Raw genomic sequence first — 115,343 nt, forward strand, 5'->3', positions numbered from 1 at the left:
TGCAGCGCTCGCCGCGATGGCTCCAGAACACGCCTTCGTCCGCGACGTCGAACGGTTCGGCCCGCTGCTGAGTCGCGACGGTCAGCACCTCGCCGGGCGCGACGAACAGGAAGCGAGCCTCCGGATCGACGAAGCGCCGGATCAGCCAAGGACAGGCGATACGATCGACCTTGGGCCGCGCGCGTGTAACCCACCAGGTTCGGCCATCCTCATGCCGTGGCGGCAGATGGCCGAGCGAAACGGTCGGTAGGGCGCTTGCGGTCCATGCGGCGAACCCGCCTTCCAGCACTTCGGCTGCCACCCCTTCGCTGCGCAGCATCGCCGCTGCGGAAGCTGCCGCACCACCACCATCTGCGTCGATGATGACGGCGGCCGATCCGGCACCATAACCCCATTGGATCGGATCGGAGTGGTCAGGGAACAGCGATCCCGGAATAGCTTTTTCCGGAGTATCGCGCAGGTCGATGATATGGGGGGCGCCGACCGATGCGACGAGGCGGGCGAGCTTATCCGGTGTGATGGTGTTTGGAGCAGGCATGATGCGTCCCTTGCGTGGTCGTGCTGGACGCGATGCTCTAGCTGACGCCTCGTGGGGAGATCGCAATCCCCATGCACTCAATCAGCCATGCGAATGAGATGTTGTCAACCGACGATGGAGCCTCCGACAAACCCGGGGCGGTACACTGCCTCTTTTTATCAATGGCCGGGTCCGGTCGGCACCTGGCTACAAGGTGGCATGGTCACGCCGCTTTCTCGCCAATTGACACGCAGCCACGGCCCGTCTTTCGCGCGTTCTTCGACCCACCGCCGGATGGCACGCTGCGCGTCTGGGGGCGGACATTCCCTCAGGTCCGAACAGCATCGCCAAAAGCCGTCGTAATGGCAGCCCGTCGCCCGCGTTTAGCTATGGAAGCGGCGACCTCGGGGGAAGTCGTTTCGGAGCAGTCTTTGGTGTGGCTGCTCCCTACCAGCGATCGGACGGGATCATGCAATCCATGCTGGCCATCGATCAGCAGGTCCAGCGCTTGGTCCATCAGCGGAGGATTGGATCGGCAGTCCGCAAATCCGCCTTCCTGTTCCCAGGGAATAAGCAGGGCGCCGGGGGGGATCGGCGGTCGAGCGTCATCCTGCACGGGCGGGGAGACGTCATTCGGGGCGAGACAGGCTTGCCCGGCGATGAGGTGAAGGCTCGCGACCTTTTTGTTCAGGCAGACGTGCGCAACCCTGATCGCATCGGCCATATTCCGGGCGTCGAGGTTAGCCAAGGCCCATGGCCGGACATTATCCAGCATTGCGGACATATCGCGCTGATGCTCCCCGTCGTGCGTCTCGCATGGGGCCACATAATGAGCGATGCCTCTTTTCCGGCACTGTTCCGACCACGCCTGGGCCAGCACGTTATCCCGACTCCAGATCAGGAGAACCGGAACCGAGTGCGCTTCGCTCAATGGCGGTGTTTTGATCGGATAGGGGATAGCGGGATAGACAAGCCGATCCGGACGCCGCCACCACCCCGGGGCATGAGCGACCGGATGGCGTTCGGCGGCCGTCGGCAGCCCCTTCCATAAGGACGCCAGGGCGGTCGGACGGGGCACACCATCGGATATGTCGAATACCCCCGCTTCATAGGTACCGGGACGGGTCAGCAGGGTATCCCATCCCTGCGAGCCCAGCAGCGACCACGCTGTGACCGCCCTGATGTCGACGCCTTGCTGGCGAAGCGTCACGCATCCGTCCCACGCCTCCGCTGCCCAGCGCAGCTGCTCCTCGCGGGTGCAGCCATTATGCACTTCCGTTACCGCGATGGGCGTGCCGTAACGGTCCCAGGCTTCGCGAAGGGCTCCGGCCAGTCCGGGGGGCGGGGGATCAAGCACGCGTATCGCCTCGACATCGGCATAGGCGCGGCGCGCATTGCCGCCATGGGTGTGCGGCGGATAGCGTTGCAACCGATGGTCGAGAAAACGGTCGCTGGTCAGATAATGGTTCACGCCGACGATGTCGGGCGGGCTGGGATCATCGGCGATGCGCCGCAGCCGGTCCGAAAACCCGAAGCTCGCCATCCGCGCCCATAGCGGGTGATGGGGCGTGACACGCCCGAACAACAGGTCCCATCCGGCCCAGCGGCGTAAGTTATCGAACGCCGCCTGTTCGCCCAGGACGAGGGTCGCATAGGTCCGCCCCAAGTCATCGGTCTGGATCAGCCTCGCTGCCGGATTGATCCGACGGATGGCCCGCATCGCGGCCCTGGTGCCGTCGATCTGATTGAGCAGCGCCAGCCAGAAGGCGCCTTCGTCCCGTGCATGGGGATACCAATGGCCATAGAGCGCGGAGAACCGCGCCGTGGTCAGCGGTTCGTTGACCGGGGTCCAGTCGCCGATCCAGGAATAACGCTCGGCGACCTGTCGCGCATAGTCGCCCAGCCTAGCGGCGAACCCATCGTCGAGCAGATGGGTATGGGACGGGCCGCTGCCATGATGGACCAGGCCTGCAATGGGCCGAATACCCAGCTTGCGCAGTCGTCCCAGCCGTTCGTCGCTCCATGACCAATCGGGTGTCGGTCCGTCCGCCATCACGCGTTCCCACAAGACGGGGTAGCGGATCGCGCGCAGACCCAGTCCGGCGAATAGGTCGAGATCGGTCATACGGTCCTGATGGCCGCTCAGGCGGACCTGATCGCGATAGCCTGTGGCAGTGCGATTGACGGTGCATTCCACGCCACCCCAAAGTTCCAGGCTGTCCATCCCAGTCTCCCTTCGGCCCAACGGATCGGCGTTGGCGGCGTTCCGGGAAACTGACTGATTTGCATTTATATACAGTAGGTTATCCGGAACATGGCGGAGCGGCGGGATGTTTCTGTTTTGTAACAGAGACCTAGAAGGAGCTTCCGTGACCGCCCAGCTGTCGAGCGCCGCCCATGGCTCCAATAGCCTTTACCACCGTCGTCCGCGATCGACGCTGATCTGCTTTAGTCATCTTCGCTGGGCTTTCGTGTTTCAACGGCCACAGCATCTGATGACCCGCTTTGCCGCGACGCAGGATGTGTTGTTCTGGGAGGAGCCCGAATATCGGCCTGGCCCATCCGAACTACACCGGCGGACATGCCCGGAAAGCGGCGTGGTGGTGCTGACCCCGCAGCTGGACGAGGCCTTGCGAGGTCGGGAGGACGAGGTGCTGGCGGCCTTGCTCGACACCGAGCTGGAGGGTGTGACCGGCCCGGTTGTTCGCTGGTATTACACACCGATGATGCTGCCCTTTTCGGACCATGTTCCGGCGGCGTGTATCGTCTATGACTGCATGGACGAGCTGTCCGCCTTCAAGGGCGCGCCGCCACAGCTGCTGGAGCGGGAACAGCAGCTGATCGCGCGGGCCGATCTGGTCTTCACCGGCGGGACCAGCCTGTACGAGGCGAAGCGTAGCCGCCATTCCAACGTCCACGCCTTTCCCTCGAGCATCGATGTCGCGCATTTCGGCCGGGCGCGCTCGGGGGGCGAGGAACCGGCCGACCAGGCCTCGCTGCCGCATCCCCGGCTTGGTTTCGCCGGGGTCGTCGACGAGCGGATGGACCTGACACTGCTGGCGGCGCTGGCCGACGCCCATCCCCAATGGTCGCTGGTCATCATCGGCCCCGTCGTGAAGATCGACGAAGCCGATCTGCCACGCCGCGCCAATATCCATTATCTCGGCGGGCGGCCTTATTCGGCGCTGCCGGATTATATGGCGGGGTGGGACGTCGCCCTGATGCCCTTCGCGATCAACGAGGCGACGCGCTTCATCAGCCCGACCAAGACGCCGGAATATCTGGCGGCGGGGTGCCCGGTCGTCTCGACGCCGATCACCGATGTCGTTCGCCATTATGGTGCTCTGGCGGGCGTGGCCATCGCCGATACGCCCGCCGCCTTCGTGGCCGCGTGCGAAGCGGCGATGACCTTGCGGGCCGCTGGAAATGAGTGGCGCGACGCGGCGGATGCGCAGCTTTCACGCGGATCTTGGAGCAGCACGGCGCTGGAGATGACCGCGCTGATCGAGGCGGAGATCGCGGGCCGCAACCGGCACGAACCCGTCGTGTCGCCCGTCACCTGGCCGCCGCTGCAGGACCGCTATGACGTGATGGTCGTCGGCGCGGGGTTCGCCGGGGCGGTAATGGCGGAGCGGCTGGCGTCCGATGCAGGCAAACGCGTGCTGGTGGTCGACCGGCGGTCACATATCGCGGGCAATGCCTATGACCATTACGATGCCGCGGGCATCCTGGTCCATCGCTATGGTCCGCACATTTTTCACACCAATTCGGACGACGTGTTCGACTATCTGTCGCGCTTCACCGATTGGCGACCCTATGAGCATCGCGTGCTGGCCGATATCGACGGCACGCTGGTGCCGATGCCGATCAATCGCACGACGCTGAACACGCTATATGGTCTGGACCTTTCGAGCGATGCGGAGGTCGAGGCGTTTCTGGCGTCCCGCGCCGAGCCCATTGATCCGATCCGCACATCGGCGGATGTGGTGATATCGAAGGTCGGGCGCGAACTCTACGAGACCTTCTTTCAGGGCTATACCCGCAAGCAATGGGGCATGGACCCGTCGGAGCTCGACAAGTCAGTCACCGCGCGGGTGCCGACCCGGACCTGTACCGACGATCGCTATTTCGGCGACCGTCATCAGACGATGCCCGCGCAAGGCTTCACCCGCATGTTCGAGGCGATGCTCAGCCATCCCAATATCGACCTGCTGCTGGGGGTCGACTATGCCGATGTTCGTGATGCCTATCCCCACGACCATCTGGTCTTCACCGGGCCGATCGACGAATATTTCGGCTATCGTTACGGCCGCTTGCCTTATCGCTCGCTTCGGTTCGAACATCGGACGCTGAACGAGGAACGGCATCAGCCCGTTGCCGTCGTCAACTATCCCGACGAGGCCGTCCCCTATACGCGGATTACCGAATACAAGCATCTGACCGGCCAGATCGCGCCGCAGACCAGCGTGACCTATGAATATCCCAGCGCGACGGGCGATCCCTATTACCCGATCCCGCGCGACGAGAACCAGGCATTGTACAAACGCTATGAGGCGCTGGCCCTGGCCGAGCAGCATGTCAGTTTCGTCGGGCGGCTGGCGACCTATCGTTACTACAACATGGACCAAGTCGTCGGGCAGGCGCTGGCAACCTATCGCCGGTTGAAGCCGATGCTTCGGGGAGCGGAGATAACGGGTTTGGCCGCCCTGGCGGGAGGACGCAGCGCCGCATGACCCACAGGGAAGGGGGCGGGGCGGCCAGGCCGGTCCTCCTGCTGGCGGCCCAGATCAACTTCGCCGTCGATTATGTCGCGAGCGTGCTGAAGGAACGACATATTCCGGTGATCGGCCCCTTGGACGAGCTGTCGCAGGGGCTCCGGGTTCTGTTGACGGAGGATCTCCGGGGCGCGGTCATCATGGGAGCCTTTCGAGCGGAGGATCGCGAGCGGCTGGCCGGAATTCTGGCGCGCCATGCACTGCCCTATCTGACGGTCAGGAGCGACGTGCAGGCCGAACAGGACGAAGATGGCGCCGCGCTGTTCCCACCATTTGGCGCCTTTCAGGTGGCGGACTGGATCGCGGCGCTGGCGTGATCGGCACGACAAGGCCGATGGATGTTGCGAATATCCTGACGGGTTTGACGGACGACGGAGCGTGAACGGTCCGGCTAGAGCAGGGCAACGGCTTTCACGATATTGCCGAGGGGAACTGGCTTTTGCAGTCGGACGACCTCAGCAAGGTCAGCCGGGACCGCATCTCGATCGTATCCCGTCAGGAAGATGAACGGTACGCCGCGTTCCTTGAGCGTATGTGCGATCTCAAAGCGTGGTCCGCCGCCGCCGAGGTTGAGGTCCAGAACGGCATGGGTCGGCGTTGCCGTCTTCAGCAGATCGAGCGTCGCTTCTTCGTTCGGGCAGGGACCAAGCACCGTCGCGCCAGCGCCGCGCAGCGCAGCAGCGGTGTCTCCCGCGATGTAATAGTCGTCCTCGACGACGAGCACATTGCAGCCCGTCAGATTCGGCGCTCCGGTCATATCCAGCGTTCCTCCAAATACAGCCGTTGGTGTCGGAGCGTCCGTCTCCAGGATGCTTTCACCTTCTTTCAGCGGAAATTCCAGGCGGCAGCATGCACCGCCCGGCTCGATGCCGAGTCGGCCCGTCCCGCCGAGTTCGTAAGGTATTCTGCCTTCGATCAGGTCGCTGCCGAACCCGCGCCTGGTCACTGGCCCGCGAGCGGGAGCACCAGCCTCGGCCCAGTCGATCGCCAGCCACGTGCGGCCGCGCTACTCAAACGGCGCCCATTCCACCCGCAAGCGGCCTTCTGGCACGGAAAGCGCACCATATTTGAAAGCATTAGTCGACAGCTCGTGGAGCGCGAGCGTCAGCACCTCGACCGCCTTGGGCGACAGCTGCACATCCGGTCCGACCAGTTCATACTGGCCGCCGCCGCTCGCCTGGGCGCTGACTTCGCTTTCGACGATATCCCGCAAAGAGCCGCCGGTGTTTACCTGCCGGGTGAGCAGCGCCTGCACGCGGGCGAGTGCGAGAAGTCGTCCTTCGAGCAGGTTTCCATATTCGTTCACGTCCGCCGCGCCGTCGGCTGACCGTCGCGTCATGGAGCGGATCATCGCCATGATGTTCCGCACCCTGTGCTGAAGCTCGAGCAGAAGCACGCCCTGATGATCCACGGCGAGTTTGGCCTCGGTAACGTCCTCGGCAATCCCGCCGATCCGCTGGAACTGGCCCGTGGCGTCCTCCAGTGGGAAATCGGTGTTCCTGATCCATCGAAAGGCGCCGTCGGAGGACCGCTTGATGCGGAATTCGTGGACGACCGTCTGCCCCGTGCGCGCCGCCTCCAAACAGGCAACAGCTTCGTCGCGATCATCGGGGACCACCATGACTGCCCAGCGCTTCACATCCCCCAGCAGTGCATCGGGTTGGACGCCATAGATCGCGGCGATGGCAGGGCTGGCGAATTCCATGTCCAGGCTGTTCGCTTCTCGAATCCAGAGACCGGCTGCAGACGCGTCGGCGAATTGTCGGAACCGCTCCTCGCTGTTGCGAAGAGCGCCTTCACCGCGCACGCGCTCAGCGGCCTCCCATGCGCGTTCGGCGGCTTCCTCAACCAAGGCGATCTCGGCGGACGTCCAGCGGCGTGGAACCTTGCTCGTGACGCCCAGCGCAAAGATCGGAGCACCGTCACGGCGCAAGGGCCGCGACAGAAGCGCGGCCACACCCATCGATTTCAGCGCATTCTTATCCGCTTCAGATAGGGTCGGGTCGTTGGCGGTGTCGTCGTAAACTAGAGTTTTCTCGAAAGTCTGGCGGCCTGCTTCGGGAAAGTCGGTAAAGCGAAGCGTGGCCGGTAGCGGCGCCATGTCGGGCGCGCGGACCTCACAGAGGACATTGGTCAAGTCGGCCGTCGGGTTGTGCCTCGTCGCATAGCACCTGTCGACGAGCAGTTCCTCGGCAAGCAGTTGAACAGCGCGCTTGATGAGTGCCTGTTCGTCCGACTCCGACCGTATCGCGTCGGTGAAACGCAGCAAGAAGGCCTGGCGCTGTTCGCTCTGCCGCAGGACTATCTCGACACGCTTGCGGTCCGTGATGTCACTATAGAGCACCGCAAAGCGATCGCCGCCGCGCGGGAATACGTTTATGCGCAGCCATCGATCGACATGCTCGAAATAATGTTCCTCGAGTACCGACTGGCCGCTGTCGACCACCTGAGCGTAAGTTTCCACATACCAGGGATCACGCCCGGGAAACGCCTCTGTGGCACGCCGGCCACGAAGCGTCTCCGGAGCCATGCCGGTGTGGTGCACGATCGAGGGGTTCAGATCGATGTAGCGAAAATCCACTGGATGGCCCGCATCGTCCCGTACAAGTTCGCAAACGGCAAACCCTTCGTCCATTTCCTCGAACAGTGTCCGAAACTTCTGCTCGCTTTCGCGCAGTGCCGATCGCTCGACCGCGGCTTCGTCGAGGGCGGAGGTGATTTGGAACGCGGCCGCGGCGAACCGCGCGAGGCTCTGCAAGATGCGCGCATCTTCTGCATCGAACCGTCCGTCTGGGGTATGCTTGATGGCCCAGAGGGTGCCGACTGCCTTGCCCTCTGCGTGCCAGGGCGTGAGAAGATTCTCATAGATACGTGGCTCGACACCCCGGAGGGTCGGAAAGAACCGCTCGGCCTTGTCGAACAGCAGTACGCAGTTGCGTTCCATCACCGTTCCGCAGGGGCTCGCCTCGGCGGGCATCGTCCCATGAAGATTCGGCGCAAACGCGCCCGCGGCGGCGCACCAGCGGAGGACTCCGCCTGCTCCATCAGGCTCTAATATGCTGATGCCCGCCGAGTCGGCATGGCACAGTTCCATGACGAGTTCGGCACACTTCTGCAGCACCCCGCGTGGGTGAGCCGCCATCTCCTGGGCCAAGAGCCCCAGCGCTCCGTTCTCGCGTTCGTAGTCTGGCGGCCGGGAGGGCCGGTTCGCCAGTTCGGCCGTGATCAGGACGTCATCGACCTTTGGGACGGGGCCGGGATTGGCAGTGCTCGTCATTCTAGTCTCATAGAGCACCATCGAACCTTGGCTGCTCCAAAGATCAAGAACCTAAGTGAGGAAAAGGGCATTTCTCTACAATCGCTTAAACTATGCTAGGCCGGCCGGGGGGGCTCTTGTCGGCCTGCCTGTCCGTGCCGCCGCAAGCCGCCAGGCTCTGATGTCTCCCATCTAATCGAACCGACCCCAATAGTTCGCAGCACCGGTCGCGACCCTCGCCATCGTCACAGCGCCACGGCCGCTGCTGGTGCAGCGTGGAGCCGTTCGATGTCGGCACGTGGAGGCGCACCGAATAGTCGCCTATACTCTCGGCTGAATTGTGATGGGCTCTCATAGCCGACGGCAAAGCCTGCCGTGCTCGCCGTGGCACCCTCCGTCAGCATCAGGCGTCTGGCCTCCTGCAATCGCAGCTGCTTCTGATATTCCAGCGGCGTCATGCGGGTGATCGCCTTGAAGTGTGCGTGGAGCGAGGAGGCGCTCATCCCGGCCTCGGCTGCGACGTCGGCGATGCGGATTGGTGCATCGAAACGCCGGCGGATGGCGGCGATCGCGCGGCTCACCTGATTGAGATGGCTGCCAGCGGTTGCGACGTGACGAAGCATCGGGCCGTGCGGTCCGGTGAGCAGGCGATAGAGGATCTCGCGCTCGATCAGCGGTGCCAGCGCGCGGATCGTGTCGGGTCGGTCGAGCAGTCCGATCAGCCGGCATGCCGCGTCGATCAGGTCGGGATCGCCGGGGTAGACGCCGAGCACCGACAGATCCGTACGGGCCACCCCGCCGCCCTCGCTCGCCATGAGATCGGCCAGCATCGCGGCATCGAGATCGATCTTGCAGCAGAGATAGGGTCGCTCGGGACTCGCATCGAGCACATGACCGACCAGCGGCAAATCGACCGAGACCAAAAGGTAATGAGCCGCATCATAGACCACGCTGTGCTCGCCGATCGACACCCGTTTCGACCCCTGGGCTATTATGCAAAGGGACGCCTCGTAGACGGCAGGCGTGGGGGTGCTCGGTGCGTCGGCCCGGATCAGCGACACACGCGGCATCGCCGTGCTGCAAATGCCTGTACCCACGACGTGTCGATCGATGAGGGTGGAGAGTTCGGCGATCCGGTTCATGCCGACGATCCTTCCCCACTCGTGCGTCGTGGGCAAGCGCCCGGCTTGAATTCTGGAGGATCGTGCAAGCCATTCGGGCGATCGCTCTACCGCCCGACATGGCCGATGGCCCATCTGCGTTCCGTCACCACAACGGAAAGGCTGCATCATGGCAGGAAATATTGACAAGGTCGTCCTCATCACCGGCGCGTCGAGCGGGATCGGTGAGGCAACGGCGCGCGAACTGGCTGCGACCGGCGCCCGGCTGTTCATCGGCGCGCGTCGCGGAGAGCGCCTGAAGGCACTGGCGGAGGAACTGGGCGAGACCGTCGCCTGGCGCGAACTCGACGTTACCGACGGCGCCGATTTCGACGCGTTCGTCGAGGCTGCTGAAGCACGCTTTGGTCGCGTCGACGTGCTGGTCAACAATGCGGGCGTGATGCCGCTCTCGCCGCTCGCTGCGCTCAAGCGCGACGAGTGGAAGCGGATGGTCGACGTCAACATCCACGGCGTCCTCAACGGCATCGCCGCCGTGTTGCCCAGGTTCGTAGCGCAAAAGAGCGGCCATATCGTCAACGTCGCCTCGGTCGCCGCGCACATGGTGATGCCGACCGCCGCGGTTTATTGCGCCACCAAACATGCCGTACGCGCGATTACCGAGGGGCTGCGGCAGGAGCATGACGAGGTTCGCTCGACGTTGATCTCGCCGGGCGTGGTCGCCACCGAACTTGGCCATGACATCACCGATCCTGAGATTGCGGCGGCACTGACTGGATGGCGGAAGAAGTCGCTGACGCCGGACGCGATCGCGCGAGCCGTTCGTTATGCCATTGAGCAGCCGGAGGGTGTCGACATCAATGAGGTAATCGTACGCCCGACCGCAGCGGACATGTAAGTGCTTGGGCGTGCCGGTGCCGTAACTGGCACGCCCAACCGACGGGTTCGTCCCCATGGACCAAGTATCGGACGGCTAGGAGCGGATCGGCAACGACCGGGGTCGGGTCTATGAGACCTCCCTTCGTTCGTCGAAGAGAGTGCGTTGCGTAATTCTGTGGGGGCAGGCCGATGCCGATCACCCATTCTGGTACAAGACGGGCATATCGGCGTGTGTTCCAGGTTGCTGAGGCGATTGTCGTTTTGTCGAAACACCAAAGTTGCGTATGGATGTAGTAGCCATCTGACGGTTGGTGCCAAAAACTGCACTTCGCATCGCCGAGAGGGCCCGATTGCGATCGCCCGCCAAATGGACGTTCGTTTTTTGCGTTATAGGGACAGGTGACAACCGTATGGCTCTATCACCCGATTATTACGCCGTTCTCGGGGTGCCCTCGACGGCCAGTCGCGACGCGATTCACTCCGCGTGGAAGGCACTGCTTCGTCAGTATCACCCCGATGCCAATCATGGAGTGGACGTTTCTTCTCGCGCCAAGGAAATCAACGAGGCGTATGCCGTTTTAGGCAAGAAGGAAGCGCGGGCAGCCTATGATCGTTTGCAGTCCAGGCCGTCCGTCCATCAGGCCGCCGCGGATCGCCCGCTTCACCCAAGGAAAGCGGGCAGGCGGCCTATGCGACCTAACCCGTCAATGCAGCCCAGCGGTAGCTTCTCGCAGCCGCTAAATACCAACGACTGGCTGATCGGCCTGCTACTGCTGATCCTTACCGCCGCACCATTGGGTACAATCCTGGTTCTATGTTACGAGGAGTCCGGATCAACCTCTACCGTCCGACATGGCGTGACCGTTCACCGCGTTCCTTAGCTTGCCGCCAAAGCCGTCTACAAGTTGTCGGGCACTGAGCGCGAACGTCGACAGCCTGGCTCCTGAAAAGTGGCCGAAGTCGAGCAGCGGAAAAAGGATCACGAATGTTTGATCCTGAGTCCTCGCGGCATTGAACAATGTCATTCAACCGAGACGGCTGCCTCGGCCCCGTTCCACTTGCCTGCGAGGCCCGGCACCTCCTCGAGTTGGCGCACCTTGCTAAAGCTGCCACGCTCATCCCGATATCTCACGATCTCGAAACCATGCCCCTTCAACTGGGGCACCGCATCCAGTTCCGCTGCGGTCGCGCTGTTCAGGTCGATCATGAACGTCTCCTATAGATCGATATGAACGAACGGTGCTGGATGGTGTGCCATCGATTGCCAGATGGGCGTTTGTTTGTCGGATCGGGGGGCCGCGGCTATGCCGACGTGATGTTATCCCTATCCGGGTATTACAATCTCGGGCCGCGTATCCCTTCGGAATGCCGCCCTGCCGGACAATCGGTGCAACCGACGGTGGCTATGCCAGATTCAGCATCCAAAGGTGTACGCCGCCAGTCACAAATAGGCGCTCTTGACGCACGTCGAACGCGCAATTGCTGCATGTTTCAGGGGTCGGTACGGTAGCGAGATGCGTGCCTGCCGCGTCGAACAGCTCGACCCCCTTTGCCGAACTGCTCCATAGCCAGCCGCGTCGGTCGACGGTGAAGCCATCGGGTATTCCTTCGGCCACCGTCGCGAACTGGCGTCGGTTCGACAGCGTGACCCCGTCCCAGTCGAATGCATAGATGGCGACGTCGCCTTCGCCATGCTCGGGCGTCTGCGAGGCGTAAAATGTCCGCTGATCGGGCGAGAAGGCGAGGCCGTTGGGCTGCGCCATGTCGGCCATCCGCTGCACCGTGCCGTCATTGCCGATCCGACAGATCGCGGTGCGCCCGCTTTCCGAACGGCCGGGCACGCCTTGTTTGGGATTTTCCAGTCCGAAGGTCGGGTCGCTGAACCAGATCGCCCCATCCGGGGCGACGATCAGGTCGTTGGGCGCGTTGAGGCGGCTGCCCTCCGCTGCCCATGCGATAGGGGTTGCAACGCCTTTACCGTCGGACCGGCTGATGGCGCGACGGCCATGTTCGCAGTGCACCAGCGCACCATCCGGCAGTACGGCATTGCCGTTGATGAACGGCGTCGCGTCGAGCAACACGTCGACTGCACCGTTCTCGCGCCAGCCCAACACACGGCGGCCGACAATGTCGCTCCATACCAGAGTCCGTTCGCGCGGCCACCAGGTCGGCCCCTCGCTCCAGCTCGCCCGATCGTACAGCGTGACGAGCCGGGCGTCACTGAGCACCGCATTCGCATCGTCATGGTGGATCGCAGGGGGTGCCACCTCGGCCGCCTCGGGCGGTCCGGGCTGACGCAACCGGGCAGGGATCAGCAGCGGGGCGAGCGGCGTCGCCTGTGCGTCCGTCATGCCCCGAACGGATCGCGTGTCTGCGCGGCGGGTGACGTAGCGAACTGGATCATGATCTGGAAACAGGGCTCGTCGCCGATCTGGCCCGATCGATGCCCCTTGCCATCGGTCGTGTCCTGGTCCTGGCCGAAATGGATGTCGCCCGGCCCCATTTCCACGCGATTTCCGTCCATCGTCTCGATGAACCAGCGACCGCGCAACGGAATCACCCATTGCGGCTTGGGACTTTCATGCCAGTCCCCGACCCAGCCCACCGGCAAAATCGCGAAGTTGATCGCGCTCACTTCGCCGGGGAACGGCCGCATCCATTGCGGGTCAGCTCCGCCGCCCACGCTTTTCTGACCAAAGCCGGTCATGTGCGACAGGTCGATCCGGCTGCCGCCATCCGCCCCGGTCCACATATGGAGGAAGGGTAGCACCGGCGACTGCTCGGCATCGGTGCCGTCATTGTCGAGCGTCACCCCGGTCGGCAGATCGGTCATCCTCGTTTCCTCCACCCTGACGACCCGGCAGGATCGCACAGCGATGACCCAACGGCGTAGGGGCGCGGAGGTTTCGTGCGATCCGGAACGTCGCGGGCTTCGGAACCGGCGGCACGATCTCACGATTTAGCGCGCTCGCCCAGGCAGGATTCGTCGTCGCCGCTGCCGAATATCACGTCATGCCCGATGTCTTTCCGGCGCCGCTCGAGGATGGCACCCTCCGCAGCCTTTCCAACGGTCCTTCGGCCCGTCGGAACCTTGGGCTGCTCCGCCCACCGCGCGGCGGGAATACAGGTCGATCATGACCGCCAGAGACGGCTTGCCGCCATGGCTGCCGGGTCGGCGCTTATAGCCGATCTGCGCCTTGATGCCCGCCGATCTGGTCAATCTGGCAACCCGGTTCGGGCAGCAGGTTTCGCCGTGATCCAAGAGGTCGTCGTGCAGCTTGCGGTATGCGGCGATGCCGACCAACTGCGCGGCTCGCTGCACGATGCAGGTGCCGTTCCAATCATCCCGGGCCGTCGCAACCGTAAGCGCATCATCCGCTATGATAAAGATCGATACCGCGGTCGGCACCTCATCCAGAACGCCTTCTGCCGCTTCAAGGAATTCCGTTGCGTCGCCACTCGCTATGACAAGCTCGCCGCCAACTTTCTCTCGGGCGTAGCCTCGCCACCGCGTTGGCTTTCCGCCTCTGATTGGGTCTCGGTCCTGAAAAGATGGTGGATACATCATCTTCCGAATAAATTAGAGGTATATGAATATTTTTACCTGCGAACCAATTAGCGGCGCAGAATCAAGGAAAGTTCATTTGTCGAAGATATAAATATCGAGCGCAATCGCCTATTTGAATGCTGTGGCAAGCGGGAAGGTCCTGTGAACCTTCCCGCTCCCTTAAATGTTGTAGTTACGACTGCAGCGACGCCACATCGAGGTCCACATTCAACTCCCGCGACCAGAGGCGCAGTGCGCGGCACTGGCTGACGAAGGTCTTGGCGTCCTTGGCCTTGGCAAGGCCGACAAAGCCTTCGTCCCGTTCCTTCACCCCGGCGGCGTCGAACAGGGCATTGGCGGCGTCGTTGTGACCGATGAATTTGCAATGGGCGAAGGCATCGGCGACGAAGTCCTTGGCTGTCGCATCCTTCGCGAGCATGGCCACGCCCGTCTCGGATGGCAGGACCGCCACCGCGTCGTAGAGCACCGAGGGGCCGCCATCGATCTTCTGCTTGGCGGCGACTTTCGTGCCGTCGTCGAGCGTCACGCCGCCGATCTTGGAGGCGACGACTTCCCAAAGCGCCCCCTCCGCCTCAAGCGCTTTCGTCAGGGCAGCGAACAGATCGGCGCTGCTGCCGTCCGTCAGCAGAATGCCCATCTTGCGCCCCTTGAAGTCCTTGGGGCCGTTGGACAGGATGCTCAGCTTGGCCGAGGGCGGCAGGTCGAGCGTCGGTTTTGCGGCCTTTGCCGGTTCGGGCAGATCAAGACCCAATCCATCCGCGACCGTTGCAGCCAGTCCTTCGTCGATCAGGCGCAGATGCGAGAGGGCGCGCGCGCGGATATCGACCCGCTCGACCTTCGACAGTTCGAACACCAGTGCGTCGCCGATATGCTTCTGCTCGATGGGCTGCTGGCTGACGAAGAACTGCCGCGCTTGGCTGTAATGGTCGGCAAAGGTCTCGGCGCGGATACGCTGCTTGGTGCCCTGTACCTCGGCGGGGAAGCTACGATAGCCGATGGTCGGGTTCTCACGCGGCCCGCCATCGGGGCCCCAGCTATTGGGTTCGTAATTGGCCCGCCCCTTGGGGTTGCGCATCGCCATATGACCGTCCTGCTGGAAGTTCATCACCGGGCAGCGCGGCGCGTTTACCGGGATATGGGTGAAGTTCGGCCCGCCCAGCCGCTTCAGCTGCGTATCCAGATAGGAGAAGTTGCGCCCGTGGAGCAGCGGATCGTCGGAGAAGTCGATGCCCGGCACGACATTCTGGGTGCAGAAGGCGACTTGCTCGGTGTTGGCGAAGAAATTGTCGACATTGCGGTTCAGGGTCAGCGTGCCGATGATGCGGACAGGCACCTCTTCCTCAGGGATCAGCTTGGTCGAATCGAGATGGTCGAAGGGCAGGCGGTCGGCCGTTTCCTGATCGAACAACTGAACACCCAGATCCCATTGCGGAAAGTCGCCGCCTTCGATGGCGGTCCACAGGTCGCGGCGGTGGAAATCGGGATCGGCGCCGTTGATCTTGACCGCCTCGTTCCACAGCACCGATTGCAGGCCCTGGCGTGGTTTCCAGTGGAATTTGACGAAGGTCGACTTGCCCTCGGCATTGACCAGCCGGAAGCTGTGGACGCCGAAGCCCTCCATGGTGCGGAAGGAACGCGGAATGGTCCGGTCGGACATCTGCCACATGACCATATGCCATGCTTCGGGGCTTAAGGACGCGAAGTCCCAGTAATTGTCATGCGCCGACTGGGCCTGGGGAAAAGCACGGTCGGGCTCCTGCTTCACGGCATGGACCAGATCGGGGAATTTGATCGGGTCCTGGATGAAAAAGACGGGGATGTTGTTGCCGACAATGTCCCAATTGCCTTGTTTGGTATAGAATTTGACCGCGAAGCCGCGCACGTCGCGCGCGAGGTCCATCGACCCCTTGTTGCCCGCGACCGTCGAGAAGCGGACGAAGACCTCGGTCTGCTGGCCGACCGTGCTCAGCACATCGGCTTGGGTGAAATCGGCCAGACTGTCGGTCAGTTCGAACACGCCGTGCGCGCCATAGCCGCGTGCATGGACGACGCGCTCGGGGATGCGCTCATGGTCGAAGTGGAAGATCTTCTCGCGCAGGATGAAGTCTTCGAGCAGTGTCGGTCCGCGCTCGCCGGCACGCAGGCTGTTCTGATTGTCCGAGACGGGAACGCCCTGTTGGGTGGTCAGCGTCCGAGCCGTGTCCTCGGTGCTCTGGTGCGTCTCCCCCCCATGGCCCTGTGGCTCGGCATAATGCGTGGGCGTATCCGATCCGGCAGGGAGGGCAGGGGGCGTGGTGGACGTCTCGCCCTTTGTCGCGCCTGCGCGGGACTTCGTCTTGTTCGCCATGATGCTGCCTTTGCGTCGTTGAGGAATGCCTGCCTTCCCAACGCGCGGATCGAACAATCGCCCTCTCACTAAATGATTGATATTAATTAAGGCTTATTGGAGGCACCTGTCGTACACATGCGTCATTGATCTGGATGGGTCGCCGCAGTCTGCCGGGCATGGGAGAATGATTCTGAACGAAGACATCCCCGTGGTCATCTGTGTTCCGGCGCGCAACGAGGCGGTCCTGCTGCCCCAATTGCTGTCGGCGATCGCCGGACAGTCGGTCGGCGGGAATGGCGTGCACCTCTGCCTGTATCTTGACGATTGCCGGGACGGCAGCCGGGACATGCTGGATCGTATGCAGCCGGTCTTGCCGTTCGGGGCGACCATTAAGCTGGGGCCTCGGGATACGGAGCCCAATGCAGGCATGGCCCGCCACGCGGCGCTGGCGATGGGCCTCGAACGGCTGGCTGGCGCAGAGGGGCTGTTGTTCACGACCGATGCCGACAGCATGCCGCATCGCGATTGGATCGCGGCGGGGTGCCGGGCCCTCCAGGAGGCGGACGTGGTGGCGGGGCGTATCCTTCGCTTCGACGCGACGCGCGATCCCCGGCAATGTCGCATCGAGCGATATTATGACCGGCTCCACCAATATCGACGCCTGGTCGACCCGGTGCCATGGGAAGCGCGGGATAGCCATCATTTCGGTGGGGGCGCCAATATAGCGGTCCGTGCTTCCGCCTATCGCGCGATCGGCGGGTTTCGGCCCCTGCCATCCGGCGAAGATGCCCGGTTTCTTGATGATGCGGCGAGGGCCGGTTTTCGCGTCCGCCGCGACGGGGCCATGGCGGTCGACACGTCTTCCCGCCGCGATGGACGGGTCGCCGGGGGCCTTGCGGACGTGTTGCGAGCGCTGGACCACGGCGAAGTGCCATCCATGGCCGACCCACGCGGATCGGCATGGCAATGGCACGCGCAGGCGGCGGCGCGACGGAGTTTCGCGACGATCAACCAGATGGATGTCCGCGTGGCACTGGGGCAGATTCTGGGCCTGACGGCGGATCATGTTCTGGGCGTGGCGCGCGACTGTCCCAATGGCGAGGCATTCGCGATGCGTATCGTTCCCGCGCCCGCGGTCCATGACGCCATGGTGTCGCTGACCGCGGCCGAAGACATTCTGGGCGAACTGGAAAGCCGGTGGTGCGAGGTCGCGGCATGACGATGATGGCCGATCAACTGAAAGCCGCGGCCGCTGGCCTGGGCTGGGCCGATGATCCGCCCGGCGATCCGCAAACGGCGGACGAACTGATCGCGCTGCTGGCGAGGCTATACGAAATCGGCCGCCGCGACCTTCCGCTTGCCCGCTTGGTCGAGGGGCATGTCGATGCTGTGCAGATCGTCCGGCGCTACGGCACGGCCGCGCAGGTCGACATGCTGCGCCGTGCCTTGGCAGATGGTGCGACGCTGGGCGTGTGGAATGCCGGGCTGCCGGGCGAGGCACTGCGGCTGGACGACGGGCGGCTGAGCGGCGGCAAGAGCTATGCCTCGGGGGCGGGTGTGCTGAGCCATGCGCTGGTCACGGCGGACACGTCCGCGGGCGTGCAACTGCTCCTCCTCGACCTTTCGCGCGTACCGCCGGCGATCGACACTGATTGGTGGCGGGTGATCGGCATGCAGCGATCCGAGACCCATCAGGTGCGCTGGGATCATGCGCCGATCACCGACGCGGATCGGATCGGCCAGCCTGACAGCTATGCGCGCGAGCCCTTATTCAGCGGCGGCGCGCTGCGTTTCGTGACGGTTCATGCGGGCGGGGTGGCGGGCATCTGCGACCTTAGCCGCGATCATCTGGTGAAGACGGGGCGCTCCGACGACCCCTTCCAGGTCGCCCGGATGGCCGAGCTGTTCGCACTGGCCGATGGTGCCGCCGCCACCATGCGGCGGACGGCGCGGATGTGGTTCGAGGATGTGGACCGGGGGGATGAGCCGCGGCTGGCGCGCGTGGCGGCGGCCCGACTGGCGGTGGCCGAGGCGGCCGAGCGGGCGATGGTCGTCGCGCGCGAGGCAGTGGGGCTGGCTGGCCAGTTCCATAGCCATCCTCTGTCGGCCATGCTCAGCGATCTGGCGGTCTATCTCCGCCAGCCCGCCCCCGACGCCCAAAGGCTCCGCATCGGTCGCGCGGTTCGACAGGGACTGTTGGTGCCCGCCTTGTGAAGCTGGATCTCAAAGCCGTTCGCCGCGCGGTGGTCGTCGCGCCCCACCCCGATGACGAGATCATCGGGGCAGCTGGCTTGGTACAGGCCTTGCGGCGGCAGGGCAGCATGGTTCGGATCATCGTGGTCAGCAATGGCGCCGCCTCGCATCCCGACAGTGCCGCATGGCCTCCCGACCGGCTGATTGCCGCGCGGAGCCGGGAAAGCCTGTCGGCGCTCCGCCGTCTAGGGGTGGCGCCTGATCACGTGACCTTCCTCGGGCTGCCCGATGGCGGCCTTTCCGCGCGCGCAGGGCTGTGTCGCCAGCGGCTGAGCCGAGCGATCCGTCAGTGCCGGGATTTGGACATGCTCGTCGGCCCCGCCATGACCGACGCGCATCCCGATCACCGGGCCGTGGCGGCGGCGCTTCGGGATACTCGGTTCGCCGGACGACGCATGACCTATCAGGTCTGGCCGCCGCAACGCGCGAGGGTCGCCCGAGGCCGGACCGTTACGCTCGCCGGCGGGGCGGCGGCGAAGCGATCGCTGATCCGGATGCATCGCACCCAATTGGGGGCGATCACCGACGATCCTCATGGCTTTGCGATCGCATGCCATGAACTCGCGGTTTTCGCGCACCCGGTCGAACAGTTCGTCGAGGACAGGCGATGAGGCCTATCGATCTTACGGGTTTTGCCGAGAAATTTGCGGCCCATGACGACCCGTGGCGGACATATTCCGATCGCGACGAAGCCGTGAAGCGTGCGGCGATCCTGCATGCCCTGGGGCCAGGCCCCCTTGGCCGCTTGCTGGAGCTGGGAAGCGGCAACGGATCGAACAGTCGGGCCATGGCCGCTCGCGCCTTGCGTCTTCATGCGACGGAGGGGACCGTCGAAGGTACGGCTCTGACGGCCCGCGCCATCGCGGACCGCCCCCGCGCGCGGGCCATCCGCTTGGCCTTACCTGCACGCTTCCCGCAGAGGAACTATGATGCGATCGTGATCGCGGAACTCCTCTATTATCTTCCCCCGCGCGCGATGAGGCATGTCGCCAAGTGCGTCGCCCAGGTGCTACGCCCCGGCGGACGACTGGTGCTCGCGCATCACCGCATCGACTATTACGACTTCGCGCAGCACGCCGCCGGGATACAGCAACGCTTTCTCGACCTGACCGGCACGTCCTGGCGGACGGATACGGTGCGTCGTCAAAGACGATGGCATGTCATCGTCGCACGCCCGATTTGTGGATGACCGCCCCGGCGGCCAGGCCACTTTCGACCATCGTTCTTGCGCATTTTAGCGATAGTAGTTCAAGGGAATTGTTCGATAGCTCCCAAGAAAAGGCGCTATGATGCGGGAAGCTCTACTGTCAGCATCAAGTGTCCATATTTTGGTATTATCCCTATCGCTTTAGCTGAGTTTTCAACTCCGGCAGGACCTTGATTTCAAACGACGGGGCGGATGGGGCGGCAAAGCGACGGACTGCGGCTCGGACCTGCTCGGGCGTCACGGCCTGTCGGCTGGTCACGCCGTCCCGGATTGCGGCGACTTCCGCCGGATTGTCCAAGTTCGCCATGATGAGGCCAGCCCAAAAGTCGTTGCCCTTTGTCGCGCGCTCGATGGCGCCCACCGTTGTCGCCTTCGCGCGGGCAAAGGCATCGGCATCCGGGCTGTGCGTGGCGATATCTGCGATAATGGCCTTCAGCGCGGCTTCAAAATCGGCCATCCGGTCGGTTCGAAGCTGGGCACCGGCGACGAGGGCGCCGTAATGCGGAATGTCGCCGCCGCCGTAATTATAGCTGACGAACGGTGCATAGCTGCCGCCCTGGGTTTCGCGGAAATCTTCGGTCAGGCGGGTCTGGATCAGGCTTGCCGCAAGTTCGAGCGCCCGTCCGGTCGTGACGTCATCGAACAATCCCTGCGTCGGCCATATGCGTGCCACCATCGCCTGTGTGGGGTCGCCGCGATGCCGAAGGATGACAGGATCGGCGGCAGGCAAGGACGCGGACACCGCGCGCTGCGCCGCATCCAATGGCACATTCTCACGGGAGGGCAGGGTGCCGAAGCTCTTGGCGACCGCCGCGATGATCGCGTCCCGATCAAAGTCGCCGACAACGCCTACCTTTACCGGCCCCCGGCTCAGCCGCTGCTGCCAATAGGACTGGAATGCGGGCAGCGTCACCGCGTCGACCTCGGCGATGGGCGGTGTCGCCCGGAAACGCGTATCGCCGCCAAACAGATAGGGAGTGGCGAATGCGGAGAACACCGCCCCAGGTTGATTGTAGATAGCCTGATAGGCGGCGTTCGTCGCGTCCTTCAGCCGCGCCAGCGGGGCGGGTCGATAGTTCATCTGTGTCATGGCGACCGTCATCAGCCGGAACATGTCGGCGACATCGTTTCGGTCGCTATCGCCACGCAGCAACACCCCGTTCAGGGCGGTCCCGATCCCGAACCCGACCGCTCGCCCCGACAGAAGGCGGGTCAGTTCGTCGGGGGAAAGGCCACCATAGCCGCTCGCCAGCAAGGCGCCGTTCGTCCATATGAGGCCCGGATCGTTGAGACGTTCGCCCAGCACGCCATGCCCGATCAGCACACTGACGCGGATCTTGTCCTTTTCGAAAGCCGTCCGCTTGAGGTCCAGTTCGACGCCGTTGGAGAACAGGACGCGCTCCACATCCAAACCCGGCACGATCGATGTCGAGGCGACGGTGGCCGGATGACCGGATAGCTTCAGGTCATCGAACGACACGGTGCGAACGGCCGCCTCGCGACTGGCGGCCACCTGTCTGGCACCGGCAAGATCCGTCTGTACCGCCGCGTCCCCGCCCGCAACCGGCGTCGAGCTGTACACGATGAGCCGGGGATCGGGGGACAGAAGGCGTCGGATGGCGGCTTGCACGGTCGTCGGCGTGAATGCCTTTTGCTGCGCGACGAAGAGGTCGCGGTAGAATGTGCTTGGCCCGGACACGTCTCCCTGGTCGACGTCGCCGATGAAGCTGTTCGCCAAATCGGCTGACGTGCGGGTATCCTGCTCCGCGATCCGGCGGTCGAGCATCTTGGTGACGAAGGTCACCTGCTGGTCGATCTCCGCCTGGGTCGGGGGAGACGCGATCGCACCGTTCAGCACGCCATAGGCCGTGTCCAGCGCCGCCTTCCATGCGCCGGGTTTGGGGACGACACCTACGGTCAGTTGATCTTGAACATGACGACTCGCATTGAGGGCCACCCCGGCATTGACGACCGCCTCGCCCTTTTGTGCTTCCGTCCCCAGCCGGGCGTTCAGAATGCCGACCGCGATCCAGTCGAGATATTGCCGCTGCTGACGCGACACCGTCCAAGGACGATCGTCATGCGGCATGACATAGGCCAGTTGGAAGCTGTTGGGGATCAAGGGATCGGTGACGACCGCGGCAGGCTTTGCCGGGCGGACGGGAGCGCCGTAATCGGGTTCGCTCGGTTCGCTTCCCAAGGCAGACCAGTCGCCGAAGGCGCGGCGCACACCGGCCTCCAGCATGGCGGGATCGGCATCGCCGGTCACGACGACCACGGTGCGCGACGGCCGGTACCAGCGTTTGTAATAGGCCTTTAGTCGCTCGGCACTGGCCGCATCCAGCGTCGCCTCCGACCCGATGACGTCGCGATCTGCCGCTTTGGTCCCGGCGAGAAGCAGCGGATTGGCGATCTGCTTCACCTTCTCGGCCATTGGCGGCATCCGCAACGCGCGTTCCGCCAGCACGACCTTGCGCTCGGTCGCCAGGGCGACCGGATCGATCGTCGCACGGCTCATCATCTCGGCCAGCACGGCCATCGCCTGATCGTAGGAGGTGCCATCATTCTTCGGCAGGTCGAGGACGAAGGTCGTGGCGGTCAGCGTGGTGAAGGCATTGGTGTCGCTACCGAAGCTGGCGCCGAGACGCTGCCATATCTTGATGCCTTCGCCATCCGCGAAATGGTCGGTGCCACGGAATACCATATGCTCGAGCATATGGGTCCAGCCCTGCTGCTCGTCGGTTTCCATCAGCGCGCCGTCAGCGACCCTGATCCGTACCGAGATAGTGCCGGGGGGCTGCGTTCCGCGGCGTACGGCGAAGCGGAGGCCATTGGGAAGGACGCCGGTACGCCACGCCGGATCCAGCGGAATTTCGCTCCCGGCGTTCTGCCACGACGTCGGCAGGCTCTGGCTGATGATCGGCTTCGTGGCAGGCGCCTGTGCCAGAGCCGATGTCGAGGCCATAAGCGATAGGGTGAGGTACATGCCGCGCGTAATAATCATCATGACTTAGGGTCAGGACTCGTTGATCACAGCCAGAAGATGACGGTGGCCGCGAGAGCAACGGCGGAAAAGAAGGCCGTGGGGCAGCGATCGTAGCGTGTGGCAACGCGGCGCCAGTCTTTGAGGCGGCCGAACATGATCTCGATGCGGCTGCGACGCCGATAGCGGCGCTTGTCGTATCTGACCGGCTCGTTGCGCGATCGTCGGCCCGGGATGCATGGCTGGATGCCCTTGGCCTGGAGAGCGTCCCTGAACCAATCGGCGTCGTAGCCGCGGTCGCCGAGCAGCCACTGCGCTTTTGGCAGGTCGTCCAGCAGGGCTGCCGCGCCGGTGTAGTCGCTGACTTGGCCTGCGGTCATGAAGAAGCTCAATGGGCGGCCGTTCGCGTCGGCCACGGCATGGAGCTTGGTGTTCATGCCGCCCTTGGTGCGTCCGATCAGGCGGCCGAGATCCCCTTTTTAACCCGCAGGCTCGATGCCGTGCGGTGCGCCTTCAGGTAGGTCGCATCGATCATGACGGTTTTCGGTTCGGCATCGCCTGCAGCCAGCCCCTCCATCATGCGCGTGAACACGCCACGCTCGCCCCAGCGCTTCCACCGGTTGTACAGCGTCTTGTGAGGACCATAGGCGCTGGGCGCATCCCGCCAGCGCAGCCCATTGCGGTTGACGAAGACGATGCCGCTCAGCACCCGCCGGTCATCCACCCGAGGCTTGCCGTGGCTCTTGGGGAAGAACGGCCGCAGCCGCTCCATCTGATCGTCCGTCAGCCAAAAAAGGTCGCTCATCACCAGTCTCCTCGTGGAGCCTGAATCAGATCGCGACGCTCACATCAATGGGTCCTGACCCTAGTGGTCCGACTTGGAATTTGTTGCGCCTGAAATCCTTTTTGAAATGGTTGATGCCGTTTTGGATGAAACTCAAGGGGTATTTGTAAGTGTGATTATTAAATATGGTGACATGAGTATTGAAATGACATGATGGAAGGTTGATAGGTATGTCGAAATATGAAATTTTGTATTGCCGCCAAGTAATTGGAAGGAGTGATGCGCAGCGTCATTCCAGGTTGTAATGAGGCGTGGGCGGCCATCAAAGAATTCACTTGTAGCGCTGTAGCTTCTGGCTCAAACTGCTCGACGTGCCGCTGAAGGCCAGCGTGGTCACTGAAAATACCGCGATTAAGCTTATAAAAGCGCAACGCCCGGCGCTTGGCCGGAAAATGGGCCGCCTGATCCACGGGGCGCTCGCATGATGGGCGGGCGAGCAAGCCTGTCCTGAGACTGTCGAGGGGGCTGGTCGAATGCGTTGCCTCCCGACATAGGCGGCGGTTCCAACCGGCCGTGCGGTTTGCCACCCGCTACGTCCGCCTCGCCGCCAACTTCCTCCCAAGCGCGCCCATCGTAATCGCGATCGCTATCCGGCTCAAATTTCTGCCAATGCGTATTCATAAACAAGTTGCAGTTTCATGAAGATTAGTTTTCATTTCGAATCGCTCACCGATGGAGTGAGTGACCGAAAGTTGCGTGTCTACCCTTTGGGTGGCTGCCCGCGACCTGTGATCCTGACGCTGAAGAGGATGCTGATGGCGTGGTGACGGTTTCGTACCGTCGCCCTGTTCAGCGTTCGAGCCAAGGGGAATGGGGTAGCTATGGCGACACGGCGCACGGTACTCGGTAAGCTGGGAATGTTGGCGGGGCTTGGCCCCATGATGGGGGCCATGCAGGCTTTGGGCATGGCAGGTTTCGCCCATGCCGAGGATTGGGTGCCCTTGCCGACGGAAGTTGGTCACGGCCGGCATGTGGTCGTGCTGGGCGCCGGTATCGCGGGTCTGGTGGCCGCCTATGAACTGGAACAGGCCGGTTTCCTCGTCACCTTGCTGGAAGCGCGCGATCGCGTCGGGGGGCGCGCCTGGACGGTTCGTGACGGCGACCGGATCGAGATGATCGGCGAGGCTACGCAAACCGCTCGGTTCTCCGACGGTATCTACTTCAATGCCGGTCCGGCGCGGATTCCGAGCTTTCATCAGGGCTTGCTCGGCTATGCCAAGCAGTTCGGCGTGCCGATGGAGGTGGAGGTCAATTCCAGCCGTTCCGCTTACATCATGGGCGACGACGGGTCGAAAATCCGGATGCGCACCGCGATCAACGACATGCGCGGCCGGATAGCAGAACTGTTGGCCAAGGCGATCAACCAGGGGTCGCTCGATCGTGAGCTGACGGCGGCCGATCGCGAGCGGCTGACGCCTTTCCTCAAGGCCTATGGCGATCTGGACGCGACCGGCGGCTTTAAGGGGACGGAGCGCTCCGGTTTCGGAAATGCACCGGGGGCGGGGGTTACGTTCGCATCACCCTCGACGGCGCTGCCGCTGGAGCAGTTGCTGGCCAATCAGCGCCTGCCAATGACGCTGTTCGAAGACAATCTCTACATGCAGGCAACGATGTTCGAGCCGGTGGGCGGCATGGATCGTATCCATGCTGGCTTCGCCCGCCATCTTCGGCGCCCCCCGTTGCTGGGCGCCGAAGTCACGCAAATCCGTCAGCAGCCTTCGGGCGTCGAGGTCGTCTATCGCGATCGCAGCAGCGCTGTGGTGAGCCGGGTCAGTGCTGATTACCTGATCTGCACGATTCCGTTCCCGGTACTGGCCAAGATCGACACCAACTTTTCACCGCGACTGAAGCAGACGGTAGAAAGCGTAAAATATGATTATTCCAACAAGGTAGCGTTCGAAAGTCCGCGCTTTTGGGAGCAGGAGCAAATCTATGGCGGGCTGTCCTTTGTCGGTGGGCCGACCACCCTGGTCTGGTATCCGTCCGCAGGCCTGCATAGCGAGCGCGGGATGATTCTCGGCTGCTACAGCTCCGGGCCGGTCGCCGCAGAATTCGAAAAGCGGCCGATCGCGGAGCAAATCGCCTTTTCGCGTGGCGTGATCGACCGCTTACATCCCGGACATGGCGCGGACTGCGTCAATGGCCTTGCGGTCAATTGGCACAAAATCCCCTTCAGCCTGGGGCCATGGCCCGACTGGAATGCGGGCAGCGCAAATGGTCGCCAAGAGGGGCATATCGATACGCCTGCCTTCCGCTTTCTGCAGGAGCCGGAAGGGCGGATATATTTCGCGGGAGCCGCCCTCAGCCAGACGCCGGGATGGCAGGAAGGCGGCATTCAGTCGGCGCGTCGCCAAGTCACTATGCTCGGGCGCCGTGTCGCGAGCGAGGGGGCTGCGCGGGCATTGCGCAGGACATGATCGCCGTCGGTAACTTCGGCTCCGACAGTACGGCCCAGCGGCGTGATGCGCAAATCATTCCACGGACGTGGTCAAGACGCGACCCGTAGGGACTGCCATCAATGTCTATGGGGCGGAAAGGCTACCACTGTGTCAATCAGGGCAAAGTATAAGTAATCGTTCGACCGTGTCATGGATGATGGCAGCCAGCTTCGGTGCCGATATTGCGTCATTTTTGCAATAAATGTCTCAATTTCAGATAATTGAACAAATTCATGATAATTTAGAAATAACGATTGCAAATAATAAGCTGATAGCAAATGATGATGTCGATCCGGAGAAGTGCGTAGAAAATAACGATAAATAATCGGGTGAGGATCCTGTCTGTTCGTTGGAAACAAGGGGGATTGCTATGACTCGACGTGATCGTGTGTCCTATATAGCGTTGACTGCTTGTTATGTGGTGGGTCTGGCCCATCCCGCCTTTGCTCAGCAGGCGGCGCCTTCCTTAACGCCGGTCTCTACAACGGTAGAGCCGGAGCCTGCCCTGACCGGATCCATGTCGCCCCCGCAAGACGGTGGCGAGATTATCGTAACCGGGACGCGCGCCACGGGAATGACCGCCGTGGAAAGCGCTGCCCCGATCAAGGTGCTGGGCGAGGAAACGCTCAGCCATGTCGGGCAGCCGAACCTGAACCAGGTGCTGACGCAGCTCGTTCCATCCTTCACGGCACAAGCCTTTGGCGGCGATACCGCCAATCTCACCCTCTCTGCGCGCCTGCGCGGTCTCAGCCCGAACCATGCGCTGGTGTTGATCAATGGAAAGCGGCGTCACGGCACCTCCAACCTGGCCGTTCTGGGCGGACCATTTCAAGGCGCGGCGACCGCTGACCTCGATCTGATCAGCCCGTCATCGATCAAGCGTATCGAGGTTCTCGAGGACGGCGCAGCCGCGCAATATGGCTCGGACGCGATCGCGGGCGTCATCAATATCATCCTCAAGGACGATGCGGAGGGCGGTGACGGATATATCACGGCCGGGCGCAACTACAGCGTCGGCGGCGACACGCTCGCGGGCACGCTTCACCTCGCGACGAAGCTGGGGGACAACGGCTTTCTGAACGTGACAGGCTTTCACCGTTTCCATGACTTCACACGGGTAGGCGGGCTGGATCGCCGCGTTACCGACATCAACGGCACCCTGCTGACCGCGACGTCCAGTCCGTCACTGAACGCGACGCAGCGACAGCTCTATCCGCTGATGGCCGGTTTTCCCTATGTGAACTGGATCAACGGCGATGCCCAGTCCTCGCTGACCAACCTGCAGTACAACACCGCCTATAATTTGGGTGAAGTCGAAGTTTATAGTTTCGGCACCTATTCCAAACGTATCGCCAGTGCGTATCAAAATGTTCGCGTCCCGACGCGGGTCGCGCGCACGGTTGCCGGGGTTACGACCTATTTCGATCCGGATGGCGACAATCCGCCCAACGGATTCAATCCACGCCAGAAAATTCGCGAAGATGACATGGCCTTTACCGGCGGCGTGCGCGGCGACGCCGGTGGATTCCATTACGATCTGTCGACGACATTCGGGCAGGACAAGGCCCTGATCTACACCATAGACTCGGCCAATGCCTCACTATACGCCGATACCGGCTTCACGCCGACGAGCTTTTATAACGGCCTTTTCAAATCGACGGAATTCACGGTCAATGCGGACCTTCGGCGAGAGATCGAGGCGGGTCTGGCGGCTCCGATCACCTTGGCCTTCGGTGCGGAATATCGCCGCAACGTCTATGAGATCGGATCGGGCGACGCCGGCTCGATCTACAAGGAGGGCGGCCAGTCCTATCCGGGTTTCCGCCCATCCGATGCGGGCGTCAATGCAAGGACCGGTAAGTCGCTCTATGTCGATGTCGCCACCAACCCGATCGACGAATTGAAATTGGACGTTGCCGGACGTTACGAGCATTATTCGGATTTCGGCAGCCGTTTCATCTACAAGGGCACGGGGCGTTACGACTTTTCGGATGCCTTCGCGCTTCGCGGCACCTTCTCGACCGGGTTCCGCGCCCCGACGCTTGCGGAATCCTATTATTCGGCCACCAACGTCTCGCCGACCGCCGCGTTCGTCCAGTTGCCCGCCAATTCGGCGGCTGCAAAGCTGATCGGCTTTCAAAATCTGAAGCCGGAAAAGTCGACGAACTATTCTCTTGGCACGGTGATCCGGCCCGCGTCCGGTTTCACCATCACGCTCGACGCCTATCAAGTGCGAATCCGCGACCGCATTCTGGGCACGGGGTCGATCTTCGGCAGTGGCGGTGCCGTCAATTTCCCGGTCGTGACGCGCGCCATCATCGCCAACGGCAATGTGCTCGATCCGACGGTCAACCAGACCGGCATCAACATCTTCACAAACGGCGCGGACACACGGACACGCGGCGTCGATCTGGTAATGACGTACATGTCAGACTTTGGAGATTATGGCCGCGCGAACTGGACCATCTCAGGCAACTACAATGAAACCAAGCTCACGCGCCTGATTGCTGCACCCTCAACCCTGACCAACCCCGCCACGGGGCAGATCATTCCGCTCTTCAATCTCGGCGCCCAGTCGAATATCGAGACGGCATCGCCGCGCGTGAAGGTCATCAGCTCGGTCCTCTACACCATCGACAAATTCTCGATGATGCTGCGCGGGACCGTCTATGGCAAAAGCTCGGCGCAGCTTAGCCCGGACGGCGGCACATTTTACAATCAGGAGATCGGTACGACCTTCATCGGCGATATCGAGTTGAACTACGATATCACGCCCAACCTCGGCATCGCATTGGGCGCCAACAACGTCTTCAACAAGCGGCCGCCGACCGTCCCGCTGGTGCCCGGTACGTCGAACCAGACCCTGGTGAACGGCGGCAACGTGCTCGACGCGCCGCTGACCTTCAGTCCCTATGGTATCAATGGCGGCTATTACTATGCGCGCCTGAACGTCAATTTCTGATACTTCCCGGCGGGCGTCTCCATGATGCCCGCCGTCCAGTCATGAACCGGAAGGATATGCCATGCCGTATCGCTTGATCGCTGCTACCCTATTCGCCTTTGCCGCTGCGACAGGCGCGCAGGGGCAGAATGGACCCGTCATCCGCCATCCCAACACGCCGCCAGGCCTGATATTGCAGGGCGTGACGGTAAAGCCTGGCGCGACGACGCTCTATCTGTCGGGGCAGTTGGCCACGCCACTCGACGCCGCCAGCAAGAAGCCGCCCGCGCAATTGACCGTGGAGGACTTCGGCGACACGAAGACGCAGACAGTGAGCGTTTTAAACAAGATCAAAACGATCCTGGCCGCGCGAGGCTTTGCGATGGCGGACGTGATCAAGATGACCGTCTTCGTTGCCGGCGATGCCAAATTGGGGGGCAAGATGGACTTTGCCGGGATGAATGATGGGTTCAAGCAATTCTTCGGCACGGTCGACAACCCGAACACCGTCGCCCGATCGACGGTCCAGGTGGCCGCTCTGGCCGCACCGATGTACCTTGTGGAGATAGAGGTGGTCGCAGCAAAATAGGACTATATCGGATCCCATATTCAGCTGAAGTTTGTACCAAGGCCCTGGAATCTTATCACCCGATGGTGAGACATATTGGGATCAGACCTCGTTGATCACGACCTTCGGATAACGGTGGCTGCGTGGGTTAAGGCAAGGCAGAAGCGGGCGGGGGATGACGGGCAGACGAATTTCGTCTGCCTCTTAGTTCGCAAGGCGTGAGGTTGCCTTGGCTCGCGTCTGGATCAGCGCCGGGCGGAACAATGGCGTGCGAGGAAGTCCGCATGGGCGGGCATGTGCCCGGCCGCCGCTTGTGTCACCGCGGCGATCCGGTTCAGGCGCGCGCGGAGTTCGTCCATCGGCATACCTTGCGCCAGCGGATCGTGGCCGTTGGCGACCAGTCCCTGTCCGTCCATCACCGCCAGCCAGCTGGTTTTGGTGAACAACTCGTCCGCCTCGCGATAGACCCGGCCGGTGCGGGCGTGGATGGCCAGTCGCTCGGCCAGCGTTTCCGGAATGTCCATGCTGGCCAATTCCCGCCAATAGGCGGTGTCGCGGCGCTCGGTCGCATGGAAATGCAGGATCAGGAAGTCGCGGACGCTATCGAACTCCGCCGCCATCAGCCGGTTGTAGCGGCGCGTGTCCGCCGGTTCGAACGCCCGGGTGGGCAGCATCTCCAGGAGGCGCGCGATCCCCGCCTGGATCAGATGGATGCTCGTCGACTCCAAGGGCTCCAGGAACCCCCCGGCCAGCCCCAATGCCACACAGTTGCCGATCCAGAACCGGTCGCGCCGTCCGGTCCGAAATTGCAAGGGACGCGGATCGGACAGGGGCTCGCCGTCGAGATGGGCGAGCAACGTCGTGGCCGCCTCATCGTCTGACAGGTGGCGGCTGGCATAGACCAGGCCGTTCCCCGTGCGATGCTGAAGCGGGATGCGCCATTGCCAGCCCGCGCCGTGTGCGGTCGAGCGGGTGAACGGGGTCGGCGGCCCGACATTGGCGGTGGGCACCGCGACCGCGCGGTCATTGGGCAGCCAATGTCCCCAATCCTCGAAACCTGCGCCCATCGCATCCTCGATCAGCAGGCCGCGAAAGCCCGAGCAATCGATGAAGAGATCGGCGGCGATCCGGCGCCCATCGGCCAGCAGGACGGCCTCGATGAAATCTCGCGGGCCGCCGCGTTCGACGGATATGACGCGACCTTCCTCGCGGCGAACACCGGCGGCTTCGGCATGGCCGCGCAGGAAGCGGGCATAGAGCGCGGCGTCGAAATGAAAGGCATAACCGATATGCGCGAGCGGGGTGTTCCCGGGCTGGGGCCGCATGAACCGCCCGCTACGGGCCGCAGCCGCACAGATCGAATAGGCCTCGAGCGGCAGGGCTTCGCCCGCCAGCCGCAGCCGCTGCCACATTGCCTCGAACGGAATGGCACCCTTGTCGATGCCGTAGACGCCAAAGGGATGGAAATAGCGATGGCCGGGGCGCCGCCAGTCGACGAACTCGATCCCCAGCTTGAAGGTGCCTTGGGTCGCACGGACGAAATCGTCTTCGTCGATGCCGAGCAGCGCGTTGAAGGCTTGGATCGGCGGAATGGTGGCCTCGCCGACGCCGACCGTGCCGATCTCCTCGGACTCGACCAGGGTAATTGCAGGGCCTTCCGGCCCCAGCACGCGGGCAAGCGCGGCGGCGGCCATCCAGCCCGCCGTACCCCCGCCGATGATCGCGATCCGGCCGATGGGCGCATCGTCGCTCATGCCGCCACCTTGCATTGGAGGAACAGGTTGCCGGTCAGCCGCCCCATTCTGGGGTCCGCAGCCCGGGCGGATAGATGGGTGATCCGTCCCGAGTGCAGCAGGTTCGCGCGGTAGAGGACCAGCCGGTCGGGCTTGGCGGCAATGACGTCGATCATCTCGAAGGCGGTGTCGCCATCGGTGCAATAGCCAGCGGGCGGTGGTGGATCGTCCGCGCGTGCGGCGTGATATCGGGGCAGGCGCTCCGCATCCAATGTCTCGAAGTCGGTGGCGCGGTGCCGGAAAAAGGCGGTGCCATCGTCATTGTCGGACGACAGGAAATGGACGGTGGCGAATTGCAGCCGATCGGCGGTGTCGACATGCGGCACGCGTTGATCCTCGCTCAAGGCGGCGGGATCGGTGGTGACCAGCGAGAAATTGCCGCGCGCGCGGGCGGGGCGGACCGGCACGCCGGTGAAATGCGTCGCGATCAGCGGCAGGACGCGGCGCACCATCGCATCGACATAGGCGACGGGCGTGGGACCGAGCAGCCCGGGATACGCGCTGCCGACGGCGGCGGCGGGAGCGAAGGCGGATCTGGTCGCGGCGAAGTCCCGCAAATGATCGACCCATCCGGTCGCACCGTCCAGGATCACCACCGGCTCGCGCTCATGGCCGATATGGCGAACGGTCGCGACGGCATCGGTCGCAAATTCCAGCGCGGGCGCCGTGGCCATGACTATTCCTAACCCCTGACGAAAAAAGCCGGCATGGTCCGATCGTCAGACCATGCCGGCAGGCGGGGATCAATAGGTTGCGCGGAGCGACAGGCCGAAGCGGCGATCGTTCAGCTGATACTGAAGCGGCTGACCCATGGTGCCGATATAGGTGACGTTCATGCGATTGGTCAGATTCACCGCATCGGCGGAGACCGCGATATGGCTGTTCACGTTGACGCTGACCGACGCATCCAGCGACGCATAGGGCTTGGCATATTGCGGCTGGTTGGTGCCCGCGCCGAACGTCTGGTCGAGATAGCTCGACCGCCAGTTATAGGCGAGGCGTGCGGTCAGCGGCCCCTTTTCATACAGCCCGATCAGGTTGTAATTGTGCTTGGACAGCTTCTCCAGCGGCAGCTGGGTATTGCCGGACCCGGCAATGGCGAACGGGTTGGTGACGTTCGAGTCGACATAGGTGTAGTTCGCCTGCATGCCGAAGCCGCTGAGCAGGCCCGGCAGGAAGTCGAAGAACTGCTGATAGCCGATCTCCGCACCCTTGACGGTGCCCTTGCCCGAATTGAGCACGGTGTTGACGTCATAGGCGCGCCCCTGGAAATTCTGGACGATCACGCCGCTGGCCAGAAAACCATCGACCTTCTTGTAGAACAGGCCACCCGTCAGCGATCCGGTGGAGGCGAAATACCACTCCGCCGTCAGGTCGAAATTGTTGGATGAAATCGGCCGCAGGCGCGGATTGCCTGAATTGGCGCTGGGACGGCCGGTGATCGGATTGATCTGATTGGGATTGTTCAGCGTCAGGTTCGTCGACAACTGGTCGAAATTCGGCCGCGCCAGCCCCTTCGAATAGGCGAAGCGCATCTGGAACTCTTCGGTGATCCGCGCCCGCAGGTTCACGCTGGGCAGCGCGCGGGTATAGCTGTTCTGGATCGAGAGCGGCGAGCTGGTCCCGTTGGAGTTGAACTGCGTACCGAAGGAGGTCAGGTCGGTCTTCACCAGCCGGACGCCCACGCCGCCATCGAAGCGCAGACCCGCGCCTTCGAATGCGTAATCGACCGCGCCCCAGGCGGTATAGGTCTTCTCGGTCTGCGAATTCAGATCGCCCGGCGTGAAGGCATCCTTCGTCTGGGCCCCGAACAGCGCGTACAGCGCCTTGGTCTGCGCCCAGACTCCGTCGCCAGCGGGGAAGGCGGGATAGAGGAAGCCGCCGGTCACGCTGCGTCCGTCGAAGAAATTCTTGGACGGCCCCGGCATGGCCAGCTGGGGATTGCGGCTGAGCGGGATCAGGGGAGTGCCGTCCTTGGCCGAGCAGGATGGATCGGGTCCGGTCGCATACAGGCAGACGCCATTCCAGGTGCCGCGCAGATCGATCGAATTGTCCGAATAGCGTGCGCCCCCGCGCAGTTTCTGGAGGAAGCCGCCCTCCAGATCATATTCGATGTCATAGGCCAGCGCGAGCGTGTCCGCGTCGTTGCGCTGCAAGGCGTCGGCGATGAACGGCGTGCTGTAATTGGCCGGATTGCTGAGCAGTGCCTTGTCGCGCACGTCCCATTGCGGGCGGCTGCCGCGCAGGTCGAAGTCGATGGTCGACGGGTGCGGCGATCCGGTGGGCGTGTTCTGCCCGGCGGCGGTAAACAGCGACAGGACATGGCCGTTGCGGTCGGCGTTGTAATAGCTCTTCAGATACTGGGCATCGAAATGGACCTTGGCCCGGTCCGTCGCCTGCCAATCGGCGGCCAGAGTGAAGTTCTGGCTCTGGCTCCACAACTCCTGGTCGAAGCGCCCGGTTTCGAAATTCTGACCACGCAGCGAGCCGGAGGTCGCATAGCCTTCGTTGTTGAAGGTGAAGGTCGATCCGGGCAGGGGGTTGGACTGGCTGCCGCCATTGACGGTGTAGTAATAAGCGCCGCGTCGATTGAACCAGTATTTCGCAAGCTGATATTGGCCGGTGATCAGCAGATTGTCGGCGGCCTGCCATTGCACAGCGCTGGCAATGCCCAGGCGGCGGCGGTCGCCGAGATCGTCATAGACCTGCATCCCCATGGGCGCCCGGGCATTGGCGGGCGCGCCGGAGATGCTGCCGGCCGGTATCGGCTGCTGCGGGTTTGCGAGGATGCCGTCCTGGCGGTAATGCGCGGTCGAATAGACGGCATTGAACAGGACGCCGATCTCGCCGATGCCGGTGTCGAAGCGGTTGCTGTACAGACCCGATGCCGAATAGCCGAACTTGTCGACGCGGTCATAATAGTTGCCGCGTAGCGTGCCGCTGATCGTCTGGCCGGGCTGGTCGAAGGGCAGGCGGGTGCGCAGGTTGACTGCCGCGCCGACGCCGCCCTCGATGACATTGGCGGGGGCGTTCTTGTAGACGTCGATGCCGCCGAGCAATTCGGGGGGAATCCCCTCCAGATCGAAGGCGCGGCCGCCCGATGCCGAATAGACGGCACGGCCGTCGAGGAAGTTCTGCACCTGGGTCAGGCCGCGCACCGTGATGGCGGGCGAGGTGCGGTGATCGAAGTCGGTCGCGCCTTCGCCATAGCGGCGCTGGATCTGGACACCGGTGATGCGCTGCAACGCCTCGGTCGTGTTGGCGTCGGGCAGCTTGCCGATGTCCTGCGCCTGCACCGAGTCGATGATCTGATTGGCGTTGCGCTTCAACGCCTGCGCCGAGCGCAGCGACTCGCGCACGCCGGTGACGACGATGTCCTGATCCGAAACGCCCTGTTCCGCGACCTGCGAGGCATTGAGCGCGCCGGTCAGCTGGCTGGGATCGCGGCCCTGCTCTACGCGAAGCTCGGCACCGCGCTTCGGCGGTGCCACGGCAGTCTGCGCATGGGCGATGTTGTGAATGCCACCCGTTGCGATCGCAACGACGGACGCGCCGAACAGCCAGCGCGATGCAATATCTCGCATATATCCTCCCCCCATATGTATGTCCGCTAAGTTGCGGTTCGTGCCTTACATGGCACAAAGCAAATTGCCTGACAAATACATTTGAAAGGAAAAAGCGCGATTTGCCGCTTTTGCGCAACATAATGATTTTGTGGGGTATTTCTGATGATGGTTGACTCCGCGCATTCTGGCGAGGATTGGCTGTCTCGCCAATATCTGGTAATTATCCAGATATTGTAATAGCTTAAGAAGGCTAGGTGTCTGAACCTGAAGGCGCAACAATCCAACAATAAGTCCCGGCAGACTTAAAGTTTTCTACGAACCGCGCTAGTTGGGTTTGGATGTCTGTCGAGGCCGCATTGCTTGGCCGGAAGGCCTCCTGACACGTTGGGGCTTCCAGTCGGACAAGATGGTTTCGCCGAAGCTTGGGCTATCGCGTACGTCGGCGATGGCAGATCACTACTGCCGGGCCGACCGCAGTTTGTCGTTTTGCGGGCAAGCATGCGGCCAGCCCGCTCGAGATCGCGGCGTTGGCCACTCGGAGGGGCTATTGCAAACGAGCGAAGCGGGAATGCGGGCCGGGGGCCTCGGCCACTGCCTGTGGGCCCGCTTTGGTCGGCGTATCGCCGTCCTCACTGATGGCGAAGGGTCTTTTCAAAGCCTTCATTCGTCTTCGCCATTTTGGCGAGCTTTCGCAGATAGGTACGAACATGCCGTTCGAACCGCATATCGTCATTCACGCCGGTCGCGGGATACTCGTCCTGTCCGATCAAGTCTTTGATGCGGATTATGAGCGCAGCTTGATCGTCAACGCATTCGGCGCTTTTCAGCGTACGACACACCCATTCCTCAGCAGCGGCCTTGTCGAAGTCATCGCGGGCTTCGTAGCCGCGCCGATCGGCGGCGGCCTGATCCAGCCGCGCCGCCTCATAGCGGCGTTCCAGCCATTTGCGGGCCAGTGCCGCATCCCAGGGTTTCGCCGAACTCGTCATCTTCGCCCCCATCGGCCCGGCGGGGTGGGGGCCTTTTGCAGCTTTCCATATGACGGGGTGGATCGCTTTGCTACAGGCCGTCGGAAATAAGGCAGTTGTTCCATCCATGGCCAGACGTTCCAAACACGATCCCTATGATCATCTTCCGCCGGAAGAGGAGGTCCCGGCCGCACCGGTGCCGTGCTGGCTTTGCGGTCGGCCGACGGGGAAGACTATCGTCTGGCACCATCCAGTGCCCAAAAGCCGGGGTGGCCGAGATGTCGTACCGATGCATCCGATATGCCAGCAGACCCTGACCGTGAATTTCACCAATTCCGAACTTCAGCGACATGGGATGAACGTGGCTGGCCTGCTCGATCACCCGAACGTCCGGAAATTCGTGGATTGGGTCGCCAAGAAGGATCCGGACTTCACCGCGACCATCAGCAAGAAGCAGCGCTGACGCCCGACACTCGGATATGATCAGTTAATGGTGGACGGGGCAGAGCCGGTAGGCCCGTGCGGCATATCTGCATCCGTCGTTTTCAGGGTTCGACCGTCGGCTGTATCTTCGCGGGAGCAGGCTCCATCCCAAGATGCGCTCCACGCCGCCAATCCCGGATGCCAAGCTCAAAATTCTTTTGTCGATCAATTGGATGCGGGATGAGGCGATCTGGCACGGCTCCTGCGGCGATATCCCCTTACGTCGCCTGATGGATTACAAAGCTATCTCCCGCTAGGATCGCCAGTTTTCAGCCATATTTCGCGCTGCCACTCGCCGCAGCCGTCATCTGGCGACCATGGCAGAAAAATCTGGATCACCCTCTTGCCGTCGCATAAATGTCGGACATAATGGCACCATAATGATGCTGCGAGGCGACGCATTCGCCATCGTTGCTACCGGGAGATACAGGATGAATGGCGGATCGCATCCCCTTGGCAATTTGTTATGTGCGTTGGCGGGCATGGCGCTGGTCGGGGCGGCACCGGCCGCCGATCCGCTGACGGACGCCGTTGCGAACGCGTTGCGCTCCGATCCCGTATTCGCAGCCCCGCTCCGAGGCAACGTCACGCTCCCCGACGATGCCTCGGCCCTGTCGGGGCTTCGCAATGTGCCGAATATCGGCAAGGCGCGGATTACGTGGCGATCCTCCAATCCTGCCATTATTTCGGACGTCGATATGGGGCACGGCCCTGACGTCATACGCAAGGGGCGCGTCACGCGCGGCACCGGCGACCGTCGCATTCGCCTGACCGCAACCGTTACGCTACCCGACCACCGGCCCGTGTCCGTCCCGATCGACGTCACCGTGCTGGCCGCGCCCGCCGCCGCTCCTGCGCCTTCGGCCTATATGTTCGTCTACTTCACCGGCAATAGCATCGACGGGGAGAAGCTGCGTTTTGCCGTGTCGGACGGCAACAACGCCCTGCAATGGAAGACCCTGAACGACGCGCAGCCGGTCCTGGAGTCGCGTGAGGGTACGCGGGGCCTGCGCGATCCGTTCATCATGCGCTCTGCCGAAGGGGACCGCTTTTTCCTGCTTGCGACCGATCTTTCGACCGGGCGCACCGGGTGGCGTGATTCGACCAGCCAGGGCAGCCGATATCTCGAAGTCTGGGAGTCGACCGACCTGATCCACTGGGGGAAGCAACGGCACGTCCTCGTCAATCTGCCCGATGCGGGCATGACTTGGGCGCCGGAGGCGACCTATGACCCGACGATCGGCGCCTATGTCGTCTATTGGACCTCCACCCGCTACAAGGATGCGGCGCACAAGGTGGAGGATGGCAACGGCCCGCAGATCCTGCGTGCGACCACACGCGATTTTCGCAATTTTACCACGCCCGAACCATGGTTCCGGTCCGCCGATGTCCCTGGTGCCGTCAAGGCGAAAGGGATGATCGATGCGACGGTCCTGCGGGACGGCGATCGCTATTATCGTTTCACCAAGATCAGCGATGCGGCCGGTTGCCCGTCCAGCGATATTCTGGCGCAGACGTCGTCCTCGCTCCGAGCCGATGGCGCGTCGGGTGCGTGGAAGATCGTCGACCGCTGCATCGGTCGCCGCGCCGGCACGCCCGAGGTGGAAGGACCGACCGCGTTTCGCGCCAATCCGGGCGATACCAGCGGGTTTCGATATTTCCTGTGGGTCGATAATTATGGCGGCGTCGGCTATATTCCGCTCGCCACCCATTCGCTCGAGGGCAAGATCGCGTGGACCTATCCGCGCCGGTTCCACCTGCCCGAGTCCCCACGACACGGTACGGTGCTTCCCATCACCGCGGCCGAGCGCGATGCTCTGGTGGCGCATTGGAACCGGGCCGCGCCCGATCTCGCAACCGTCGCCGATCGCTGGATCGTCGCCCCGATCCTGGCATCGGGAACGCGCCTGCCGGTGCCGGTGGGGCATACCGCCGCCTGGCGCGCCGATGGCCGCGACGTACCCGACGGCATCCTGACCAACATGACGGCGGACGCCCGCGTCGTCAGCCTTGAGGGTAGGCTGACCCGGCCGGACGGCAAGACCCTGACCAAGCGGTTCAAAGTGAAGCTGCTCGGCAAGTCCGCACGCCAGCTGGAGGCCTATGCGCGGACGCCGACCACGTCGCAGGATGCGAACCAGCCGACCGTCGCGCGAAGCGTCCATCTGGCCATGTCGGGGGGCGATGGCACGATGACCCCGCTCAACGACGACTATGGCGTGATGTTCGCCCGTGGGGAATATATCGGCGTCGATCGCGTCGCCCTTCGCGGCGTGTCGAATCCTTCGCTCTTCCACTTCTCCGACGGCACGATCGGCGTCATCGCGACACGCGTGGACATGGACGGCAAGCAGGATCCGTCACCGTCCGCCATCGTCATCTTCCGCCGCGATCCCCAATCAGCGGAGTTCGTCGAGCTCGGCACGCTGGACCTCAGGTCGAATGACGGCATCGACCATCCGCACGCCATCTGGGACAGCGCCGCCCAGCGTTACGTCGTCTCGTGGATTGACCGTTCGGGACAGTCGCGCTGGACGACCGTGGCCGATCTGACGCGTCAGGAATGGCAGCAGACACCCTTTTATCCCGATACGGGGGGGCGCCGCGCGAGGATCGCCTCCATCGGCAATGTGGGGGACGCCCGCATCGGTGATCTCACGACCACGGCCATTGATACGCTGCCCGTCGACGACGTCACCGCGACAGCGCTGGGAAATCGTTTCGGCCGCATCGTCAACACGGCGGCGACCGTGACGCCGCAGACGATCCGACCGGGCGGTGCCGGTGGGCTCGCCGCAGTGCCGGTGAAACTGAGCTATTCGGACGGCTCCACCGCGACACGTGCGGTGGATTGGGACGCCGTCGATCTCGCGCAATTGGGCAAGCCGGGACGGTATCTCGTCCATGGCACCGTCCGCCAGCGCCGCTATCCAGCGATCTTTGCCTATGAACGCGCCGATCCCAACATCTATCGCTGGGAGCATCAGGGCCGGGTCCGCTATCTGTTCGTCGCGACGGACGACACGAACAACGACAATGTCGGCTCGCCTCATCTGCCGCTCCGTATCGCCGATACGATCGCCGATCTGGCCGACGACAAGGACGGCCGCGCACGGGAAGTCGACCTGCTCAATCGGCGGATCCGCCGTGATCGGACGGCGGAAGGCCGAGTGATTGCGGGATGCTATTGGGCACCTGAAATCCATGAAATCGGCGGACGACTGTCGATCCTGTTTGCGCCATGCTTCCATCCGACCGACCCGCAGTCCAACGAGGGCGGCGCATGGTCGACGGTGGAGTCGCACATCATGCAGCTTCGCGACGGTGGCGATCCCGCCAATCCCGCCGACTGGTCGAAACCGGCCGCGATCCGCAAGGCGGATGGTACCCCGCTCGGGCGGCCGGACATGCCCGCCAATATCAGTCTCGACATGTCCTATTTCGAGGTGCGGGGTCAGGGCTATTACACCTGGTCCCAGCGATACCTGCCGACATCCGGGCCGCTCGGCGATCCGTTGACGTGGATCGCCAAGGTCGATCCCGCCCGACCGACGCGCCTCGCCGGTCTGCCGTCGCCCGTCATCGCGCCGGATACCTCGGTGGAGGAAAACCTCGCCGAGGGGGCCTTCGCGCTGATCCGGGGCAATCGCGTGGCGCTTGTCTATTCCAGCTCGGGGGTTAGCCCGACCTATGTCGTCAACGGCACGTCCGCCTCGCTCGATAGCGACCTGACCCGCATCGACGCGTGGCGCAAATGGTCCGCTCCGCTCCAGAAAAGCGTGGCCATGCCCAAGGGCGACGAAGACTATCGGCGTTACGAACAGGGGCCGGGCCATGGCTCGTTCACGACCGACGAGGATGGTAACGATCTATATGTCTATCACAGCTGGGGGAACGGCGTCGGTAAGGACGGACGGGATGCGCGCCTGCGCCGCGTTCACTGGGCAGTCGACGGCCGTCCGTTGCTCGAGATGAGCGATGACGACGAGGTCGCACCCGCCAACCGTCGTGTGACGATGGAGGTCACCGTCGGGGCATAATAACATCGCCCGCCAGAGCGGCGCGGCGGCGGTGAACCCGATCGGTCGATCTACCAACCCGGCTGCGCTCTTGTTATGCATCGCTAGGCCTTTGGGCCTTGGGCGGGGAAGGGCGGACAATGACGGCTTCGGGCCAATCGTCAAATGGTCAAGGTGGTGCGTCAGCCTCTGTCCATGGCGGCACGGTCCGTCGGCTCAACCTCAACCTGCTCTATCCGCTCGACGCCATCCTGCACGCCCCGACCCTGACCGAGGCAGGACGTCGGGTCAGCCTGAGCCAATCGGCGATGAGCCATGCGCTGCGGCGCCTGCGCGATCATTTCGGTGATGACCTGGTGGTCCATGCAGGGGGGGAGCCACAGCTGACGCCGCTGGGGCATGCGTTGCGGCCCGAAGTGCGCCGGATCATGCGGGAGGTGGAGGGCACCTTCAACTATTCCATCGCCTTCGATCCCCTGACGACGACCGAGAGCATCACCATCGCCGCCGACGATGCGAACGAGCAGATGCTGCTGGGCCCGGTATTGCGGAGCTTTTCGACCCTGGCCCCCGGTTTGCAGGTGAACGTCATCCCCCTGGACATCGAGCGGCCGGACAGATCCCTCGATCAGGGGGCCGATCTGCTGCTGCTGCCCGAGCATATGGCGCTCGATGGGCTGGAGACGATGCCGATGCTGACCGTCTGGCCGAGCTGCCTGGTCTGGGATCGCCACCCGGAGTTCCAGAACTGCGTCGAAATCACCGAAGCGCAATATCGGGCCGCGCGACATATCGTCGCCCGCGGGGAGGAGAGGCAGACCTTCGCGCTAGACCAGAACGGGGTGGACATGTTGCGTGCGCGGCGCATCTGCGTCCGGGCCACGTCTCAGGCGACGCTACCCGCGATCGTGATCGGCAGCGATCTGGTCGCCACGGGCAATTCATGGGTGTTCCAGCATTATGCGGCGTTGATGCCGTTCAAGGTGTTCGAGGCACCGTTCGCCCGCCGAGGAATCGTCACCGTCGCCCAGTGGCCGCGCAACCGTCACGACCCGGTGCTCAAATGGTTCATTCTGCAAGTTAGGGCGTATTTCGAGCAATATTACAAGGTTTGAGGGCTATCATCGAATGGGTTCATGCCCCCATGAACATTTCGAATTTGCCTGTCACAAGACTGAAGCATAGCGTCTCCCACGACAGAAGGTCCGGCTGGCATATCGCATCGCCAAGACACGGGCTGTCGTCAGCAGGAATACGGCCGCGGTAGCCTCCTTAGAGGATCGCCACCGCATCATCCGCCGCGAGGCGCCAACCGTTTGTCGACAGGGATGGCTTTCTATCCGAGCGCGGCTTTGCCGTGGGGGATGGCGCGCGCCCTGTGAAGGGGGGATTGCATGCTGAATCTGACTGGGAGTGGGCTTCATGTGCTGGGATTTGCCAGCCTGAGTGTCATCGGCCTTCTGGGCGCGAGCGTCCCATGCCGCCCCGCCGCTGCGCAGGTCGTGCGGACGGGGGACATCACCGTGCCCGCCATGCCGATGGACCGCGCGCTGGATATGATCGGCAGGCAATCGGGTGTGAACGTCAATTTCGATCCCGACGCGGTCAAGGGGCTGACTTCACGCCCCGTGTGCGGTGCGCGATCGGCGGCGGATGCGATCAGGACGGTCATCGGCGGAACGAGCCTGACCGTCGTTCCGGCGGTGCAGGGGGGCCTGGTCGTCGTCAACGATATCGTCGTGACCGCGCGGCGCGACGAGGCGGAAACCAGCGTGCTGGTGCGTCAGGCGACCACCTCGGACCGCAACGGCCTGGGCCTGCGCCATCAGCCGCGCAACACCCAAGTCATCACCGCCAAGACGATCGAGGAACAGCAGGCGCTGAACATCACCGACATCCTGCGCAACGCGGGCGGTGTGTCGGTGCTGGGCAACAACCCGAACAGCGGCGCATCCTATACCATTCGCGGCTTCGGAGCCGGAGGGCTGGTGAACGGCCTGACGACATCGTCGCAATATGGCGTGGCGGCGGGGGCCGACCAGCCGGTGGCCAATATCGAGCGGGTCGAAGTCCTGAAGGGGCCGGATGCGATCCTGGCCGGGTTCGGCAACCTGGGCGGCAACATCAACGTCGTCACCAAAAAGCCGAATGCCGAGGAGCGCCTGGCGGTCAGCTTCGACACCGGCTCCTTCGGTCTGGCGCGCGGCGTCATCGATGCCAACAACGCGATCACCGGCGACAAGAAGCTGTCGGCCCGCGTCATCGGCAGTGCGCAGACGATGGATCGAAACTATGGCGGCTATACGGGCAACAAGGACTGGTTGTTCGCGCCGTCGCTTCGGTACAAGGATCGCCTCACCGACATCGTGATCGGTGCGAGCATGAACGAGGCCGTCAACGGCATCGGTGCCTATACGCTGTTCGACAACAAGACGTTTCGGATCATTGATCGCGATCCGTCGGTGCCGATCTACGCCGCCAACCAAGGCATCCGGATCGCGACCAAACGCTATTATTTCGATGCGACGCGACAGATCGTGCCCGGCATCGAATTGGTCGTTCGTAGCTTGCATGATCAGACCCTGCTGACGACGCGTGCGGGTAATTCGGGCTATAGTCGCCAAGGTATCCCCGTCATCGACCTTCAGGGATCGCGGCAACAGGGTTCGGCCAATGCCATTGACGGCTTCCTGCGCGTCAGGACGCACATCGCCGACGATGTGAAGGCCAGCTTCAACGTCGGATACAATTATGGTGATGGCTCCGCCGAACAGCGGAGTGGCCTGGTCTATACTCGGATCCTGAACCCCTCCTTCACCGCCAGCGGGCCGCTGACCGACATTCGTTGGTCGCCGTTCGGTAACGTCCAGATCCGTTCGGGCGGCAAGCAGGAAGGCATCTATGGCCAGGCGCTGATCGAATTCTGGGAATTGAAGATTTTGGGCGGCGTTCGCAAGAACTGGTTCGAAACCACATCGCAGACCTTCTTTGCGGGGCCTTCGGCCATCAACGCCCAGCGGAAGAACGGCGTGTCGCCTAGCGGCGGCCTGATCTTCGATGCCACGAGCAACCTGTCGCTCTTCGCCAATTACTCCCGCGGCGAGCAGGCGTCTTTCGCGGTGGCAAAGAATGGCAGCATCCTGCCGAACATCATCACCACCAACAAGGAAGCGGGCGTCAAGTTCGACCTGTTCCACAAGCGCGCGACGATCAACGCATCCTATTTCGACATACAGCAGGACAACATCATCATCCGCAATCCGGCGGACCCGACTGATCTCTCCCCTGGGCCTGGCCAGCGCGGGCGGGGGATCGACCTGAACATCGCGGGGCAGTTGCTGCCGGGCTGGTCGGTGCTGGCGTCGCTGACGCGGACCAGATATGCGCTGTTGACGGTCAATGCGCTTCAGACGGTCGTCGCACAGCAGCCGCGCGATACGTACAGCCTCTTCTCCTCCTATCGATCGAGGATCGCGGAGGGCGTCAGCGGGGGCCTGTCGGCCGGTCTGTATGGACGCTCCAATTCCTACGCCAATCTCCTCGGCCAATATGTCGTGCCGCCGTCGCGACAGGTGGACGTCAACGGCTTTCTGACCGTCCGGGGTTTCGACATCAATATCGGCATCCGCAACATCTTCGATCGGCGCAATTACGGGTCGGCGTCGGTCTTCACCTATGTTCCGGTTGCCGAGCCACGCAACCTGCGCCTCACCATCTCCAAGCGCCTGTTCTGATCGGGGTTCCCACCAATGATGCCACCCCCTGCCCATGTCGAGGAGACCCGCCGCGAAGCGGGTCTCCAGCCTGTCCAGCCAGCCGGTGCACGCTGGGCGCATGCCTGGCGGCTGTGCACGCGGTACTTCGTGTCGCAGGACTGGAAATGGGCGTGGTTCCTGGTCGCATGCTATTGCGCGGTCGAGGTCGGGACGACCTATGCCTTCCTGTTGTCCAATACGTGGCAGCGGGACTTCTACGATGCGATCGAACGGCGGCAGGGGGCGCAATTCGTGTCGCTGGTCGTGATGTTCATGATGATCGCCGGGCTGGCGATCGGGACGCAGTTCCTGCACAATATCGTCGGCTGGACCCTGTCGATCCGGTGGCGGCACTGGCTGAACGATTGGTATCTCGGTCGCTGGTTTGCGCGGGACCGTTTCTACGAGATCGAGCGGTTGCGCATGATCGACAACCCCGATCAGCGTATCGCCGAGGATGTGCGCGCCTTTACCTCGATGGGCCTGGAATATGGCCAGTCGCCGCTCAGCATCGCCATCTCGCTGATCTTCAGCCTGGTGCGGGCGATCGCCTTCGCCACGATCCTGCTGCAAACCTCGTCGCCGCTCGCTATCCCGCTGTTCGGCTATCGTATCCCGCTGCCCGGCGGCGACCTGATCTGGTTCTCGATCGCCTATGTCATCCTTGGCACGACCGTGATCACCTGGATCGGCAAGCCGTTCGTCCGTCGCAAGATGCGCGAACAGCATTATGAAGCCGATTACCGTGCCGGTCTGCTGCACGTCCGCCGCAATGGCGAGCAGATCGCTTTCTCTCATGCGCAGAATATCGAGCAGGACGGGCTGAAGACCGCCTTCGCCAATATCCGCCGCAACTTCTTTCAACTGATGCTGGCCAATGCCGGGCTGAGCGCCGGGCAGGACATTTATCAGCGCACGATGACAGTCGTGCCGCTGTTCCTGACCGTGCCCAAATATTTCGCCGGTGCGATCACCTTCGGACAGGTTCAGGCCGCCCGCGACGCCTTCACCCAGTTTTCGGCAAGCCTGTCCTATATCGTCATGGCCTATCCCGGCATCGCGCGGCAGGTCGCCAACATCAATCGTCTCAAGGCGCTGGATGATGCGATCGATTACGAGCGTCCGCGCGGGATCGCCTTCACGCCCGGAGGTACACCCGACGGCGTGGCGATCCGGGTCGAGGGGCTGGAACTGCGCCGTCCCAATGGAGCCCCCTTGATGGCCGTCGCCGACTGGACGGTCCGCGACGGCGAGCGCTGGGTGATCCAGGGGCCGTCCGGGACCGGCAAGACCACGCTTCTGCGCGCAATTGCGGGGCTATGGCCGGACGGAGCGGGCCATGTGGCAATGAGCCGTTGTGGCCGTGCGATGCTGGTGCCGCAACGGCTGTACCTGCCGCTGGGCACGCTGAAGGGGGCGGTCTGCTTCCCCGACCGGCCCGAACAGCATGACGATGCGACCGTCCTCGCCTTGTTGGAAAAGGTTGGGCTGGAAGCCCACAAGACCGCCCTGCACGAACTGCGCATGTGGCAGGAGGAGCTGTCGCCCGGCGAGCAGCAGCGTGTCGCGCTGGCCCGCATCCTGTTGCAGCGCCCGACCCTGCTGATCGTCGATGAAGCGACCAGCGCGCTCGACGCCGACAATGCCGCCTTCTTCTACCGGGCCGTGCTCGACGCGATGCCGGACGCGACCATCGTCAGCGTCGTGCACAACGAAAAGCTTGCCGCCTATCACACGCATCGCCTGCGCCTGCACCATGGCCATGCGACGGCGGCGGCCATCACCGAGGACGAGGCATGAGCGCGCTCCTGACCCAGGACGAGGCGGACTTGCGCGATGCCGCGATGCGGGCTGTCGAACGCGCGGCGCGGCGTGGGGCGACCGCGCGCGCCTCGGCGCATCATGAGGGTATCGCCCGGATCGCCGTGCGGCACGGCGAGGTCGAGACTGCCGAGCGCAGCGGGACGCAAGTCTTGGGGCTGACCGTCTTCCATCAGGGACGGCGCGGGGTGGCCTCCACCGCCAGCTTCGATCCGGCGGCGATCGAACGACTGGTCGACGAGGCGATGATGATCGCGCATCATGTCCAGCCGGACCCGGACGCCGGTCTGCCGCCAGCGGACAGCCTTGCCTATACGGGCATTTCGCCCCTGCTCTATGCCGACAGCCCGCGCGATCCCGATACGCTGCTGACCGCCGCGATGCTGGCCGATCGGATCGCCAGCGAGGTGGCAGGGGTCGATCCCCGGCTTCGCGTCGGCGAGTCCGTGGCGGTCGCGACCGAAGGACTGTGGGCGCTGGCGACCAGCGACGGCTTCTGCCGTAGTATCCGGCGCTCGAATGACGGGCGCTGGTCGGTGATGCTGGCGCAGGACGAGGGTGGCAGCACGTCGGCTTTCTGCCAGTCGCAGGAGCGGAGCGTCGACGCCCTGGCCCCGCCTGTGCAATTGGTGCGCACCGCCGCCGATCGCGCCCGCGCGGCGCTGGGGGCGCGGGCCATCGCCAGTCGGCGTTGCCCGGTGCTGTTCGTCCCACGCACGGCGATGTCGCTGGTCTCCGACCTGGCGGGGGCGTTGACCGGCATGGCGCAGTTTCGCGGCATGACCTTCCTGCGCGCACCGCTCGGCCAGCGCGTCGCGGCCTCTCATCTCCATCTGACCGAGGACCCGTTCGAGCCGCTGGGATTGGCGAGCGGCGCGTTCGACAGCGAGGGGATCGCCGGATCGGCCCGTCCTATCCTGCGCGACGGGGTGGTCGAGGGGCTGTTCCTGTCGAGCGTCTCGGGACGCAAACTGGGCATGACGTCGACCGGCAATGCCGATGGTTTCTACAATCTGCGCCTGACCAGCAGCGCGCCGGGCGGCGACTGGCCGGCGATGCTGCGGATGCTGGGTACGGGCTTGGTCGTAACCGAGTTTCAGGGCGGCAAGACCGATCCGGCCAGCGGCAATTGGACCCAGGCGATCAAGGGGCTGTGGGTCGAGGGGGGCGAGGTCGTCCACCCCGTCACCGACGTGACGCTGGCGGGCCAGATGCCCGCGATGCTGAACGGCATCCGCGCGGTCGGCGACGATGTCGAGCGGCAGGGCGCGCTGCGCACCGGATCGATCCTGATCGACGAGATGCAGGTGGGAGGAAAGGCATGAACGGCGGCGTACTGGCGCTCGACCGCGCGCGCGCCGCGCTGCTTGGTCCGGCGGGACTCGATGAGGCGGCGATCGGCCGCGCCCTGGGCGAACTGGCAAGCGGCGGCGCGGATCTGGCCGACCTGTATTTCGAGACGACGGCGATGCGCAGCTGGCGGCTGGAGGGCGGTCGGGTCACCCAGGGCGGCTTTTCGATGCGGCAAGGCGTCGGCGCCCGGGCGGCGCATGGCGGGCAGGTGAGCTTCGCCCACTCCGCCGACATGCGCGAGGGGGCGCTGCTCGACACGGTACGCGCGGTCCGCACGCTGGCGCGGCACGGCGATGCGGGGCGGCATGGGCAGGGTATCGCGCTGGCCCGAAATCCGCGTGTCCATCATCTCTACCCCGCAATCGAAACGGTCGCGGTCGAGGATGCGGCGGCGTGGATCGCCCTGTTGAGGCGGATCGACGAACTCGCCCGGATGCAGGACGGTCGCATCGTTCAGGTCGACGCCAATGTCCGGGCGACCGACACGACGATCCTGGTCGCCGAGGCGGACGGGCTGCTGGCCGGGGACGTGCGGCCGATGACGATCCTGTCGCTGGTCGTCATCGCCGAACAGGATGGTCGCCGCACGCGCGGACAGGCGGGACTGGGGCGGCGCGCCGGACTGGGCGGGTTCGACGCCGCATCGGTCGACCGGATGGTCGCAGCCGCGGCCAATATGGCGCTGAACAATCTCGATGCCATCCCTGCGCCGGTGGGCGAGATGCCGGTGGTGCTGGGACCGGGTTATCCCGGCGTGCTGTTCCACGAGGCGGTCGGCCACGGGCTGGAGGGCGATCATCACCGCAAGCACCTCTCTGCCTTCGACGGCAAGGTCGGCGAGCGGATTGCGGCACCCGGCGTGACGGTGATCGACGATGGCGGCCTTTCCGGGCGGCTGGGATCGCTGGGCATTGATGACGAGGGCACGCCGCCCGACCGCACCGTACTGGTCGAGGACGGAGTGCTGACCGGTTTGATGCAGGACCGGCTGAACGCCGGGCTGATGAACGCGCGCTCGACAGGCAATGGCCGTCGCCAGTCCTATGCGCATCTGCCCATGCCACGCATGACCAACACCTTCCTGGCGAACGGCACGGCCGATCCGGCCGACATCATCGCCTCGATCGATCGCGGCATCTATGCGACCGAATTCGACGGCGGGCAGGTCGATATCGTCACCGGCCGTTTCAACTTCACCACGATCGAGGCGTGGCTGGTCGAGAAGGGGCGGCTGGTCGCCCCGGTGCGCGGCGCGACACTGATCGGTGTCGGGCATGAAGCGCTGCGCCACATTTCCATGATCGGCAACGATCTGGCCTTCGATACCGGCATGGCGACCTGCGGCAAGCAGGGCCAGTCGCTGCATGTCAGCGTCGGCCAGCCCACGCTCCGCATCGACCGCATGATGGTCGGCGGACAGGCCGGCTGATCCCCCCAATTCCAGACAAGGACAGTGATGATGCGTAATGCCACCGAGCAGGATTTCGACGAGATCGTCATGCAGAACGACAAGCCCGTGCTGGTCGATTTCTGGGCCCCCTGGTGCGGGCCTTGCAAGGCGCTGGCCCCGACGCTTGACGAACTCGCGGAGGAATATGCCGAGGAGATCGACATCGTGAAGGTCAATATCGACGAAAATCCCAAGCTCGCCGAACGGTTCGAGGTGCGCGGCATTCCGCTGCTGCTGATCGTCAAGGACGGCGCGGAAGCCGCGCGCGCGTTCGGCACCATGTCGCGCAGCCGTCTCGACGCCTTTATCGATGCGAATGTGAGCGCGGCGTGATGGCCGACGCTATCGCTTTCCATGGCGATCCGGCGATCAAGGCGCGGGCCCAGGCACAGCTGCGGCGACATGTCGAGGCGGGCAGTTTCGTCTATTTCCCGGCCTGGGAAGACGGCAAGGCCAATGCGATCGGCGCCGTGGTCGAGGCGGACGACACGTCCGCCTATGCGGCTAGGCTCGGCTATCCGATTGCCTTGGTCGAAACCCTGCCCATGATCATCAACGGCTTCCGGCCGCTTGCCGAAGCCGCCCGCTTTGCCGAGGCCTGGCTGGCACGCACGCCGGTCGGCGGTGATCTGTCCGCCGTCGTGTCGCGGATGATCCTCGACCTGCTGGCCAAGCCGCGCCTGTGCGAGATCACCCGACGCCATCCGGCAATGGAAGAAAGCCGCCTCGCCATCATCGACTTGCATCGTCGCGCGGTCGTGGGGGACGAACTGGACCGCAAGCAATGGAAGGCGGCTCGCCTCGCTGCGGTGGCGGCGACCGATGCCCTTGGCAACGATGTGCTGGACCGCGCGGCGGGCAGCACGGTGGAGTCGGCGGCCTGGCCCGGCACGATGCGGACGGTGCTGCGTGATACGCTGAACGCGACGGGCGCGCTCAACCTGCGCGTGACGCTGGCCGAGATCGGCTGGACGCCGGAGGAGGAAAGTCGCGTGTTCCAAATTCGCGATCAGGCCGAGAAGGACGTATATAAGGCGGAGTTCGAGGGGCTTGCACGGGTCCATGCGATTCTCGACGCCGACCATCCCGAACTCGCCGAGCGCTTCCGCCAGCGATGCGAACGGCTGGATAAAGCAAATGAGACCTATGTCGCGGCGGGCTGGACGGCGATCGAGATGATCGAGGCCGCTCCGGTCGTCGCGGCCCAGGCCGTGGAGGCGTAACGTGCAAGGGGGGCAGGGGGTGGATGTGCGGCACAGCAAGGTCCTCATCATCGGCTCGGGCCCGGCGGGCAATATGGCGGGTGTCTATGCCGCCCGCGCCGCGCTGTCGCCGAGGCTAATCGAGGGGGCGCTCTGCACCGAGGCCCTTTCGCACGGTGCCAGCCGCCCGGCCGCCGGGAGCTTCCGCGCCTTTCGCGAGCGCGACGCCGATCCGCAGGCAATGTTGGCACGCCATGGGCTGACGACCGGTGCGCGCTGATCGCGATGCCGAGGCCGTCCGGCGCTGGCAGTCCGAGGCGATCCACCGGATCGAGGCGGACTATAACCGTTCGGCCGACACGCACCTGATCCGGGTGGAGCTGCCGCGCTATCCGGGGATCACGCTCTATCTGAAGGACGAGAGCAGCCATCCGACCGGCAGCCTGAAGCATCGGCTGGCACGCTCGCTGTTCCTGTACGCGCTGTGCAATGGCTGGATCGGGCCGGACACCTGCGTCATCGAGTCCTCCTCCGGCTCGACGGCGGTCAGCGAAGCCTATTTCGCCAAGATGCTGGGCCTGCGCTTCATCGCGGTGGTCCCCGCCTCGACCGCTGCGCCGAAGCTGGATGCGATCCGTTTCCATGGCGGCGAGATCCACACGGTCGACGATCCGCGCACCGTGTACGACGTCTCCAATGCACTCGCGGCGAAGACGGGCGGTCATTATCTCGACCAGTTCACCTATGCCGAGCGGGCGACCGACTGGCGCGGCAACAACAATATCGCCGAGAGCATCTTTGCGCAGATGTCGGCGGAGGAGTATCCCGTCCCCGAATGGATCGTCTGCGGCGCGGGAACGGGCGGCACCTCGGCGACGATCGGGCGGTACATCGCCTATCAGCGGCACGGCACCCGGCTCTGCGTCGCGGATCCGGTCCATTCGGTCTTCCACCGGCACTTCGCCGACCGCCGGGCGCTGTCGCTGCCCGAAGGTTGCGGCAGTTGCATCGAGGGGATCGGGCGGCCGCGCGTCGAGCCCAGCTTCATCCCCTCGGTGATCGACCGGATGATCGCGGTCGAGGATGCCGCCAGCATCGGTGCGATGCGCGCACTTTCCCGCCGATTGGGACGCCGGGTGGGTGGTTCGACCGGGACCAATCTAGTCGCTGTGGCCGAATTGATGGAGGACATGGCGGCGCGGGGAGTTGTCGGTTCGATCGTCACCATCCTGTGCGATGGCGGCGAGCGTTACGGCTGCACCTATTATGACGACCAGTGGATCGATGCGCGCGGGCTCGACTGGCGCACGCGGGAGGCTGCGTTCAGTGCCATGTTCGGCGCGTGATCCGATGATTTGGAATGTTTGCGGAGCGTACGGTTACGGGTGTCCGCCCTGGCCATCGGGCAATGTCAGGCGCAGGATCGTCCCCGCCGAGGGGCCGTTTTCGACGCTCAATTCCGCTCCCATCTGCTTGGCCAGGCTTCGCACCAGTTTTAGGCCGAGGCTGTTCGAGCCCTGAAGGTCGAACCCCGGCGGCAGGCCTGCGCCATCGTCGATCACGCAGAGTGCGATGACGTCGTCCTGACGGGTGAGGGTGACGACCAACTGCCCGAACTCGCGATTGGCAAAGCCATGTTCCATCGCATTGGCGATGCCCTCCGCCATGATGAGCGCAAGCGGGATTGCCGCATCCGGTGAGAGGCGCAGTCCGGGAACCGCCTCGATCCGGTGGATGATGCCGGGTTTTGTGTCGGCGGCGAACAGGTCCGCCATCAGGTCGCGCAGAAAGATGTCCAGCGGCACCTGCTCGCCCGTCGTCGCGTAGAGCTGCCGCTGGATGCGCCCGATGAGCTGCAGCTTTGTGGAGGCGTCGGCCAGGACCATGCGCGCGATCGGATCGACGACCTGCCGCTGCTGCAGCGACAGCATGGCGCCGACCATCTGGATGTTGTTCGAGACCCGGTGCTGCAACTCGCTGAAAAGCAACTCGGTGCGTTCGGCCAGTTGTCGCTGTTCCACCGCCAGCCGCGACGATCGCTGGTTGGCACGCTGCATGGCGTCGACAAGACCGATATCGACCGCCACGACACCCGCATAGAAGCCCAAGGCGACGAGCGTGCGCGGCTCAAAATCGAAGCTGTTGGCGGGCGGTATGAAGAAATACCAGGCGAGCAGGCCGCAGACGATGGCCGACAACGTTCCCGGGCCGCGCCCGAACAGGAAGGATGAAATGATGACGGCCGGGAAGAACGTTAGATAGGGAAATCCCGGCGGAAAGGCCGGATCCAGTGTCCAGCGTATCCACCAGGCAACCGCCGAAAGCGCCAGCGCCACGGAATAGGCCAGCGCCCTGCGCTCGCCAAGCAGCGGCAATTGCTCTAAAATCCGGCGCTTTGCGTCCATATGCCGTCCACGTCCTCCTGTGAGCTTCTCCTGCGCGATCCCCGCATCAGTTGCAAATGCAGGTTAACACGGCATTGCCGTCATGGGGTTGATCAGGAAACGCAAATCAGCCGTGGTGGGCGGCCGCTCGCGCTCTGTCAGGCGGCGTATCGGGACGCGTGGCCATACTCCGTCCGGTATTGCGGGGAGGCCGCAGAGGCGTGCTGCGCGGCCGCATCCACGTTGAAGCGCATCACCGAGGCCATCAGCGTCCCGCACTCCTGCGCCAGCAGGCTGGCGGCGGCCGTCGATTCCTCGACCATCGCGGCATTTTGTTGCGTGACCGAATCGATCTCGCCGATCGCGATGTTGACCTGACCCAGGCTGTGGGCCTGCTGTTCGGAGGAGCGCGCGATGACGTCGACCACGGTGCTGACGTCGGACACCTTGCCGATGATCCGTTGCAGGGCATTGCCGGTCTCGTCGACCAGTACCACGCCCGAACGGACATGTTCGATGGCCGAGAGAATGCGTGCCTTGACGTCGGATGCCGCATCGGCCGAGCGCTGCGCCAGCGCGCGGACCTCGGAGGCGACGACGGCGAAGCCCTTGCCCGCATCACCGGCCCGCGCCGCTTCGACGCCGGCGTTGAGGGCGAGCAGGTTCGTCTGGAAGGCGATACCGTCGATGACGGTAATGATGTCGACGATCTCGCGGCTGGCCTGGTCGATGCCGTTCATCGCGGTGATCGACTTGGCGACGATCTGCCCGCCCTTTTCGGCTTCGTCGCGGGCCTCGGTCACGGCGCGGTTCGCCTGGCTGGCGCTGGCCGCCCCTTCGCGGACGCCTTGCGTGATCTCGCCGACCGCCGCGGCGGTTTCGCGCAGGCTGGCCGCCTGCTGCTCGCTGCGCGCCGAGAGATTGTCGGTGGCCTGGCGGATTTCCTCGATATTCGAGCGGATGGACCCGGCACTTCCGCGAACGTCGCTGGTCAGGCCGGAAAGGTTCTGGACGGCGCGATTGAAGTCGGCTGCCAGCTGATGGAAGGCGGTCGGCAGGTCTGTCAGGCGGACGGTCAGGTCCGCTTCCGACAGGCGATGCAGGCCGGAGCCGATTTCCTGCAAGGCCAGCTCGCGCTCACGGTCGTCGCTCACCTTGGCCTTGGCGGCGTCGCGGAAGACGACGACGGCGCGGGCCATGTCGCCCAGTTCATCGCCGCGCTCGCTGCCCGGCACGTCGATGTCGTTGCGACCGCGCGCCAGCTCGGCCATCAGGCGGGTGAGGGTGGTGATCGGCCGTGCGATGCTGCGGCTGAGCAGCATCTGAAGGGTGATGACGACGCCGATCAGCATCACGCCGCCAAGCATCAGGGCGATGATGGCGGTGCTGATCGCGTTTTCCTGCGATGCGGCATTGCTGGCGATCGCCGCCGTTTCCTGGTCGCGAATGGCCCGGAGGGGCAGCACGATGTCGCTGGTCAGCACGGCTTTGCCCGCGTCACGAACGGCCTGTTGCGCTTCGTCGCGCCGCCCGTCCTTGACCCAATCGGTCAGACGGTCGCTCCATGTCCGCCGCCACTTGGCCTTTTCGGCATTGGACTTGGCAAGCAACGCCAACTCGGCCGAGTCGTCCAGCATCGCGTTCAGTTCGCGGCTGGTGGTGTCATATTCCTTGCGGGCTTCCTCGTAGGATTTGAGATAGCTCTTGTCCGCTGTGACGAGGAAACCGCGCAACTGGCTGTTCTCGCGCAGAATCGATGTCTCGAGCGTCAGCGCCTTGGCATAGACTTCCTGGGCGTGGTTGTTGCGCGCCGTCGCGTTCTTGATTTCCCAGATGTTCACGAAGAACACGATCGTCATGACCGCGGCCGACAGGCTGACGATCAGGAACGATACACCCAGTTTCTTGGGGATGTTCATGTTCGTGAGCATTATGCGTTTCTCTCAACAGGTCGGACGAGGGACGATAAGCGCGAATTCATTGAGTTATCGTTATCAAGGACAGCCGGACTGAGCCGATCATGCGGCGCATCGAAGGGCGCTGAAACGACGGCGAGAGGATCAGTCGCGGTCATGGATTCGGCTTTGAGAAGTGCCGCCAAATACACTGGCGCAGTCGTCGTCGCGCAATGTCCAATCCCCCCGGTCCCACATGAAACATTGGTTTCGTCGGACAATTGCTAGAACCGCAAAGTTAAGGATGGGTGAAGCGTGTAACCATTATCGTGACAAATAGTTCGTCAGTTCGTCAGCCAGTGGATCCACGCGCCATAAGGATGGCAATGCGCCAGCACGCGGTCTTGACCGTCGGGCCAGGACCGCAGGCGAAGTTCGACCCGCTCGCGCGCCAGGTCCCATTCGAAACCGATCGAGGCGAACGGCCTCGTCGCGGTCGCGGACGCCCCGGCTTCGTTCAGGGTCGCCTCTATCCGGGCGCGGTCTTCGGCGCTGAGATATTGCAGGACCATCGAATGCAGGACGACGCTGTGGCGGCCGTCCGGCGCAGGAGCGGCAAGCTGTGCCGTCAGCCAGGATGCGGCATCGCCGGTATCGAGCCGGGGCGGATGCCGTCGTGCGATCGCCAGCGCCCGGTCCAGGCGCTTGGCCCGCTCGGGCTGGTCGGCAAAAATGAAGGAAGCCAGTCGCTCGCAGGCCGCCGGATCATTGACGTCGAGCGGGTGGAGATCGACGCCCCGCGCCTGACGGACGGTCACGGCGGCATCGGGGGGCGGGGGGCCACGCCACTCGGGCGCGATCCGCACCAGCGAGTCCGGCGCACCCGTCCGGACGCCACCCAGATCATAGGCATAGCGGGACAGGTTGAGGTTCAGTCCGGCGCTCGCGCCGATTTCAAACAGGTCGAAATCATGGCCATGATCCTGCGCCAGGACCATCAGGGCGGCGTACAAGGCCGCCGCGCGGCCGATCTCGTTGGTCTGCGGCACCCGCAGCAACCAGTCGACCAGAAATTCGTCATGCGCCGCCAGCGCCAGGGCGACCGCCTCGTCGAAGCGGTCATGGTCCCCGGCATAGAGGGCGGCCAATTGCGGCTCGACACCGCGCCTCGCCAGCGCATGCAGGGCGGCGTTGATCCGCATCGCGATCGCGGAGGAAGCGGCGGTGCTGCCCCAGGAGCGGATCAGCGCGGCGCTGAGCGGTGCCTTGTCGAGCTGCCGGTCGACCGCGGCCAGCAGGTCGGCGACGAAGGGCGTGCCGATCGCCCGCATCACCAGCGACTGTCGGTACAATTCGCTGGGCTGGGCGGTCGGATTGTCCGATCCCGGATACATGGTCTTGGAACGCTCCGGCTGCATCGGTCGCCTATGACGCCGCAATAGGTAGGATGGCAATACGCGCCGGGACGACGGCGAAGTCGGTCCCGGCGCGCATCACCCGGTCGGGCCGGATCAGAAGTTGAAGTTCGCACCGGCGCTGAAGTTGCGACCGACCAGACCGGCATAATGCCAGCTGCTCAGATAGTTGGGATTGCTGGCATAGGCCCCCGCCGCCAGCGGAGCGCGGGCATTGGTCAGGTTCTGGATGTTGAAGAAGAAGCGGAAGTCGTCATTGACCCGAACGCCGATGTTCAGATCGGTGTAGATGAACGGGCGGATGAAGCACTGGTTGTTCACATCGCTGCCCGCGATGATCGGCACCAGCGTGTTCTTGCACGACAGGTCGATCACGCCGTTGGTCGGCTGTATGCGATCGGCCGCCACCTGCTTGATCCGTCCGACATAATAGGTCGTGCTGGTCAGCGAGAAATTGCCGACTTCAATCGTGTTCTGCCAGTTGCCACGGATGCGCGGCGTCCCGCCGCCCGAGGACAGCTCGTACGGCCCGAGCGTACCCGCATATTTCTGAACCACGCCCGCCGGGGTGACGAGGTCGAGGCGAAGGACGCGGGTGACGTCGACGCGGCTGATCAGCTTGACGCCATTGTCGAACTGGAAGTTCGCATTGGCCTGCATGTCGATGCCGGAGCTGACCATGTAGTTGGCGTTGACGTAAGGAACGTCGAAAACCAGCAGGCGGGGCAGGGCATTCGGGTTCACGGGGTCGACCCCGTCGATGACGTTGCACTTATAGCCCGGACCCACCTTCGCGAGCGCCGCGCACCCGTCGGTCGCATTGGTCTGGCCATAATAGGCGTTGATCGCCTCGGCGCGCAGCGGTCCGCTGACGATCAGGTTCGACTTGCGGATATTGTAATAGTCGACCGTGACGTTCAGCCAGCGCGTCGGGTTGACGATCGTCCCCACCGTGAAGCTGCGCGACACTTCGGGCAGGATGTCCGGATTGCCCTGGGCGCCGCTGCCGATGTTGTACGAGGTCGTATAGGCCGGGCTGCCCGGATGCGCCGCGATGAAGCTGGCGGGCGGGGTGAAGGACGAGAAGCCCGCATAGCTGCTCGCCGGGTTGTATTCGGCAAAGGTCGGCGCGCGGAAGCCCTGCGAATAGGTGGCGCGCAGCGAGAACTCGCGGACCGGGGTGAACTTGGCACCCACCTTTGGCGAGAAGTGGCTATAGCCCTGCGAATAGTGATCGTAACGGCCCGACACGTTCAGGTCGAACGAGCGGGCGAAGGGCGCGTCGATTTCGAAGAACCCGGCGGTCACGGTCTGACGACCCTGGGCCGACGAGGTGTTCAGGCCATAATAGGACAGATCCGCATTCTGGTTGCGGTTCATCAGCGTCTCGCGACGGACCTGGAAACCGCCGCCGACATTCAGGTCGCCGCCCGGCAGCTCCATCAGCGACTTGAGCAGCGAGCCGCCGATCGTCGCCACCGTCGAATAGGATGGGGTGGTCCGCTCCGGCGAAATCTGATTGCGGATGGCCTGCGTGTTCTGCTCCGGATTGACGAAGTTGTACGCGCCGGTGTTGACCGCGTTCAGCAGGCCTTGGATGTTGATGAAGCCGCGCTGCGTGACCGCGAAATTGTCACGGGCATAGACGCCGTTCAGGCGGAACTTGAAGCCATCGCCCAGATCGCCCGAAATGCCATAGGTCGCGCGGAACACGTCGACATAACGGTGGCTGCCGGCGGGAATGTCGCCGAACAGATAATAGATGCGCGCGGCATTCTGCGTCGGGTCGGCACCGGCCACGGCATAGGGGTTGTTCGGGTTCAGACGGCGATCCGCGGCGGTGGCGCAGTTCACGCCGGCGGCGCAGACATACATGGGCAGGACGATGCCCGGGCTGGTCGACGCGAGCGCCGCCGAGCCGCCGAACGGCTGGGTCTGGCGGATGCCCGACGGGGTGCCGCGAATATCGACTTCGGAATGCGAGTAGCTGCCGCTGGCAAAGGCTTCCCAGCCCTCGGCGATGCGGACGTTCAGGCGCGCCGTGGTCGAATAACGCTGCTGGCGCGGCTGGATGATCGAATATTCGGCAGGCAGGTTATGCTTGCAACCGGTGCCCTGCGCCGAGCCCGAGGTCACGGTGAAGGTGCCGAAGGGGCACGCATTCGGGTTGAGCAGCACATACTGGTTGGTCAGCGGCGAGCCGACCTGACCCGCCAGCGGATTGTTGAGGTCGGTCTGTCGGACGCGGGTGACGACCGCCTGCGGATTGGCCGCCAGCAGCGAGTCGTCGTTGCGGTTGCGATCCTGCAGACCGCTGGGGCTCAGGTCCAGCGTGTTGAACGGATAGCCGCGCGAATTGTTGGTGATGTACCCGTCATAGGTGTATTCACCATTGACGTAGAAGTTGAAGCCCTGCTCGCGATAATCGCCGAACCCGGCGGTCAGCGTGGCGCGATAGTGCGCGCCGTCGGCCTTTTCGGTGGTGCCCCCCTGGACCGAGCCCGAAATGCCCTGAACGTTCTTCTTGCTGATCAGATTGACCACGCCGCCGATCGCGTCGGCGCCATAGGTCGAGGATGCGCCGTCCTTCAGTACTTCGACGCGCTCGATGGTGCTGAACGGGATCGAGTTCAGGTCGACATAGGCGTTGTGGCCGTCGTCGTTCAGCGGGAAGTTCGCATTGCGCAGGCCGTCGATCAGGACGACGGTCGACGACACGCCCAGGCCGCGCAGCGACACCGCCGCGCCACCGGCCGAGAAGCCGTTGCGGAAGCCGGTCGAGATCGAACCTGCGCTGTCGGCCGAGACCGAACGGATGGCGTCCTGTGCGGTGGTGATGTTGGCGCGCAGCATCACGTTCGAGTTCACCACGGTAACCGGCGAGATCGAGCTGGCGTTGGAATCGCGGAACAGCGTGCCGGTGACGACGACGGTCGTGCCTTCGGCGGTGGCGGGTGCGGCGGCTGCGGCCGCGCTCTGGTCGGCGGCATCGGCGGGCTGGGCCGGTGCTGCCTCCTGCGCAAAGGCCGGGGTCGCAATCGCGGTCAGCAAGGCCGCCGTCGAAATCCCAAGGCGCAGTTTACCAAATGCGGAATTCATCGAAGTCACTTAGCAATTCCCCCTCTGACGCAGCAGCGACTGTGGTCGCCGGTGTTCCACTCGCCAAGGACCGGCGCTGCGATGACCGGCCGCCTATCACCCGTGAAGTTACCGGGTGGTTAAAGGTAAGCATGGCTGTGACGATATTGGTCGTTTCTGGGGTGACCGTAAAATTGCGTCGGCACGTCTTGGGGAATCCTTTGCCAAGGATACTGGCATCTGTTTGGCGGGGCACCGTTCGGCACGGTTGCTTCTTTCGCTATTCGAACGAAGCTGGCCGAGGATCGGCCTGCGAACCAGCGGCCAAGACTCCGAAGCCGTCGGATTAATTTATGCCGGTAAATCAAGTTTTAAGGTTCAGGTGCGACCAGAATGAGCACTCAGTACTGAAGAGAGACGATGCTCAAGAGCCTGTTCCGGGAAAGGCGACGTACCAGCGCCGTACATGCGTTGAACGTTCTGAACTCGCCGCCCGAACCCGGCTTCGACCGTTTCGTCGAGCGGGCCGCGATATCCTTCAACGCCCCGATCGCCCTCCTGTCGCTGATCCATGGCAATCAGCAATGGTTCAAGGCGACCCGTGGCGTCGACATCGTCTGCAATCCGCGCCACCGCAGCTTCTGCACCTTCGCGCTCGACAAGCCCGACGTGCTGGAGATTTGCGACCCGTGCAGCGATCCGCGCGTGGCCGAACTGCCAGCCGTCAACGCCGCGCCGTTCGTCCGCTATTATATCGGCGTGCCGTTGCGCGTCACCGGGGGTATCGATGTCGGCGCACTGTGCGTCTTCGACACGCAGCGACGGAACCCCGCTTCGTCGGACCAGAAAGCCTATCTCATTGCGCTGGCCCGGCAGGCGGCGGTTGCCCTGGAAAGCCGGGCGGACCTGCTCCAGATGGAGGGGACCGCGTGATCGATGTCGTCCTGTGCTTGACGCAACAGCATGACCTGCGCTTCGTCGCGCTGGCGCTGCTGATCTGCGTTACGGGGTCTCTTGCGACCGTCCAGTTGTTCAGCCGGGTTCGGGCCTCCCGGGGCTATCGTCGCTATGGCTGGATCATACTGGGTGCGGTCGGTGCGGGCACGATGGTCTGGGCGACCCACTTCGTCGCCATGATGGCGTTTCGGACGAGCGCGCCCGTCATTCTCGATCCGATCCTGACGCTGATGTCACTGCTGGCGGTGATCGGCATCGCCGCTCCGGGACTGGCCCTGGCCGCCGGGCGGCGGCGCTGGTCGGGGGCGGTCGGCGGCGCGGTGATCGGCACGGGCATTTCGGTCATGCATTATATCGGCATGGCGGCGTACCGGGTCGACGGCATCGTCACCTGGAAAGAGCCTTATGTCGTCGCCTCCATCCTGTTGTCGAGCGGCCTGTCCGCCATGGCCTTCCACGTGCTGGCCGGGCGGGGGCGCTGGAGGAACAAGACGGCGGTGGTATGGCTGAGCCTTGCCGTCGCGGCGCTCCACTTCACCGGCATGACGGCGATGAAGATCACCGTCCTGAAGCTCGGCCAGGGCCTGTCGGGCATGACCATGGCGACGCTGGCGACCACGACGACGGTCGCCACGCTCATCATCGTCGGATGCGCGGCGATCAGCGCCCTGATCGACGGACATACCCAGTCGGAAACCTATCGCCGCCTGCGTCATATGGCCCTGCACGACAGCCTGACCGACCTGCCCAACCGGATCAGCTTCATCGAGGATCTGGAGGCCCGTTTCGGCATCCGCGGCGGGTATCAGCGTATGGCGGTGGTCATGATGGACCTGTCGCGCTTCAAGGTGGTCAACGATACCTATGGCCATCAGGCGGGCGATCAGCTGCTGGCGGCGCTGGCGGCCCGCTTCTCGTCCATCCTGCGGCCAGGCGAACGCATCGCCCGACTGGGCGGCGATGAGTTTTCGGCCGTCGTTTCCTATGACGACCCAGCCGAGCTCGAAGATTTCCTGCATCGGCTGACCACGGCGTCCGAGGCACCGTTCCTGTTCGACCGGTTCACCGCGTCGATCGGCGCCAATATCGGTGTCGCGCTGGCCATGCGGGACGGCTCCGATGCCGATGCGCTGCTCGCCAAGGCGGACCTGGCCATGTACCGGGCCAAGTCGGCCCACTCCAAGGAGCCTTGTTTCTACGACGCGCATATGGACGATGCCGTGCGCGAGCGGCGCGAGTTGATCGCCGATCTCCGCCATGCGCTCGATGCCGACGCGTTCGAACTCCATTATCAGGTGCAGTCGTCCATCCCGTCGGGCGAGATTTGCGGCTATGAGGCGTTGATCCGCTGGAACCACCCGGTCCGGGGCATGATCCCGCCGGCCCGGTTCATCCCGCTTGCCGAGAAGAGCGGCGATATCGTGCCGCTGAGCAACTGGGTCCTGCGGCGCGCCTGCCACGAGGCGGCGGGGTGGGACGATCCGCAGCCCGTCTCGGTCAACCTGTCGCCGATGCATCTCGCCGAAAAGCAGCTGGTCGAGACGGTGCGTTCGGCCCTGGCGGACAGTGGCCTGCCGCCCGAGCGACTGACGCTGGAGCTGACCGAGAGCGCGATCATCCATGACAAGCATTTCGCGCTGGAGCAGCTGAAGGCGCTGAAGGCGATGGGCATCGCCATCGCGCTCGACGATTTCGGCGTCGGCTATTCCTCGCTGGAGGTGCTGCGCTCCTTCCCGTTCGACCGGATCAAGCTCGATGCGTCCTTTGTCTCCGAGATCGAGCATGACGAACAGGCGGTGTCGATCCTGCGATCGGTCGCGGCGCTGGGTGCGACGCTCAACATGCCGGTGCTGGCCGAGGGGGTGGAGGAACCCGCCCAGCTGGCCATCGTGACCCGGGAGGGTTGCGCCGCTGTCCAAGGCTATCTGATCGGCAGGCCGTCGCGCATGCTGGCCGATCCCGACCATGTGCGACGGGTAGCGAGCCTGCGGCCCCGGATCGTGGAGGCCGAAGCCGTCGCGTGATCATCCAACGCCCGCAAGACGGGAGCCATGGCCTGCTCGCGATTAACAGATGCCGTTAGGTTCAGTGTAATGTTGGACGTCGCTAGCGTCAGCGAGCCAGAAATGAACCAATTCTGACATTCATTTCATCGTATAAAGATAATATAATTATCGTATATCGGGTGTGTCCTGATTCATTATTGCATCGGAGCCGGCCAACTGTGTTCTTGCGGTTACATTCGGCCAAATAGATCAACATGACATTTCCGTAAATTTACAGCGTTTCTCTGTGTCGATTTTATGACGCCACGCTTCCGGGCCTCGTGATGGGGCAGGGGGCGGCATTTTTTCGCTGGAGGATCGGATGGCCCGGATCCTCGGCAGAATGAGGACGCGTCATGACCCAGAATTCCACGCCCACCCGTCGCCGGTTGCATATCGGGACCGCCCTTCAAAGCCTGACGCTGGTTGGCCTGGGCCTCGGCATGGCGGGTTTCGCGACGGCGGCGTCGGCTCAGGCCGTGCAGGGTGCGGCGACGGACACCACTACAGCGACCACCACCCCGGCGCCGACCGGCGATATCGTCGTCACCGGATCGCGCATCCAGCGACCCGACCTCCAGAGCAGCAGCCCCGTCGCCACGATCAGCGCGGGTGAGCTGAAGGCGACCAACACGGTCACCGCCGAGTCCTATCTCTCGTCCTCGCCGCAGTTCGTGCCCGCCGCGAGCAGCACGACGAACAACGGCAATGGCGGCACCGCGACGGTCGATCTGCGCGGCCTGGGATCGCAGCGAACGCTGGTGCTCGTGAACGGCCGCCGCATGGTGCCGTCGGACATTGGCGGCGCGGTCGACATCAACGCGATCCCGACCGTCCTGATCAAGCGCGTCGACGTTCTGACCGGCGGCGCCTCGGCGGTCTACGGTGCCGATGCCATTTCGGGTGTGGTCAACTTCGTGCTCGACGACAAGCTGGAGGGCGTGCGTGCCGATGCCAGCTCGCAGGTCACCGGGCATGGTGACGCCGCCCAGTATAATGCGGGCCTGGCGGCGGGCGTGAAGTTCGGCAACGACGATGCCGGGCATATCGTCATCGCGGGTCAGTACACGAAGCGGGACGGCGTCTATCAGTCGGCGCGGGCCTATTCGGCGCAGAATCTCGACGCCAACCTGAAGCCCAGCGGGTCGAGCAACGCGACGCCGACCGTCATCGACATCAACTCCGGCCGATACCAGGTCAACGACGGCAGCCAGGCGGGCGGCACGGACAATTTCGTGCCCTATTACAAGCCGTACAACTTCAACCCGGCCAATTATCTGCAAGTCCCGTTGGAGCGGTACAATGCGACGGCGCTGGCCAGCTACAAATTCTCCGACGCGGCCGAGCTCTATGCACGTGGCAGCTATACGCGCAGCGACGTGACTGCGATCCTGGCACCGACCGCAACCGCCGGGTTCAACTTCACCATTTCGCCCAACAACCCGTTCCTCAACGCGGCCAATTCCGCATTGATCTTCGGCGATCCGAAGAACCTGAATGCCGACGGCACCGCCAATGTCGGCATCCGTCGCCGCGTGACGGAGACGGGCGGCCGCATCCAGGAATTCACGAACGATACCTATTTCGGCATTGTGGGCCTGCGTGGCGATTTCGCCGACAGCTTCCATTACGATGTGTTCGCGCAATATGGCCTGGCCAAGCGGCATGAGGCGCTGCTGAACGACCTCGACTATAACAAGACCGCCCAGGCCATCAATGCGACGGTCGGCGCGAACGGTACCCCCGTCTGCGTCAATCCCGCCAATGGCTGCGTCCCGGTCAACCTGTTCACGTCTCAGCCGATTTCGGCGGCGGCGCTGTCGTTCATCACCGCCAACGGCGCGCAGGACAATCGCTATACCCAGTTCGTCACCGGCGGCAGCCTGTCGGGCGACCTGAACTTCCTGCAAAGCCCGCTGGCCGACAAGCCCGCGGCGGTTGCGCTGGGCGCGGAGTATCGCCGGGAGACGGGCAGCCAGTCGGTCGACGCCAATTACGGCTCGGGCAATTTGATCTATTACGGGCAGGGCACGGCGGTTCCGAATGCGTCCTTCGAAGTCAAGGAAGTTTACGGTGAGTTGCAGATGCCGCTGGTCACCGACCGGCCCTTCGTCCGCGCGCTGAACTTCGAAGGCGGCGTCCGCTATTCCTCCTACACCAACAACACGGTCGCCGGTCGCAATAAGCTGGACGCCGTGACCTACAAGCTGGGCGGCGACTGGAGCCCGGTCGAGGGCGTGCGCTTCCGGGCGATCTTCAACCGGGCGACCCGCGATCCCAACATTGCCGAGCTGAACAGCCCGATCACCCAGGCGGGCACCGATGTCCTGGCCACCGACCCCTGCGCCAATGGTCGTCCACAGGGCAATGCAACGCTGGCCGCCAAATGTATCTCCCAGGGGGCTCCCGCCACGCTGGTCAACTCAGGCGTCATTCAGGACGTGACCGCGAACCAGACGAACATCAACGCGGGCGGCAATCCCGCGCTGCGCCCGGAAACCGCCAACACACTGACGGCGGGCGCGGTGTTCTCGCCGCGCTTCCTGCCCGGCCTGAACGTCACCGTCGACTATTACCGGATGAAGGTGAACAACTATATCGCGTCCGATGGTTCGCAGGACATCGTGAACCAGTGTTTCAACAACAATATCTCGGCCTATTGCTCGCTGATCGTACGGAACAATATCTCCGGCCAGCTATCGGGCTCGCCCAATGCGAACGGCCAGTTCCCGGGCGTGACGGAGCAGTTGATCAACGTCGCCACGCTCAAGACCAGCGGCATTGACGTATCGGCGGATTATCGCTTCACCCTGCCGGGTGACGGCAACAGCCTGACGCTGAACATGGCGGGCACCTATGTCGACAGCTACACCTTCAATCTGGGCGCGCAGGCGACCCCGATCAACTGCGCGGGCAAGTTCGGCAACAGCTGTGCGGCGGTCTCGATCAACCCGATCCCGCGCTGGAAGCATCAGGCCTCGGCCGTGCTCGACCTGAACGGGATCGCGATCCAGGGGCGGTGGCGTTATGTCGGGCCGGTCAGCGCGGATGCGGGCACGCCGATCCTGGCCAACCGCATTCCGTCCTATTCCTATATCGACACGAACATCAGCTTCGACGTGAACAAGCAGTACACGTTCCGCGTCGGCGTCAGCAACCTGTTCAACATCAATCCGCCGATCGTCGGCGGCTCGGCGGGCAGCAGCGGGGCCAATTCGGGCAATACCTTCCCGAACGTCTATGACGCACTCGGCCGGACCTTCTTCGCGGGTATCAGCCTGAAGCTTTGATAGCCGAACCGGAAAGGGGTGGAGTTCGGGAGGCCGAAATCCACCCCTTGTCCATTTCAGAATTTGGCGCGCAGGCCGATCCGGTAGGAGCGACCCAGCGTGTCGTACAGCGCCGGATTGACGTCCAGGCCGGTATTGGTCTGCGGCGACGGCTCGGGGTCGCGGTCGAGCAGATTGTCGACCTTGAAGAACATGCTGACCGCCGGCGTGACGTTCAACGAGCCGCCGATATCGACATAGAAGGCGCCCTTCATGAAGTTGCGGTCGATCGTCGGGTTGTTGCCGGTCGAGACCGGGCAGCTGGTCGAGCAGACGACATATTGGTTGCCGAACACGCCGTCGCTGAACCAGCGTTCCTGGACCAGCAGGCTGAATTTGTCGGTGTCGTAGCTCTGGATCGCCAGCCACTTCCAGCTCGGCGTCGCACCCGAATTGGCGCCCGCGCTGTCGATCGGGATCGTGCCGGGCAGGCCGGGGTCGGTCACGAACTTGATGACATGGGTGGCGAGCGCGCGCAGCGTCAGATTGCCGTTCAGCCCCATCGGGTTGCGCCACTGATAGCTGCCCTCGATATCGAAGCCGCTGGTCTTGATCGAGGCGAGGTTGAACGCCTGGACGTTGACGAAATTAGGCCCGGCCGTGTTCTGAAGGTTGAAGGCGCCGCACGTCTCGGTATTGCCCTGGAAGCACAGGTTGACGATCTGCGCGGCCGACAGGCTGGAGACGACGTCGTTCACCTTGATCGTGTAATAGTCGAAGGACAGGCTGAGCCCCGGTGCCCAGCTCGGCCGCGACAGGACCACGCCCGCCTCGGTGCTGCGCGCGATTTCGGGGCGCAGATTGGGATTGCCCAGCGAGTTCTGGATGATCAGTACCTGGGTATTGCGGAACGGATCGGTGAAGTTCGGCACCGTCGTCGTCGTGGGGGCCGCGAACAGCTCGGACAGGTTCGGCGCCCGCACGTCGCGCGAGGTGACGGCGCGCAGGCGGAAGCCGTCGAGCGGCGTGTCCCAGGTGCCGCCCAGCTTCCAGGCATAGACCGCGCCCGAGGTCGAATAATGGGTGGCACGACCCGCCGCGCTCAGATTGGCGCGGCCCAGGCTCTCCGAATTGATCAGCGGCAGGTTGAGCTCCAGGAAGCTCTCATACACGTCATATTTGCCCGAGCCGTTCTTGTAATTGCCCGCATACCAGTTGCTGCCGGTCGCCGAATTCAGGAACGGGTCGGCAGGATAGGCGGCCGAATTGGGGCTGATCGCCGAGACGCCGGCGCCATAAGGATCCGCGTTCACCCGATACGCCTCGCGCCGATACTCGACGCCGGTCGCGATCGACAGCGGCCCGGCCCACAGGTCGATCAGATTGCCCGAGATGCTGCCCGCCGCGGCATCCTGGGTCTGGCGGGTATGCTGGAACGGACCGTTGACGGGAACGATATAGGCCAGCGCGGCGGCCGAGGGCGTCGCGCCGCCGAAGATGTTGATCGGCTGGCAACCGCTGGCCCGGGCGGCCGCATCGGCGCAGACGATCTGGCCGTTCAGCGTCGTCGCGTTGATCGCCTGATTATAGCGTCCGGTCAGGCTGATATTGTCGACATCGATGTCGGTGACGTTGATGCCATGCTCATAATAGACGTCATAGGTCCAGCTGCCGCCGAACACCTCCGCCTTGCCCTTCAGGCCGCCGACGAAGCGATACTGGCGGCGATCGGTGTTGACCTTGATGTTCGGCAGGATCGCGTTGCTCAACCCATAGCTGAACTGGGTGATCCCGTTGGCGGCGCATTGCTGCTGGATGGATGCGGGCAGATAGGGGTTGGAACACTGGATGGTCAGCCCGGTCTTGGAGGCACCGGGATTGGGCTGGTTGCTGGTCTTCACCTGCGCGATATTGGCGGTGACATACAGTTCCATGTCAGGTGCGATGTCATAGCCGATGCGGGTATAGCCGTTGACCCGCTCCAGCGCGGATTGCAGCGAGGTGCCCGAGCCGACATGGCCCGACTGGTCGCCGCCGACGCAGAAACCGACATAGCATCCGACGACGTTGCCCGCGGCGTTCTTGGCGGGAACGCCGTTCGACCCGTATTGAAAGGGGAAGGGATTGCCGTTGGCGTCGAACGCCGTGCCCTGGAGCGGCCCGGCGCTGATCAGGCCGTATTTGGTGTATTGATAGGCCTGGCCATGGTCGCGGTAGAGGAATTGCGGCGTGCTGCCGTTGCGGATGCCGGTATCGACCAGCGTCGACGCGCGGTACCAGTCGCGGCTGCCCGCCAGATCCTCGCCGAAATTGCCGGGCCCGACGCCCTGGTCCTTGGCATATTCGCCGCTGACGATCAGGTGAAGTCGGTCACCCGCCAGCGCCTTGCCGAACGCCGCCTGGGCCAGCACCTGGCCGTTATCGCCATAGGTGGTGACCCCGGTCTGGAGATTGCCCTTGAACCCGGTGAAGCGCGTGTCGGTGATGAAGTTGATGACACCGCCGACCGCGTCCGATCCCCAGGAGGCCGAGGCACCGCCGGTCACGACATCGACCCGCTTGATCAGCAATTGCGGGAACTGGCTGATATCGGGAACGCCGGTGACGTTCGCACCGACCACCCGCTGCCCGTCGAGCAGCGTCAGGGTGCGGATCGTGCCGAGGCCACGTAGCGAAAAGGAGCTGAGGCCCTGCTGCCCGCTCGACGTGCTGAAGGTGCCCGTCGTCGCGCCGGTCGATCCTTGCAGGGACGGCAGCTGGGCCACGGTGTTGAAGATGTTGGGCTGGGCGTTGGCCTGGATCTGCTCCTCGCCGATGACCGTGGTCGGCGTGGGGGCGTTATAGCCATTGGCGGTGATGCGGGTGCCGGTGACGACGATATCGCGCTCGCTGGCCGAAGGCGTCTGCGGATCGGCAGGAACGGCCGCCGGATCAGGGGCCTGGGTCTGCTGCGCCGGTGCGGCCAGTGCGGGGCTGGCGATCAGCGCCAATGCCAGGGCCGCAACGCTGGTAGCGTTACCGAATTTCCACGAGGCGCGGCTGCGCCGGTTGCCGATGCTCATCACTCCATCCCCTCACTCGAATCGCAGAGCGTGGCCGGTGATCTTTGGCCCCTCCGTCTCCCGCCCGCTTTACCGCAGGGACGAAGGGGCGGCATCTACGACCATAGTCGGTATCGTGGGTTGGTCAGGGCTTTGCGGCGTACAACCCATGATGGGTCAGGATGAACAGCGTCCGCCCGTCGGTGCCGCCGAACACCAGCTGCAAGGGGCGCTCGGGCACGTCGATCCGGCCGAGTTCGGTGCCTGTCGCGTCATAGACGAAGACCTGTCCGTTCGCGACATAGACCCGCCCGTCCGCGCCCGTGACGACGCTCTCGCCGCCGCGCTGGGCGAAGGGTTTCAGCTCGGTCACGGCGCCGCCCGCACCGACCAGCCCGGTATAGGTCCGGTCCTCCGACCCGTTGGCGATGGCGATCCGGGTGCCGGGGCGCGCGGCAATCAGGCCATAGGTGTCCAGCGTGTCCGAAAAGCGCCAGCCGCGATGATCGGTCGGTCCCTGCTGCCACACGCGAAAGGCGGGCAGGGCGATGCTGCCATCGGGGGCGACATAGGATAGCGGCTTGGGCTGGCCGATGTCGCGAGCGAACATCTCGGTCAGGGTGGTGAACCGGTCGGTGGCGGGGTCGTACTGGTCGCGGAACTCGCCATTGACCCAGAGGCTGCCGGGCAGGGTGATCCGGGCGCCCGGCGGTGTCGCGGCGTTCGGCGATAGGAGCGTCACGGCGGCAGGGGCCTTGGGATCAATGCTGTAGACCGTCGCGGCAGGCCCTGCGGACGACAGGACCAGCAGCTTGCCCGAGCCATCCACCGCCAGGTTCACCGGGTCGAGCGGCGCGTCGGACACGACCGACAGGCCTTCCGCCTCGCTCCAGCCATGGATGCGCTGGAAATAGCGATCGACGAAGTAGAGCTTGCCGCTGGCATCGGTTGCCCCGCCGCCGAGCGAGTAGAAACCGTCCGCCAGCCGCCAGACGGGCGTCAGGCTGGGCGAGGGCGCGGGCAGGGCGGCGGGGGAGACGTCCAGCGTCGCGAACTCGCGCTCGCGCACCTCCGCCCCGCGCGTCATGTCGCGGATCGCATTTTCGTAAGGATATTTGCTCGCCCGCAAATAGGTGCCGCAGCCATCCGCCTGACAGGTCGCAAAGCCGCTTTCGGCATTCACATGGACGTTGCGGAAACGGATGTCGTTCCGACCATACAGCGCGATCGCGGCCTTCGCGGGCTGGAGCGAGCGGGTGACGCGGTAAGCGTGGAGATTGGCGAACAGCACGTCGCGCACGTTGCGTAGTTCGAAGGCGACGGCATCGCGGCTTTCGCCCGCTTCCTCCTCGGTCTGCGGGGCCAGGAACTCCCAATGCGCGACCCGGTCGAGCACGATCTCGGCGCGGCGATGATGCTCGGCGGAAATCTGATAGACATGGCCGGGCGTCTCGGTGTTCGACACCAGCATTCCGGCAGAGGCATAGGTGTCTGGCGTCCACAGCCCGTTGAACGTACCGCCACCGCCGTCCGTCACCCACAGGCTGGGATAATGGCCGTCCCAGCGCTGCTTCGGGTCAGGATCGCCGGTGTGGTCGGCATTATAGGGATCGAAGCGGCTGCCATCGGTGCGGAAGGTGCCGTGTCCACCCTGGAACTTGACGTCATCCACCAAGGAACCTTCGCCCGCGCGCCAGAGCAACGCCGTGGCCCGCGGATTGCGCCCGCCTGCGGCCAGGCCGAGGCCGGAGACGATGGCCTCGCCCCCCTTGGCGCTCTCGATCAGTCCCTTCGCGCTGCCGACGCCCCGAAAGGCCGGGCTGTCATCGGTCAGGACGATTTGGGTCAGGCTGGGGTGGAGGCCGATCAGCACGCTGTCGGTGCGCAGGCGTAGCGTGTCGCTGACGCGGTAGAAGCCGGCGGGGAAATAGAGGATGCGGTGCGTGTCGATCGCCCGTTGCAGCGCGGCGGTGTCGTCGGTCGTGTCGTCGCCCTTGGCGCCGAGGTCGCGGACATTGGTCCAGCGTTCGACCGGCGGAAGGGCGCGGATCGCGGGATCCTCGCGGGATACCGACGCGGACAGTGGTACCGCATCCGCCTTGGTCGCATAGCGCCCCGTCTGGCCGAGCGACGGAACTGCCAAACCGTAAGAAAAGTCGCGCATCCGGTAGCGTCGGGCGGGGCCGGTAATCGTCCGCCCACTGTCGCGGAACTGCGCGAAGACCGGCATGTCGCTCGCGGTCGCGTCCTGGAAGCCGATTTGCGTATAGGCATTGTCCTCGTTGCTGATGACGATGCCTGCTCGCGCCACCCGCTTGAACCGGACCTTCTTGCCCCAGAACCAGTCGCCATAGCCCCGGTCGATCTCGATCCCGACGGGCACGTTGCGGATCACCGTGTTGACCAGGGTCAGCCCCGCCTCATGCTCGCGGATGGCGGCGTCGCGCTGTCCGTCGAAGCTGGAGTCGATCAGCGTGTAGGACCAGGCGGGAGACGGCTTCTCGGTCAGGATGCCGTAGCGCCCGCCATGGAAGTGCAAATCCTGCCCCAGATTGCCGACCTGATAGATGCCCGCCAGCGCATCGCCCAACCGAAAGTCGATATGCGCCAGATAGCTGTGCTGTGCCGCGTGGAAGCGTACGGCGGTCGCGGCCGGATTGCCCGCCCCGATCTCGAAATCGACATTGGCCATGGCCGAATAGAAGGTGCCCGAATTGGCGTCGGTGATGCTCTTGTCGAAGGGGACGCTGGTCGGCGGCGGCACGGGGACCGGCGCTGCGGCCTTGCCCGCTTCGGGGGGCAGCGTGCCGGTGAAGAAGACCATGGTCCCGACGCCCTGCTGGAACCCGGGGGTCGCGGGGGCTAGGACGAAGACGGGGCGCGTCTTGCCCACGCCGAACAGGCGGACGCCCGGCCGCATGTAGAGCGTATGGGTCAGCCGATACCGGCCGGAGGGCAGGAAGACGATCCCGCCGCCGCCCTGACCCGCCACCCGGTCGATCGCCTGCTGGATCGCCGCGCCGTCGTCGCTCCGACCGTCACCGCGCGCCTGCACCGTCACCGCGCGGGGATCGGCGGGCGCGCGAGTGAAGACCGAGGCGGGGCGACCGGCCCAAACCGGCGACGCAGCGGTTCCGGCGAGCAGCGCCAGAACGGCAAGGGAAAGCGGGCGCGTCATGGCGGTCATCCTCATCGGGCGGAACGGATCGGGGGCAGGGCAATTGGGATAGGCAAGGCGACGCTTCGGCACGACTGCGACAAAGGTCGTAATGGCCTTTCTCGTCCAAGGCGCGATAGCGAGGATCGAACGGGCATGGCCGACAGTGCCGATGCTAACGACAAGGGGTGCGGGTGAAGGCGAAAGACGGCAACGGCACAGGCGCACGCGCCCATGGCATCGTGGTGATGGGCGTCAGCGGCACGGGCAAGACCACCCTGTCCGAGCGGCTCGGCGCTCGGCTCGATTGCCCGGTGCTGGAGGGCGATGCGTTTCACTCGGCCGAGAATGTCGCGAAGATGCGCACCGGTCATGCCCTGACCGACGCGGATCGCTGGCCCTGGCTGGATCGTCTCGGCGCGGCGATCGGTAAGACTGCGAGGAACGGCGGCACGGCCATCGCCGCCTGTTCGGCGCTCCGCCGGGTGTATCGCGAGCGTCTGCGGGCAGCGGCGGGCGTGCCGCTGTACTTCGTCTTCCTCGACACGGATGCCCAGGAGATTGCCAGGCGGATGAACGGGCGCAAGGACCATTATATGCCGCCCAGCCTGCTCGACAGCCAGCTGGCGACGCTGGAGCGGCCGACGGCGGACGAATGCGCGTTGAGGCTGGATGCCGGACTGCCGCCCGAAACGCTGGTCGCCCAGACGCTCAGGTGGGTGAAGGGCGCCTGAGACGCTCACGGCATCAGCCGCTTGCGCCCCTGCGACAAATGCCAGCGCATCGCCAGGGCCGCGCCGTCGGGATCGCGGCCCCGGATGGCCTCGACGATGGCGTCATGCTCGTCCATCATCGCGCCGATCACCTCGGGCGGGCGCGAGCGTGAGATGTCGACCCCGGCGCGCAGGATATGCATCACCTCGTCCTTCAGATGGTCGAAGACGGGGATGAAGGCCGAATTGCCCGTCGCCTCGACGATGGCCCGGTGGAGCATCCAGTCCTCATCATGCGCGGGCGCGTCGGACAGGAGCGCGGCCCGTAGCGCGGCCAGCGCCTGCTCGATGGCCTCCATCTGTTCGCTCGACCGGCGCAGTGCCGCCAGCCGTGCGGTCTCCGCCTCCAGGACGAACCGCACCTCATAGGTGCCCAGCGTCTTGGCCAGCTCGTCCATCGGCATATGGGTGCCCAGCCGCTCGGACGGGCGGCGCTTGACATAGGAGCCCGCTCCCCGCCGCGCCTCGGTAATCCCGTCCGACGCCAGCCGGGCCAGCGCCTCGCGCACGATGGTGCGCGACATGCCGAACGTCTCGGCCAGCCTCGCCTCGGAGGGCAGGCGGTCGCCGATGGCCAGCCCCTCGTCATTGATGATGCGGACGATCGCCGTATAGGCCCGGTCCGCCAGCCGCCCTTCGTTCATCGTCGCCCCCGCTTCAGACGATATGGCTCAAGACCATCACCAGCGCGAGGCCGACGACGGAGATGACCGTCTCCAGCATCGACCAGGTTTTGAACGTGTCGGCGGTGCTGGTGCCGACATAGCTTTTGACCAGCCAGAAGCCCGGATCGTTGACATGGCTGAAGAACACCGAGCCCGCGCCGATCGCGAGGACGACGAGTTCGGGGGAGATGCCCGACCCGGCGACCACGCCCGGCATGATGCCGACCGCCGTGATGGTCGCGACCGTGGCGGACCCCGCCGCCAGCCGGATACCGACCGCGACCAGCCAACCGAGCAGCAGCGGCGAGATGGCGTACATGGTGACCAGCCGGGCCAGCAGATCCGACAGGCCTGCGCTGACCAGCACCTGCTTCAGCGCGCCGCCCGCGCCGATCGCCAGCAGGATCGCGCCCGCCGCGCCCATCGTCTCATGCCACACCGCGTCCTGGATCTTCGCCTCGCGCAGCCGCCGTCCGAACAACAGGGGCAGGGCGAGCAGATTGGTGACGAGCAGCGCGATCACCGGATTGCTCGCCGCGACCAGCCAGGCGGCGCCCTTCAAGCCTGTGGCAAGCTGTCCCAACTCACCCGTCGCGATCAGCAGCACGGGCAGCAGCACGATGAACAACGCAGCCCCGCGCCCCGGCACCGCGATGTCGAGCCGGTGGTCGCCCAAGACGGGCGGCGCCAGGCGGACACCCGGCGTGACGATCCGCGCCAGCACCGGCCCCGCGATGATCGCGGTCGGAATGGCGATCAGGATGCCGTAGAGCATCGTCCGGCCCAGATTGGCCCCCAGCGCCTCGACCGCCAGCAGCGGGCCGGGATGCGGGGGCACCAGCGCATGGACGACGCCTAGTCCGGCGAGCGCGGGCATGATGAGGCGCAGCTTGGCGGCATCGCGCGCTTCGCCATCGGGCGTGTTCATCGCCTCCGCCGCCGCCACGACGATGGGCAGCAACAGGACAAGGCCCGTCTCGAAGAACAGTGGCAGGCCAATCAGGATCGCGATGCCCAAAGTGGCCCAGGGCGCCGCCCGCGCGCCGGTCAGCCGCAATGCGCTCTGCGCCAGAGCCGCTGCCGCGCCCGACAGGTGCAGCATCGCCCCCAGCGACAGGCCGAGCGCCACGACCAGGCCGGTCCCGCCGACGATGTCGCCCACGCCTTTCTGCACCGCCTTGGCGATGTCGGCGAGCGGAAGCCCGGCGAGCAGCCCGACCGTGAACGCGCCGCACAGCAGTCCGATGAACGGATGCAGCCGCCCCTTCACGATCATCAGGACGGCGAGCAGGATGCCCGCCAGCGCGGACGCGATCAGGCGGATATCCTCGCCGGTCACGGGCGGGCTCCGCACGTCATCTGGTTCCAGCGCGTGATGTGGTTCAAGCTTTGCGGATCGCGCATCGACACCCCTCCTTGGTCCCTGGCGGCGTTTTCGCCTGCCGGACTTTACCACTAACCTGTAGGACAGGTTTTTGGGTCCGGGCAATAGAAAAGGGCTTGATCCGGGGCAATCGGCGGGAGCATGATGAAAACCTGTCCAACCGAATCCACATAGATTGGATCGAGCAGGACGCGGGATCATGTCGGCGCACACGACCGACAGCCTTTGGCCCAGCCGGGCCGCATAGTGGAGGATGACGATGGAAGGGACACGTCCGACGGCCTGCCAACCCCTGAGGGCAAGTACCGAAGCGCCCTCGCTCGCACGGCTGACCCCAACCCAGATGAAGGTGCTGCGCGGCGTCCATTCGGGGATGCTCAACAAGCAGATCGCGTTCGATCTGGGCATCGCCGAGGCGACGGTGAAGGCGCACATGACCGCGCTGATGCGCAAGCTGAACGTGCGCAACCGGACACAGGTGGCGATCGCGGCGCAGGCGCTCAGCCTCCACGCCTGATCCAGGTTGGCGACGCCGGTCGCCGTGCCGCTACGCTGAAGCCCACCGATAAGAGGAGAGGGCAATGAAGACGAACTGGCTGCTGAGCGCGGCGGTGGTGATGGCCGCTGCACCCCTGATTGCGGTCCCTGCTGCCGCCCGGTCCTCGACCTCCATCTATCGCACCGCCCCCGCCGATCCGCGCGCGATCACCATCCGGGGCGTGGGTGACGGGCGCGCCGATGACAGCGCCGCGATCCAGCAGGGCATCGACGAAGCGGCCAAGGGCGGCCATGGCGGCATCGTCTTCCTGCCCTCTGGCCGTTATCGGATCAGCCGCACGATCATCGTGCGCTCGGGCGTTCGCCTGTTCGGGGTCGGTCCGACCCGGCCCGAGATCCTGTTGGCCGATGCGACGCCGGGCTTCGGCTCGGGCATCGCCGCGATGATGACCTTTGCAGGCGACGACCAGTATCGATCGGGCAAGCCGCCGGTGCCTGTGCCGACGACGGTGCCGTTCGATCCGACGCTGTACGACGCCACCTCCTCGACCTTCTATTCCGCGCTCGCCAATGTCGATTTCCGCATCGGAGAGGGCAATGCGGGTGCGGTCGGGGTGCGGTTTCGCGTCGCGCAGCATGGCTATATCCGCCATGTCGATTTTCATATCGGATCGGGCTTTGCCGGTGTTTATCAGGCCGGCAATGCCGCACAGAAGCTGCGCTTTTTCGGCGGCCGATATGGTATCGTTACCGAGAAGACCTCGCCCGCCTGGCAGTTCACGTTGATCGACAGCGACTTCATCGGCCAGCGCGGGGCGGCGATCCGGGAGCATGAGGTCGACCTGACCCTGGTCAACGTCGCCATCCGCGACACGCCGGTCGGGATCGAGATCGACCGGGGCTATTCGGACTCGCTTTGGGGCAAGCAGGTGCGGTTCGAGAATGTCCGCGATGCGGGCGTCGTCATCTCCTCGGAAAAGAGCGTCTTTACCCAGATCGGTTTCGACGATGCGATCGGCATCGCCACGCCCGTCTTTGCCAAATTTCGCGACAGCGGGCGGGTGGTGGCGGGCGCGGGGCCGCGCTACCGCGTCGCCGATTTCGGCTATGGGCTGAAAGTGCCCGAGCTGGGGCAGATGGGCGACTTCGCGACCGATGTGAAGATCAGCCCGCTGGGCCGGACGCCTGCGAGAGCCAAGCCTGCCATCCCCGCGCTGCCGCCGGTCGCGGCCTGGGCGAATGTCCGCGATCTGGGCGTAAAGGGCGACGACACCACCGACGACACCCTAGCGCTGCAGCGGGCGATCGACACGCACCGCGTCCTCTATCTGCCGATGGGGCGCTACCGGGTCAGCGATACGCTGCGGCTGCGCCCCGACACGGTGCTTATCGCGCTGCACCCCAGCCTGACGCATATCTATCTGGCGGACGATGCCCCCGGCTATCGCGGGATAGGATCGGCCAAGGCGCTGATCGAAAGTGCGAAGGGCGGCGCTGGGATCGTCTCGGGCATGGGGCTATGGACCGGCGGGGTCAATCCGCGCGCCACCGCCTTGCTATGGAAGGCGGGCGAGGCATCGCTGGTCGATGACGTAAAGATCCAGGGCGGCGGCGGTCCGGTGCTGACGCCGGGCAGCCCGATCGGCTTTGGCGACCAGCGGGCGCGGTTCGACGGACAACATCCCAGCATCTGGGTGACGGACGGCGGCGGCGGCACGTTCAATGCGCTCTGGTCGCCCAATACGCTGGCCTCGGCGGGGTTCTACGTCTCGAACACGACGACGCCGGGGCATGTCTATCAACTGTCGGCCGAGCATCATTACCGGGCCGAGATCGTGCTCGATCATGTCGCCAATTGGGAATTCCTGGCCCCGCAGACCGAGCAGGAGGTGCGCGACGGCGTCAACGCCGTGTCGACCGAATTCCGGCACAGCCGCAACATCCTGTTCGCCAACTACCACGGCTATCGCGTCACCCGCACCGCCAAGCCTATGGATGCGGCCGTCAAGCTGTACGACTCCGGCGATATCCGCTTCCGCAACGTCCATGTGAATGCCGAGAGCGGCTTTGCCAGCTGCGACGCCAAGGGCTGCGGCACCTTTCTCCGCGCGAGCAAATATCCGTTCGAGAATGCGATCAAGGATATGACGCGCCAAACGGAGGTGCGCGAGCGGGAGTTCGCCCGCCTCGACGTGCCGCCCGCTCCCGCCAGCGCGGCGATGGCGTCGGCGGTGCCGGTGTCGCCCGGTGTCAGCAAGCTGGCGGACGGTTTCTATTCGATCGCCGGGGCGGCGGTCGATGCGACGGGCACGCTGTACTTCATCGATCGCTTCTTCCAGCGTATCCATAGCTGGTCGGAGGCGAAGGGGCTGAATATCGTCGCCGACGCCCCGCTGGATGCGGTCAATCTGGCGGTCGATCGGTCCGGCCATCTGCTGGTCCAGTCTTCGGCCGGGCGCGACGGCAGTGTGTACAGCATCGACCCGTCTGCTCCGGCGGCGGTGACCGTGATCCCGCCGACCCCCGTCCGGGCGCATTCGGGCGCACAGACGCTGCTGCCGGTCAATGTCTGGGAAAATGGCGAATTTGCCGACCGGATCGACCCCAAAAGCTACAGCTATCCGACCATGGCCGAGATGTTCGCCGCCAAGATGGGCGCGGCCAAGACGCAGGAATATGTGTCGCCCGACGGATCGCTGGTGCTGCCCGCCTTTCGCGTATGGAACCAGGGGCCGGACGATCATCAGGGCTGGCGCTGGTCCGACACGCTCGACGCCTATGGCTTTGCGCCCGCGCCGCTCGGGGGCGAGGTGGTGCTGACCAACGGCTCGGAGAACCGGACCTATGCCGGACGGGTCGGCGAGGGCGGGCGCGTCACTGATCTGCGGGTGCTGGCCGAGCGCGGCGGCGAGAGTGCGGTCCGAGATGCGGCGGGCAGGCTCTATGTCGCGAACGGGCAAGTCTTCGTCTACAATCCCGATGGCTCGCTGTTGCGCCGGATCGACGTGCCCGAACGGCCGCTGCAACTGGTGCTGGGCAAGGAAGAGGCGGGAGGAAAGCCGGGGCGGCTGTTCATCCTGACCCATCACGCGCTCTATTCCGCCGCGCCATAGGGAGGCATGGTCGATCCGTCCGTCGAGGAGCCGGAGGCGTCGCACCACGTTATCGTGCCATGATGAAGCCCAAGCCCGATCCCGTCGGCCCCGGTCAGGAAAGCGTCTGGACCTATCCGCGCCCCGCCATCGCCGAGCCGAGCGCGCGCCATGTCCGGATCGCGCATCGCGGTATCGTGATCGCCGATACCCGCTCGGCCGTCCGGACGCTGGAAACCAGCCACCCGCCCAGCTGATATATGCCGCCCGCCGATATCGACCAGCGCGTGCTGCGTCGGTCGGATCGGCGATCCTTCTGCGAATGGAAGGGCGAGGCGATCTACTGGCATGTCGATCTGGGCGGCACGCTGCTCCGCGATGTCGCGTGGAGCTATCCGAACCCGACGCCGGGCTTTGCGATCCTGCGCGATCATCTCGCCTTTTACCCCGCGCCGTTCGACCATTGCACGATCGACGGCGAGCAGGTCCGGCCGCAGCCGGGCGGCTTTTATGGCGGCTGGATCACGGCGGATCTGGCGGGGCCGTTCAAGGGCGGACCGGGCAGCATGGGCTGGTAGGCCTCACAGCGCCCGGAGCGCCGCCGATGGCCTTGCCCGCAGCACCGGCAGGGTTCCGGCCACGCCGATGCCCACCGTCACCACCGCGCCGGTCGTCAGCGTGGCGAGGATGACGCTCCAGTCGGGAAGCCATTCGAACTCAAAGATGCGGGTGACGACGAACCACCCGCCGCCCGCGCCCAGCACCAGCGCCACCAGCCCGACAATGGCCGCCAGCAGCGCATATTCGATCGCCTGCATCGCCAGTATCTGTGCCCGTGTCGCGCCCAGGACCTTCAGCATGACCGCATCATAGGTCCGCGCCGCCCGTGCCGCCGCGATCGCGCCGAGCAGCACGGCGATCCCCGCCAGCACCGCGATCCCGGCCGCGACGGTGATGGCGGTCGCCATCTGCCCGACGACGTCCTGGATCTGCTTCAGCACTCCGCCGACCTCGACGACCGAGGTGGATGGAAAACGGGGCAGCAAGGCACGCGTGACGGCCGAGCCTTGCGCGGCGGGCATGTCGATGGTCGCCGCCAGATTGTGCGGCACGTCCTGTAGCGCCCCGGGTGAGAAGACCATCACGAAGTTGAAGCCCAGCGTGTCCCAGGCGATCCGTCGGAATGATGCGATCCGCGCCGTGCGCTCCAGCCCCAGGACCGAGACGGTCAGCGGGTCGCCGATGCGCAGGTTCAGCGCCTTGGCCAGTCGTTCGTCGATCGACACCAGGCTTTGGCGTTGCTCCGCTCCGTTCCACCACCGCCCGGCGGTCAGCGTGCTGCCGGGGGGCAGGGTCGCGGCGAAGGTCAGCCCGCGCTCGCCCCGCAGCGCCCATGCGCCGTCGGGGATCGACTTGAGGTCGGCGACCCGCGTCGTGCCATAGGCGGTGATCGTGCCGCGCATCAATGGGACCGTGGCGATGCGGGCCGTGGGGGCGACCGAGGTGACCGTGTTGCGGAATTCAGCTTCACGCTCGGGCGGCACGTCGAGCGCGAACAAGGCGGGTGCCCGGGCCGGGACCGAACGGCGGATATTGCCATCGATGCTGGTGCGGATGCTGGCGAGCAGCACGAACAGGGTCAGGCCGAGGCCGAGGGCGACGACCAGCGATACCGTCCGCGAACCGGGGCGATAGAGCGCGGTGAGCGCCAGTCGCGGCAACGGGCGGCGCGGGCGGGGGAGGCGACGCGAGACGGCGCGAACCGCCACGCCGATCACGACCAGCATGCCCAGCGTCCCGGCGGTCGCGCCCAGAAAGGCGGCGGCAAAGCCCGGACGTTCGGTCGTCGACAGGGCGAGCGCCACGACGGGAAGGCCCGCTGCCATACCCCATAGGCTACCCCGCCATCCCCCACCGGACCGCGAGTCCAGAACGCCGCGCAACAGGGCAGCGGCCGGAACCCTGCCCGCTGCGACCAGCGGCCGCGCGCAAAAGGCCAGCGCGATCAGCAGGCCATAGGCCGCCGCCAGCGCCAGCGGCCCCGGCGCGATGGTCAGCCCCGGCGATACCGGCAACACGGCTCCGACGGCGATCCCGACCAGCGGCACCGCGACGATCCCCGCCATCAGGCCGAGCAGGATGCCGACCCCGGCGACCGCCAGCAGTTGCAGCAGATAGACCTTCGCCACCAACCCCGATGTCGCGCCCAGCACCTTCAGCATCGCAATCGTCGAGCGTCGCGCCTCCAGATACGAACTGACGCCATTGCCGACCCCGATCCCCGCAATGACCAGCGCGGCCAGTCCGACCAAAGTCAGGAACTCGGCCATCCGCGCGACGAAGCGGCTGGCCCCGGGCGAGGCCCGGTCGCGGGTCCGCGTTTCCCATCCGGCGGTCGCAAAGCGCCGCTCGAACGCCTTGGCGATCCGCGACGGATCATGGGTCGTGGCAAGCCGATATCTGCTCTCGTACAGGCTGCCGGGCTGGATCAGCCCGGTGCGGTCCAGCCCGTCGCGCGACACGATGGCCACTGGCCCCAGCGTAAAGCCCTCGCCGAGCCGATCGGGTTCGTCCGCGATGATCCCGCCGACGCGGAATGGGGCCGTCCCGAAGCGAAGCACGTCGCCCTTCTTGATCGCCAGACGCTCTGCCAGTCCGCGACCGATCCACACGGTTTTGGCGTTCGGTGCTCGTACATCCTGCCCATCGGTCAGGGTCAATTGGCCGTAGAGGGGGTAGGCCGCGTCGACCGCCTTCAACTGGACGGGCGCGGTCGTTCCGTTCGCCGTGACCGCCATCGACTGCATTCGCTGGGTCTCGGAGACGCGCCCGGCCTCCTGCATCGCCGCCAGCTCGGGCGGATCGGCCCGGCGTTGCGACACTGCGAATTCCAGATCGCCGCCCAGCAGCACCCGCCCGCGCGCCGCCAGTTCGCCGCCGATCGCATCGCCCAGGCTGCCGATCGCGGCCAGCGCGCCGACGCCCAGGAACAGGCAAAGCAACAACAGCCGCAGTCCCCGGAAGCGGACCGACAGCTCGCGCCGGGCGAGCTTCCAGGCCAGCGCCCAACTGCTCACGCGACGATCCGACCATCGGCGAGTTCGACCACCCGGTCGCAGCGTCGCGCGAGCGCAGGGTCATGGGTGATGACGACCAGGGTCGCGCCGGTCGCGGCGCGGCGATCGAACAGCAGGTCCATCACGCGCACGCCCGTGGCGCCGTCGAGATTGCCGGTCGGTTCGTCGGCGAAGACGATCCGGGGACGTGGGCCGAGCGCACGGGCGATGGCGACCCGTTGCTGCTCGCCGCCCGATAGCTGGGCGGGATAATGGTCGAGCCGATGCGCCAGCCCGACCGCCGCCAGTTCGGCTTCGGCACGGGCGAAGGCGTCGGTTTCCCCGGCCAACTCCATCGGCACCGCGACATTCTCGCGCGCGGTCATCGTAGGCAGAAGGTGGAAGGCCTGAAGGACGATGCCGATCCGGCCGCGCCGTGCGATGGCCAGACCGTCCTCGTCCAGCGCCCCGAAATCGGTCCCCGCCACTTCGACACGTCCCGAGGTCGCGCGCTCCAGCCCGGACAGCACCGCCATCAGCGAGGATTTGCCCGATCCCGAGGCACCGAGCAGCGCCAGGCTTTCGCCATCCGCCACCTCCAGGTCGATGCCCTTCAGGATTTCGACCGGCGCGGCCCCGCCCAGCGTCAGCCTTACATCCGTGGCCCGGATGACCATATTGCCTGCGACCATAGTTGCGGGGATTCCAAGCCAGAGATGATGAAGATGCCATATGTGGCCGGGGCCGCGCTTCTCCAAGCCGCCGCACTCCTGTCGGCCTGCAACAGCCGGAGCGATGAGCCATTGCCGGCGACCAATACGGCAACGCCCGCGCCCGCTATCGCGACGTCGCCCAGCGTGCCGGTGTCGGGGCCGAAGCGCGTCGTGCTGGCTTTCGGGGACAGCCTTTATGCGGGTTACGGTCTCCAGCGCGGGCAAAGCCTGCCCGATGCGATCCAGGCGCGGCTGCGCGGCCAGGGTATCGATGCGACGGTGGTGAATGCCGGTGTGTCGGGCGATACCAGCGCCGACGGACGGCGGCGGCTGGCCTATACGCTCGACCGGATGAAGACCAAGCCCGACCTGGTGATGCTTGGTCTTGGCGGCAATGACGTGCTGCGGCAGGTCGATCCGGCCGAGACGCGCGCGAACATGGCGGCGATGCTGGACGAGCTCGACCGTCGCGGCATTCCGGTGATCCTGACCGGCATGATGGCGCCGCCCAATCTGGGGCCGGATTTCGGCAACAGGTTCAACGCGATATGGCCCGATCTTGCTCGGCAGCATAAGGCCGCGCTCGACCCCTTCATCCTTCAGGGTGTGCTGGGGCAGCGGCAGTTGATGCTGGGCGACGGGGTCCATCCCAATGCAACCGGTGTCTCGCATATCGCCGATCGCGTAGCGCCGCTGGTGGCGAAGCAGCTCGCCGATTAATCCGTCCCTTTGGCGGCCAGCGCGTCCATCAGGATGCGACTATAGATATGGTGCGTCGCGTTCAGCCGATGAACCCCGGCGGCCGAGGGGGCAATGCCCAGCGAGGCGGCGGGGCTGAAGGTCAGTTCGCCGAAATAGATGCCGTCGTCGCCATCATACAGGTCGACACGGACGAAGGGGAAGGGCGCCGACAGCGCCTCGGACATGGCGATCATCCTGTTCAGCCGCTCGCGATCGGCAGGGGAGAAGCTGGTCGGAGCACTCAGGCCATCGCGCTCGTCCATCGGCGTGAAGTCGGGCACGTGGAAAAGGCGGCTCCATGACGCCCCGAAGCGGCCATGGTCGATCTGGCAGAGCAGCGGCTGGCCGTGGACACAGTGGAATTTATAATCGTCGGGCGGCCCCGGCACATGGGTCGGGATCATCGCCTCGACGATGATCTTTCGCTCCAGCCCGGCATATTGCATCTCCCGCAACAGCGTCGAATAGTCCCGCAGGGACAGGTCGTAGAGGGCGTTCAAGTCCGTGGACCGTTTCAGATCACGCAGGAACGTCACGGCACCGCTGGCATGGGTCGGCTTGGCGACGGCATCCGTGCCGATAAAGGGCTCGAGCAGGTGAAACAGATGTTCGACCGAGTCCACCGCCGAGATGGGGATGACCAGAAGCGTTTCCGGGGCGGCGATGCCGGGGCAAAGGCGCCTGGCCTCGATCTTGGCCGTTTCCTTGTCGATAAAGTCGCGGTGCAGCGGTGACCAGTCCGGGTCGATCATGCGAGCGAAGATGACGTCGTTGATAAGAGCGTCCTGCGCATCTGCCGGTAGCGGCCAGCGACCGAAACGCCGGGCAAAATGCTCGCCCGCGATCAGGTGGTTGAAGGCGCGCGTCATCGGCAAAGCCATGTCGCGGACGAAACCAGGATTTTCGTTTCTGGACAGTGGTATAGGACGCAGCTGTGACAAGGGTTCAGAGACCCTCGGCGTGACGGGTGATCGCCTCGCACAGTCGATGCGTCGCCAGGATCCCATCGACGTCGGTCGGGCGGCGCTCCCTGGCGGCGGACAAAAAGTCGGCGCACATCGCCTCGAATCCGCGCTGCTTGCCCACCGTGGTCCAGTCGCCCCGGCGCCGATGCCATTCGCCGCCGTCCATGTGCCGTTCCTCGGCCATGTTGAGGACGGAATGGCGAAGGCCGTTGCCGATCACGTCGAGCCGCTCCTCGTTCAGCCCACTATTGCGGTGCATGGTCCCGATCGCGGTAAAGCCGTAGCCTGACAGCATCAGCGTGACCGAAAGCAACTGGCCCTGTTCGACATGCGTCTCGATCGTCCGGCGCAGGACCGGGCCGGGGGCCAAGAACAGCAGCGTGTCGACGACATGGATGAAGTCGTCGAAGACCACCCGCCGCGGCGCATCGGGCTGTCGATGGCGGTGCTTCTCCATGACGATCAGGTCGCCCTGCAAGGCTTTCAGCGCGATATGGCCGGGGGCGAAACGGCGGTTGAAGCCGATGGTCAGCAGCGTCTCTTGCCGCTGCGCCAGTGCCACCAGCCGCTCGACCTCGTCCAGCGTGTCGGCGAGCGGCTTGTCGACCAGGGTCGGGATGCGCCGGTCGAGCAGGGTCTCTACCAACGCCGGATGCGCATCGGTCGCGGCGTGAACGAAGGCGGCATCGAAGCTCTCGGTGCGAAGCGCTTCATCCAGGCTGGAATGAAGTCCGGTAACACGAAAGCTACGCCCGGCCTGCTCAAGCACCTGCGCGTTGCGGGTGGCAAGGTGCAACTGGAGGTCGGGCATGGCCGACAGGATCGGCAGATAGGCCTTGTGCGCAATGTCGCCCAATCCTGTGACCAATATTCGCATGTCACCTCCAAGTCTTTCAAACCACGCCTATCGCATGTCGGTGCGCTTGTCCTCCCTTGGCGGAGCGGTGGAGGCGCGGATGGCGAGTTGGGCAGGGGTGACGACCGGCACGCTCGGTATGTCCTGCCCGGCCTGCTCGGCGATGATAAGTTCGACCGCGCGGGCAGTGACGGCGGCGATCGGTTGGACCACGGCGGTCAGCGGGGGATGGACGAAGCGGACGATCGGCGTGTCGTCGAAACTGACCAGCGACAGGTCGCGCGGTACGCTAAACCCCCGTTCGCGGGCCAGTTCCAGCGTGGCCAGCGCCATCTGGTCGTTGCTGGCGATGATCGCGCTCGGGGCAACATCGCCGTCGAACAGTGCCGAGGCGGCGGCGCGCCCCGAGGCGAAGCTGAAATCGCCCTGCGCCAACAGACTCTCGCAAGCCAGCCCCGCCGCCGCCATGCTGGCACGCCATCCCGCAACCCGCCAGCCGCTGAGTTCATACTCGTCCGGCCCGGCGATGAAGCCGATCCGGCGATGGCCCAGCCCGATCAGATGATCGGTCGCCTGTCGTGCCGCGCCCTCATCGTCCAGCGACAGGGCAAAGCCAGTGCCGGGCTTGAGCGATCCGATACGTGCAAAGCTGATCCCCTGTGCCTCCAGCAAGTCGGTGATCAACGGGTTCTCGGAATGCGGCGGGGTCAGGATCACGCCATCGGGTTGAAGCGCGGCGATCGCGGCCAGCAGCTCGCGCTCGATATGGTCGCTATGCGTATCTATCAGCTCGACGATCAGGCGATAGCCATGCTCAGCGCAGGTCAGCATGCCCCCCAGCATCATCTGGTCGACCCAGTCGGTGCCCTGCCGGTTGCGCCAGTCGGCGATGGTGCGTTCCCGGTCGTTGAGCGCGACGATCAGATAGGATCGCGATCCCCCCATGCGCTGCGCCGCGATCGAGGGGACATAGCCCAGCCTGGCGATCGACGCCTGGACCCGCTCCATCATCTCGGGGCGGACATTGGGTTCCTTGTTGATGACCCGGCTGACGGTCTGGAGCGAGACGCCCGCATCGGCGGCGACATGACGGATGGTGACGGACTGGCGGCGGCGCGGCGGCATAGGCGAGGTCAGGCCGCCGTGCCGCAATGGTGCGCGACATAGTCCGCATGGGGCGGCAGGCCGCGCACCGTCGTCGCGATATTCTGGCGCAGCGTGGTCAGCAGCCGGTCCAACTCCTCGTCGGACAGCCGCGCGGTGATCGGATGATGGCTCTCCGGCATGATGCCCTGGCCCATCATCACCTGCACCCAGCTATTCTCGGCGAACAGCTCGTCATTGCGGCGGAAGACGCGGCCCGTCTCGCGGAACAGCGCGATCCTGTGCGCCAGGCTGTCGGGCACCTCCATGTCGGCGCATTGCCGCCAGAAGGCGGAGTCGCGCCGTTCATGGACCTTGTAGTGCAGGATCAGGAAGTCGCGGATCTGCAGCATGTCGGTCATCTGCTGATCGTTAAATTCGGCCACGTCATGCGCGCTGATCGGGCCGCCCGGGAGCAGGCGGATCAGTCGCAGGATGGCACGCTGGATCAGGTGGATGCTCGTCGACTCCAGCGGCTCCAGGAACCCGCCCGACAGGCCGACCGCGATGCAGTTGCGATGCCATTGCTTGCGCCGTGCGCCGGTCTGGAAACGCAGCATGTTGGGCTCGGTCAGCACCTGGCCCTCGACGGTGGATAAAAGCCTTTCGCGTGCCGCGTCGTGATCCATGTAGCGGCTGCAATAGACGATGCCGTTGCCCGCCCGGCGTTGCAGCGGGATGCGCCATTGCCACCCGGCCTCATGCGCGATGGCCCGGGTATAGGGGACGGGCGCGCGCACGCTTTCGGTCTGCACCGCGACGGCGGCGTCGCAGGGCAGGTAATGGCTCCAGTCGTCGAAGCCGACATGCAACGCGCGGTCGATCAGCAACGCGCGAAAACCGGTGCAATCGAGGAACAGGTCGCCCTCGACCCGCCTACCGTCGTCCAGCGCCAGGGCGGCGATGTCGCCGTTATCGGGGTTCAGCTCGACCTCGGCGATCCGCCCCTCGATCCGCGTCACGCCGTCGCCCTCCGCCATGCCGCGCAGGAAGCGACCGTAGAGCGTGGAGTCGAGCTGATAGGCGTAGTTCATCCGCTCGTCGGGGAGATGCGCGAACCGGCCCTCGCGCGCGGCGATCAGCTCCAGGCAGTAATCGTCATAGGGCGCGTCATGCCCTCGACGGAGGCCGTCCAGCCAGAAATGCTGGAACCCCGCCGCCCAGTGGTCCTTGCCGGTCAGCCCAAAGGAATGGAAATAGCGGTCCTCCGGCCCCTTCCACCCGTCGAATTGGATGCCCAGCTTAAAGGTCGCCTGGGTCGCGGCCATGAACTCGGCCTCGTTGATGCCGAGCAGCCGATTGAAGGTGATGATGGGCGGAATGGTCGACTCGCCGACGCCGATCGTGCCGATCGCGTCCGACTCCACCAGCGTGACGGTGACCGCACGGCCCAGCGTTCGGGCCATGGCGGCGGCGGCCATCCAACCGGCGGTGCCGCCCCCGGCGATCACGATACGGCGCGGCGTGCTCATCGGCTGAGCGCCCGCAGCAGGAAGGCACGGATGCGACCCGCCAGGTCGGGCGTCATGGGGTCCAATATGCCGCGCCCGCCCTTGGGGATATGGGCGACCACGCTATCGTCATTGGCGAAGACATAATGGTCGAACATGGCGCGCCAATGCGCCTTCTGGTCGGCGGGCAGGTCGCGGATCGTCATCATCGCGTGGTTCAACGCCTCTTGCGGCTGGCCCAGCCAGCGGGGCGCGTCGCGCCACCAGTAATTGACCAGCACGTTGAAATCCTCGGTCCCTTCGACATGGTGCCACCAGAGGGCGGGGATGAACACTGCGTCCCCCGCCGCCAGATCGGCGACCTGCGCGGTTTCCAGCGCGTCGGCGAAGTGGGGATGGCGCTCGAAATCGGGGGCGTGGAAATCGACCATGCTGACCGCGCGGCCCGCTGGTGTGTTGTCGACGGGGCCGAGATAGAGGTTGCGGAACTGCTCGCGCGGAAAGACCGTGAAGCGGCGGCGGCCGACCGCGCAGACCGCAAGGTTGTGCGGCACGTCATTATGCGCCGCAATCCGGGTGCGGGTGCCGATCCAGATGCTGGCCAGCAGCTCGCGCTGGCCCAGATCGATATGGTTGGCCTCGTGCAGCCCGTCGAAAAACTGATGCATGTCGATCGAGGCGAGATAGATGGAGGGAGCGTCGGGCCGGCCCGCAAATTCCGCGATGCGGGCGAAGATCTCCGGAAGGCGCGCCTCCATCATGCGGAAGTTCATCGCCATGGCGTCGTCGTAGAACAGCCGCCCGCCGCTGCCCGGCACGCCGACCGAGACGGTGAAGGGCCGGTCGCGATGATGGTCGAGCAGATACGCCCGCGCCGCCTCCGCCGAACGCCGCCCGGCCTGGACCAGCGGCCAGTCGGCAGCGAGCCCGCGCACGACGAAGGGGCGGTCGGCGGCGCGCAGCACCCGGTCGAGTTCGGCCGCATCGGCGACCGTCACCTCGGGCACTGGGGGAAGGGCGGTCAGCCGCCCCGGATCGGCGTCAGCCACGCGCAGCCCGCCGGTTGCGCCGCGCGATCAGGGCGCTAAACTGGCTGAGCGAAGCCATCGCCATATAGATGGGCTCCAGATGGCCCGCCGCCTGAAGCTCGGCCAAGGCCGTACCGCTCAGCGAGTTTAGTCGCGCTTCGTCGATGATGTGATAGCCGACCAGCCGGTTGTCCGACCGATCCTCCAGCGTCACCTCCAAAGTGAAGGGCTCGAGCAGCTCGTGACGCTGGAGCGCGGCGAAGAAATCGCCGGACTCGCGAAAGCCATGGTCGAGTTCACCGATCTGTTCGATCACCCGTTCCAGATAGGGCGTGGGGCGGCCATGCTTGTCGAAAACGCGCACGCCTTCGTCGCCGGTCGCGATGCGGGGGGAGGCGACATCGACATGGATCTGCTTGGGGCCGTCCTCATCGGGACGGCCGCCGATCAGGAAAGGCTGGATATCGATCGCCAGGGGGCGGTAGCGCGCGTCCCAGCGGCCATCCGCCAGATAGAGATTCTCGCCATTCTCGAACCCGAACATGGCCAGCGCGCTGAACCGGTCGCGGGTTTCGTTCAGGCGGAACAGGATGGGGTATTCGGCCTGGAGCGCGCGGAACTCGGCGGGCATGACAATGCAGGCCATGCGGGCATCACCCAGCGCAGCGTCGCGGCGCTCTTGGATGCGCAGGTCGCGGTGGTCGTCGGGGTTGAGGGCTTCGTGGCGGGACATCAGGCGCATTTCTCGGAAAGGGGGGCCTGTTCGGCGCGCAGGGCGTCGAGATAGGCGCGGTTGGTCGGCAGGCTTGCTGCCAGCGCGCGGCCGCGCTGGTCGATCTGGCGAAGCTGGCTCGGCAGGTCGGGCCGATGCGGGCGCGGCACGGGTGAGGGCAGGGGGGCGGGAAAACCCATACCCCGAAGGATGTAGCGATAGCTGGCCGCGGGAAACAGTTCATCCTGCATAGGCAGGTCGAGCGCGGACGGGCTGCGATAGCGCCACAGCGCCAGCATCTCGGACAGCCGGTCGGGTAGAGTGGTGGGATCGCGATGCGCCCGCCAATAGGAATCTTCCCGTCCGCTGAGGACATAGTGCAGCTTCAGAAAGTCGACGATCCTTTCCCAGCGATAGGTCGCCAGCGCATTGAAACGCCGCGCCTGGATCGTCATCAGACCGGTGTCGACGGGAAAATCGTCAAGCAGTGCATCCAGCGCCAACTCGATCATGACGATGGCCGAAGCTTCGAGGGGCTCCATGAACCCCGCCGACTGGCCGATGGCGAGGCAATTGGCCGTCCAGGGCCTGGACCGATAGGCGGAGCGGAAGGTCAGCCGACGCGGGGCGGGGCTATCGCCCGAAATCCGGCGGCAATGCTCGACCAACACGCCTTCCGCCTCGTCGTCGCTCATAAAAGCGGAGGCATAGACACAGCCGATCCCGCGTCGGGTCGGCAGGCCGATGTCCCAGATCCAGCCCGCGCCATGGGCGGTTGCCACGGTCTGCGACGCGATGCGGCTGCCCGGCGCGACGGGCAGTTGCACCGCGAGCGCCCGGTCGTTGAACAGGACGGAGGAGGCATCGACCGTCTCCACCCCCAGCGCATCGCCGATCAGCAGCGCGGCATGGCCGGTGCAGTCGAGGAACAGGTCGCCCGCGACGCTCCCCGATCCGCGGGTATGGACCGTCGCGATACCGCCATCCCCGCCGCGTTCGACCCCGGTGACGTGATCGCGCACATGCCGCACGCCCAGACGGGTGGTTGCGTGCCGGGTCAGTTGCGCAGCGAGCTTCGTCGCGTCCAGATGATAGGCATAGTTCAGCGCCCCTGCATAATCGGGCATCCCGCGCTGGCGCGGGGCGAGGTCCTCGGCACAAACCAGCGGCTGGGCGCAGGTGGCGAAGGCATAGGGGATATCGCGGGGCAGGTCGGCGGGGTCGGCGTCGATCGGTGGCACGAAGGGATGGTAATAGCGATCATCGCTCGCGCCGGTCGCCCATCCGTCGAAGCGCGTCCCCTGTTTGAACGACCCGTCGCAGGCGAGCAGCAGCTCGGTCTCGGTGATGCCGATCCGCTCCAGCGTACGGCGAATGGCCGGCCAGGTGCCTTCGCCGACTCCGAGCGTCGGCACGTCGGGGGATTCGATCAGCGTGACCGTCACCGATCCGGCGGTGGCGGCGGCAATGCGGGCGGCGGCCAGCCATCCGGCGGTGCCGCCGCCGACGATCACGATCCGGGTGATAGCCTTGTCCACCGCAGTCCCGATCCCCGGCCCGTCTTCCAAGCCCGCAAATTGCCCATATGGTCCGCGAAAAGCCAGCCTCTCCTTGGCGGAAAAGCTGGCTTTCCCGTCGTCAGAAGGTGAAGCGCACGCCCGCCGAGTAGCGCGCATCCTGCTTGGTTACGAAGTTGACGTTGCGATCCGAGCGGAGGTGGCCGCTGCGGTTCTCGCCCAGCAGATTGATGCCCTCGGCAAAGATCGCGACGCTCTTGGTCAGCGCATAGCTGGCACTGGCATCCAACTGGCCATAGGTATTGACATAGACCGGGTTGATGCCCGCCCCGGCCAGATAGCCCCGGCGCCAGTTATAGGCCGCGCGTGCCTGGATACCGAACTTGTCGTAGAACAGGACCGCGTTGGCGCTGTCCGACAGGCCGGTGATCGCGAATTGCGACACGCTGGCGGGTTGCCGGTTGTCATAGTTCCGGTTCCCGTTGACGATCGTGTAGTTCAGGATCGTGCCGAAGCCGGTGTCCCAGAAGCTGTGCTGGATCGCGAACTCGAAGCCGTCGACCTTGGCGGTCTGATCGCTGTTGAACGGCGTCGTGACAACAAAATTGACCAGCGGATCATTGGGCTGCGCGACGATCGTACCGTTGACCACGCCGCCGGGGAAGTTGGCGCCGATATAGTCGCGGATTTGCGCGAAGGTGGCATTGGCCCCCAGTGCGTTGATCGCCGCCTGATAGCGCGGGCCATTCTGGGTCACGCCGTTGAAGCTCGTGGTGGGCGAGGTCAGGCCGGGCACCGTCAGGTTGACCTGCGTATTGCCGATATAGTTCGACACGACCTTGTGGAAGAAGCCGACCGAGATGTAGCTGTCCGGCTTGTAATACCACTCCGCCGACAGATCGATATTTTTCGACTTGTACGGGATCAGATTGGGGTTGCCGACCCGACCCGTGCCGCCGCCGATGCGGAACAGCTGATCCAGATTGCGGCCGCCCTGCAGGCTGCCATAATCCGCGCGGGTGATGGTGTGGCTGTACGATGCGCGCAGCTTGACGTTTTCCAGCGGCTGGAAGTCGAAGTCGACCGAGGGCAGCCAGTTCTGGTAGCGGCCCTTGAACGTCGTGAAGCCACTGCCCGAGAACAGGATGTTGAACTCGTTCTGCGAATTCTGCCGCGCACCCACCGGGGTCGGCACCAGCGCGGAGGCCGAGACGTCGGTATTCTCGAACCGCAAGCCTGCGATCAAGTGCGCGGGGCGCGCAAACAGGTCCATCTTGCCGTTGAACTGGAAGTAAGGCGCGACGGTCTTCTCCCGGATGCGCGAGTCCGTCGTGTACGGGATCAGGCACTGGCCGTTGCCGCCGCAGATGCCATAGGCCTTGTCGAGCAGCGACACCATCGACGGCAGGTCGAAGCCGTAGAAGGACTTCACGATCGCCGCATTGTTCGCGCCGCCGATGCCGGAGAATTTGTCGGGCACGCTGATCTGCTGAAACAGATCGTCGGGGATCAGGGCGGCGGCCGCCGCACGCTGAGCCGCGCTGTCGCCGCCGGTGCCGCCCCAGGTGTCGTTCTGAAGCACGCTATAGGCCGAGCGCACCTTGTTGTCGGTATAGTCGAAGCCCCAGTCCAGGCTGTCGAGGAAGCCCTGTTCATGGTCGTAATGGCCGCGGAACTGGACCTGGTTGATCTCGTCGCGGAAATAGGAATTGCGGAAGGCACTGCCCGTGGGGACGATGTTCGCGGCGTTCAGCGGGTCGATGCCCGGCTGCATCGCGAAGGAGATGACGGGAAGCTTGTTGTCGAACTTGATCGTCTGGCTCTGCACGCCGAAGATCGCGGTGCCGACCGAGTTGCTGTTGCCGTAAGGGTTGTCGGGCTTGGACTCGGCGGTCGAGTGATGCGCGTCGATCGACAGGGTGACGCCGCCCGGCGCCTTCCAGGTCAGGTTGCCGCCCAGCGACTTGTTGATACTGCGGCTCGAGGTCTGCGTGGCCGAATAGGCCAGGTCCTTGGCCTCGGCGGCGGTGAAGCGCTCGGTATAGAAGACCGGCCCGGCGATCGGGCCGTTGGTCCAGGCGCTCGACGTGTCGTTATGGTTGTACCAGATGCCGACATTGTTGTCCCGAATGTCGAAGGTGTTCTGCGAATAGGTATAGTCGACCGTCGCGGTCAGATCGTCCACGGGTCGGAATTGCAGGACGGCCTGGCCGTTGATGCGTTCGCGGCGGCCGTTGACGATGTTGTAGCTGGCGTTCTGCGGCACCTGATACACGTCATTGGCGCCGGGACGGTTGGTGATGTTGGCGTAGCGCGGATCGCCTTGCTGCGCCAGTGAACCCCAATTGTTCTCCGAGCCGAGATAGCCGTCGCGCCAGCCGACATTGGCCTGGTTCTGGCTGAAATTGCGGCGCTGATAGGCACCGGTGACCAGCATGCCGATCCGGTCGTCGGCAAAGGTGTCGGAGAAGATGCCCGATACTTCGGGCGTGATGTCCTTGCCGCCGTTCTGCGAGGTGTCGATCACCCCGCGTGCCGAGATCGAACCGCGCAGGCCCGACTTGTCGAGCGGACGGGGGGTGCGGATGTTGATGGTAGAGCCGATGCCGCCCGAGGCGACCGTCGCGCGGCCGGACTTGTAGACCTCCAGCGCGGCGACGCCTTCGGAGGCGAGGTTGGCGAAGTCGAACGAGCGCGAGCCGGGCGCGCTGTTGCCGTCGCCGATCGTCGAGGTCGGCATCTGCCGCCCGTTGAGCGTGACGAGATTATATTCGGCGCCGAAGCCGCGCACCGTCACGAACTGGCCCTCGCCGTTCGAGCGGTCGATCGACACGCCGGTGATGCGCTGGAGCGACTCGGCGAGGTTGGTGTCGGGGAACTTGCCCATCTCCTCGGCGCTGATCGCGTCGACCACGCCCTGCGCATTGCGCTTGATGTCGATCGACTGGCGCAAGCTGGCGCGGATGCCGGTGACGACGATATCGCCGTCGCCCTGTGCGGGGTCGGTCGGGCCGCTGGTCGGCGCCTGGGGATCGGTCTGGGCCGGGCCGGGATTGCCCATCGTCGCGGCGGCATCCTGCGCCAATGCGACGGCCGGAAGGGTCAGGGCGACGGTGGAAACACCAATGGCGAAATTGGATAGAAGGCGAGCACGAACGCTACGCATGGAAAACCTCCCCTCGTGAACGGGCGCGGTTATCCGCGCTCTATGAGAACGTTCACTCTGCCAATGCCGGATGACTGTCAAGAGCGTCAGCCATTGATTTTGCACGATTGTGAACGTTCTCTGGACAGGCGTGCAGCAATGCAACACAAGGCGGCAAACCGGATGATCGGGGGAGGATGATTGTGACGAAGGGCAAGATGGCAGGCGGTCTGGCGATGATCGCGCTGATCGCGGCGGGCACCGGGGCGTCGGCGCAGACGCAGCAGCGTTCGCCGCAAAAGGCGGCGCGGACCTCCGTCGCCGCCGCACGCGCGCGCGCCGACCGGATCGTCGCGAAGATGACGCGCGAGGAAAAGATCCTGCTGGTCCACGGCCTGTTCCCGACCATGGCGGCGGGCAAGTCGAAGGAGGAACTGATCCCCTCGGCCGGTCATATCGACGGCATTCCCCGGCTGGGCGTGCCCCTGGTCCGCGAGAGCGATGCCTCGCTGGGCGTGGCCAATCAGGTCGAGCAGCGGGTTGGCGACGTCGCCACCGCGCTGCCCTCCGGTCTGGCGACGGCGGCCAGCTTCGATCCCGCAATCGCCCGCGCGGGCGGCGCGATGATCGGCGCGGAGGCACGCGACAAGCGGTTCAACGTGTTGCTGGCGGGCGGCGTCAACCTGACCCGCGATCCGTGGAACGGTCGCAATTTCGAATATCTGGGCGAGGACCCGCTGCTGGCCGGAACGCTGGGCGGCGCGCATATCGCGGGCGTTCAGTCGAACCGCATCGTCTCGACGATAAAGCATTATGTGCTGAATGCGCAGGAAACCGGCCGCAACATCCTGGACGCCCGGATCGGCGAGGCGGCGCTGCGAATGAGCGACCTGCTCGCGTTCCAGATCGCGATCGAGCAGGGGCGGCCCGGCTCGGTCATGTGCGCCTATAACAAGATCAACGGCGACTGGGCCTGTGAGAACCGTCATCTGCTGACCGACGTGCTGAAGCGCGACTGGGGCTATCATGGCTGGGTCATGAGCGACTGGGGCGCGGTGCATTCGACCGTGAAGGCCGCCAATGCCGGGCTGGACCAGGAGTCCGGGCAGGAACTCGACAAGGCCATTTATTTCGCCGAGCCGCTCGCCGAGGCGGTGGCCAAGGGGGAGGTGCCCGAGGCGCGGCTGAACGACATGGTTGCCCGCTATCTGACCGGGCTGATCGAAACAGGCGCCTATGATGCGCCGATGCCCACCCAGGCGGTGACGCCCGACTATGCCGCCCATGCCGAGGTTGCGCAGCGCGCCGCGGAGGCGGGGATCGTCCTTCTGAAGAACGACGGCAATCTCCTGCCCATCGCGCGCACCGCCAAGCGGATCGTGGTGATCGGGGGCAATGCCGATGTCGGCGTGCTGTCGGGCGGCGGATCGTCGCAGGTCCGCTCGGTCGGCGGTGCGCCGGTCGAAATCCCGCTGGCTTATGGCGGCTCGTCCTCCTTCGCGCGGATCACCTATCACGCCTCGTCGCCGCTCACCGCGCTGCGCAAGGCACTGCCCGGCGTCGAGATCGAGTGGCAGGACGGGCGCAACCTGAACGCGACGGTCGCGGCGGCGAAGAAGGCGGACATGGCCATCTTCTTTGCCACCCAGTGGACGACCGAGGCAGACGACGTACCCGACCTGCGGCTGCCGAACCAGCAGGACGCGCTGATCGCCGCGATCGCCGCCGCACAGCCACATACCGTGGCGGTGATGGAAACGGGCGGCCCCGTGCTGATGCCCTGGATCGCGAAGGTCCCCGCTGTGGTTCAGGCCTGGTATCCCGGACAGCGCGGCGGCGAGGCGCTGGCGGCGATCCTGACCGGCCAGGTCGATCCCTCGGGCCGCCTGCCGATCACCTTCCCCGCCGATGCCTCGCAACCGCCGCGCCCACGCCCGGTCGGGCTCGACAAGCTGAGCGAGGTCGAAGCGGCGGCCGCCGCCAATCCGGCGGCGACACCGGCCCCGACGCTTCAGAGCTTCCCGGTCGATTATGTCGAGGGCGCCGATGTCGGCTATCGCTGGTACGAGAAGAAGGGGCTGAAGCCGCTTTTCCCCTTCGGTCACGGGCTCAGCTATACGAGCTTCGCCTATCGCAACCCGGTCGTCACCGGCGGAAAGACGGTCCGCGTGACCGTCGATATCGTCAACACTGGCCAGCGCGCCGGGTCGGACGTGCCGCAAATCTATGTGGCGCGCGACGGCAGTGGCGATCCGATGCGGTTGGCGGCGTTCCAGCGCGTGACGCTGAAGCCCGGCGAGACGCGTCGCATCACCCTGATCGCCGAGCCGCGTCTGCTGGCGGATTACGACACCGCGCTCCCTGGCTGGCGAATTCAGGGCGGGGCCTATCGCGTCGCGGTGGCGCATGACGCGACCGACCGGGCAATGGTCAGCACCACCCGGATCGATGCGCAGACGATGAAGCCTTAACGGAAGCCGTAACGCCCGTTGCCCTTGGCGTGCGATCGGGGGCAAGGGTGGGCGATGGTCCCGCCCTTCGATCGCACCCATCCGCGCCAGCGCCCGCCCTTGGGGCTTTATGCGCTGGCCAATATCGGTGGCGTGGCGGCCTATCTGCCGCTGCTGACCCTGCTGGTGCCGATGAAGGTCGAGGCGGTCAGCCCGGATGGCCGGATCGCCTTGCTCTCGCTCGTCGCGGTCCTGGGCGCAGCGACGGCGAGCCTGGCGAACATCCTGTTCGGCTGGATGAGCGATCGGTCGCTTCGCGCGGGGCGTGGTCGGCGGGGCTGGATGGCGATCGGCCTGGCAGGGGTGGCGGCCAGCTATGCCGCGATCGGCATGGCCGCGACACCCGTGATGCTGGTCGCGGCAATCCTGTTCTTTCAGTTTACGGTCAACGCGTTGCTCGCCCCGCTGATGGCGATCATGGCGGAGGAGATACCCGATGCGAAGCGCGGGCTGACGGGCGGCCTGATCGCGCTCGGCAATCCGGCGGCCTCCGCCCTGTCGACCTGGGTTGTGGGCGAAACCGTGCTGGGGGAGCAGGGGCGGCTGGCGGCCATGGTGATAGCGGTCATGCTCTGCGTTCTGCCGTTGCTGCTGGTCGGGGCGGGGGGCGCCATGCCGGACGAGCGCGTCGCGCCCGCGCCGTCGCGCCCGCCCAGGCAGGACTTTTTGATCGCGGGCATGGCGCGGCTGTGCATCCAGGTCGCGGCGGTCGTGACCCAGGTCTATCTGCTCTATTACTTCGAAACGATCGTACCGGCCGCCGACTATGCCGATCTGCCCCACTGGGTCGGGCAGGTCTTCACCTTGGCCTTCGTCCTGCCCTTGCCGATCGCCCTGGTGCTGGGGCGGCTGGCGGATCGTATGGAGCGCCGCCGGTATATTCTAGCAATGGCGGCGCTGGTCGCGGCGTTGGGTTTGCTGGCCATGGCCGCGGCGGACAGCCGTCAGGCTGCGGCGGCGGCGTTCATCCTCTACACCGCCGGGTCGTCCGTCTTCGTCGCGCTGCATGCCGGGCTGAGCTTCCAGCTTTTGCCCGATCCCCGACATCGGGGGCGCGACCTGGGTCTGTTCAACCTGACCAATACCCTGCCGACCATCATCGGCGCGGGCCTGACCTGGACCTTCGCCACGCCGCACGACTTCGACGCGGTGCTAGTCGTGCTCGCCCTGGTCACCATGGCGGGCGGCCTGGCGATCCTGGGCGTCAAGGCGTGGCGATAGGATTATTGTCAGAGCAATACCCGGTCAGAGCCGGCGGAGCGGCCCATTGGCGACCGGCTCGCCGAAATCCGGCGAACCGTCGGGGCGGTAACGGATATACTGCATCCGCGTATCCCGATTGGGATCGAACAGCGGATCGCCCTTGATCTCCAGATAGTCGCGCGCGTGATAGACCAGCACGTCGCGCCCGCGCTCGTCCACCGTGAAGCTGTTATGCCCGGGTCCGAAGACCTTGTGCGTGGTGGAGGTCTTGAAGACCGGCACCGGCGACTTGGACCAGTTGGCCGCATTCATCAGGTCGGCATCGGCATCGCAGGTCAGCATCCCCATGCAATAGCGCGCATCGGTGGCGCTGGCCGAATAGGTCATGAACAGCTTGCCGTTGCGGGCGAGCAGCGCGGGCGCCTCATTGACCTTGAAGCCCTGGATCTCCCAGTCCAGCGTCGGCACCGACAGTCGCACCGGCTTGGCGGCCAGGGTCAGCGCGGTCTTGAGCGGGGCGAGATAGAGGTTGGAATTGGTCGCGATGCCCGGCTCGCTCTGCGCCCATGCCAGATAACGCTGGCCCTTGTGGACGAAGCTGGTCGAGTCGAGGGTGAAGCTGTCCCATCCGGTCTGCAACTGGCCCAGCACCGACCAGTTGCCGGTCATCGGATCGGGGCCGTCGCACATGACCGCGAAGGTGCGGATGCGGAACACATCCTCGCCGCCGCCGCTCGGCCCCGCCGCGAAATACATGGTCCAGCGGCCATCGATCAGATGCATCTCGGGCGCCCAGATGAAGCCCGACATCGGCCCACTCGGCAGGTGCCGCCACAGTATCTTCTCCGTCGCGGTGGTCAGACCCGCCAGTGTCTTCGAGCGGCGCAGGACCAGCCGGTCATATTCGGGCACCGACCCGGTCATGTAATACCAGCCATCGGTGTGGCGGAAGACCTGCGCATCGGCGCGCTGACGGACCACCGGGTTGACGATGGTCGGTGCGCCCGCGGCCCGGACGATCGAGGGCAAGGTCATGGCGGTGGTCGCACCAGCCATGAAGGAACGTCGGGTCAGCATGGTCCATCCTCCGCCTGTCGGCCGCGCCGTCCTGGACGGGATCGTAGCGGTCCTTGTTGTTCGAATCGCCACGAGGCTCATCGAAGTCATTGCCCTAGCCCAAAACTCCGACATTACAAATGCGCGGATAGGGAAGGGCCGGGCATCCATTGGCGCGGGGCGACGTTGACGTGCCATGTCTTCATCCGATCCGGGTCGCTATCCCTTTCGCCCTATCATCGACCGCCCCGCCTATGACTGGCCCGAGGGGCGCAGCGTCGCCATCTATCTGGGCGTCAATCATGAAGTCTTCGACTTTGGCGGCGGCCTGGGAGCCGAGCTGGCGCCGTCGCAGAACCAGCCGGACGTGATGAACTATGCCTGGCGCGACTATGGCAATCGGGTGGGCGCGTGGCGGCTGTTCGAATTGTTCGACCGGCTGGAGCTGAAGACCACGGCGTTGTTGAACGCGGATGTGCTGGATCGCTGTCCGGGATTGGCCGAGGCCTGTCGTGACCGGGGCGACGAGATCGCGGCGCATGGCGGCAGCAATGCGAGGGCACAGGGCAAGCTAGGGCAGGGGGAGGAACGCCGCCTGATCGCCGACGTGACCGACAGACTGGCCGCGCTCGGCACCCGCCCCACCGGCTGGCTTGGCCCCTGGATTTCGGAGAGCGAGGTGACGCCCGACCTGCTGAAGGCGGCGGGCTATCACTACGTGCTCGACTGGGCGCATGACGACCAGCCGACCCGGTTGGCGACCGAACATGGCGAGCTTCTGTCGATACCCTATTCCCAGGAGATCAACGACTTGCCCGCCGTGATCCAGCGCAAGCAGGAGGCGGATGTTTTTGCCGCGATGATCCGCGATGCCGTCGCGCAATTGCTCTCCGAGGCCGGTCGCCGTCCCTCGGTCCTCGGGATCGCGCTGCACCCCTATATCATGGGGCAGGCGCACCGTGTCCCGCCGCTCGCCCGCGTGTTGACGGCGCTGCGCGAGGCCGACGATCCCCGGATATGGTGGACGACCGCCGGAGCGATCGCCGACCATGTCGAGGCGAACGGCCTCGCCGCCTAGCGCCCCGACGCCAGGAAGCGGTCCGCCGTGCGCAGCGACAGCGCCATGATCGTCAGCGCAGGGTTCGCCGCCAGCGCGCTGGGGAACACCGAGTTGTCGCAAATCCACAGATTGGCGATGTCGAAGCTGCGCCCGTCCGCGTCGACCACGGCGTCGTCGCCATTGTCGCCCATCCGGCAGGTGCCGATGGTATGCGCCGAGCGATCGACCGCAAAGATGTCCTGTGCGCCCGCCGCTTCCCAGATGGCGGTCATGACGCGGCGGGAATGCTGGTCGATGGCGCGTTCATTGGCATGATAGCTGAAGTCGATCCGCGCCTTGCGATGGCCGAACGCGTCGGTTTCGTCCGACAGGGTCAGGCGGTTGTCGGGATGCGGCAGGCAATCGCCATTGATGCCGATCCCCGCCATGCGGTTGTAATTTCGCAGGATCGACTGAAGCCGCGTCCCCCACATGCCCGCCCCGCGCGCCAGTCCGGTGGCGAGGTTGACCGGCAGCACGCCCAGGCTCTGCATCAGATAGCCCCCGACGCAATCGGCATCAGCGGGGCGCATCATGTCCTCGCTGATCAGCGAGGAGGGATAGCCCCGGTTCATCCGCATTTCGTCATCGAAGCGTCCCCAGACCTGGGTCGCGACATGCGCCATGAAGTTGCGCCCGACCTGTCCGCTGGAATTGGCGAGGCCCAGGTTCAGCAGGAGGCGCGGGCTCTCGACCCCGCCTGCGCACAGGAAGACGGCGCGGCATCTCTGCCGGTGTTCCTGACCGCCCTGATGATAGACGACCCCGTCGATCCGCCCTTGCTGGTCGAACTCGAAGGACAGTACGCGCGCTTGAGAGCGTATCTCGGTCCCATGCGCGACGGCCATGGGCAGATAGCTGGTGTCCATGCTGGTCTTGGCGGCGTTGCGGCAGCCCTGGTGACAGGTGCCGCAATTGACACAGGCCTGGCGTTGCCCCCAATGCGGCTGTTCGCGGTCGCGCGAGACGAGCGCAGCCGGAGCGTCCGTCACCGTGATACCCAACGCCTCGCACCCTCGCGCCATCACATCGGCGGAGGCATTGCGGGGGACCGGCGGATAGGCATAGCGGCGACTGTCGTCCCAAGGGTAACGGGCCGGGCCCGAGACGCCGGTAAATGCCTCCACTTCTTTCACATAGGCGATCAGCTCGGCATGGGGGACGGGCCAGTCCGCGCCTTGCCCGGTCATGGTCTTCAGTTGCAGGTCGCGGGGATCGGGGCGTGGGCAGAAGGCGCCCCAGTGGAGTGTCGAGCCGCCGACGCCCATGCCCGAATTGTTGGAGCCGAAGGCGGTGGGGTCGTTGCCGCCGCTCAGTCGCTCTTCCATCCAGTAGATATCGGCGGCGAGTTCGTCAGCGACATGTTCGTTTGGTTTGAAGGACCGTCCCGCCTCCAGTGCGACGACCGACAGCCCGGCTTCGGCCAGCCGCGCGGTCAGCGGCGCGCCACCTGCGCCGGTTCCGATAACCACGGCATCGACCATCTCGGTCGCGGCATAGGGGGCGCGGCTCATGCGATCTTCTCCTGTACCGTCTGCCAGGCTTCGACATCGTTCGCGCCGGTTCGGCGATAGCCTTGCTTGCGGGGGCCATCGCCGCCGACCGCAAAACCGTCATAGCCGATCGCTGCCATCGTCGAGGGCATGGCGGCCCATTGGCGAACGACTTCCGCGCGGACGTCCTGGAACCAGAGGGCGATCTTCTTCGGAGAGAGCGGACCCGCATTGGCGGTGGCGTCGTCATCTCCAGCAGCGATCCGTTCCAGCCACTCGGCCTGGGCGGCGTGGTCCAGTGCGGCAAAGTTGCCGGTGAGCGCGTCCAGGGTCCGCAACCCTTGTCGCCAGGCCTCCGGATCGGGCGGCAGATCGGCGAAGCGCCAGCCGTCCCCCGCCCCCTGCGTTATGGCCACCTCGACCCGCTGGGCAAGATCAGGCGCGGAGACGTCTTCCGGCAGAATGTGGGCAATCAGGGCCTGGACGGTCGCCCGCTCGGCGTCCGACCATGGAAGTCTGGCGTCGGACACCGGACGGGTCCGCTCCAGCATGGCGGCGCGGGTGCGGCGGCTGACCCGGTCGGAGCTTAGAATGTCCACGAACCCGCTCGGCAGGATCGAATGAGCCAGCGATGCGGCAAGCTCTTGGAGGGCCCGAGCGAGCGCTTCAGGCTGTTCATAAGGGATCAGGTGCGCGGCACCATCGACCACGCGAATATCGGCATGACGGTAATGCGGCGCATTGAGCCTGCGCTGCGCATCCTCGTTCAGGTCACCGTCCTCCGAGCCCGCGACGATCAGTGCCGGGATCGAGATCTGGCCGACCTGACCGCTCCAATCCTCCAGGCTCCCCCGTTCCAGCCAGCCGAGCCACGCCTCCCGGCTCGAACGCCGCACGTCTGCCACTGCCCGGTCATGCCGTTCGGGCGGCAGAGCCGACGCGGTATTGGCCTCGACGAAGGTCTCGGCATCGTCCTGCCCGATCGATCCGCCCTCGACCCAGCCGATCATCTGCGCGCGGCGTTCCTCGTCCATCGGTTCGGGCGAGGGGGGCGAGGCGGCGACGAGCGCAACGCCGAGAACCCCGGCCAACCCGATCTCACCCGCCGCCGCGCGGGCGGCGACGATGGTGGCGATCTTGCCGCCCATGCTGTGCCCGACCAGGATACAGGCCGTCAGGCAGTTGCGGCGGATCGTGTCGGCGAGATCGTCGGCCATCGCCGCGACATCGGCATAGCCTTCATCAACCCGGTCGCCAAAACCCGGCAGGTCGAGTGCCATGCAAGGCGCACTGCCGAGATGCCGACACACCAGCTCCCATTCCCCTTTGCTGGAACCCAGGGCGTGGAGAAAGACGAAGGTCGGTTGGATCATGCGGCCGGGTTCCTTGAAAGCCCATGCTGGACGCCGCACGGCACGGTCCGTTCCTGACAAATGCCTCCCAATAAAAATTAATTTGGATCATAGGCGATAATCCTCGCCAGTCGGGCGATGCCGTAAAATTCATGGAACCGTGCGCGGGGGCAAGCGCTTGGCCACGGTCCCTATCCATGATCGGAGTAAAGTCGTGGCCGATACCGACCAGGCGCAGCCGCAGTACAAGATCGAATATCGCGAGATCCAGCCCTTCGGCACGTTGAAGGACTTGCCGCTGGGTCTGTCCGACAATGCCCGCAAGCAAAGCGTGTCGATCCTGAACCAGGTGCTGGCCGACACCATGATGCTGCGTGATCTGTATAAGAAGCACCATTGGCAGATGTCGGGTGCGACCTTCTATCAACTGCATCTGCTGCTCGACACGCATTACGAAAAGCAGGCCGAACTGGTCGATATGGTCGCTGAGCGCATCCAGGCGCTGGGCGGCATCAGCATCGCGACGCCGCATGACGTGGCCGAGATGACCCGTATCCCGCGCCCGCCGCGCGGTCGCGAGGATGTGCCGACGATGCTCGCCCGTCTGCTGGAGGCGCATCGTATCGTGCTGGAACAGGCACATGAGGGCGCCAAGACCGCCGACGAGTCGGGCGATGACGGCACCAACGACCTGCTGGTCAGCGACATCATCCGCTCCAACGAACCGCAGGTCTGGTTCGTCGGCGAGCATCTCGCCGCGACGGCGCTTCAGCGCGCCGACTGACCCCCATAAAGCAGGAAAGGCAAGAGGCGATGGCGGATCGTGATCTGGCGAAGGGCATCGCCTCTAGCGAAGTGCAGGAAGGGCGGATCGTTGCCGGTGTGCTGGACGGGCAGGATGTCGTGCTCGTCCGGCACAAGGGGCGGGTCTGCGCGCTGGCGGGCCAGTGTACGCATCTGAAAGCGCCCTTGGTCGACGGGATCGTCGCGGACGGTACGCTTCGCTGTCCTTGGCATCATGCCCGTTTCGATATCGAGACGGGCGAGGCCGTGGGCGCGCCCGCCTTCGCGCCGCTGGAGCGGTTCGAGGTGGTCGAGGACGACGGCCAGGTACGGATCACCGGTCCCGCCGAACCGGGTCCTGCACCCGAAGCCGCAGAGGCCGCGGAGTTGGAACGCATCGTCGTCATCGGCGCTGGCGCCGCGGGTCATGCCTGTGCCGAAATGCTGGCCCGCCACGGTGCGGGCGCCTCGGTGATCGTGATCGATGAGGAGAGCGATGCGCCCTATGATCGCACCTTCTGCTCGAAACAGTATCTGGCAGGTAAGGCGAAGCGAGGCGAGACCACCTTGCCTAGGCTGGAAGGCGTGGACGTCCGGTCTGGCATCGCCGTGTCGCGGATCGACCGCGAAGCCAAGACCATCGTCCTGACGAACGACGATACCATATCCTATGACCGGCTGGTGCTGGCAACCGGCGCGGCAGTGGTTTCGTCCGATTTTTACGGTTCGGATCGAAAGGACGTGTTCGCCTTGCGGACGCTGACCGATGCCGACCAACTGATCGCTGCGGCTGGACAGGCGAAGCGCGCCATCGTGGTCGGGTCGAGCTATATCGGCCTGGAGGTCGCCGCCTCGCTGATTGCACGGGGGCTGGAAGTCGCGGTCATATCCAACGACGAACTGCCGTTGGAGAAGACGGCCGGGCCCGAGGTCGGCGCGATGATCCGCAACCTGCACGAGACCGAGGGCGTCACCTTCCACCTGAACCGTCGTATCGGGCGCTGGGACGGCCATGTCGCCATGCTTGACGACGGTTCCGAAGTGAAGGGCGACTTCGTCGTCGCCGGGATCGGCGTACGGCCACGGGTGGAACTGGCGGAAGCGGCCGGCCTCGATCTTGCCGACAGGTCCGACGGCGGCGGCGTGAAGGTCGATCCTCAATTGCGAACGTCCGATCCCGCCATCCACGCGATCGGCGATATCGCCAATGCACCGGACCCTCGCCTCGGTCACTCGATCCGGGTCGAGCATTGGGTGGTGGCACAGCGCATGGGGCAATGGCTTGCCCGGCATTTCATGGGACAGGTGAGCGGCGATTATCGTGAAGTGCCGTTCTTCTGGTCGGGCCATTACGACCTGAGCCTGCGCTATGTGGGCCATGTCGCCTCGCCCGAGGATCGGACGATCGATGGCGATGTCCCGGCCAAGGACTTCGTGGTGTCGTTTGCCGAAAAGGGCCGCGAACAGGCTGTTCTGACGGCGGGGCGCGACGAACTGGCACTACAAAAGGAATATGAATGGGAGCAGGAAGGCGGTTCACAGGCTGGAGACAAGATGCCGTTGGGGTGAATAATCGGTCATCCAAGCCTTCCGATCTTGATCTGGGGGCCGGCTCGACGATCTTTCGGGGCGTATGATTGGAGTGCCCCGATGAACGCCGAAGAACGCATGTTGCTTACCCGCTTTCTCGAAGAACTGTCCGCCGCGCGTACGGGTGGGAAGGACCCCGAGGCCGATGCGATGATCGCCCGCGCTTTGTCCTCCAATCCGGACGCGGCCTATCTGCTGGTCCAGCACGCCATCGTCGCCGACCAGTCGCTGCATGCGGCACAGCAGCGCATCGCCGAGCTGGAGCGTCAGCAACAGGCACCCGCCGCACCGGCAAGCAGCGGCTTCCTGCCGCAGGGCGCTGGCGGTCCCTGGGGTGCGCGCCCGCAGGACAGCTATTCGCCAGCCCCGCCCGAGGCCCGGCCCGGCGTCTTCTCCGGCGGCGGCGGGCTGGGCAGCTTCCTGCGCAGCGCGGGCACCACGGCGGCGGGCGTCGTCGGCGGCGAGATGCTGTTTTCGGGCCTGTCCGACATGTTCGGTCATCGCGGCGGCGGCGGTGGCCTGTTCGGTGGCGGCGGCCAGGGCATTATGGGCCAACCGGAGAATGTCACCATCAACAACTTCAACGATGACGATGGCGGCCGTTTCGACGACGGCAATTCCGACGATTATTAAGCAATAATCGGCTGGGCGGCGTCCCCTTCTTCGGGGGCCGCCCGGCTTGCCGAAGCTGACGCTCCGATGGCGGCCAGACTCGCCGCCAGTTCCTCGCTCCGGAACGGCTTGGTCAGTCGCCCGACCTCGACATCCAGCCCTTCCGCCTCGGCATAGCCCGATACGATGAGGGAGCGAAGTCCGGCCAGCCTGTCCTGTAGCTCGCGGGCGAGCTGCGCGCCGCTCATACCGGGCATGAGGTGATCGGTGACGAGCAGGTCGGGGCGCAACCCCGCCTGCACCAGTTCCAGCGCCTGTTCGCCGGACGACGCCTCGACCACGCCGTAACCCAGATCGGCCAGCATGTCGGCGGTGCTCATCCGCACCAGATCCTCGTCATCCACCAGCAGGACCGTGCCGATGCCATCGGCCCTTGCCGGGGCAGGAACCACGGGTGCTGTCGCCGCCGTCCCGACATCGCTGAGCGGCAGCCAGAGCGTGATCGCCGTTCCGTGCCCCAGCGCACTCGAAATCGTCAGGCCACCACCAAGCTGCGCAGCCAGCCCGTGTACCATGGACAGGCCCAGGCCCGTGCCCTTGCCGACGCCCTTGGTCGAGAAGAAGGGCTCGATCGCGCGCAGGCGGGTCTCTTCGTCCATGCCCATGCCGGTATCGCCGACGCTCAGGCAGATATAGTCACCTGCCGGAACGTCGGTCGTCTGCTGGCCGTCGACCTCGCAGCGGTGGACCTTGACCGACAGCGTGCCGCCGCTCGGCATCGCATCGCGTGCGTTGACCGCCAGATTGAGCAGCGCCATTTCAAGCTGGTTGGCATCGGCCCGGGCGGGGGGAAGGGCGTCGGCGACCTCCACCTCCAGCGTGATGGTCGGGCCGACCGTGGATTCGATGAGGTCGGCCATGCTGTCGACCAGCTGGCCCAGATCGACGGCGGTCGGCTGGAGCGGCTGGCGGCGGGCGAAGGCGAGCAGGCGCTGGACGAGGGTCTTGGCCCGTTCGGCCGATTGCAGCGCCCCGTCGATCAGCCGCTGTTCGCGCGCCGTGCCGGAGCCCCTGCGCATCAGCATGTCGAGCGAGCCGATGATCGGCGTCAGCAGGTTGTTGAAATCGTGCGCGACGCCGCCGGTCAGGCTGCCCATGGCTTCGACCTTCTGGCTTTGTCGCAGGGCTTCCTGCGCTGCCTCCAGTTCGGCGGCTGCCTTCAGGCGTTCGGAAATGTCGGTGGCCTGGTGAAAGGCCGCGATCACCCGACCCGCGCCGTCGCGAAGCGGAGTATAGGTGATTTCCCAGATCGGCTTGGCGAGATCCGGGCTGCCAAAGGCTTCGGCGACAGTGAAATGTTCGCCGGTCAGCGCCCGGGACATCAGCGCCCGGATGGCATCGCGCTGGTCCGGCACGAACTGATCGGGAAACACGTCGCCGATCTTGGTGTCGAAACCGAAGACCCGCCGGAATTCCTGGTTATGCGCCTTATTGAAGGCGATCAGGCGATAGTCGGTATCGAAGGCGCAGATGGGCGAAGCGATCGCCTCGACGATTTCGTGATAGCGGCGGATCTCGGCGGTGCGCTCGACGACCTGCTGCTCCAGCGTGTTCTTCAACTCGCGCAAGGCCATTTCGGCGCGAGCCCGCTCGACCGCGACCTTGACCCGTTCGCCGACATTCTGGATCAGCGCTTCTTCCTCTGGGCTCCAGATGCGCGGCGTGGCGCTTTGGACCGCGAGCAGGCCGACCCATTCGGTTTCCTCGAACAGCACGACATCGACGAATGCGCCGACCTCACGTGCCTGAAGCCCCGAACGCGCGCCGTCGCTCAGACGGTCGTCGGCATCCACATTGGTGACGACCACCGGCGCGCCGCCGCGATAGGCGGCCAGCAAATCCGGCCCGAAACTGACCAGCGAGTGGCGGCCGACGATCGAAGATACGCCGCGCGCATAGTCGCGCTCGACGGTCATCCAGCCCTTGCTCGTGATCTCGGCATAGAAGACGCGGCTGGCCGACAGTTCCTCGCCCAACCGTTCCGCCGGCAGCGCCATGATTGCGGTGGGCGTCTCCAGCGCCCGCATATGATCGGCCAGGGTCAGCAGGAACGCCGCGCGACGCTCCGCCAGCACCCGCTGCGTCGTATCGGCCAGCAGGCACAGGACGCCGACCGGCTTGCCCTGCCCATCGACGATGGGCGACGTATCGAAATTGGCCCAGGCCTGCGTCTCCTGCCCATTACGGTAGAGGGTCGCGGGCAGGTCCGGGAAGTGCAGCGTTTTGCCACCGAAACCGGCGGTCATGATGACGTCGTTGAAGGCGGCATATTGAGGCCAGCCGTCATGGACCGTCTTGCCCAGCAATCCCGGATGGCCGTCCCCGACAAAATTGGCATAGGCGTCGTTGTACAGCATCACCCCGTCCTCGCCCCAGAACAGCAGGTACGGCACGGCCGAGCGCAGCACCAAGGCGAGCGTCGTCGTCAACGCGATCGGCCAGCTTGCGACCGGGCCGAGCGCCGTGGCGGACCAGTCCAGGCGAGCGATCCGATCGGCACAATCGCCACCGCCGATGAGAAAGGGTGGCATTTCCATGCTGGTATTGATGGCGACGACGCCCTCGCCATGCGGCGTACTGACTGATGGGGAGGGGACGGTCACTGGTGCACGATACTCGATAAAGCCGAAAGCGCGAAACAATCATTGATCGACGTTAGAGCCGGTTGGTCGTCCGCCGATGACGCCAACACCACTCGCAAAAAAAGGCCCCGGTTTTCACCGGGGCCTCTGTCCGATCGCGAGGGGTGAACGATCGAAAGGTTAGAAGGTGCCGCGCAAGCCGATCAGGAACTGACGACCCGGCTTGTACTGGGTGAACGTCGCGTTTTCGAACTGGAAGTAGGAGCGCAGCGTCGCGTTGGTGAAGTTGGCGACGTTGACGGTCAGCTGCGGTGCACCGGCGATCCCGAAGATCTTGTCGAGGTCGAACGCCGACGAGAAGTCGTAGGTCGTGAAGTCGGTGCCGAACAGCGCCGCGTTGGGGATGCCGTTCTGCGCCGCGCCGCTATTCTGCGCGCCCTGACGCGAGGTCGTGGCGACACGCAGCATCACGCCGTTTTTCTCGTAATAGCCGGTGATGTTGTAGGTGAAGGGCGCCACGCCGAACGCAACGGCCGGGCCGTCGCTGCGCTGGTCGACGATGGTGGCGTTGGCGTTGAAGCCGAAGCCGGTGATGCCGATCGCGCGGGTCAGGAAGTCGAGCGGCTGAACCCACTGGAATTCCAGGCCGTTGATGGTCAGCTTGTTGGGCACGTTGACCTGCGACGTGACCTGCACCTGCGCCTGGCTGGGTCCGCCGCGCGCGTTGATCGCGATCTGCTGCGTCGGGTTCAGCGTGTCATAGGTGATGCCGTACTGCGCCAGGTTCGAGAAGGGCACCGTGCTGATCGCGGTGGTGGTGAACCCTTCCAGCGACTTGCGGAACGCATTGAAGCTGATCACGCCCTCACGGCCGGTATAATATTCGAAGCCCAGGTCGAGATTGGTCGACAGATAGGGGGCCAGTGCCGGGTTGCCGATCGAGGCCTGATCGGCCGAGGGCGCGCCGAAGTTGATGCCCGGCAGCTGCGCCGACGGGTCCGGACGGGTCATGGTGCGTGAACCCGCGACACGGACCACCGCATGGTCGCCAATGTCATAGGCGAAGGTCGCCGCGGGCAGCCATTCCGAATAGACGTTCCGAGTGTCGGCGATGTTCACGATGCTGGGATAGCGGCTTCCATCGGGCAGCGACGCGCCGGTCGCGGTCGTGTTGCGGGGATCGGGGACCGAGACGCGGCCCGAGATCGTCTGGATCGTGTTGACGTAGCGCAGGCCGACATTGAAGCGCAGCGTGTTGCCGCCCAGTTCCTGCGCACCGTTGACGGTCGCGAAGGCCGACTTCACGACCTCGCGGATGAAGCCCGCACTGGCGCCGGTGTTCGCGCCGCCATTCTCGGGCGCGTTGTCGTGGAAGAACTGGTAGTTGCTGGCCTTGGCGAAGGCGGGCCAGTTGACCGTCACGAAACCGGCCGGGCCGGGCGACAGATAGCTGGGCGCCGCGCTGTTGGGGATCAGCGAACCGCCATAGCTGACCGGGCCGCTCATGCCCGAGCTGAAGCCGGTGCCATAACCCGGATAGGTCGGATAGCCCGCAGGCGCGGCGCCCGGCGCGTTCAGACCCTCGCACGGCGGCTGCGAGTTGGGCGAGGGGACGGCGACGTTCGGATTGTTGCCGCAGACCGCGTTCTGCCAGAACTGGCTGTTGTCGAAGCCCCGGATGCGGCGCGACGTATCGTCATAGGCGCCGCCGACCTTCAGGTTCAGCGCGGTGTCACCCCAGGTCAGGTCGCCGCGCAGCCCCTTGTTGATGTTGAGGCGACGTTCGTCCTGCAGGTTGACGCGGCTGCCCGCATACCAGCCGAAATTCTTCGGGTCGTTCAGGTCGAGCGCGCTCTTGATCGTCGGAATGCCGCCGGTGTTCGAGAAGGTGACGGTGTTGCCGACGCCCAGCGGCGTCGTCATGCCGACGGTCGGGCTCTCGCGGTGGAAGGTCGAGCGGGCGTAATTGCCCTGGAAGTTCAGCTTCAGCTTGTCGTTGATCTGCCACTCGGCACCCGGATTGACGCTCCAGAGGCGCGTCGTCTCGGTATAGGGGCGGAATTCGTTGAAGAACTGGGCGTTGGCGAACGTGCCGCCGGTGACGGTGCAGCCCGCGCTGCAATCGGACTTGTCGAAGGTCAGGTTCGTCGGGATGATCGCGCCGTTACGGACGATCCAGGCCATGTTCTCACGGGTCAGCTCGTTCTTCTTAAAGCCGTACAGACCGTCGACATAGAAATGCAGCTCGTCGGTCGGGCGATACTCCGCACTCAGGATCGCGTTGATGCGGTCGCGCGGGCCGCGAATGCTGGTGACGCGGCCCAGGCGGGGCAGCAGGCCGTTATCGATCTGCTGGATGGTCGCACCCGGATTGTTGGCGAGCAGGAAGTTGCGGTCGATCACCGTGCCGGGGACGAGGCCCGCACCGGCACCGACCGGCACCGTCGCCGGGATCGTCCAGTTGCCGCCGCCGGTGCTGTTGCAGCCGCTGGTCGCGCCGCACTGCGCCGCCGTCAGCGCCGGGTTGGTATAGCCGATGGTCTCGAAACCGCGCGTATCGGTGAACAGGCGCTGCGCCGAAACGCCCGCCAGGACGCCGAACGTGTCGTTGCGCCAGCTGCCGATCAACGAGCCGCGCGCACCGATACGGTCCTCGGGCGTCTGCTTCGATCCCTGGATATTATAGGCGAGGAAGGGGCCGCTGCGGTCGAACGGACGGGCCGAGCGCAGGTCGATATTGCCCGCCGCGCCACCTTCCAGCAGGTCGGCGGTGTAGCTCTTGTTCACGGTCAGCTTGGTGAACAGGTCGGTCGGGAAGAAGCTGAGGTCGACCGAGCGGTCAGTGCCCTGCGCGTCGGTCGAACCCGATGACGCGACCGCGATGGGAGCGCCGTTCAAGGTCACGTTGGTGAAGTTCGATCCCAAGCCGCGAATGGCGACGTTGGTGCCTTCGCCGGTCACGTCACGGGTGATGGTGACGCCCGGAATGCGGTTGAAGGACTCGGCGATGTTGGTGTCGGGGAACTTGCCGATATCCTCGGCGAAGATCGAGTCGGTGAAGCCGGTCGACGCGCGCTTGGCGTTGGTCGACTTGGCCAGGCTCGAGCGGTAGCCGGTGACGACGATGTCCTCGGATGGCGTGCCCTGGGTCTGGTCGGTCTGCGGCGCGGGCGGCACGGAGGGGCCGTCATCCTGGCCGTCATTGAGTATCTGCCCTTGCGGGGCCGGAACCGCCTGCGCCCAGGCGGTCGATGCGCTCATCGCGCCGACGGCCGTGGCGCATAGCAGGGCGATGCGGCTGAGGCGGATGGTGGGCACGGATTTCATGTCAGGTCCTCTCTTGCGGCCCGCTGTCGTTCGTTGCGACATGCGGAATCATTTTGGGTGTATCGGTGGATTAGGGGCGGTGGATCAGGCTGCCGATGGAGCGGGATGGTGGCCGGGGCGCAGCTCCACGCGGTCTGCCAATGCGTCGGCCATGATGATGCCGTTAACCATGCTATCCCCTCCGACCGTCTGATGCGGCGTATGCTGATAGCGCTATCGTTCTGCGCTATTGGTCCACAAGTCAATGCAAATTGGTTAGGCCGCAGTGGGTTCGTGACGAACTATGGCTGTTCTGCCACAGCATCGCCGTTTCATGTTGAGACAGTTGGGTTTCTTCAGGCGGAGACTGATAGCGGATGGGTTGTACTGCAATCGATTTATGGTGGTGCAAGTATAGCCATATCGGACCGACCAAATTGCTGTACTCTGGTTTTGCCGATGTGGAGGGTAGGGGGTCGCGGCCCCGACGGACCGCGACCATTACTTCTTACTGAGTATGGCCGGGCGCGTAGGGAAAGCGCTGCGCCTTGTACCAGGCCAGATCATGTTCCGGTTCGCGTACCCCGGCGGGCAGGGGGCGGTGATTGACCGACATCCAATAGGCCAGGCTCGCATCGCGCCACCAGCGGGCCTCGCGTTCCTGAACGGCCAGATAGGTCGCCGTTTTCTGCCACCGCTCGGCATCGATCTTCGGTCGCAGGCCGTCCCATTGCCCTTGCATCTGCGCGACATAGGCGACACCGCGATCATAATGGGCGACCAGATCCTCCCAGAGCGTACGACCGCTCGCCATCCGCCGGTCCCAGGGCAGATGATGGAACCAGAGCAGCATCGACTCCGGCGTCGTCTCAGGCTTCGCAAAGGCCTTGGCGACCGGCCCCGCATATTGGCCGACGGCGTTGCTGCCCGAGGCGGTGCGATCGAAGCCGATGCCGTTCGCATCGGCGCGATGATAATAGGTTGGGTTCCATTCGGGGCGCGCCAGTTCGGACACCCATGGCCCCGGGCCATAATGATGACCCGTCGCCATCAGGTGCGCGAGGCCCAGCGCGCCGGTATAGTCGACCACGGCCTCCCGGCTTCCCATCATCATCGCGGTGACGGTGTCGATGACCTGGCGGTCGGTGCCGAAGGTCTGCGCGGCCCAGGCGCGCGCGACATCCTCCGCCGAGAGATCGGGGTCCCAGGCCAGACGGCCAAAGGCGTACCAGTTCGCCTGGTTGAAGGTCGATCCGCTCCAGTCGCGATCGCGCCCGATATTGGCGACGCCCGCCATGCCGGAGAGTTTGTGATGCTCGGCCTGGCCGTCGACCACATCCGCCACCGTCTCGCCCGGCTTCTGTCCGGTCTTGGCGTCCAGCACCTCGGTGAACAGCGGGCCGAGATAGGCTAAATGAGTCGCAAATCCCAGATATTCCTTGGTAATCTGGAACTCGATCATCAACGGCGTGCGCGGCATAGCGCCGAACAGCGGGTGGAAGGGTTCGCGCGGCTGGAAGTCGATCGCGCCGTTCTTCACCTGCACCAACACATTGTCGGCGAACTTGCCGTCGAGCGGCTTGAACTCGGTATAGGCCTGTTTCGCGCGATCCTCGGGATCGGTTTCGGCATAGACGAAGGCGCGCCACATCACGATGCCGCCATGGGGTTTCACCGCCGCGGCCAGCATGTTGGCGCCATCGGCATGGGATGCGCCATAGTCGCGCGGGCCGGGCTGGCCCTCGCTATTGGCCTTGACCAGGAAGCCGCCGAAATCGGGGATGGTGCGATAGATTTCGTCGGCCTTGGCCTTCCACCACGCGGCCACCGCCGGATCGCGCGGATCGGCGGTCTTCAGCCCGCCCAACTCGATCGGTGCGGAGAAGCGGACCGACAGATAGACCTTGATGCCCCAGGGCCGGAACACGTCCGCCAGCGCCGCTGCCTTGGCGATATAGGGCGCGGTCAGGCTATCGGCCTTCGCATTGACGTTGTTCAGGACGGTGCCGTTGATCCCGATCGACGCGTTCGCGCGGGCATAGTCGGTATAGCGCGGATCACGGAAGTCGGGCAGCGTCCACCAGTCCCAGAGCGACTGGCCCGCATAGCCGCGCTCGACCGACTCATCGAGATTGTCCCAATGGTTGAGCACGCGCAGCTTGACCTTGGGCGCCGAGCGGAGCGCGACGCCATCCGCCGTGCCGCCGGTGGCGAGATGGCGGATCAGCGCGAAGGCACCGTAGAGCGCACCGCGATCGCTGTTACCTGCAACCAGAACAACCTTCTGGCCACCCAGCGTGACCGCGCGGACCAGATACCCTTCCTCGCCCAGTCCCTCGAACGGCAGGCGCAAGGGGCGAAGGGCGGGGTCCGATGCGGTCGCCACCAACACGGGCGGCGTACCGGCGGGCAGCGCGCGGCGCAGCTCGGCGCCTGCCAGATCCAGCGTCGGCGACGCCCCTGACACCCTGACATTCACCTGTCCGACCGATGGCGCGACACTGCGCAGCCATAACGCATAGCCATCCTCCGCCGCCGCCGGAAACGGCAATGCGGCCAAAGACAGGGACAGCGCGGTGGTCCATGCGCGAATCCGTTTCATCCATACTCTCCCGATGTGTCGGCGATTGACAAGCCGACGCTTGGCCCGCACGTTACCGCTATCAGACCAATTGGCAAGTCGGGTTGGACCGGCTGCCTGACAGGAGGGGCCTGAATGACTCGGTGGCAACCCATGACCCGCCCCATGACCGGCCATGCCGCTTCGCGCGGCCGTCCCTTCGTCGCGCCCCTGTTCGCCTGAAGGACGTACCCATGCCCAAGATCGTTTCCGCCCGCCTGATCGTCACGTCGCCGGGGCGAAACTTCGTCACGCTGAAGATCGAATGCGACGACGGCACCACCGGCCTGGGCGATGCGACGCTCAACGGGCGCGAGATGGCGGTCGCCAGCTATTTGCAGGACCATGTCATCCCCTGCCTTATCGGGCGGGAGGCGCACCGGATCGAGGATATCTGGCAGTATCTCTACAAGGGCGCCTATTGGCGGCGCGGGCCAGTGACGATGACCGCGATCGCGGCGGTCGACATGGCGTTGTGGGATATCAAGGGCAAGGTCGCTGGGCTGCCCGTCTATCAGTTGCTCGGCGGCGCGGCACGTGAAGGCTGCATGGTCTATTGCCATGCCAACGGTACGTCGATCGAGGACACCATCGCCACGGCAATCCGCCACCGCAACGAGGGGTATCGTGCGATCCGCCTGCAATGCGGTGTGCCGGGCCTTGCCTCCACCTATGGCGTCGCCAAGGCGGGGCAGCGCTACGAGCCTGCCGATGCCGACCTACCCAGCGAAAGCGTCTGGTCGACCGAGAAATATTTACGCGTGGTGCCCGAACTCTTCGCCGCCGCGCGCGAGGCGCTGGGCTGGGACGTGCACCTGCTCCATGACGTCCACCACCGGCTGACCCCGATCGAGGCGGCGCGGCTGGGCAAGGATCTGGAGCCCTATCGCCCCTTCTGGATCGAGGATGCGACCCCCGCCGAGGACCAGGAGGCGTTCCGCCTGATCCGCCAGCATACGACGACGCCGCTGGCGGTAGGCGAGATCTTCAACTCGATCTGGGATGCCAAGCATCTGATCGAGAACCGCCTGATCGACTATATCCGCGCCACCGTCGTCCATGCGGGCGGCCTGACCCATTTGCGCCAGATCGCCTCGCTGGCGGACCTGTACCAGGTGCGCACCGGCTGCCACGGCGCGACGGACCTGTCGCCCGTCACCATGGCGGCAGCGCTGCATTTCGGGCTTTCGATCCCCAATTTCGGCATTCAGGAATATATGCCGCATACCGACGAGACGGACGCCGTCTTTCAGCATCATTATCGCTTCGAGGACGGCATGATGCACCCCGGTGACGCACCCGGCCTAGGCGTCGAGATCGACGAGGCGCTGGCGGAAACCTATCCGTACAAGCGGGCCTATCTGCCGGTGAACCGTCTGGAGGACGGGACCTTATGGAGCTGGTGAGATGAGCGACCTGACCCAGGCCGCCATCGCCGCGCCGGATACCGTCGCCCAGACCGTACCGCCGCCGCGCGGGCGCGTGCGCTGGGTCATTTGCGGCCTGCTCTTCGCCGCCGTCGTGCTGAGTTATATCGACCGGCTGGTGCTGGGCGTGCTCAAGCCGCAACTGACCGCGCTTTATGGCTGGACCAATAGCGGTTACGGCGACATCACCGGCTATTTCCAGGTCGCCTATGGCCTGGGTTTCCTGCTCTTCGGTTGGCTGATCGACCGGATCGGGCCCCGCGCAGGCTATCTGCTGGCAATGGGCGCATGGACGGTCGGCCATTTCGCGCAGACGCTCGTCACCTCGACCACCGGCTTCGCGCTTGCCCGCATTCCGCTGGCGCTGGGGGAGGCGGGCACTTTCCCCTCGGCACTGGCGGCCGCCTCGCAATGGTTCCCCAAGAAGGAACGCGCGATGGCGATCGGCATCTTCAATGCCGGGGCCAATGTCGGTGCGGTGGTGACGCCGTTGCTGGTCGGCTTCCTGATCGCCGATCTGGTGCTCGACTGGCGCTGGGCGTTCGTCATCACCGGACTGTTCAATCTCGTCTGGCTGACCGTTT

General features: G+C 64.9%; 76 protein-coding genes and 3 pseudogenes (2 of these 79 cut by a window edge). 38 read left to right on the forward strand and 41 right to left on the reverse strand.

The genetic code is table 11. From position 1 onward, the window contains the following. Window positions 1-538, reverse strand: the 5' portion of a protein-coding gene (locus tag ACWKSV_RS03985) for a chromate resistance protein ChrB domain-containing protein (protein WP_076716026.1). Its footprint begins 287 nt before the window's first position; 538 of the gene's 825 nt are visible here — the first part of the coding sequence; its start codon is at window positions 536-538; its stop codon lies off the left edge, out of view. 307 nt (window positions 539-845) lie between these two features. Next, window positions 846-2,741: a glycoside hydrolase family 1 protein gene (locus ACWKSV_RS03990; protein WP_191864871.1), complete on the reverse strand. Its 1,896-nt coding sequence runs from the start codon at window positions 2,739-2,741 to the stop codon at window positions 846-848. Between the two features lie 271 nt (window positions 2,742-3,012). On the opposite strand from ACWKSV_RS03990, the gene glf reads away from it, so the two are divergent. Next, entirely contained in the window at window positions 3,013-5,250 is a 2,238-nt protein-coding gene (gene glf, locus ACWKSV_RS03995; RefSeq protein WP_076716031.1) for a UDP-galactopyranose mutase, read from the forward strand. Further along, window positions 5,247-5,609 (forward strand): hypothetical protein, encoded by a 363-nt coding sequence (locus ACWKSV_RS04000; RefSeq protein WP_076716034.1) that lies wholly within the window; start codon window positions 5,247-5,249, stop codon window positions 5,607-5,609. The genes glf and ACWKSV_RS04000 overlap by 4 nt, the downstream gene beginning before the upstream one ends. Before the next feature lie 74 nt (window positions 5,610-5,683). Here the strand turns inward: ACWKSV_RS04000 and ACWKSV_RS04005 are convergent, their stop codons facing one another. The 3 genes from ACWKSV_RS04005 to ACWKSV_RS04015 all read right to left on the reverse strand — a co-directional run bounded on the left by ACWKSV_RS04005 (window position 5,684) and on the right by ACWKSV_RS04015 (window position 9,690). Further along, complete coding sequence (locus tag ACWKSV_RS04005; RefSeq protein ID WP_237243341.1) at window positions 5,684-6,238, reverse strand: response regulator; 555 nt, start codon at window positions 6,236-6,238, stop codon at window positions 5,684-5,686. A gap of 60 nt (window positions 6,239-6,298) precedes the next feature. After that, window positions 6,299-8,569 carry a GAF domain-containing protein gene (locus ACWKSV_RS04010; RefSeq protein WP_076716036.1) on the reverse strand — a complete coding sequence of 757 codons (2,271 nt, stop codon included), beginning with the start codon at window positions 8,567-8,569 and terminating at the stop codon, window positions 6,299-6,301. A gap of 224 nt (window positions 8,570-8,793) precedes the next feature. Next, window positions 8,794-9,690 (reverse strand): AraC family transcriptional regulator, encoded by an 897-nt coding sequence (locus ACWKSV_RS04015; protein ID WP_076716039.1) that lies wholly within the window; start codon window positions 9,688-9,690, stop codon window positions 8,794-8,796. A 148-nt stretch (window positions 9,691-9,838) separates the two neighbouring features. Here ACWKSV_RS04015 and ACWKSV_RS04020 point away from each other — a divergent pair, with 148 nt between their 5' ends. Then, window positions 9,839-10,564 carry an SDR family oxidoreductase gene (locus ACWKSV_RS04020; protein ID WP_076716040.1) on the forward strand — a complete coding sequence of 242 codons (726 nt, stop codon included), beginning with the start codon at window positions 9,839-9,841 and terminating at the stop codon, window positions 10,562-10,564. Window positions 10,565-10,955: 391 nt separating this feature from the next. After that, window positions 10,956-11,426, forward strand: a complete 471-nt coding sequence (locus tag ACWKSV_RS04025; RefSeq protein WP_076716043.1) for a J domain-containing protein — start codon at window positions 10,956-10,958, stop codon at window positions 11,424-11,426. 140 nt (window positions 11,427-11,566) lie between these two features. Here ACWKSV_RS04025 and ACWKSV_RS04030 read toward each other — a convergent pair whose 3' ends face one another. The 5 genes and pseudogenes from ACWKSV_RS04030 to ACWKSV_RS04050 all read right to left on the reverse strand — a co-directional run bounded on the left by ACWKSV_RS04030 (window position 11,567) and on the right by ACWKSV_RS04050 (window position 16,460). After that, window positions 11,567-11,752 (reverse strand): helix-hairpin-helix domain-containing protein, encoded by a 186-nt coding sequence (locus tag ACWKSV_RS04030; protein WP_076716046.1) that lies wholly within the window; start codon window positions 11,750-11,752, stop codon window positions 11,567-11,569. Between the two features lie 196 nt (window positions 11,753-11,948). After that, window positions 11,949-12,896 (reverse strand): SMP-30/gluconolactonase/LRE family protein, encoded by a 948-nt coding sequence (locus ACWKSV_RS04035; RefSeq protein WP_191864870.1) that lies wholly within the window; start codon window positions 12,894-12,896, stop codon window positions 11,949-11,951. Then, window positions 12,893-13,378 carry a cupin domain-containing protein gene (locus ACWKSV_RS04040; RefSeq protein WP_076716048.1) on the reverse strand — a complete coding sequence of 162 codons (486 nt, stop codon included), beginning with the start codon at window positions 13,376-13,378 and terminating at the stop codon, window positions 12,893-12,895. Before ACWKSV_RS04040 ends, ACWKSV_RS04035 begins: the two co-directional genes overlap by 4 nt. 303 nt (window positions 13,379-13,681) lie before the next feature. Beyond that, window positions 13,682-13,837 (reverse strand): annotated as a pseudogene (locus ACWKSV_RS04045) (IS3 family transposase); the annotation flags it as partial. A gap of 448 nt (window positions 13,838-14,285) precedes the next feature. Next, entirely contained in the window at window positions 14,286-16,460 is a 2,175-nt protein-coding gene (locus tag ACWKSV_RS04050) for a catalase (protein ID WP_191864869.1), read from the reverse strand. A 166-nt stretch (window positions 16,461-16,626) separates the two neighbouring features. Between ACWKSV_RS04050 and ACWKSV_RS04055 the strand changes: the two genes are divergently transcribed. The 4 genes from ACWKSV_RS04055 to ACWKSV_RS04070 are packed head-to-tail and all read left to right on the forward strand — an operon-like array spanning window position 16,627 to window position 19,884. Then, window positions 16,627-17,661 (forward strand): glycosyltransferase family 2 protein, encoded by a 1,035-nt coding sequence (locus ACWKSV_RS04055; protein ID WP_076716052.1) that lies wholly within the window; start codon window positions 16,627-16,629, stop codon window positions 17,659-17,661. Then, window positions 17,658-18,656, forward strand: coding sequence for an acyl-CoA dehydrogenase family protein (locus tag ACWKSV_RS04060; RefSeq protein WP_076718123.1), 999 nt, complete (start codon window positions 17,658-17,660; stop codon window positions 18,654-18,656). The genes ACWKSV_RS04055 and ACWKSV_RS04060 overlap by 4 nt, the downstream gene beginning before the upstream one ends. Further along, complete coding sequence (locus ACWKSV_RS04065) at window positions 18,653-19,306, forward strand: PIG-L deacetylase family protein (protein WP_076716055.1); 654 nt, start codon at window positions 18,653-18,655, stop codon at window positions 19,304-19,306. Before ACWKSV_RS04060 ends, ACWKSV_RS04065 begins: the two co-directional genes overlap by 4 nt. Next, entirely contained in the window at window positions 19,303-19,884 is a 582-nt protein-coding gene (locus ACWKSV_RS04070; protein WP_076716057.1) for an SAM-dependent methyltransferase, read from the forward strand. The genes ACWKSV_RS04065 and ACWKSV_RS04070 overlap by 4 nt, the downstream gene beginning before the upstream one ends. A gap of 151 nt (window positions 19,885-20,035) precedes the next feature. On the opposite strand, the gene ACWKSV_RS04075 is transcribed toward ACWKSV_RS04070, so the two are convergent. The 3 genes from ACWKSV_RS04075 to ACWKSV_RS04085 form a co-directional block, all read right to left on the reverse strand. Continuing rightward, entirely contained in the window at window positions 20,036-22,909 is a 2,874-nt protein-coding gene (locus ACWKSV_RS04075) for a M16 family metallopeptidase (RefSeq protein ID WP_083706645.1), read from the reverse strand. A 23-nt stretch (window positions 22,910-22,932) separates the two neighbouring features. Further along, window positions 22,933-23,690 (reverse strand): IS5 family transposase gene (locus tag ACWKSV_RS04080; protein WP_156884132.1). Its coding sequence is split into 2 segments (ribosomal slippage): window positions 22,933-23,357 and window positions 23,357-23,690, totalling 759 coding nucleotides; the frame shifts between segments, so codons are not numbered across the junction. Window positions 23,691-23,848: 158 nt separating this feature from the next. Next, window positions 23,849-24,139 (reverse strand): hypothetical protein, encoded by a 291-nt coding sequence (locus ACWKSV_RS04085; RefSeq protein ID WP_156884264.1) that lies wholly within the window; start codon window positions 24,137-24,139, stop codon window positions 23,849-23,851. Between the two features lie 495 nt (window positions 24,140-24,634). On the opposite strand from ACWKSV_RS04085, the gene ACWKSV_RS04090 reads away from it, so the two are divergent. The 3 genes from ACWKSV_RS04090 (at window position 24,635) to ACWKSV_RS04100 (ending at window position 29,697) form a co-directional block, all read left to right on the forward strand. Next, complete coding sequence (locus tag ACWKSV_RS04090) at window positions 24,635-26,146, forward strand: flavin monoamine oxidase family protein (protein WP_172839655.1); 1,512 nt, start codon at window positions 24,635-24,637, stop codon at window positions 26,144-26,146. A 391-nt stretch (window positions 26,147-26,537) separates the two neighbouring features. After that, complete coding sequence (locus tag ACWKSV_RS04095) at window positions 26,538-29,129, forward strand: TonB-dependent receptor plug domain-containing protein (RefSeq protein WP_191864523.1); 2,592 nt, start codon at window positions 26,538-26,540, stop codon at window positions 29,127-29,129. A gap of 61 nt (window positions 29,130-29,190) precedes the next feature. Beyond that, a complete protein-coding gene (locus tag ACWKSV_RS04100; protein WP_191864522.1) occupies window positions 29,191-29,697 on the forward strand; it encodes a Rid family hydrolase in 507 nt (168 codons plus the stop codon). 224 nt (window positions 29,698-29,921) lie between these two features. Here ACWKSV_RS04100 and ACWKSV_RS04105 read toward each other — a convergent pair whose 3' ends face one another. The 4 genes from ACWKSV_RS04105 to ACWKSV_RS04120 all read right to left on the reverse strand — a co-directional run bounded on the left by ACWKSV_RS04105 (window position 29,922) and on the right by ACWKSV_RS04120 (window position 36,147). Continuing rightward, window positions 29,922-31,430, reverse strand: a complete 1,509-nt coding sequence (locus ACWKSV_RS04105) for a tryptophan halogenase family protein (RefSeq protein WP_076716067.1) — start codon at window positions 31,428-31,430, stop codon at window positions 29,922-29,924. Further along, window positions 31,427-32,143: a DUF6445 family protein gene (locus tag ACWKSV_RS04110; protein ID WP_083706646.1), complete on the reverse strand. Its 717-nt coding sequence runs from the start codon at window positions 32,141-32,143 to the stop codon at window positions 31,427-31,429. The genes ACWKSV_RS04105 and ACWKSV_RS04110 overlap by 4 nt, the downstream gene beginning before the upstream one ends. Window positions 32,144-32,212: 69 nt before the next feature. Beyond that, the gene (locus ACWKSV_RS04115; RefSeq protein WP_076716069.1) at window positions 32,213-35,053 is read right to left on the reverse strand and encodes a TonB-dependent receptor; all 2,841 of its coding nucleotides are present in this window, start codon (window positions 35,051-35,053) and stop codon (window positions 32,213-32,215) included. A gap of 611 nt (window positions 35,054-35,664) precedes the next feature. After that, window positions 35,665-36,147 (reverse strand): hypothetical protein, encoded by a 483-nt coding sequence (locus ACWKSV_RS04120; RefSeq protein WP_335695377.1) that lies wholly within the window; start codon window positions 36,145-36,147, stop codon window positions 35,665-35,667. On the opposite strand from ACWKSV_RS04120, the gene ACWKSV_RS04125 reads away from it, so the two are divergent. The 11 genes from ACWKSV_RS04125 (at window position 36,131) to ACWKSV_RS04175 (ending at window position 51,432) form a co-directional block, all read left to right on the forward strand. After that, a complete protein-coding gene (locus tag ACWKSV_RS04125) occupies window positions 36,131-36,466 on the forward strand; it encodes a hypothetical protein (RefSeq protein WP_076716071.1) in 336 nt (111 codons plus the stop codon). The two genes, ACWKSV_RS04120 and ACWKSV_RS04125, sit on opposite strands and share 17 nt — an antisense overlap. 451 nt (window positions 36,467-36,917) lie before the next feature. Further along, window positions 36,918-40,526 (forward strand): family 43 glycosylhydrolase, encoded by a 3,609-nt coding sequence (locus ACWKSV_RS04130; RefSeq protein ID WP_338469042.1) that lies wholly within the window; start codon window positions 36,918-36,920, stop codon window positions 40,524-40,526. Between the two features lie 119 nt (window positions 40,527-40,645). Next, complete coding sequence (locus ACWKSV_RS04135) at window positions 40,646-41,620, forward strand: LysR family transcriptional regulator (protein WP_076716073.1); 975 nt, start codon at window positions 40,646-40,648, stop codon at window positions 41,618-41,620. Between the two features lie 279 nt (window positions 41,621-41,899). Beyond that, window positions 41,900-44,239, forward strand: coding sequence for a TonB-dependent siderophore receptor (locus ACWKSV_RS04140; RefSeq protein WP_156884265.1), 2,340 nt, complete (start codon window positions 41,900-41,902; stop codon window positions 44,237-44,239). A 15-nt stretch (window positions 44,240-44,254) separates the two neighbouring features. Then, complete coding sequence (locus tag ACWKSV_RS04145; protein ID WP_237243344.1) at window positions 44,255-46,060, forward strand: ABC transporter ATP-binding protein/permease; 1,806 nt, start codon at window positions 44,255-44,257, stop codon at window positions 46,058-46,060. Beyond that, the gene (locus tag ACWKSV_RS04150) at window positions 46,057-47,406 is read left to right on the forward strand and encodes a TldD/PmbA family protein (RefSeq protein ID WP_076716079.1); all 1,350 of its coding nucleotides are present in this window, start codon (window positions 46,057-46,059) and stop codon (window positions 47,404-47,406) included. Before ACWKSV_RS04145 ends, ACWKSV_RS04150 begins: the two co-directional genes overlap by 4 nt. Then, window positions 47,403-48,863, forward strand: coding sequence for a TldD/PmbA family protein (locus tag ACWKSV_RS04155; protein ID WP_076716080.1), 1,461 nt, complete (start codon window positions 47,403-47,405; stop codon window positions 48,861-48,863). The genes ACWKSV_RS04150 and ACWKSV_RS04155 overlap by 4 nt, the downstream gene beginning before the upstream one ends. Window positions 48,864-48,890: 27 nt before the next feature. Then, entirely contained in the window at window positions 48,891-49,217 is a 327-nt protein-coding gene (trxA, locus tag ACWKSV_RS04160; RefSeq protein WP_076716082.1) for a thioredoxin, read from the forward strand. Further along, window positions 49,217-50,107 (forward strand): hypothetical protein, encoded by an 891-nt coding sequence (locus ACWKSV_RS04165; protein WP_076716083.1) that lies wholly within the window; start codon window positions 49,217-49,219, stop codon window positions 50,105-50,107. The genes trxA and ACWKSV_RS04165 overlap by 1 nt, the downstream gene beginning before the upstream one ends. A 25-nt stretch (window positions 50,108-50,132) precedes the next feature. Beyond that, window positions 50,133-50,366: a hypothetical protein gene (locus ACWKSV_RS04170; protein WP_216637102.1), complete on the forward strand. Its 234-nt coding sequence runs from the start codon at window positions 50,133-50,135 to the stop codon at window positions 50,364-50,366. After that, window positions 50,356-51,432, forward strand: a complete 1,077-nt coding sequence (locus ACWKSV_RS04175; protein ID WP_076716087.1) for a PLP-dependent cysteine synthase family protein — start codon at window positions 50,356-50,358, stop codon at window positions 51,430-51,432. The genes ACWKSV_RS04170 and ACWKSV_RS04175 overlap by 11 nt, the downstream gene beginning before the upstream one ends. A gap of 33 nt (window positions 51,433-51,465) precedes the next feature. On the opposite strand, the gene ACWKSV_RS04180 is transcribed toward ACWKSV_RS04175, so the two are convergent. The 4 genes from ACWKSV_RS04180 to ACWKSV_RS04195 form a co-directional block, all read right to left on the reverse strand. Continuing rightward, entirely contained in the window at window positions 51,466-52,491 is a 1,026-nt protein-coding gene (locus tag ACWKSV_RS04180; protein ID WP_076716088.1) for a sensor histidine kinase, read from the reverse strand. Window positions 52,492-52,628: 137 nt separating this feature from the next. Beyond that, window positions 52,629-54,401: a HAMP domain-containing methyl-accepting chemotaxis protein gene (locus ACWKSV_RS04185; RefSeq protein WP_483666900.1), complete on the reverse strand. Its 1,773-nt coding sequence runs from the start codon at window positions 54,399-54,401 to the stop codon at window positions 52,629-52,631. A gap of 308 nt (window positions 54,402-54,709) precedes the next feature. Then, on the reverse strand, window positions 54,710-55,783 hold the full coding sequence (locus tag ACWKSV_RS04190; protein WP_083706647.1) for a DUF2332 domain-containing protein: 1,074 nt from the start codon (window positions 55,781-55,783) through the stop codon (window positions 54,710-54,712). Between the two features lie 93 nt (window positions 55,784-55,876). Then, a complete protein-coding gene (locus ACWKSV_RS04195) occupies window positions 55,877-58,879 on the reverse strand; it encodes a TonB-dependent receptor domain-containing protein (protein WP_076716090.1) in 3,003 nt (1,000 codons plus the stop codon). Window positions 58,880-59,329: 450 nt separating this feature from the next. On the opposite strand from ACWKSV_RS04195, the gene ACWKSV_RS04200 reads away from it, so the two are divergent. From ACWKSV_RS04200 to ACWKSV_RS04210, 3 genes are all read left to right on the forward strand, one after another. Further along, complete coding sequence (locus ACWKSV_RS04200; RefSeq protein ID WP_237243346.1) at window positions 59,330-59,791, forward strand: GAF domain-containing protein; 462 nt, start codon at window positions 59,330-59,332, stop codon at window positions 59,789-59,791. Continuing rightward, on the forward strand, window positions 59,788-61,839 hold the full coding sequence (locus tag ACWKSV_RS04205) for a putative bifunctional diguanylate cyclase/phosphodiesterase (RefSeq protein WP_076716093.1): 2,052 nt from the start codon (window positions 59,788-59,790) through the stop codon (window positions 61,837-61,839). The genes ACWKSV_RS04200 and ACWKSV_RS04205 overlap by 4 nt, the downstream gene beginning before the upstream one ends. A gap of 377 nt (window positions 61,840-62,216) precedes the next feature. Beyond that, window positions 62,217-65,150 carry a TonB-dependent receptor domain-containing protein gene (locus ACWKSV_RS04210; protein WP_083706648.1) on the forward strand — a complete coding sequence of 978 codons (2,934 nt, stop codon included), beginning with the start codon at window positions 62,217-62,219 and terminating at the stop codon, window positions 65,148-65,150. 56 nt (window positions 65,151-65,206) lie between these two features. On the opposite strand, the gene ACWKSV_RS04215 is transcribed toward ACWKSV_RS04210, so the two are convergent. Continuing rightward, window positions 65,207-68,191 carry a TonB-dependent receptor plug domain-containing protein gene (locus tag ACWKSV_RS04215; protein WP_076716094.1) on the reverse strand — a complete coding sequence of 995 codons (2,985 nt, stop codon included), beginning with the start codon at window positions 68,189-68,191 and terminating at the stop codon, window positions 65,207-65,209. A 124-nt stretch (window positions 68,192-68,315) separates the two neighbouring features. Then, entirely contained in the window at window positions 68,316-71,357 is a 3,042-nt protein-coding gene (locus ACWKSV_RS04220; RefSeq protein ID WP_076716096.1) for a glycosyl hydrolase family 28-related protein, read from the reverse strand. Between the two features lie 164 nt (window positions 71,358-71,521). Here ACWKSV_RS04220 and ACWKSV_RS04225 point away from each other — a divergent pair, with 164 nt between their 5' ends. Next, complete coding sequence (locus ACWKSV_RS04225) at window positions 71,522-72,061, forward strand: gluconokinase (RefSeq protein ID WP_330218786.1); 540 nt, start codon at window positions 71,522-71,524, stop codon at window positions 72,059-72,061. A 5-nt stretch (window positions 72,062-72,066) separates the two neighbouring features. Here ACWKSV_RS04225 and ACWKSV_RS04230 read toward each other — a convergent pair whose 3' ends face one another. After that, window positions 72,067-72,744, reverse strand: coding sequence for a FadR/GntR family transcriptional regulator (locus tag ACWKSV_RS04230; protein ID WP_076716097.1), 678 nt, complete (start codon window positions 72,742-72,744; stop codon window positions 72,067-72,069). Between the two features lie 13 nt (window positions 72,745-72,757). Next, window positions 72,758-74,104, reverse strand: coding sequence for a GntT/GntP/DsdX family permease (locus ACWKSV_RS04235; RefSeq protein ID WP_076716099.1), 1,347 nt, complete (start codon window positions 74,102-74,104; stop codon window positions 72,758-72,760). A 388-nt stretch (window positions 74,105-74,492) separates the two neighbouring features. Between ACWKSV_RS04235 and ACWKSV_RS04240 the strand changes: the two genes are divergently transcribed. From ACWKSV_RS04240 to ACWKSV_RS04250, 3 genes and pseudogenes are all read left to right on the forward strand, one after another. Continuing rightward, a complete protein-coding gene (locus tag ACWKSV_RS04240; RefSeq protein ID WP_237243347.1) occupies window positions 74,493-74,666 on the forward strand; it encodes a helix-turn-helix domain-containing protein in 174 nt (57 codons plus the stop codon). A gap of 64 nt (window positions 74,667-74,730) precedes the next feature. Then, window positions 74,731-77,760 (forward strand): glycosyl hydrolase family 28-related protein, encoded by a 3,030-nt coding sequence (locus ACWKSV_RS04245; protein ID WP_443026363.1) that lies wholly within the window; start codon window positions 74,731-74,733, stop codon window positions 77,758-77,760. Window positions 77,761-77,822: 62 nt separating this feature from the next. Continuing rightward, window positions 77,823-78,317: pseudogene (locus tag ACWKSV_RS04250) on the forward strand (DUF427 domain-containing protein). A gap of 3 nt (window positions 78,318-78,320) precedes the next feature. On the opposite strand, the gene ACWKSV_RS04255 reads toward ACWKSV_RS04250, so the two are convergent. Together ACWKSV_RS04255 and ACWKSV_RS04260 are read right to left on the reverse strand one after the other, a co-directional pair. Continuing rightward, window positions 78,321-80,816 (reverse strand): ABC transporter permease, encoded by a 2,496-nt coding sequence (locus tag ACWKSV_RS04255; RefSeq protein ID WP_076716101.1) that lies wholly within the window; start codon window positions 80,814-80,816, stop codon window positions 78,321-78,323. Beyond that, complete coding sequence (locus tag ACWKSV_RS04260) at window positions 80,813-81,487, reverse strand: ABC transporter ATP-binding protein (RefSeq protein ID WP_076716102.1); 675 nt, start codon at window positions 81,485-81,487, stop codon at window positions 80,813-80,815. Before ACWKSV_RS04260 ends, ACWKSV_RS04255 begins: the two co-directional genes overlap by 4 nt. Window positions 81,488-81,511: 24 nt before the next feature. Between ACWKSV_RS04260 and ACWKSV_RS04265 the strand changes: the two genes are divergently transcribed. Next, a complete protein-coding gene (locus ACWKSV_RS04265; RefSeq protein WP_076716104.1) occupies window positions 81,512-82,228 on the forward strand; it encodes an arylesterase in 717 nt (238 codons plus the stop codon). Here the strand turns inward: ACWKSV_RS04265 and ACWKSV_RS04270 are convergent. The 8 genes from ACWKSV_RS04270 to ACWKSV_RS04305 all read right to left on the reverse strand — a co-directional run bounded on the left by ACWKSV_RS04270 (window position 82,225) and on the right by ACWKSV_RS04305 (window position 93,087). Further along, window positions 82,225-83,130 carry an ATP-grasp fold amidoligase family protein gene (locus ACWKSV_RS04270; RefSeq protein ID WP_172839658.1) on the reverse strand — a complete coding sequence of 302 codons (906 nt, stop codon included), beginning with the start codon at window positions 83,128-83,130 and terminating at the stop codon, window positions 82,225-82,227. The two genes, ACWKSV_RS04265 and ACWKSV_RS04270, sit on opposite strands and share 4 nt — an antisense overlap. A gap of 64 nt (window positions 83,131-83,194) precedes the next feature. Then, on the reverse strand, window positions 83,195-84,091 hold the full coding sequence (locus ACWKSV_RS04275) for a Gfo/Idh/MocA family protein (protein WP_076716107.1): 897 nt from the start codon (window positions 84,089-84,091) through the stop codon (window positions 83,195-83,197). A gap of 27 nt (window positions 84,092-84,118) precedes the next feature. Further along, window positions 84,119-85,195 carry a LacI family DNA-binding transcriptional regulator gene (locus ACWKSV_RS04280; RefSeq protein ID WP_191864521.1) on the reverse strand — a complete coding sequence of 359 codons (1,077 nt, stop codon included), beginning with the start codon at window positions 85,193-85,195 and terminating at the stop codon, window positions 84,119-84,121. A gap of 8 nt (window positions 85,196-85,203) precedes the next feature. Next, complete coding sequence (locus ACWKSV_RS04285; RefSeq protein ID WP_076716111.1) at window positions 85,204-86,685, reverse strand: tryptophan halogenase family protein; 1,482 nt, start codon at window positions 86,683-86,685, stop codon at window positions 85,204-85,206. After that, window positions 86,682-87,713: a cupin-like domain-containing protein gene (locus tag ACWKSV_RS04290; RefSeq protein WP_076716112.1), complete on the reverse strand. Its 1,032-nt coding sequence runs from the start codon at window positions 87,711-87,713 to the stop codon at window positions 86,682-86,684. The genes ACWKSV_RS04285 and ACWKSV_RS04290 overlap by 4 nt, the downstream gene beginning before the upstream one ends. Then, window positions 87,706-88,434, reverse strand: a complete 729-nt coding sequence (locus tag ACWKSV_RS04295; RefSeq protein WP_483666901.1) for a SapC family protein — start codon at window positions 88,432-88,434, stop codon at window positions 87,706-87,708. Before ACWKSV_RS04295 ends, ACWKSV_RS04290 begins: the two co-directional genes overlap by 8 nt. Further along, window positions 88,425-89,942: a tryptophan halogenase family protein gene (locus ACWKSV_RS04300; protein WP_338469043.1), complete on the reverse strand. Its 1,518-nt coding sequence runs from the start codon at window positions 89,940-89,942 to the stop codon at window positions 88,425-88,427. The genes ACWKSV_RS04295 and ACWKSV_RS04300 overlap by 10 nt, the downstream gene beginning before the upstream one ends. A gap of 100 nt (window positions 89,943-90,042) precedes the next feature. Continuing rightward, window positions 90,043-93,087, reverse strand: a complete 3,045-nt coding sequence (locus ACWKSV_RS04305; RefSeq protein WP_076716114.1) for a TonB-dependent receptor — start codon at window positions 93,085-93,087, stop codon at window positions 90,043-90,045. A 176-nt stretch (window positions 93,088-93,263) separates the two neighbouring features. On the opposite strand from ACWKSV_RS04305, the gene ACWKSV_RS04310 reads away from it, so the two are divergent. Next, complete coding sequence (locus ACWKSV_RS04310) at window positions 93,264-95,537, forward strand: beta-glucosidase (protein WP_443026364.1); 2,274 nt, start codon at window positions 93,264-93,266, stop codon at window positions 95,535-95,537. Between the two features lie 54 nt (window positions 95,538-95,591). After that, window positions 95,592-96,797 (forward strand): MFS transporter, encoded by a 1,206-nt coding sequence (locus ACWKSV_RS04315; protein ID WP_076716115.1) that lies wholly within the window; start codon window positions 95,592-95,594, stop codon window positions 96,795-96,797. Window positions 96,798-96,833: 36 nt separating this feature from the next. Here ACWKSV_RS04315 and ACWKSV_RS04320 read toward each other — a convergent pair. Further along, window positions 96,834-97,856, reverse strand: a pseudogene (locus tag ACWKSV_RS04320) (glycoside hydrolase family 43 protein); the annotation flags it as partial. A gap of 175 nt (window positions 97,857-98,031) precedes the next feature. Here ACWKSV_RS04320 and ACWKSV_RS04325 point away from each other — a divergent pair. Continuing rightward, the gene (locus ACWKSV_RS04325; RefSeq protein WP_076716118.1) at window positions 98,032-98,913 is read left to right on the forward strand and encodes a polysaccharide deacetylase family protein; all 882 of its coding nucleotides are present in this window, start codon (window positions 98,032-98,034) and stop codon (window positions 98,911-98,913) included. Here the strand turns inward: ACWKSV_RS04325 and ACWKSV_RS04330 are convergent. Both ACWKSV_RS04330 and ACWKSV_RS04335 read right to left on the reverse strand, forming a co-directional pair. After that, window positions 98,910-100,448: a GMC family oxidoreductase gene (locus ACWKSV_RS04330; RefSeq protein ID WP_076716120.1), complete on the reverse strand. Its 1,539-nt coding sequence runs from the start codon at window positions 100,446-100,448 to the stop codon at window positions 98,910-98,912. The two genes, ACWKSV_RS04325 and ACWKSV_RS04330, sit on opposite strands and share 4 nt — an antisense overlap. Next, window positions 100,445-101,800, reverse strand: coding sequence for an alpha/beta hydrolase (locus ACWKSV_RS04335; RefSeq protein ID WP_076716122.1), 1,356 nt, complete (start codon window positions 101,798-101,800; stop codon window positions 100,445-100,447). Before ACWKSV_RS04335 ends, ACWKSV_RS04330 begins: the two co-directional genes overlap by 4 nt. 193 nt (window positions 101,801-101,993) lie before the next feature. Here ACWKSV_RS04335 and ACWKSV_RS04340 point away from each other — a divergent pair, with 193 nt between their 5' ends. The 3 genes from ACWKSV_RS04340 (at window position 101,994) to ACWKSV_RS04350 (ending at window position 104,785) form a co-directional block, all read left to right on the forward strand. Beyond that, window positions 101,994-102,563, forward strand: a complete 570-nt coding sequence (locus tag ACWKSV_RS04340) for a Dps family protein (RefSeq protein WP_172839659.1) — start codon at window positions 101,994-101,996, stop codon at window positions 102,561-102,563. A 29-nt stretch (window positions 102,564-102,592) separates the two neighbouring features. Further along, window positions 102,593-104,131, forward strand: a complete 1,539-nt coding sequence (locus ACWKSV_RS04345; RefSeq protein ID WP_076716123.1) for an FAD-dependent oxidoreductase — start codon at window positions 102,593-102,595, stop codon at window positions 104,129-104,131. 81 nt (window positions 104,132-104,212) lie between these two features. Then, window positions 104,213-104,785, forward strand: a complete 573-nt coding sequence (locus tag ACWKSV_RS04350) for a DUF2076 domain-containing protein (RefSeq protein ID WP_076716125.1) — start codon at window positions 104,213-104,215, stop codon at window positions 104,783-104,785. On the opposite strand, the gene ACWKSV_RS04355 is transcribed toward ACWKSV_RS04350, so the two are convergent. The 3 genes from ACWKSV_RS04355 to ACWKSV_RS04365 all read right to left on the reverse strand — a co-directional run bounded on the left by ACWKSV_RS04355 (window position 104,782) and on the right by ACWKSV_RS04365 (window position 113,314). Beyond that, the gene (locus ACWKSV_RS04355; protein ID WP_483666902.1) at window positions 104,782-107,355 is read right to left on the reverse strand and encodes a PAS domain-containing protein; all 2,574 of its coding nucleotides are present in this window, start codon (window positions 107,353-107,355) and stop codon (window positions 104,782-104,784) included. The two genes, ACWKSV_RS04350 and ACWKSV_RS04355, sit on opposite strands and share 4 nt — an antisense overlap. A gap of 231 nt (window positions 107,356-107,586) precedes the next feature. After that, on the reverse strand, window positions 107,587-110,733 hold the full coding sequence (locus ACWKSV_RS04360) for a TonB-dependent receptor (RefSeq protein ID WP_076716129.1): 3,147 nt from the start codon (window positions 110,731-110,733) through the stop codon (window positions 107,587-107,589). Window positions 110,734-111,220: 487 nt separating this feature from the next. Next, window positions 111,221-113,314 carry an alpha-glucuronidase family glycosyl hydrolase gene (locus ACWKSV_RS04365; RefSeq protein ID WP_076716130.1) on the reverse strand — a complete coding sequence of 698 codons (2,094 nt, stop codon included), beginning with the start codon at window positions 113,312-113,314 and terminating at the stop codon, window positions 111,221-111,223. Window positions 113,315-113,526: 212 nt separating this feature from the next. Here ACWKSV_RS04365 and manD point away from each other — a divergent pair, with 212 nt between their 5' ends. Together manD and ACWKSV_RS04375 are read left to right on the forward strand one after the other, a co-directional pair. Beyond that, window positions 113,527-114,738, forward strand: coding sequence for a D-mannonate dehydratase ManD (gene manD, locus ACWKSV_RS04370; RefSeq protein ID WP_076716132.1), 1,212 nt, complete (start codon window positions 113,527-113,529; stop codon window positions 114,736-114,738). Between the two features lies 1 nt (window position 114,739). Beyond that, window positions 114,740-115,343: the beginning of an MFS transporter gene (locus ACWKSV_RS04375; protein WP_076716133.1), read on the forward strand. The gene runs 716 nt beyond the window's last position; 604 of the gene's 1,320 nt are visible here — the first part of the coding sequence; it begins with the start codon at window positions 114,740-114,742; the stop codon falls past the right edge of the window.

The sequence above is a fragment of the Sphingomonas sp. SphC10 genome (assembly GCF_057004845.1).

Bases quoted from the DNA above. Each gene is read 5' to 3' on its own strand.
- ACWKSV_RS03990 (WP_191864871.1), bottom strand. From the start codon at position 2,741: ATGGACAGCCTGGAACTTTGGGGTGGCGTGGAATGCACCGTCAATCGC.
- glf (WP_076716031.1), top strand. From the start codon at position 3,013: ATGACCCGCTTTGCCGCGACGCAGGATGTGTTGTTCTGGGAGGAGCCC.
- ACWKSV_RS04000 (WP_076716034.1), top strand. From the start codon at position 5,247: ATGACCCACAGGGAAGGGGGCGGGGCGGCCAGGCCGGTCCTCCTGCTG.
- ACWKSV_RS04010 (WP_076716036.1), bottom strand. From the start codon at position 8,569: ATGACGAGCACTGCCAATCCCGGCCCCGTCCCAAAGGTCGATGACGTC.
- ACWKSV_RS04015 (WP_076716039.1), bottom strand. From the start codon at position 9,690: ATGAACCGGATCGCCGAACTCTCCACCCTCATCGATCGACACGTCGTG.
- ACWKSV_RS04020 (WP_076716040.1), top strand. From the start codon at position 9,839: ATGGCAGGAAATATTGACAAGGTCGTCCTCATCACCGGCGCGTCGAGC.
- ACWKSV_RS04025 (WP_076716043.1), top strand. From the start codon at position 10,956: ATGGCTCTATCACCCGATTATTACGCCGTTCTCGGGGTGCCCTCGACG.
- ACWKSV_RS04030 (WP_076716046.1), bottom strand. From the start codon at position 11,752: ATGATCGACCTGAACAGCGCGACCGCAGCGGAACTGGATGCGGTGCCC.
- ACWKSV_RS04035 (WP_191864870.1), bottom strand. From the start codon at position 12,896: ATGACGGACGCACAGGCGACGCCGCTCGCCCCGCTGCTGATCCCTGCC.
- ACWKSV_RS04040 (WP_076716048.1), bottom strand. From the start codon at position 13,378: ATGACCGATCTGCCGACCGGGGTGACGCTCGACAATGACGGCACCGAT.
- ACWKSV_RS04050 (WP_191864869.1), bottom strand. From the start codon at position 16,460: ATGGCGAACAAGACGAAGTCCCGCGCAGGCGCGACAAAGGGCGAGACG.
- ACWKSV_RS04055 (WP_076716052.1), top strand. From the start codon at position 16,627: ATGATTCTGAACGAAGACATCCCCGTGGTCATCTGTGTTCCGGCGCGC.
- ACWKSV_RS04060 (WP_076718123.1), top strand. From the start codon at position 17,658: ATGACGATGATGGCCGATCAACTGAAAGCCGCGGCCGCTGGCCTGGGC.
- ACWKSV_RS04070 (WP_076716057.1), top strand. From the start codon at position 19,303: ATGAGGCCTATCGATCTTACGGGTTTTGCCGAGAAATTTGCGGCCCAT.
- ACWKSV_RS04075 (WP_083706645.1), bottom strand. From the start codon at position 22,909: ATGATGATTATTACGCGCGGCATGTACCTCACCCTATCGCTTATGGCC.
- ACWKSV_RS04090 (WP_172839655.1), top strand. From the start codon at position 24,635: ATGGCAGGTTTCGCCCATGCCGAGGATTGGGTGCCCTTGCCGACGGAA.
- ACWKSV_RS04095 (WP_191864523.1), top strand. From the start codon at position 26,538: ATGACTCGACGTGATCGTGTGTCCTATATAGCGTTGACTGCTTGTTAT.
- ACWKSV_RS04100 (WP_191864522.1), top strand. From the start codon at position 29,191: ATGCCGTATCGCTTGATCGCTGCTACCCTATTCGCCTTTGCCGCTGCG.
- ACWKSV_RS04105 (WP_076716067.1), bottom strand. From the start codon at position 31,430: ATGAGCGACGATGCGCCCATCGGCCGGATCGCGATCATCGGCGGGGGT.
- ACWKSV_RS04110 (WP_083706646.1), bottom strand. From the start codon at position 32,143: ATGGCCACGGCGCCCGCGCTGGAATTTGCGACCGATGCCGTCGCGACC.
- ACWKSV_RS04115 (WP_076716069.1), bottom strand. From the start codon at position 35,053: ATGCGAGATATTGCATCGCGCTGGCTGTTCGGCGCGTCCGTCGTTGCG.
- ACWKSV_RS04125 (WP_076716071.1), top strand. From the start codon at position 36,131: ATGGCCAGACGTTCCAAACACGATCCCTATGATCATCTTCCGCCGGAA.
- ACWKSV_RS04130 (WP_338469042.1), top strand. From the start codon at position 36,918: ATGAATGGCGGATCGCATCCCCTTGGCAATTTGTTATGTGCGTTGGCG.
- ACWKSV_RS04135 (WP_076716073.1), top strand. From the start codon at position 40,646: ATGACGGCTTCGGGCCAATCGTCAAATGGTCAAGGTGGTGCGTCAGCC.
- ACWKSV_RS04140 (WP_156884265.1), top strand. From the start codon at position 41,900: ATGCTGAATCTGACTGGGAGTGGGCTTCATGTGCTGGGATTTGCCAGC.
- ACWKSV_RS04145 (WP_237243344.1), top strand. From the start codon at position 44,255: ATGATGCCACCCCCTGCCCATGTCGAGGAGACCCGCCGCGAAGCGGGT.
- ACWKSV_RS04150 (WP_076716079.1), top strand. From the start codon at position 46,057: ATGAGCGCGCTCCTGACCCAGGACGAGGCGGACTTGCGCGATGCCGCG.
- ACWKSV_RS04155 (WP_076716080.1), top strand. From the start codon at position 47,403: ATGAACGGCGGCGTACTGGCGCTCGACCGCGCGCGCGCCGCGCTGCTT.
- trxA (WP_076716082.1), top strand. From the start codon at position 48,891: ATGATGCGTAATGCCACCGAGCAGGATTTCGACGAGATCGTCATGCAG.
- ACWKSV_RS04165 (WP_076716083.1), top strand. From the start codon at position 49,217: ATGGCCGACGCTATCGCTTTCCATGGCGATCCGGCGATCAAGGCGCGG.
- ACWKSV_RS04180 (WP_076716088.1), bottom strand. From the start codon at position 52,491: ATGGACGCAAAGCGCCGGATTTTAGAGCAATTGCCGCTGCTTGGCGAG.
- ACWKSV_RS04185 (WP_483666900.1), bottom strand. From the start codon at position 54,401: ATGCTCACGAACATGAACATCCCCAAGAAACTGGGTGTATCGTTCCTG.
- ACWKSV_RS04190 (WP_083706647.1), bottom strand. From the start codon at position 55,783: ATGCAGCCGGAGCGTTCCAAGACCATGTATCCGGGATCGGACAATCCG.
- ACWKSV_RS04195 (WP_076716090.1), bottom strand. From the start codon at position 58,879: ATGAATTCCGCATTTGGTAAACTGCGCCTTGGGATTTCGACGGCGGCC.
- ACWKSV_RS04210 (WP_083706648.1), top strand. From the start codon at position 62,217: ATGACCCAGAATTCCACGCCCACCCGTCGCCGGTTGCATATCGGGACC.
- ACWKSV_RS04215 (WP_076716094.1), bottom strand. From the start codon at position 68,191: ATGAGCATCGGCAACCGGCGCAGCCGCGCCTCGTGGAAATTCGGTAAC.
- ACWKSV_RS04220 (WP_076716096.1), bottom strand. From the start codon at position 71,357: ATGACCGCCATGACGCGCCCGCTTTCCCTTGCCGTTCTGGCGCTGCTC.
- ACWKSV_RS04230 (WP_076716097.1), bottom strand. From the start codon at position 72,744: ATGAACGAAGGGCGGCTGGCGGACCGGGCCTATACGGCGATCGTCCGC.
- ACWKSV_RS04240 (WP_237243347.1), top strand. From the start codon at position 74,493: ATGAAGGTGCTGCGCGGCGTCCATTCGGGGATGCTCAACAAGCAGATC.
- ACWKSV_RS04245 (WP_443026363.1), top strand. From the start codon at position 74,731: ATGAAGACGAACTGGCTGCTGAGCGCGGCGGTGGTGATGGCCGCTGCA.
- ACWKSV_RS04260 (WP_076716102.1), bottom strand. From the start codon at position 81,487: ATGGTCGCAGGCAATATGGTCATCCGGGCCACGGATGTAAGGCTGACG.
- ACWKSV_RS04265 (WP_076716104.1), top strand. From the start codon at position 81,512: ATGATGAAGATGCCATATGTGGCCGGGGCCGCGCTTCTCCAAGCCGCC.
- ACWKSV_RS04270 (WP_172839658.1), bottom strand. From the start codon at position 83,130: ATGGCTTTGCCGATGACGCGCGCCTTCAACCACCTGATCGCGGGCGAG.
- ACWKSV_RS04275 (WP_076716107.1), bottom strand. From the start codon at position 84,091: ATGCGAATATTGGTCACAGGATTGGGCGACATTGCGCACAAGGCCTAT.
- ACWKSV_RS04280 (WP_191864521.1), bottom strand. From the start codon at position 85,195: ATGCCGCCGCGCCGCCGCCAGTCCGTCACCATCCGTCATGTCGCCGCC.
- ACWKSV_RS04285 (WP_076716111.1), bottom strand. From the start codon at position 86,685: ATGAGCACGCCGCGCCGTATCGTGATCGCCGGGGGCGGCACCGCCGGT.
- ACWKSV_RS04295 (WP_483666901.1), bottom strand. From the start codon at position 88,434: ATGCGCCTGATGTCCCGCCACGAAGCCCTCAACCCCGACGACCACCGC.
- ACWKSV_RS04305 (WP_076716114.1), bottom strand. From the start codon at position 93,087: ATGCGTAGCGTTCGTGCTCGCCTTCTATCCAATTTCGCCATTGGTGTT.
- ACWKSV_RS04310 (WP_443026364.1), top strand. From the start codon at position 93,264: ATGATTGTGACGAAGGGCAAGATGGCAGGCGGTCTGGCGATGATCGCG.
- ACWKSV_RS04315 (WP_076716115.1), top strand. From the start codon at position 95,592: ATGGTCCCGCCCTTCGATCGCACCCATCCGCGCCAGCGCCCGCCCTTG.
- ACWKSV_RS04325 (WP_076716118.1), top strand. From the start codon at position 98,032: ATGTCTTCATCCGATCCGGGTCGCTATCCCTTTCGCCCTATCATCGAC.
- ACWKSV_RS04330 (WP_076716120.1), bottom strand. From the start codon at position 100,448: ATGAGCCGCGCCCCCTATGCCGCGACCGAGATGGTCGATGCCGTGGTT.
- ACWKSV_RS04335 (WP_076716122.1), bottom strand. From the start codon at position 101,800: ATGATCCAACCGACCTTCGTCTTTCTCCACGCCCTGGGTTCCAGCAAA.
- ACWKSV_RS04345 (WP_076716123.1), top strand. From the start codon at position 102,593: ATGGCGGATCGTGATCTGGCGAAGGGCATCGCCTCTAGCGAAGTGCAG.
- ACWKSV_RS04350 (WP_076716125.1), top strand. From the start codon at position 104,213: ATGAACGCCGAAGAACGCATGTTGCTTACCCGCTTTCTCGAAGAACTG.
- ACWKSV_RS04355 (WP_483666902.1), bottom strand. From the start codon at position 107,355: ATGCCACCCTTTCTCATCGGCGGTGGCGATTGTGCCGATCGGATCGCT.
- ACWKSV_RS04360 (WP_076716129.1), bottom strand. From the start codon at position 110,733: ATGAAATCCGTGCCCACCATCCGCCTCAGCCGCATCGCCCTGCTATGC.
- ACWKSV_RS04365 (WP_076716130.1), bottom strand. From the start codon at position 113,314: ATGAAACGGATTCGCGCATGGACCACCGCGCTGTCCCTGTCTTTGGCC.
- manD (WP_076716132.1), top strand. From the start codon at position 113,527: ATGCCCAAGATCGTTTCCGCCCGCCTGATCGTCACGTCGCCGGGGCGA.